The 115,343-nt window shown below is 29.7% G+C and carries 107 protein-coding genes and 2 tRNA genes (2 of these 109 cut by a window edge); 27 read left to right on the top strand and 82 right to left on the bottom strand.

Annotation, left to right across the window (positions count from 1 at the left end):
* From H3N56_RS09455 to hpt, 9 genes are all read right to left on the bottom strand, one after another.
* On the bottom strand, window positions 1–4,332 hold the 5' portion of the coding sequence (locus H3N56_RS09455) for a PolC-type DNA polymerase III (RefSeq protein WP_185880941.1). It extends 3 nt beyond the left edge of the window; only the first 4,332 of its 4,335 coding nucleotides appear in the window; the start codon lies at window positions 4,330–4,332; its stop codon lies off the left edge, out of view.
* A 35-nt stretch (window positions 4,333–4,367) separates the two neighbouring features.
* Complete coding sequence (locus H3N56_RS09450; protein ID WP_185880940.1) at window positions 4,368–4,931, bottom strand: RNA methyltransferase; 564 nt, start codon at window positions 4,929–4,931, stop codon at window positions 4,368–4,370.
* Window positions 4,932–4,936: 5 nt separating this feature from the next.
* The gene (locus H3N56_RS09445; protein ID WP_185880939.1) at window positions 4,937–5,455 is read right to left on the bottom strand and encodes a gamma carbonic anhydrase family protein; all 519 of its coding nucleotides are present in this window, start codon (window positions 5,453–5,455) and stop codon (window positions 4,937–4,939) included.
* 1 nt (window position 5,456) lies between these two features.
* Window positions 5,457–6,170, bottom strand: coding sequence for a tRNA (guanosine(37)-N1)-methyltransferase TrmD (gene trmD, locus H3N56_RS09440; protein ID WP_185880938.1), 714 nt, complete (start codon window positions 6,168–6,170; stop codon window positions 5,457–5,459).
* Between the two features lie 10 nt (window positions 6,171–6,180).
* The gene (rimM, locus tag H3N56_RS09435) at window positions 6,181–6,699 is read right to left on the bottom strand and encodes a ribosome maturation factor RimM (RefSeq protein ID WP_185880937.1); all 519 of its coding nucleotides are present in this window, start codon (window positions 6,697–6,699) and stop codon (window positions 6,181–6,183) included.
* An 8-nt stretch (window positions 6,700–6,707) separates the two neighbouring features.
* The gene (locus H3N56_RS09430; RefSeq protein ID WP_185880936.1) at window positions 6,708–6,947 is read right to left on the bottom strand and encodes a KH domain-containing protein; all 240 of its coding nucleotides are present in this window, start codon (window positions 6,945–6,947) and stop codon (window positions 6,708–6,710) included.
* 16 nt (window positions 6,948–6,963) lie between these two features.
* Window positions 6,964–7,203 carry a DUF4911 domain-containing protein gene (locus H3N56_RS09425; RefSeq protein ID WP_185880935.1) on the bottom strand — a complete coding sequence of 80 codons (240 nt, stop codon included), beginning with the start codon at window positions 7,201–7,203 and terminating at the stop codon, window positions 6,964–6,966.
* A gap of 93 nt (window positions 7,204–7,296) precedes the next feature.
* On the bottom strand, window positions 7,297–8,091 hold the full coding sequence (gene rsmA, locus H3N56_RS09420; RefSeq protein ID WP_185880934.1) for a 16S rRNA (adenine(1518)-N(6)/adenine(1519)-N(6))-dimethyltransferase RsmA: 795 nt from the start codon (window positions 8,089–8,091) through the stop codon (window positions 7,297–7,299).
* Window positions 8,092–8,108: 17 nt separating this feature from the next.
* Window positions 8,109–8,630, bottom strand: a complete 522-nt coding sequence (hpt, locus tag H3N56_RS09415) for a hypoxanthine phosphoribosyltransferase (RefSeq protein WP_185880933.1) — start codon at window positions 8,628–8,630, stop codon at window positions 8,109–8,111.
* A gap of 153 nt (window positions 8,631–8,783) precedes the next feature.
* On the opposite strand from hpt, the gene H3N56_RS09410 reads away from it, so the two are divergent.
* Window positions 8,784–9,488 carry a PASTA domain-containing protein gene (locus tag H3N56_RS09410; protein WP_185880932.1) on the top strand — a complete coding sequence of 235 codons (705 nt, stop codon included), beginning with the start codon at window positions 8,784–8,786 and terminating at the stop codon, window positions 9,486–9,488.
* 11 nt (window positions 9,489–9,499) lie between these two features.
* Window positions 9,500–10,387 (top strand): ribosome small subunit-dependent GTPase A, encoded by an 888-nt coding sequence (gene rsgA / locus H3N56_RS09405; protein ID WP_332647417.1) that lies wholly within the window; start codon window positions 9,500–9,502, stop codon window positions 10,385–10,387.
* 31 nt (window positions 10,388–10,418) lie between these two features.
* On the opposite strand, the gene hflX is transcribed toward rsgA, so the two are convergent.
* A complete protein-coding gene (gene hflX / locus H3N56_RS09400) occupies window positions 10,419–12,212 on the bottom strand; it encodes a GTPase HflX (protein WP_185880931.1) in 1,794 nt (597 codons plus the stop codon).
* 160 nt (window positions 12,213–12,372) lie between these two features.
* Between hflX and H3N56_RS09395 the strand changes: the two genes are divergently transcribed.
* The 5 genes from H3N56_RS09395 to H3N56_RS09375 all read left to right on the top strand — a co-directional run bounded on the left by H3N56_RS09395 (window position 12,373) and on the right by H3N56_RS09375 (window position 16,827).
* On the top strand, window positions 12,373–13,563 hold the full coding sequence (locus H3N56_RS09395; RefSeq protein ID WP_185880930.1) for a dicarboxylate/amino acid:cation symporter: 1,191 nt from the start codon (window positions 12,373–12,375) through the stop codon (window positions 13,561–13,563).
* A 178-nt stretch (window positions 13,564–13,741) separates the two neighbouring features.
* The gene (locus tag H3N56_RS09390) at window positions 13,742–15,370 is read left to right on the top strand and encodes a Na/Pi cotransporter family protein (protein WP_185880929.1); all 1,629 of its coding nucleotides are present in this window, start codon (window positions 13,742–13,744) and stop codon (window positions 15,368–15,370) included.
* A gap of 91 nt (window positions 15,371–15,461) precedes the next feature.
* Complete coding sequence (locus H3N56_RS09385; protein WP_185880928.1) at window positions 15,462–16,595, top strand: aminotransferase class V-fold PLP-dependent enzyme; 1,134 nt, start codon at window positions 15,462–15,464, stop codon at window positions 16,593–16,595.
* Between the two features lie 73 nt (window positions 16,596–16,668).
* Window positions 16,669–16,744 (top strand) — tRNA-Ala (locus tag H3N56_RS09380).
* A 6-nt stretch (window positions 16,745–16,750) separates the two neighbouring features.
* Window positions 16,751–16,827 (top strand) — tRNA-Met (locus H3N56_RS09375).
* A gap of 42 nt (window positions 16,828–16,869) precedes the next feature.
* Here the strand turns inward: H3N56_RS09375 and H3N56_RS09370 are convergent.
* The 3 genes from H3N56_RS09370 to carA all read right to left on the bottom strand — a co-directional run bounded on the left by H3N56_RS09370 (window position 16,870) and on the right by carA (window position 21,945).
* A complete protein-coding gene (locus tag H3N56_RS09370; protein ID WP_185880927.1) occupies window positions 16,870–17,562 on the bottom strand; it encodes a Bax inhibitor-1/YccA family protein in 693 nt (230 codons plus the stop codon).
* Window positions 17,563–17,680: 118 nt separating this feature from the next.
* On the bottom strand, window positions 17,681–20,887 hold the full coding sequence (carB, locus tag H3N56_RS09365; protein ID WP_185880926.1) for a carbamoyl-phosphate synthase (glutamine-hydrolyzing) large subunit: 3,207 nt from the start codon (window positions 20,885–20,887) through the stop codon (window positions 17,681–17,683).
* Window positions 20,887–21,945, bottom strand: a complete 1,059-nt coding sequence (carA, locus tag H3N56_RS09360; RefSeq protein ID WP_185880925.1) for a glutamine-hydrolyzing carbamoyl-phosphate synthase small subunit — start codon at window positions 21,943–21,945, stop codon at window positions 20,887–20,889. The genes carB and carA overlap by 1 nt, the downstream gene beginning before the upstream one ends.
* A gap of 425 nt (window positions 21,946–22,370) precedes the next feature.
* Between carA and H3N56_RS09355 the strand changes: the two genes are divergently transcribed.
* The 8 genes from H3N56_RS09355 to H3N56_RS09320 all read left to right on the top strand — a co-directional run bounded on the left by H3N56_RS09355 (window position 22,371) and on the right by H3N56_RS09320 (window position 30,219).
* Window positions 22,371–23,327 carry a methyltransferase domain-containing protein gene (locus tag H3N56_RS09355; protein WP_185880924.1) on the top strand — a complete coding sequence of 319 codons (957 nt, stop codon included), beginning with the start codon at window positions 22,371–22,373 and terminating at the stop codon, window positions 23,325–23,327.
* Between the two features lie 39 nt (window positions 23,328–23,366).
* Window positions 23,367–24,554: a M20/M25/M40 family metallo-hydrolase gene (locus tag H3N56_RS09350; protein ID WP_185880923.1), complete on the top strand. Its 1,188-nt coding sequence runs from the start codon at window positions 23,367–23,369 to the stop codon at window positions 24,552–24,554.
* A 1-nt stretch (window position 24,555) separates the two neighbouring features.
* Entirely contained in the window at window positions 24,556–25,188 is a 633-nt protein-coding gene (locus H3N56_RS09345; protein WP_185880922.1) for a nucleoside recognition domain-containing protein, read from the top strand.
* Window positions 25,189–25,202: 14 nt separating this feature from the next.
* Window positions 25,203–25,679 (top strand): nucleoside recognition domain-containing protein, encoded by a 477-nt coding sequence (locus tag H3N56_RS09340; protein WP_370521064.1) that lies wholly within the window; start codon window positions 25,203–25,205, stop codon window positions 25,677–25,679.
* A 67-nt stretch (window positions 25,680–25,746) separates the two neighbouring features.
* Complete coding sequence (locus H3N56_RS09335) at window positions 25,747–27,282, top strand: AbgT family transporter (protein WP_255492169.1); 1,536 nt, start codon at window positions 25,747–25,749, stop codon at window positions 27,280–27,282.
* Between the two features lie 85 nt (window positions 27,283–27,367).
* A complete protein-coding gene (locus H3N56_RS09330; protein WP_185880919.1) occupies window positions 27,368–27,760 on the top strand; it encodes a GrdX family protein in 393 nt (130 codons plus the stop codon).
* A gap of 111 nt (window positions 27,761–27,871) precedes the next feature.
* Complete coding sequence (hcp, locus tag H3N56_RS09325; RefSeq protein WP_185880918.1) at window positions 27,872–29,557, top strand: hydroxylamine reductase; 1,686 nt, start codon at window positions 27,872–27,874, stop codon at window positions 29,555–29,557.
* An 83-nt stretch (window positions 29,558–29,640) separates the two neighbouring features.
* A complete protein-coding gene (locus tag H3N56_RS09320) occupies window positions 29,641–30,219 on the top strand; it encodes a carbonic anhydrase (RefSeq protein WP_332647439.1) in 579 nt (192 codons plus the stop codon).
* 42 nt (window positions 30,220–30,261) lie between these two features.
* Here H3N56_RS09320 and H3N56_RS09315 read toward each other — a convergent pair whose 3' ends face one another.
* The 3 genes from H3N56_RS09315 to H3N56_RS09305 are packed head-to-tail and all read right to left on the bottom strand — an operon-like array spanning window position 30,262 to window position 32,084.
* Window positions 30,262–31,035 (bottom strand): SDR family NAD(P)-dependent oxidoreductase, encoded by a 774-nt coding sequence (locus H3N56_RS09315; protein WP_185880917.1) that lies wholly within the window; start codon window positions 31,033–31,035, stop codon window positions 30,262–30,264.
* 9 nt (window positions 31,036–31,044) lie between these two features.
* Window positions 31,045–31,563: a shikimate kinase gene (locus tag H3N56_RS09310; protein WP_185880916.1), complete on the bottom strand. Its 519-nt coding sequence runs from the start codon at window positions 31,561–31,563 to the stop codon at window positions 31,045–31,047.
* Window positions 31,563–32,084 (bottom strand): C-GCAxxG-C-C family (seleno)protein, encoded by a 522-nt coding sequence (locus H3N56_RS09305; RefSeq protein WP_185880915.1) that lies wholly within the window; start codon window positions 32,082–32,084, stop codon window positions 31,563–31,565. The genes H3N56_RS09310 and H3N56_RS09305 overlap by 1 nt, the downstream gene beginning before the upstream one ends.
* 128 nt (window positions 32,085–32,212) lie before the next feature.
* Here H3N56_RS09305 and H3N56_RS09300 point away from each other — a divergent pair, with 128 nt between their 5' ends.
* The 6 genes from H3N56_RS09300 to H3N56_RS09275 all read left to right on the top strand — a co-directional run bounded on the left by H3N56_RS09300 (window position 32,213) and on the right by H3N56_RS09275 (window position 37,789).
* The gene (locus H3N56_RS09300) at window positions 32,213–32,785 is read left to right on the top strand and encodes a manganese efflux pump MntP family protein (protein WP_185880914.1); all 573 of its coding nucleotides are present in this window, start codon (window positions 32,213–32,215) and stop codon (window positions 32,783–32,785) included.
* Window positions 32,786–32,811: 26 nt separating this feature from the next.
* Window positions 32,812–34,098: an MFS transporter gene (locus H3N56_RS09295; RefSeq protein WP_185880913.1), complete on the top strand. Its 1,287-nt coding sequence runs from the start codon at window positions 32,812–32,814 to the stop codon at window positions 34,096–34,098.
* A 94-nt stretch (window positions 34,099–34,192) separates the two neighbouring features.
* On the top strand, window positions 34,193–35,317 hold the full coding sequence (locus tag H3N56_RS09290) for an ABC transporter ATP-binding protein (protein ID WP_185880912.1): 1,125 nt from the start codon (window positions 34,193–34,195) through the stop codon (window positions 35,315–35,317).
* Window positions 35,314–36,141, top strand: coding sequence for an ABC transporter permease (locus H3N56_RS09285; protein ID WP_185880911.1), 828 nt, complete (start codon window positions 35,314–35,316; stop codon window positions 36,139–36,141). The genes H3N56_RS09290 and H3N56_RS09285 overlap by 4 nt, the downstream gene beginning before the upstream one ends.
* Window positions 36,142–36,153: 12 nt before the next feature.
* The gene (locus tag H3N56_RS09280) at window positions 36,154–36,927 is read left to right on the top strand and encodes an ABC transporter permease (RefSeq protein WP_185880910.1); all 774 of its coding nucleotides are present in this window, start codon (window positions 36,154–36,156) and stop codon (window positions 36,925–36,927) included.
* 52 nt (window positions 36,928–36,979) lie between these two features.
* Window positions 36,980–37,789 (top strand): peptidylprolyl isomerase, encoded by an 810-nt coding sequence (locus H3N56_RS09275; protein ID WP_185880909.1) that lies wholly within the window; start codon window positions 36,980–36,982, stop codon window positions 37,787–37,789.
* Window positions 37,790–37,854: 65 nt separating this feature from the next.
* Here H3N56_RS09275 and H3N56_RS09270 read toward each other — a convergent pair whose 3' ends face one another.
* From H3N56_RS09270 to pnp, 24 genes are all read right to left on the bottom strand, one after another.
* Window positions 37,855–39,462, bottom strand: a complete 1,608-nt coding sequence (locus H3N56_RS09270) for an AbgT family transporter (protein ID WP_185880908.1) — start codon at window positions 39,460–39,462, stop codon at window positions 37,855–37,857.
* A 155-nt stretch (window positions 39,463–39,617) separates the two neighbouring features.
* Window positions 39,618–40,835 carry a U32 family peptidase gene (locus tag H3N56_RS09265; RefSeq protein WP_185880907.1) on the bottom strand — a complete coding sequence of 406 codons (1,218 nt, stop codon included), beginning with the start codon at window positions 40,833–40,835 and terminating at the stop codon, window positions 39,618–39,620.
* Between the two features lie 18 nt (window positions 40,836–40,853).
* The gene (gene dnaB, locus H3N56_RS09260) at window positions 40,854–42,194 is read right to left on the bottom strand and encodes a replicative DNA helicase (protein ID WP_185880906.1); all 1,341 of its coding nucleotides are present in this window, start codon (window positions 42,192–42,194) and stop codon (window positions 40,854–40,856) included.
* Between the two features lie 9 nt (window positions 42,195–42,203).
* The gene (rplI, locus tag H3N56_RS09255; RefSeq protein WP_185880905.1) at window positions 42,204–42,650 is read right to left on the bottom strand and encodes a 50S ribosomal protein L9; all 447 of its coding nucleotides are present in this window, start codon (window positions 42,648–42,650) and stop codon (window positions 42,204–42,206) included.
* A 13-nt stretch (window positions 42,651–42,663) separates the two neighbouring features.
* Window positions 42,664–43,464 (bottom strand): hypothetical protein, encoded by an 801-nt coding sequence (locus H3N56_RS09250; RefSeq protein ID WP_185880904.1) that lies wholly within the window; start codon window positions 43,462–43,464, stop codon window positions 42,664–42,666.
* 56 nt (window positions 43,465–43,520) lie between these two features.
* On the bottom strand, window positions 43,521–44,939 hold the full coding sequence (gene dnaX, locus H3N56_RS09245) for a DNA polymerase III subunit gamma/tau (RefSeq protein WP_185880903.1): 1,419 nt from the start codon (window positions 44,937–44,939) through the stop codon (window positions 43,521–43,523).
* Window positions 44,940–44,966: 27 nt separating this feature from the next.
* A complete protein-coding gene (locus tag H3N56_RS09240; protein ID WP_185881112.1) occupies window positions 44,967–46,358 on the bottom strand; it encodes a sigma-54 dependent transcriptional regulator in 1,392 nt (463 codons plus the stop codon).
* A gap of 28 nt (window positions 46,359–46,386) precedes the next feature.
* Window positions 46,387–47,301 carry an energy transducer TonB gene (locus H3N56_RS09235; protein WP_185880902.1) on the bottom strand — a complete coding sequence of 305 codons (915 nt, stop codon included), beginning with the start codon at window positions 47,299–47,301 and terminating at the stop codon, window positions 46,387–46,389.
* Window positions 47,302–47,312: 11 nt separating this feature from the next.
* Window positions 47,313–47,750 carry a biopolymer transporter ExbD gene (locus H3N56_RS09230; RefSeq protein WP_185880901.1) on the bottom strand — a complete coding sequence of 146 codons (438 nt, stop codon included), beginning with the start codon at window positions 47,748–47,750 and terminating at the stop codon, window positions 47,313–47,315.
* A 12-nt stretch (window positions 47,751–47,762) separates the two neighbouring features.
* Entirely contained in the window at window positions 47,763–48,374 is a 612-nt protein-coding gene (locus tag H3N56_RS09225) for a MotA/TolQ/ExbB proton channel family protein (protein WP_185880900.1), read from the bottom strand.
* A gap of 35 nt (window positions 48,375–48,409) precedes the next feature.
* Complete coding sequence (locus H3N56_RS09220; RefSeq protein WP_185880899.1) at window positions 48,410–48,742, bottom strand: hypothetical protein; 333 nt, start codon at window positions 48,740–48,742, stop codon at window positions 48,410–48,412.
* Between the two features lie 3 nt (window positions 48,743–48,745).
* The gene (locus tag H3N56_RS09215; RefSeq protein ID WP_185880898.1) at window positions 48,746–51,586 is read right to left on the bottom strand and encodes a tetratricopeptide repeat protein; all 2,841 of its coding nucleotides are present in this window, start codon (window positions 51,584–51,586) and stop codon (window positions 48,746–48,748) included.
* Complete coding sequence (locus H3N56_RS09210; protein WP_370521072.1) at window positions 51,583–52,116, bottom strand: DUF116 domain-containing protein; 534 nt, start codon at window positions 52,114–52,116, stop codon at window positions 51,583–51,585. Before H3N56_RS09210 ends, H3N56_RS09215 begins: the two co-directional genes overlap by 4 nt.
* Before the next feature lie 123 nt (window positions 52,117–52,239).
* Window positions 52,240–53,364 (bottom strand): DNA polymerase III subunit beta, encoded by a 1,125-nt coding sequence (dnaN, locus tag H3N56_RS09205; protein WP_185880896.1) that lies wholly within the window; start codon window positions 53,362–53,364, stop codon window positions 52,240–52,242.
* A 21-nt stretch (window positions 53,365–53,385) separates the two neighbouring features.
* The gene (locus tag H3N56_RS09200) at window positions 53,386–54,207 is read right to left on the bottom strand and encodes an RNA polymerase sigma factor RpoD/SigA (RefSeq protein ID WP_185880895.1); all 822 of its coding nucleotides are present in this window, start codon (window positions 54,205–54,207) and stop codon (window positions 53,386–53,388) included.
* Between the two features lie 58 nt (window positions 54,208–54,265).
* On the bottom strand, window positions 54,266–55,267 hold the full coding sequence (locus tag H3N56_RS09195) for an NAD(P)H-dependent glycerol-3-phosphate dehydrogenase (protein WP_185880894.1): 1,002 nt from the start codon (window positions 55,265–55,267) through the stop codon (window positions 54,266–54,268).
* Between the two features lie 10 nt (window positions 55,268–55,277).
* Window positions 55,278–55,883, bottom strand: coding sequence for a glycerol-3-phosphate 1-O-acyltransferase PlsY (plsY, locus tag H3N56_RS09190; RefSeq protein ID WP_185880893.1), 606 nt, complete (start codon window positions 55,881–55,883; stop codon window positions 55,278–55,280).
* A gap of 8 nt (window positions 55,884–55,891) precedes the next feature.
* Window positions 55,892–57,250, bottom strand: a complete 1,359-nt coding sequence (rlmD, locus tag H3N56_RS09185) for a 23S rRNA (uracil(1939)-C(5))-methyltransferase RlmD (RefSeq protein WP_185880892.1) — start codon at window positions 57,248–57,250, stop codon at window positions 55,892–55,894.
* Window positions 57,251–57,307: 57 nt separating this feature from the next.
* A complete protein-coding gene (locus H3N56_RS09180; protein WP_255492167.1) occupies window positions 57,308–57,586 on the bottom strand; it encodes a hypothetical protein in 279 nt (92 codons plus the stop codon).
* A gap of 17 nt (window positions 57,587–57,603) precedes the next feature.
* Complete coding sequence (gene rsmH / locus H3N56_RS09175) at window positions 57,604–58,542, bottom strand: 16S rRNA (cytosine(1402)-N(4))-methyltransferase RsmH (protein WP_185880891.1); 939 nt, start codon at window positions 58,540–58,542, stop codon at window positions 57,604–57,606.
* Window positions 58,543–58,591: 49 nt separating this feature from the next.
* Window positions 58,592–58,846: a YggT family protein gene (locus H3N56_RS09170; protein WP_185880890.1), complete on the bottom strand. Its 255-nt coding sequence runs from the start codon at window positions 58,844–58,846 to the stop codon at window positions 58,592–58,594.
* A 14-nt stretch (window positions 58,847–58,860) separates the two neighbouring features.
* The gene (gene pgsA / locus H3N56_RS09165; RefSeq protein ID WP_185880889.1) at window positions 58,861–59,430 is read right to left on the bottom strand and encodes a CDP-diacylglycerol--glycerol-3-phosphate 3-phosphatidyltransferase; all 570 of its coding nucleotides are present in this window, start codon (window positions 59,428–59,430) and stop codon (window positions 58,861–58,863) included.
* 36 nt (window positions 59,431–59,466) lie between these two features.
* Window positions 59,467–60,807 (bottom strand): 30S ribosomal protein S12 methylthiotransferase RimO, encoded by a 1,341-nt coding sequence (gene rimO, locus H3N56_RS09160; protein WP_185880888.1) that lies wholly within the window; start codon window positions 60,805–60,807, stop codon window positions 59,467–59,469.
* Between the two features lie 68 nt (window positions 60,808–60,875).
* The gene (pnp, locus tag H3N56_RS09155) at window positions 60,876–63,020 is read right to left on the bottom strand and encodes a polyribonucleotide nucleotidyltransferase (RefSeq protein ID WP_185880887.1); all 2,145 of its coding nucleotides are present in this window, start codon (window positions 63,018–63,020) and stop codon (window positions 60,876–60,878) included.
* A gap of 228 nt (window positions 63,021–63,248) precedes the next feature.
* Between pnp and H3N56_RS09150 the strand changes: the two genes are divergently transcribed.
* From H3N56_RS09150 to H3N56_RS09140, 3 genes are read left to right on the top strand one after another with little or no spacing between them, the layout of a single operon-like run.
* Window positions 63,249–65,795 carry a CBS domain-containing protein gene (locus tag H3N56_RS09150; RefSeq protein WP_185880886.1) on the top strand — a complete coding sequence of 849 codons (2,547 nt, stop codon included), beginning with the start codon at window positions 63,249–63,251 and terminating at the stop codon, window positions 65,793–65,795.
* Window positions 65,789–67,081, top strand: coding sequence for a 3-phosphoshikimate 1-carboxyvinyltransferase (aroA, locus tag H3N56_RS09145; RefSeq protein ID WP_185880885.1), 1,293 nt, complete (start codon window positions 65,789–65,791; stop codon window positions 67,079–67,081). Before H3N56_RS09150 ends, aroA begins: the two co-directional genes overlap by 7 nt.
* Window positions 67,074–69,350 (top strand): patatin-like phospholipase family protein, encoded by a 2,277-nt coding sequence (locus H3N56_RS09140; RefSeq protein WP_185880884.1) that lies wholly within the window; start codon window positions 67,074–67,076, stop codon window positions 69,348–69,350. The genes aroA and H3N56_RS09140 overlap by 8 nt, the downstream gene beginning before the upstream one ends.
* A gap of 41 nt (window positions 69,351–69,391) precedes the next feature.
* Here H3N56_RS09140 and tgt read toward each other — a convergent pair whose 3' ends face one another.
* From tgt to H3N56_RS08965, 35 genes are all read right to left on the bottom strand, one after another.
* Window positions 69,392–70,558 carry a tRNA guanosine(34) transglycosylase Tgt gene (gene tgt, locus H3N56_RS09135; protein WP_185880883.1) on the bottom strand — a complete coding sequence of 389 codons (1,167 nt, stop codon included), beginning with the start codon at window positions 70,556–70,558 and terminating at the stop codon, window positions 69,392–69,394.
* A 9-nt stretch (window positions 70,559–70,567) separates the two neighbouring features.
* Window positions 70,568–72,751, bottom strand: coding sequence for a bifunctional (p)ppGpp synthetase/guanosine-3',5'-bis(diphosphate) 3'-pyrophosphohydrolase (locus H3N56_RS09130; RefSeq protein ID WP_185880882.1), 2,184 nt, complete (start codon window positions 72,749–72,751; stop codon window positions 70,568–70,570).
* 67 nt (window positions 72,752–72,818) lie between these two features.
* Complete coding sequence (locus tag H3N56_RS09125; protein WP_185880881.1) at window positions 72,819–73,331, bottom strand: adenine phosphoribosyltransferase; 513 nt, start codon at window positions 73,329–73,331, stop codon at window positions 72,819–72,821.
* Between the two features lie 9 nt (window positions 73,332–73,340).
* Entirely contained in the window at window positions 73,341–74,201 is an 861-nt protein-coding gene (locus tag H3N56_RS09120) for a hypothetical protein (protein ID WP_185880880.1), read from the bottom strand.
* Between the two features lies 1 nt (window position 74,202).
* On the bottom strand, window positions 74,203–74,853 hold the full coding sequence (locus H3N56_RS09115) for a DUF502 domain-containing protein (protein WP_185880879.1): 651 nt from the start codon (window positions 74,851–74,853) through the stop codon (window positions 74,203–74,205).
* Complete coding sequence (locus tag H3N56_RS09110; protein WP_185880878.1) at window positions 74,850–76,121, bottom strand: hemolysin family protein; 1,272 nt, start codon at window positions 76,119–76,121, stop codon at window positions 74,850–74,852. Before H3N56_RS09110 ends, H3N56_RS09115 begins: the two co-directional genes overlap by 4 nt.
* 25 nt (window positions 76,122–76,146) lie before the next feature.
* On the bottom strand, window positions 76,147–76,590 hold the full coding sequence (locus H3N56_RS09105; RefSeq protein WP_185880877.1) for a CBS domain-containing protein: 444 nt from the start codon (window positions 76,588–76,590) through the stop codon (window positions 76,147–76,149).
* 158 nt (window positions 76,591–76,748) lie between these two features.
* Entirely contained in the window at window positions 76,749–77,204 is a 456-nt protein-coding gene (gene accB / locus H3N56_RS09100) for an acetyl-CoA carboxylase biotin carboxyl carrier protein (RefSeq protein WP_185880876.1), read from the bottom strand.
* Window positions 77,205–77,220: 16 nt separating this feature from the next.
* The gene (locus tag H3N56_RS09095; protein ID WP_185880875.1) at window positions 77,221–77,679 is read right to left on the bottom strand and encodes an ACT domain-containing protein; all 459 of its coding nucleotides are present in this window, start codon (window positions 77,677–77,679) and stop codon (window positions 77,221–77,223) included.
* A gap of 17 nt (window positions 77,680–77,696) precedes the next feature.
* Window positions 77,697–78,551 carry a bifunctional methylenetetrahydrofolate dehydrogenase/methenyltetrahydrofolate cyclohydrolase FolD gene (gene folD / locus H3N56_RS09090; protein ID WP_185880874.1) on the bottom strand — a complete coding sequence of 285 codons (855 nt, stop codon included), beginning with the start codon at window positions 78,549–78,551 and terminating at the stop codon, window positions 77,697–77,699.
* 1 nt (window position 78,552) lies between these two features.
* Window positions 78,553–79,209, bottom strand: coding sequence for a redox-sensing transcriptional repressor Rex (locus tag H3N56_RS09085; protein WP_185880873.1), 657 nt, complete (start codon window positions 79,207–79,209; stop codon window positions 78,553–78,555).
* Window positions 79,210–79,243: 34 nt separating this feature from the next.
* Window positions 79,244–80,176: a methionyl-tRNA formyltransferase gene (gene fmt, locus H3N56_RS09080; protein ID WP_185880872.1), complete on the bottom strand. Its 933-nt coding sequence runs from the start codon at window positions 80,174–80,176 to the stop codon at window positions 79,244–79,246.
* Between the two features lie 10 nt (window positions 80,177–80,186).
* Window positions 80,187–80,627 carry a type II 3-dehydroquinate dehydratase gene (gene aroQ / locus H3N56_RS09075; RefSeq protein WP_185880871.1) on the bottom strand — a complete coding sequence of 147 codons (441 nt, stop codon included), beginning with the start codon at window positions 80,625–80,627 and terminating at the stop codon, window positions 80,187–80,189.
* Entirely contained in the window at window positions 80,624–81,085 is a 462-nt protein-coding gene (gene nrdR, locus H3N56_RS09070; protein WP_185880870.1) for a transcriptional regulator NrdR, read from the bottom strand. Before nrdR ends, aroQ begins: the two co-directional genes overlap by 4 nt.
* Window positions 81,086–81,095: 10 nt before the next feature.
* The gene (locus H3N56_RS09065; RefSeq protein WP_185880869.1) at window positions 81,096–81,566 is read right to left on the bottom strand and encodes a PTS sugar transporter subunit IIA; all 471 of its coding nucleotides are present in this window, start codon (window positions 81,564–81,566) and stop codon (window positions 81,096–81,098) included.
* Entirely contained in the window at window positions 81,559–82,272 is a 714-nt protein-coding gene (gene recO, locus H3N56_RS09060; RefSeq protein ID WP_185880868.1) for a DNA repair protein RecO, read from the bottom strand. Before recO ends, H3N56_RS09065 begins: the two co-directional genes overlap by 8 nt.
* Window positions 82,256–82,834 carry a hypothetical protein gene (locus H3N56_RS09055; RefSeq protein WP_185880867.1) on the bottom strand — a complete coding sequence of 193 codons (579 nt, stop codon included), beginning with the start codon at window positions 82,832–82,834 and terminating at the stop codon, window positions 82,256–82,258. Before H3N56_RS09055 ends, recO begins: the two co-directional genes overlap by 17 nt.
* Window positions 82,824–83,642, bottom strand: coding sequence for a rod shape-determining protein MreC (mreC, locus tag H3N56_RS09050; RefSeq protein ID WP_185880866.1), 819 nt, complete (start codon window positions 83,640–83,642; stop codon window positions 82,824–82,826). The genes H3N56_RS09055 and mreC overlap by 11 nt, the downstream gene beginning before the upstream one ends.
* Window positions 83,643–84,749, bottom strand: a complete 1,107-nt coding sequence (locus H3N56_RS09045) for a M20/M25/M40 family metallo-hydrolase (RefSeq protein ID WP_185880865.1) — start codon at window positions 84,747–84,749, stop codon at window positions 83,643–83,645.
* Between the two features lie 129 nt (window positions 84,750–84,878).
* On the bottom strand, window positions 84,879–86,633 hold the full coding sequence (locus tag H3N56_RS09040; RefSeq protein WP_185880864.1) for an NADH-dependent [FeFe] hydrogenase, group A6: 1,755 nt from the start codon (window positions 86,631–86,633) through the stop codon (window positions 84,879–84,881).
* An 18-nt stretch (window positions 86,634–86,651) separates the two neighbouring features.
* Window positions 86,652–88,439 carry an NADH-quinone oxidoreductase subunit NuoF gene (locus H3N56_RS09035; RefSeq protein WP_185880863.1) on the bottom strand — a complete coding sequence of 596 codons (1,788 nt, stop codon included), beginning with the start codon at window positions 88,437–88,439 and terminating at the stop codon, window positions 86,652–86,654.
* 18 nt (window positions 88,440–88,457) lie between these two features.
* Window positions 88,458–88,949 (bottom strand): NAD(P)H-dependent oxidoreductase subunit E, encoded by a 492-nt coding sequence (locus tag H3N56_RS09030; RefSeq protein WP_185880862.1) that lies wholly within the window; start codon window positions 88,947–88,949, stop codon window positions 88,458–88,460.
* A 138-nt stretch (window positions 88,950–89,087) separates the two neighbouring features.
* Window positions 89,088–90,068, bottom strand: coding sequence for a ketose-bisphosphate aldolase (locus tag H3N56_RS09025; RefSeq protein ID WP_185880861.1), 981 nt, complete (start codon window positions 90,066–90,068; stop codon window positions 89,088–89,090).
* 76 nt (window positions 90,069–90,144) lie between these two features.
* Entirely contained in the window at window positions 90,145–90,618 is a 474-nt protein-coding gene (locus H3N56_RS09020) for a hypothetical protein (RefSeq protein ID WP_185880860.1), read from the bottom strand.
* Entirely contained in the window at window positions 90,602–91,873 is a 1,272-nt protein-coding gene (gene serS / locus H3N56_RS09015; RefSeq protein WP_185880859.1) for a serine--tRNA ligase, read from the bottom strand. The genes H3N56_RS09020 and serS overlap by 17 nt, the downstream gene beginning before the upstream one ends.
* Window positions 91,874–91,893: 20 nt before the next feature.
* Window positions 91,894–92,481: a TIGR03936 family radical SAM-associated protein gene (locus H3N56_RS09010; protein ID WP_185880858.1), complete on the bottom strand. Its 588-nt coding sequence runs from the start codon at window positions 92,479–92,481 to the stop codon at window positions 91,894–91,896.
* An 80-nt stretch (window positions 92,482–92,561) separates the two neighbouring features.
* Entirely contained in the window at window positions 92,562–93,566 is a 1,005-nt protein-coding gene (gene lpxD / locus H3N56_RS09005) for a UDP-3-O-(3-hydroxymyristoyl)glucosamine N-acyltransferase (RefSeq protein WP_185880857.1), read from the bottom strand.
* A 27-nt stretch (window positions 93,567–93,593) separates the two neighbouring features.
* Complete coding sequence (locus tag H3N56_RS09000; protein WP_185880856.1) at window positions 93,594–94,079, bottom strand: OmpH family outer membrane protein; 486 nt, start codon at window positions 94,077–94,079, stop codon at window positions 93,594–93,596.
* 40 nt (window positions 94,080–94,119) lie between these two features.
* Window positions 94,120–96,186 carry an outer membrane protein assembly factor gene (locus H3N56_RS08995; RefSeq protein WP_185880855.1) on the bottom strand — a complete coding sequence of 689 codons (2,067 nt, stop codon included), beginning with the start codon at window positions 96,184–96,186 and terminating at the stop codon, window positions 94,120–94,122.
* A 15-nt stretch (window positions 96,187–96,201) separates the two neighbouring features.
* Window positions 96,202–100,515 carry a hypothetical protein gene (locus H3N56_RS08990; protein WP_185880854.1) on the bottom strand — a complete coding sequence of 1,438 codons (4,314 nt, stop codon included), beginning with the start codon at window positions 100,513–100,515 and terminating at the stop codon, window positions 96,202–96,204.
* Window positions 100,516–100,536: 21 nt separating this feature from the next.
* Window positions 100,537–101,238, bottom strand: a complete 702-nt coding sequence (gene rsmG, locus H3N56_RS08985; RefSeq protein ID WP_185880853.1) for a 16S rRNA (guanine(527)-N(7))-methyltransferase RsmG — start codon at window positions 101,236–101,238, stop codon at window positions 100,537–100,539.
* Between the two features lie 2 nt (window positions 101,239–101,240).
* Window positions 101,241–103,127, bottom strand: a complete 1,887-nt coding sequence (gene mnmG, locus H3N56_RS08980; protein WP_185880852.1) for a tRNA uridine-5-carboxymethylaminomethyl(34) synthesis enzyme MnmG — start codon at window positions 103,125–103,127, stop codon at window positions 101,241–101,243.
* Window positions 103,128–103,151: 24 nt separating this feature from the next.
* Window positions 103,152–103,808 carry a TrkA family potassium uptake protein gene (locus H3N56_RS08975; protein WP_185880851.1) on the bottom strand — a complete coding sequence of 219 codons (657 nt, stop codon included), beginning with the start codon at window positions 103,806–103,808 and terminating at the stop codon, window positions 103,152–103,154.
* Window positions 103,809–103,823: 15 nt separating this feature from the next.
* The gene (locus H3N56_RS08970) at window positions 103,824–105,161 is read right to left on the bottom strand and encodes a TrkH family potassium uptake protein (protein ID WP_185880850.1); all 1,338 of its coding nucleotides are present in this window, start codon (window positions 105,159–105,161) and stop codon (window positions 103,824–103,826) included.
* Between the two features lie 114 nt (window positions 105,162–105,275).
* Window positions 105,276–105,722, bottom strand: coding sequence for an SRPBCC family protein (locus H3N56_RS08965; RefSeq protein WP_185880849.1), 447 nt, complete (start codon window positions 105,720–105,722; stop codon window positions 105,276–105,278).
* 131 nt (window positions 105,723–105,853) lie between these two features.
* Between H3N56_RS08965 and H3N56_RS08960 the strand changes: the two genes are divergently transcribed.
* Window positions 105,854–106,450, top strand: a complete 597-nt coding sequence (locus tag H3N56_RS08960; RefSeq protein ID WP_185880848.1) for a hypothetical protein — start codon at window positions 105,854–105,856, stop codon at window positions 106,448–106,450.
* Window positions 106,451–106,503: 53 nt separating this feature from the next.
* On the opposite strand, the gene efp is transcribed toward H3N56_RS08960, so the two are convergent.
* The 3 genes from efp to H3N56_RS08945 are packed head-to-tail and all read right to left on the bottom strand — an operon-like array spanning window position 106,504 to window position 109,209.
* A complete protein-coding gene (efp, locus tag H3N56_RS08955) occupies window positions 106,504–107,070 on the bottom strand; it encodes an elongation factor P (RefSeq protein ID WP_185880847.1) in 567 nt (188 codons plus the stop codon).
* Window positions 107,071–107,080: 10 nt separating this feature from the next.
* On the bottom strand, window positions 107,081–108,250 hold the full coding sequence (gene earP / locus H3N56_RS08950; protein ID WP_185880846.1) for an elongation factor P maturation arginine rhamnosyltransferase EarP: 1,170 nt from the start codon (window positions 108,248–108,250) through the stop codon (window positions 107,081–107,083).
* A complete protein-coding gene (locus tag H3N56_RS08945) occupies window positions 108,250–109,209 on the bottom strand; it encodes an NADH:flavin oxidoreductase (RefSeq protein ID WP_185880845.1) in 960 nt (319 codons plus the stop codon). Before H3N56_RS08945 ends, earP begins: the two co-directional genes overlap by 1 nt.
* Window positions 109,210–109,355: 146 nt before the next feature.
* Here H3N56_RS08945 and H3N56_RS08940 point away from each other — a divergent pair, with 146 nt between their 5' ends.
* Together H3N56_RS08940 and H3N56_RS08935 are read left to right on the top strand one after the other, a co-directional pair.
* A complete protein-coding gene (locus H3N56_RS08940; RefSeq protein ID WP_185880844.1) occupies window positions 109,356–110,978 on the top strand; it encodes an ABC-F family ATP-binding cassette domain-containing protein in 1,623 nt (540 codons plus the stop codon).
* Window positions 110,979–111,154: 176 nt separating this feature from the next.
* Window positions 111,155–111,766, top strand: coding sequence for a sigma-70 family RNA polymerase sigma factor (locus tag H3N56_RS08935; protein WP_185880843.1), 612 nt, complete (start codon window positions 111,155–111,157; stop codon window positions 111,764–111,766).
* Here the strand turns inward: H3N56_RS08935 and H3N56_RS08930 are convergent.
* From H3N56_RS08930 to H3N56_RS08915, 4 genes are all read right to left on the bottom strand, one after another.
* A complete protein-coding gene (locus H3N56_RS08930; protein WP_185880842.1) occupies window positions 111,763–112,560 on the bottom strand; it encodes a formate/nitrite transporter family protein in 798 nt (265 codons plus the stop codon). The genes H3N56_RS08935 and H3N56_RS08930 overlap by 4 nt on opposite strands.
* A 112-nt stretch (window positions 112,561–112,672) precedes the next feature.
* Window positions 112,673–114,139 carry a uridine kinase gene (locus H3N56_RS08925; RefSeq protein WP_185880841.1) on the bottom strand — a complete coding sequence of 489 codons (1,467 nt, stop codon included), beginning with the start codon at window positions 114,137–114,139 and terminating at the stop codon, window positions 112,673–112,675.
* Window positions 114,126–115,103 carry an ABC transporter ATP-binding protein gene (locus H3N56_RS08920; RefSeq protein ID WP_185880840.1) on the bottom strand — a complete coding sequence of 326 codons (978 nt, stop codon included), beginning with the start codon at window positions 115,101–115,103 and terminating at the stop codon, window positions 114,126–114,128. Before H3N56_RS08920 ends, H3N56_RS08925 begins: the two co-directional genes overlap by 14 nt.
* On the bottom strand, window positions 115,093–115,343 hold the end of the coding sequence (locus H3N56_RS08915; protein WP_185880839.1) for an ABC transporter ATP-binding protein. It continues 757 nt past the right edge of the window; the window shows 251 of its 1,008 coding nt (coding positions 758–1,008); its start codon lies beyond the right edge, outside the window — the gene reads right to left on this strand; its stop codon occupies window positions 115,093–115,095. Before H3N56_RS08915 ends, H3N56_RS08920 begins: the two co-directional genes overlap by 11 nt.

Here is a 115,343-nt window from a genome sequence, read left to right as displayed (position 1 = left end):
AAATAAAGTTGTTTGATTTGTTTCACTAAGAGATTCTATTGCATTAAAAGCTTTTAATTTATCAATAGTAGTTTGAGAAACTTTAGTTCTTCTTTTAAAATCTTCATAAGATATAAATTTCCCCTCTTCTCTTTCTTTAACTATATTTTCTATAACAGATGATCCAAGACCATTTAATGCCATAAGAGGAACTCTTATCTTTCTATCTTCAATCACAAACTTATCCCCATGTGATTTATAAACATCTATTCCTAAGAAATCAAAACCTCTAGCTTTCATCTCTATTATTATTTCACATACTGCCATTTGTGCTTTTTTCTTTACATCCAACTTTGGCTCTTTATTAAGTTCAGCCATTCTACTTTTTACACTTGGAATATCTTTCATTAATTCATAATCAAAATCTTCAACTTTTCTTGTTAAATACGCAGCATAGAATTCTAGTGGATAATGAACTTTAAAATATGCTATTCTCATAGCCATCATTACGTATGCTACAGCATGTCCTTTCGGGAACATATATTTTATCCTTCTACAAGATTCTATATACCATTCTGGAACTCCGTGAGATTTCATGAGCTCAGAATATTCCGCCCACTGTTCTTCATTTTTACTAGGCTGTCCTTTTCTTACGAATTCCATTATTTTAAAAGCGGTTCCTTTTTCTATTCCTTGATCTATCAAGAAGTTCATTATGTCATCACGAACTGAAATTATTTGTGATAGAGTTGCCGAACCAGCTCTAACAAATTCTTGTGCATTATTTAGCCACACATCAGTTCCATGTGAAAGACCAGATATTCTAACCAATTCAGCAAAAGTAGTTGGCATAGTATCAATTAACATCTGTCTAACAAAAGAAGTTCCAAACTCTGGAATACCAAATGTTCCAACAACTGATCCAATGGAATCACTGCTTATCTTTAGAGATTCTGTACTAGAGAATAGTTTAATTGTTTCAGGATCAGCTAATGGAATATCATATACATTTACTCCAGTATATTCCTGCAATAATTTTATAGTAGTAGGATCATCATGCCCTAGTATATCTAGTTTTACAAGTTGCTCATCCATAACATGGTAATCATAGTGAGTTGTTATAGAATCACTTTTTTGATCATTTGCTGGTTTTTGTACAGGACAAAATTCATAGATTGAATTTCCTTGAGGCACAACTATCATTCCACCTGGATGTTGACCTGTTGTTTTTTTAGCACCTTCACATTTTCTCGCTAATCTTATTATTTCAGCTTTTCCAACAACTGTATCATGCTCTTCAAAATACTTTCTTACATAACCTTCAGCATTTTTTTCTGCTAAAGTTGAAATTGTTCCTGCCTTAAATACATTCTCTTTTCCAAATAGTTGTTCACAATATCTATGAATTTCAGATTGATACTCTCCAGAAAAGTTTAAATCTATATCAGGAACTTTATCTCCATTGAATCCCATGAAAACTTCAAAAGGTATAGAATGTCCATCTTTTTTCATATTTTTTCCACATTTTGGACAAACTTTATCTGGAAGGTCAACTCCAGCTCCCTCTCTTATTATAAATTCTGAATGTTTACATTCTTTATCTGGACATAAGTAATGTGGATAAAGTGCATTAACCTCAGTAATCCCCATCATGAAAGCAACTATAGATGATCCAACAGACCCTCTAGAACCAACTAGATATCCATTATCAAGAGATTTCTTTACAAGTTTTTGAGCTGAAAGATAAAGAACAGAAAAGCCATTTCCAATAATTGCCTTTAATTCTCTTTCAATTCTTTGTTCAACTATTTCAGGTAAAGGGTTCCCATAAATTTCATAAGCTGTTTTATATGTCATATCTCTAACAATATTTTCAGCATCATCTATTTTAGGAGGATAAAATCCACTAGGAATAGGTTGTACTTTTTCTATTAAACTTGAAATTAAATTTGTATTTTCTACAACTATTTCATTAGCTATCTCTTCCCCTAAATATTGAAATTCTCTTAGCAATTCATTTGTAGTTCTAAAATAAAATCCATTATCTACCATATATTGATTTTCACGGAATACATTTCCACTTCCATAAAGTAAAATGCTACGAATTTTAGAATCTTCTTTTTCTAAATAATGAACATTTGAAGTTGCTGTTACTATCTTTCCAAACTCTTTTGCTTTGTCATATAAATACTTATTCATAACTTCTACAGACTCATATGAATCAATCGCACCTGTTCCATCCTCATCTATATACTCACTATAAGATATTCTTGGTTGCAACTCTATATAATCATAGAAATTTATAGATTCTTCTAACATTTTAAAATCATGGTTTAGATAATACGAAGAAAGCTCTCCTGTATTCATGAAATGGACAGAACTTGGAGCTCCAAATATTAGTCCCTCTCTATGATTTTCTAATACAGATTTCAGTATTCTAGGTTTTCTATTTCCATAGTAATCTATATGAGCTTCAGATATGAGTTTGTACATATTTTTTAAACCTATTTTATCTTTTACTAAAACAATAACGTTCTTTGTATCTTGTTTTTGATAATTTAAGGCAAAATTATTTGTCATGTCTGAAAGTTTAACTGCTCCATTTTCCAAATACTTTTCTAAAAATACTATAAACATATTAGCTGTAGCTTGAGAGTCATCCACTGCTCTATGATGATTTTCCAGCGAAACACCCAAATGTTTAGTAATTGCTTTAAGACCATATCCACGAAGTGCTGGAAATAAATCTCTTGCCATCTTTAATGTATCTATAACAGATGGTTCATAATCTATTCCCATTATTCTTTTAACATCTCTTCTTATAAAACTCATATCAAAAGTTGAATTGTGAGCAACCAAAGTGGAATCTCCAACAAACTCCATAAATTTAGGTAAAATCTCTTCTATACTTGGCATTCCAACTACCATATCGTCTGTTATTCCAGTAATTTCTGTAATTTTTTTAGGAATTGGTTTTCCAGGATTTATAAGTTGAGAATATCTTTCTACTATTCTTGTTCCCTGAAGTTTAACAGCACCAATCTCTATTATCTCATTCTTATGAGAATTCAATCCTAGAGTCTCTAAGTCAAATACTACATACGTTTCATCAGCTATGTTTATATCTTTAGCACTTCTAACCATAGGTAATGTATCGTCTACCATATACATTTCACAACCAAATATAATTTTTATATCTTTTCCTTTTGCTGCTTTATAAGCGAAAGGGAAAGAGTGTGCTACTCCATAGTCTGTTATAGCTATTGATTCATGACCATACTCAAGTGCCCTTCCAATTAAGTCCTTTATATCAGTAACCCCAACCATTTCACTCATTTTACTATGAGTATGAAGTTCAACCATTTTTCTTTCTGCTGTATCAACTTTTTTTTCTTTTTTATTTTCTAATTTATTTAAAGCATTTATCATTATTATTTCTTCGTTATCTTCATATGTATCAATTTGTTTTCTTCCACTAATTTTTACAAAATCTCCAACTCTTACATCAAATTCCTTTGGATCATTTAAAAATATTTTTGCAGTAATTGAATCTGTTCCATCGGTAATTCTTAAAGTTTGAAGAGTCTTTCCAGTTCTCAAAACACGAGCATCTGAAACAAAGAGTTCCCCTTCAACAACAGCAATCTCATTTTCAATAAGTTCACGAAATTCCTTAAGAGAAAGACTTGGACTCTTGATATCTTTCTTTTTATTAAACCCTACATTTCCAGTTGGAACTGCTGATTTTATTTCTACTTTAGGAGCTGCATTTTGTTTTGAATTCTTCTCAATTTCTTTATCCATTTTAGTCGTTAATACTATAAGCTTTTCTTCTTTTTCTGTTTCCAAATTAGAAATTGCTTCGCTAAAATCACCATAACTAAACTTTATTTTGAATCCATTTACACCGTAATTACTAAGTATATTTTCTAACCTTTCATTTATTCCTGATGTGTATAAAGTTTCAACAGCTAATTCATTTTTCAATTCAATTTCAATCTCGTTTTCTAAAACTCTTATTCTATATAAGTAAAGAAATGATCTTGATACAGCGTTATTCTTTTTCAATTTTTCAATTACTTTTTCTACTATTGATAAAAAATCTTCTTTTGTTATTTCTTTATTCAAATAATCTATTTTAAAGTTTATCTCTAAATCACTACCGAATTTCTTTTTAATATTTTCATAGACTTTATCTAACTCTCCCAAATCCTTTGGAGTAGAGACTAAACATAACATGTCCATCTTTTTGTTTCTTTCATTAAAAATTATTTCTGTAATTTCTATATTTTGTATTCCCATTTCTTTAAATATATTTCTTTGCGGTTTAATCCTTATCTCTCTTCTTGGCATTTTTTCCTCCAAAAAAATAGCCACGTATCTCGTGGCTATTTTTCTCCTAATAATCTATCTAATATTATTGAAACTGCCGACCTAACAGACAGATGATTATAATCTGAATTTCCTCTAATAGGTTCAAGTATATAATCTGACGTTTCCATAATTTCGTCTATAAGACCCCAACCTGTTCCAAATAAAAGAAGGTATGGTTGATCATCTTCAAACATTTTTTTAGAAAGTTCTTTGTATCCTATTGAATTTGGATAAGTCTTTGCTGATGTTGTGATAATAAGAGGTCTTTTACCTTCTCTAATTTCAATCTCAGCTATACTTTGTTCTATAGTTTCATAAACCCTTGTTCTTCCAAAGGCTTCCTCTCTATCTTTATTGTATCCTGCGCCCATTCCCTCTTGCCAATACCCTATTATTCTTTCTGTTAAAGCTTTTTGAGCATCTACAGATACAATTATATGGTATTGATTTATATCATATGTTCTACAAGTTCTTGATATATCATGTATATCAAAATTCGTTACCGATGTACAAACAACATCTCCTCTTTTATTATAAACTGGAGAGTGCACTAATCCCAAATAAACAGATTTTCTCATTTTCTTCATCCTATTCTTTCTAAGTCTTTGTATTTTTCAATCTTATCTATATAAACATCTTTAGCATATTTTAAATATTCCTTGTGCTTGTCAGTGGTCTTTTTAATAACTTTAGCAGGAGAACCTGCAACAAAGTCTCCTTCTTCTATTATCAACTTATCAGTTACTAAAGAACCTGCAGCAACTAAACAATTAGATGGTATTTTTGAGTTATTCAACAGTATAGCTCCCATACCAATAATTGAATTATCACCGATAGTACATCCATGAATAATACAATTATGTCCAATCGTTACGTTTTTACCTATAGTTGTAGGTATATTTGTATCCCCGTGAACTGTAGTATTATCTTGAATGTTAGAATTGTCACCTACTTCAATTTTACTCATATCTGCTCTAAGAACTGCTGAAAACCAGATTGTTACATTTTTACCAGTAACCACATCACCAATTAATGTTGCTGTTTCTGCTATGTAATTATTTTCTCCAATTTTTGGAGCATGCTTTCCTAATCTATATATCATGCTATAGCTCCTTCTTTATTTCTTCTAGTAGTTTTTTTTCTAATTTTGTAAATTCTCTTCCATCTAAAAGTTCTTTTCTTCGACAATAAGTTCTTTTTAAACTTTCTTTAAGTCTCCACTCATCTATTTTTTTATGATTTCCTGACAATAATATTTCTGGAACTTTCAATCCTTCATATTCTGCAGGTCTTGTATAATGAGGGTGATCTAATAACCCAGTAAAGAAAGAGTCATTTTCATACGATTCTTTTTTTATAACACCAGGAATCAATCTTATAATTGCATCTGATATTACCATTGCAGGTAATTCTCCACCTGTTAAAACAAAATCTCCAAGAGAAATTTCTAAGTCTACTTTCGACTCTACTACTCTTTCATCTATTCCCTCATAGTGCCCAGCTATTATAGTTATCTCTTTCTCTTCTGAAAGTTCTATTGCCAATTTTTGGTCAAATCTTTTTCCTTGTGGAGAAGTATAAATCACTTTTCCATTAGTTTCATTTAACGCTTTAAAAAGGGGTTCAGGCTTCATAACCATTCCAGCCCCTCCTCCAAAAGGCATATCATCACTTTGTTTATGCTTTCCATCTGCATAATCTCTAATATTAATAATATTTACCTGTACTTGGTCTCTTTCAATAGCTCTTTTTATTATGCTGTGCTCCTTGAAAGAATCAAAAAACTCTGGAAAGAGAGTTAAAATATTTATTTTCACCTGTTTCTCCTTATTGTTTCTTTTTTTCTTTCATTCCCTCTATTAGAGAAACTTTCATTTCTTGTTTTACAAAATCAATAGCTTTTATAAATACTTCAACATCAGGTACCATCATTTCATACTCATCTGATTCTATAACATAAATATCATGAGCAGCTGTTTCATATATATCAGTTACTTCTCCAAGTTTTTCACCTGTTTCAGCATCTATAGCCTTCATTCCTATTACGTCATTTACTAAATATTCATCTTCGTTAATTCCTAATAAATCTCTTCTAGCTTTTAACAAAGCATTTTGATATAAATTAGCATCAGATTTATTTGTTATCTCATCAAATTCCATAACCCATTTTTTACCAACTAACGGTGCCACTTCTTTTAAAGTAAGTATCTTTGTAGTTCCATTTGGTAGCTCTGCTATCAGTTTACTTCCTTTTAAAACTTCTAAATTATCTACGTTTGAAGTAACTTTTACCGCTCCTTTTAAATGGTGAGTTCCAGACATTTTTGCAACTGTCAATAATTCCATGATTCCTCCTAGTCTAAAAATTCTACATTTACATTTAACTTATCTTTAACTCCAGCCGCTTGCATAACACCTCTTATTGCATTTGCTGTAAGTCCATTCTTTCCAATTACTTTTCCCATTTCTCCTTGAGCTACATTTACTTTAAAAGTAACTGTATCATCAATCAAGTCATAGCTAATTCTTATATCCCCATGTTTTTCAACCAGTTGTTCAACTACATAACGTAAAAGTTTTTCTAATCTCTCCATAATACTCCCTCCATTTTTATAGTTGTCCTGACCAAGGTCCCTCTTCAATGATCTTAGCTACAACCCATTTTCTATCAAGATCTTCTATTATCATTCTAACGTCATCCTTAAAATCAAGTGTTGATACTATAGACAAATCTCCTGCATCCGCATTTTTTGTTCTAACGACTCCAACACCTTCATAAGCTTCCATTACTTTGTTGATAAAATCAATATCTTCTCTTCTCGTTTTTACTTTAAATTCATAACTTTGCATATTTCTCCTTAAACCTTCTTTAAGCTAAAAGGAGGCTGACTCTAAAATAGGTATTTCCTAATCTAGTTTTCAGCCCCTTTATTTAAAAGCCTTCTATTTTCCTTCAAAAATTTCAGCAAGTTTTATAAAATCTTCTATAGTTAAGTTTTCTGCTCTTTCATTTTCAGATATCCCTAATATTGAGATTTTTTCTCTTACTTCATCTTTACTATAACCTAAAGTTGAAAGATTATTAACTATATTTTTTCTCTTATTAGAGAATGCAGCTTTTACATATTTAAAAAAGATATCTTCAGATATTTTATTCACATATCTATTATCTTCATAAAATTTTATAGACATAAAAGCCGAATCAACTTTAGGAGCTGGTGTAAAAAACGCTTTTGGAATAGTAAATAAGTATTCTGCTTCTCCAAAATATTCAACAGCTAAAGTAAGTACACTACGTTCTTTTCCAGAGTCAGCACAAACTCTTTCTGCAACCTCTTTTTGAACCATAATATACATCTCTGAAATTTTATCTCTATTCTCTATTATTTTATTTATTATAGGTGAAGTTATATAATAAGGTATGTTTGCAACAACTTTTCCTTTTTTTTCAACAACCTCTCTTAAATCAACTTGAAGCACATCTTGCATAATAAGATTAAACTTTGAATTTGAATCATACTTTTTTCTAAGTATTTTTTCTAAATCAGTATCTATCTCAATACAAGTTACTTTTGATGCTGATTCTAAAAGTAATCCCGTTAAAGCTCCTTCTCCAGGACCAATTTCTATAATCTCATCTTCTGAAGTTACATTTGAAACTTCCATTATTCTATCTAAAACATCCTTTTGGTCAGTAAGAAAGTTTTGTCCATATTTTTTTTTATGTTTAAAGGACATTGTACCTCCTAATATTTTTATTTTACTATTTTTCCAATGTACGGAAGATTTCTGTAATACTCATCATAATCAAGTCCATATCCAACTACAAACTCATCTGGTATTTCAAAACCTATATATTCACCAACTATATCAACTTTTCTTCTGCTTGGCTTATCTAATAAGCTTGCTACTTTAATTTCCTTAGGATTTTTTGTTGCTAAAAATTCCTTTACATATTTTAAAGTAAGTCCTGTATCTATAATATCTTCAATTATAATAACATTTTTTCCAGATAGGTCTAAATCCACATCTTTTAAAATTTTTACAACACCTGTACTATCTACTCCACCGTGATAACTTGAAACTTTCATAAAATCCATCGTTAATGGTAGATTAATTTCTTTTAGAAGATCAGCCATAAACATTATTGATCCTTTTAAAAGACCCACGCAAATAAACTCTTTCCCCTCATAGTCACTCTCTATTTTCTTTGCAAGTTCCTTTATTTTACCCTCTATTTGCTCTTTAGAAATCATAACTTCGATAGTATAGCTCATTTTTTCCTCCCGTTGAAAAACAAAATTATATTATATTGTTTATTTTATCATTTTACATACTATTTATCAAGTAAATATTGATATTTTAAGGGTCTTATGTTATCATTCAATAGATATTTAAATGTCATATTTTCAAGTTTTAAGGAGGAATTAATGAAAAAGATTTCACTATATCTTTTGTCATTTTGTGCGATTATAGCTTCATGTTTTTTTGCATATAATATTTTTATAAGAATATATTTCAATCAATTTTTATACAAAACTCCAGATTTCAAAGGTCTAACTCTACAAGAGGTAAAACAATTGAATAAAGGGAATGTCTTTAATATAACGATTGCTGGAGAAGAATTCTCAACATTTCCAACCAATGAAATTTTTCTTCAAGAGCCAGAACCAAATAAAATAGTAAAAAGAGGAAGAAATATAAAAATTTGGGTTAGTAAAGGATCCGATGAATTAATTTTACCTGATTTTTCAGAAAAAAATCTTATCGATGTAACAGCAGCATTACAAACAGAAGGAATTACTATAGATAAAGTTAGTTATCTTATATCTCCTCTTCCATATAATACTGTTATAGCGACTTCTCCAGCTAAAAATTCTAAAGTTAGGAGAGGAGATTCAATCTCTATTCTTGTTGGAGATATCCAAGAAAATAAGGAAGTTAAAATGCCCGATTTAATAGGATTAGAGTTAGAAGATGCAAAATCTGAAATCTCTAGAAATTCTCTTTCTTTGGGAGAAATAAGTTATAAAGTAACAGATTATTTAGATCCAAATATAGTAATAGAAACTAGCCAGACAACTGGCAAAAAAATTACTGCAGGAACAGCAATAGACCTTGTAGTTAGTCAATAATATTTAGGAGAGTGAGTTTTATAGAAGGAATAGTTATTAATAAAATACAAGGATTTTATAATATTAAAAGTGATGGTAATGAGTATCTTTGCAAATTAAGAGGTATTTTGAAACGTAGCGACAAAAGAGATAATTGTGCTGTAGGAGACCATGTTATTTTTGATGCTGATGGATTTATAACTGAGGTTAAACCCAGAAAAAATTTACTCTTCAGACCATTAGTTGCAAATATAGATTACATAGTTATACAGTTTTCAGCAAAAGATCCAGTTATAGACTATGAAAGATTACATATCCTTTTATTAAATAGTTTTTATTATAAAATTAATCCAATAGTTGTTATAAATAAAATTGACCTACTTTCAACCACTGAAATAGAAGAAATTGAAAAAAAATTGGACTTTCTAAAAGCTTTAAACATCCCATTGTTCTTTATTTCTACAAAAACAAACGAAGGGATTCCTGCCCTTAAAGATTTTCTTAAAGATCATGTTACTGCCTTTGGTGGCCCAAGTGGAGTTGGAAAATCAAGTATTTTAAATCTTATACAATCAACTAGAATTTTAACTACTGGTGAAACAAGTAAGAGATTGAAAGCTGGAAAACACACTACAAGAGATAGTAATCTTTTACCAATGTTAGATGGTGGATTCGTTATAGATACTCCAGGGTTTTCTTCTGTTGAACTTCCTGAAATAATGGACTCTGCTGAATTAGAGGCACTTTTCCCAGAATTTCATGTAGACGGAGCATGTAGATTCAACAACTGCATTCATATAAATGAACCAGGTTGCGTTATTAAAGAAGCAGTTGAAAATAATAAAATATCTAAAGAAAGATATGAATTTTATAAAAGATGTTATGAGAAACTTAAAACCGAGAGATGGAGCAGAAGATAAAAAGGTAGAGAACATTAATGTTCTCTACCTTTTACAGTTCTTTTATTAAATATTTAATAGTTTTATTAAATACTTCATCACTTACAACAGCTATTATCTTAGTCCCTTCACCCTCATAAGATTCTTCTTCTATTATACTATTTCTATGTAAATATGCTCCTGCTGAAGACTCAGAATATGGAATTAAATATTCTACTCTTTTTAGTGTTCTTGGTAAAAGTTCTACAGCTTTTTCCATAAGTACATCTATATTTATTTTATCTTTTGCACTAATTTCTATGATAATATAATCTTTAAAAGTATCTTTTACCATTTCTATTTGCTCAGTTGTTGCCTTGTCACACTTATTTAAAGCTAATATAGTTGGTTTATCTAAAGCAGATAATTCTTGTAATACTATCTCAACTGCTCTTATTTGTTTTATAACCGTTTCACTCGATACATCCACAACATGAATTAATAAATCAGAAAAACTAACTTCTTCCAGTGTCGATTTAAAAGCCTCAACTAAATCGTGAGGTAACTTTCTTACAAATCCAACAGTATCAGTTAATGCTGCTACTCTCTTATCCGGAAGTATCATAGATCTAGTTGTTGCATCCAATGTTGCAAATAACATATTTTCAGCAAAAACTGCTTCTTTTTTAGTTGTATTGTCTCCAGGATACATCTCTACTAGAAGATTTCTAAGAGTAGATTTACCAACGTTCGTATACCCAACCAGAGAAATCTTTGGAATTCCAGAACTCTCTCTTTTCTCTCTTTGAAGTGCTCTATTCTTTTTTATCTTATCTAGTTCCATTTTTAAATCATGTATATCATCTCTAATTCTTCTTCTATCTATTTCTAATTTTTTTTCTCCTGGTCCTCTTGTTCCTATACCTCCACCAGTTCTAGACATTATACTTCCAAGACCTAGAAGTCTTCCACTTCTATATTTAAGCTGAGCTAACTCAACTTGAATTTTAGCCTCTCTTGTTTTTGCTCTTCTTGCGAATATTTCTAAAATAAGTATTGTTCTATCTATAACTTTACAACCAGTTACAGCTTCTAAGTTTTTAATTTGAACTCCACTTAACTCTTCATCAAAAATTATTAAATTGGCTCTCTTTATTTGTTTTAACATCGCTAATTCTCTAGCTTTTCCACTTCCTATAAAAAATACATTGTCCACTTTATTTCTTTTTTGAAACATCGTATCTACAACTGTAACGTCACAAGCCCTAGCTAACTCTTCTAACTCATCCAAACTCTCTTGTGTATCGATTCCTACTAAGATTGCAATCTCTCTATCGTCTTCAACTACATCTACTTTTCTAAGATTTTTCTCCATCTCTTCAACAATATTTGCATAATTAAAATTACATGCTTTCTCAACAGAAAGGTTCTCAATTTCTTCATGAACCAATTTTTGACCATCTAATTTACAGAATCCTATATTTATACCATTTATACCAGCTTCAGTAACTCCTACGGCTGCAATAGCATCTAGTTTTAGTTTTAGTAAAGCTGAAATATCAATCATAGAAAGATTTGGATATCCATTTGGATGGGTATGGATAATTCTAACTCCACTAAGTTTTTTATTTGATATATCCAAAATTGGAAGCTCCACACTATTACTATCTCCAATTGCTACATCTATTATTTTACTTTTTCTATCAATCGCTACATTTATTTCTCTATTTATATGGATACTTATATCTGAAATTAAGTTTATAATTTCTTCAGTTACAAATTTTCCTTTTTCGATTTCATAATCATAAATATTTTCTAATTCAGCTAATATGGAATCTCTAATTCCTTCTATATTTCCACTTATCATTATTTCACGTCCTTATTTTAAACTTTCTTTAAATTCTACTATATAATATGCTTTTTTTCAAACTTTAAATATTTTTATAAATCTATCTCTTGCTTTTTTTCAAACAATATTGTATTACATTATATTATAGTTATATTTTGAAACTTTTTGGAGGTTGGATATGAAAAAATTAGGTTTATTACCAAAATTGATTTTAGCAATTATCATCGGTATACTAATAGGAATGACTAGAATTGAATTTTTAGTTAGACTTATGGCTACTTTTAGCGGAGTTTTTGGAAACTTCCTTCAGTTTGTTATTCCGCTTATTATTATCGGATTTGTGGCTCCAGGAATTGGAGATTTAGGAAAAGGAGCTGGAAAACTTCTTGGAATTACTACAGGAATTTCATATCTATCTACAATCACTGCTGGTTGTTTAGCTTATTTTGTTAACAGTGTTGCCTTTAAATACATCCTTACTCCTGGATCAATGGTAATCAATGCACAAAATCCAGAGCACTCTTTACTATCTGGATTCCTAACAATTGATATGCCACCGGTTATGGGAGTTATGACAGCTTTACTTATGGCTTTTACTCTTGGTATAGGAATAGCAATTGTAAAAGGTACTGCAATAAAAAATGTTATGGGAGAATTCCAAACTATTGTTGAAAAAATCATCAGCAATATTATTATCCCATTATTACCTTATCATATTGCCGGAATCTTCGCTAATATGACTTATGCTGGACAAGTAGCAACAATCATGTCAGTATTTGCTAAAGTATTCGCTTTAGTTATTATTTTACACATGACTATTATTATAATCCAATATACTATTGCTGGTTCTATGGCTGGAGCTAATCCAATCAGATTAATCAAAAATATGTTACCTGCATATTTCACAGCAATTGGAACTCAATCATCAGCAGCAACTATTCCAGTAACTTTAGCTCAAACTAAAGAGAATGGTGTAAATGATGGTATCGCTGATTTCGCTATCCCTCTATGTGCAACAATTCATCTATCAGGAAGTACAATAACTTTAGTAAGTTGTTCTATGGCTGTTATGATGCTACATGGAATGCCAATGACATTTGCTGGAATGTTTGGATTCATTTTAATGCTTGGAGTTACAATGGTTGCGGCACCTGGTGTTCCTGGTGGAGCTGTAATGGCTGCTCTTGGACTATTAGAAACAATGCTTGGTTTCCCACCTACTCTAACTTCTCTTATGATTGCACTTTACTTAGCACAAGATAGTTTTGGAACTGCTTGTAATGTTACTGGTGACGGAGCTATAGCAATCATCGTTAATAAATTAGCTGGCTTCAAACTAGCAAAAGATCAAGTTGCAGAAGGATATTAATAAACAAATTTTATCAAAAAGAAGCCGTTAATGGCTTCTTTTTTTATTTATTTAAATTATACGTTTTACATTTTTAAAATATCATGATAAAATTTATCTGACGTTTGCTTACTTTTCATTGCGATTTTAAAAGGTTAACAATTTTAAAAAATTTATATATTAAATTTCAGGAGGAAAAATGTATTTAGAAATTCTTTTTAAAGTAGTCGGGGGACTTGGATTATTCCTTTACGGAATGGATAACATGTCCAAAGGAATGCAGAAACTTGCAGGACAAAGACTTAAAAAAATTCTTGCAGCATTAACAACAAATAGATTTATTGCTATAGTTATGGGAATTTTTGTTACAGCCTTAGTTCAATCATCTTCTGTAAGTACAGTTATGACTATTGGATTTGTTAATGCTTCTCTTCTTACTTTAAAGCAAGCTTTAGGTGTAATTCTAGGAGCGAATATTGGAACTACTATAACTGGTTGGATTCTAGTTTTAAAAATTGGAAAGTATGGACTTCCAATGGCTGGAGCCGCTGCCGTATCTCAAATGTTTATGAAAAGTGATAAAGCTAGAACAAGAGCTCTCACTATCATGGGACTTGGATTAATCTTCTTCGGACTAGAGCTTATGAGTGATGGTCTAAAACCTGTAAGAACTATGCCTGAATTTGTTGAATTATTCCACGCATTTAGTGCTAACTCTTATTTAGGTGTTTTAAAAGCTGCCGCGGTTGGTGCACTTCTTACTGCCGTAGTTCAATCATCTTCAGCAACTCTTGGTATCACAATAACACTTGCTGTTCAAGGATTAATTGATTATCCAACAGCAGTTGCATTGGTTCTAGGAGAAAATGTTGGAACTACTATTACAGCACTTTTAGCTTCATTAGGTGCCAACGCTAATGCTAAAAGAGCAGCCTATGCTCATACAATCATTAATGTAGTTGGAGTTCTATGGGCCACATCTATCTTCACTTACTACCTTGCGTTCCTTGAAGATATGATGGATCCAGTTAATAATTTAACTGCAGCTATTGCTACAGCTCACACAATGTTTAACGTATTAAACGTTTTACTATTTGTTCCATTCATTGGATATGTTGCTGACTTCTTATGTAAAGTAGTTAAAGATGATGCTCCTTCTGTTAAGGGTAGAGTTACACATCTTGATAACCTGATGACTGAAACTCCAGCTGTTGTTGTTGAGCAAACAAAAACAGAAGTTATTGAAATGGGTATAAGCATCAAGAAAATCTTTAAAAAATTAAAAGAAAGTGTAAATAGTACAGAAGCTCTTAATATTAATCTTCCTGAAATTGAAGCTTTAGAAGACAGACTTGATCTTTTCCAAAAAGAAATTTCTGATGTTAATTTCCGTATCTTAACAACTGACTTAGATTCTGAAAATACTGAAGAAACTAGAGAGAACATTCAAACTTGTGATGAGTATGAAACAATAAGTGATTATCTACTTAGAATCGCTAAGACTCTTAAAAAACTAGAAGATCACGAAATATCACTTAGTGATCACAAGAAAAATACTCTAACTAATCTTCATTCAAATATAGAATCTTTATTTGATGATATAGATTTAGCTTATCAGCAAAGAGATAGAGAACTTTTCGTTGCTGCTATTAAAAAATGTAATTTCATTAAAGATGAATATAAAAAAGCTAGAGCTGAACATTTAGAGCATATAACTAATAGTGTTATGCCTGCAATGCTTAGTACTGGGTATATGGATATACTAAATAACTATAGAAGAATAAAAGATCATCTATACAATATAATTGAAATTTTCGCCAAATTATAATAAAAAGGGAATCCTAATCGATTCCCTTTTTATTTGATTAAAAAAAAAATAATGGTATAATTAAGAAAAATATTTAGAAAGCAGGTGTGCAATGAAAAGTACAGAACATTATTTTGATAACTCAGCAACATCTCATCCAAAACCAGAAACAGTTTATGATTCAGTAAATTTTTCAATAAAAAATTTAAGTGGAAATCCTGGAAGATCCGGGCATCATAAATCAGTAGAAATAAATAGACAAATTTACTCTGTAAGAGATAAAATAGCAAATTTTTTTAACATTTCAAATCCATTACAAATTTCTTTTACAGCTAATGCCACAGAATCTTTAAATTTTGCTATAAAAGGTTGTATAAAAGATAACCAAAGAATTATAACCTCTGTCTTTGAACATAATTCAGTGTTGAGACCTCTTTTTTCACTAAGAGATGAACACGGAGTAAAAATAGATTTCATTGAAACTTTTGAAGATTTAAAAAATAATTTCAATAGAGATACTAAAGTTATTGTTATTAATCATATTTCAAATGTCACTGGAAATATTCAACCATTAAAAGAAATTGGAGAATTTTGTAAAAAAAATAATCTACTTTTTATTGTTGATGCTTCTCAAAGTGCTGGGTATATAAATATAGATGTTGAAGAAATGAATATTGACATCCTTTGCTTTACAGGACATAAGTCTTTATTTGGTATTCAGGGAGTTGGAGGAATATACGTTAGAGAAGGAATAGAAATTACTCCCATTTTAGAAGGTGGTACTGGGAGTTTTTCAAAACTTGAAAGACAACCAAAAGTTATGCCCGAACTCCTTGAAAGCGGTACATTGAATACTCCTGGAATTTTAAGTCTAGGTGCTGGAATAGATTTTATAAATTCTGTTGGACTTGAAACTATTAGAAATCACGAGAATAAACTTACATCTTTATTTTTAGATGAAATTTCTAAAATAGATAAAATTAAGATCTATTCTACTTTTTCAAAAGATAGAGCACCTGTTATAAGCATTAATATTTCGGGAATTCCAGCTCAAGATGTAGCAACTATATTAGATGAAGAATTTAATATTTTAACAAGAGCAGGTTTCCATTGTGCTCCACTAGCTCACAAATTCTTAGGAACAGATGAGTATGGAACTGTCAGATTTTCTTTTGGATATTTTAATACTGAGGAAGAAATTATATATACTGTAGATGCATTAAAAAATATTGTTACTAATATTTAAGATTTTTTATTGACATTTTTTTATTATTATGATACTATTTACTAGTAATTAACTCACTTGAGAAGATTATTCCGGGGATATAGCTCAGTTGGGAGAGCAACGCACTTGCACTGCGTAGGTCAGCGGTTCGACTCCGCTTATCTCCACCATATTAAGCCTAGATAGCTCAGTTGGCTAGAGCATTCGGTTCATACCCGAACGGTCGAAGGTTCGAATCCTTTTCTAGGCACCATCTTTTAAATACAAAAGCACTGCTTGCGCAGTGCTTATTTTTTTAGTCTTTATTATTTCCTCCACCAACTAATCTAAGTATATAAACAAATAAGTTAACAAAATCTAGATATAAAGATAATGCTCCTATAACTCCCATTTTTTCAATATCACTTTCATTCCCGCCTGATAATTCATAAGCCATCGCTTTAATCCTATTTACATCAAAAGCTATCATAGCTGAGAAGATAATTACTCCAAATACAGATACCAACCAATAGAACACAGGAGCTTTTATAAAAATATTTATTACAGATAAAATAACTAAAGTTATTAATCCTCCAAACATAATTTTACTGTACTTTCCTAAATCTTCATTAGTTGTATATCCATATATTGCTATTACTAGAAACATAAGAGATGTAATCCCTAAAGCATATGTAAGTATATAGATTGAAAAAAATAAAGTGAAAATTGAAAAAACAAATCCATTTAAAAACGCATAAGCAAAAAACAAAATCTTTGCCATGCCTACCGAAATTTTATTTATTGCAAAACTCAGAACTAAAACAACAACAAACTCAGCTATAATAAGTGGCCAATAATAAGTTTGAATCATATTTAACAAACTAGTATTCTTAGTCAAAATAATATAAGCCGGTACTCCAGCTGTTATTAACAATCCAATAAACATATAAACAAACGTTTTTCTCAAAAGATCATTAGTAACTGATACATTCATATAAGTATTCCCCATATTAATTCCTCCTGAAATATATTTCTATGATTATTATTTACCACGCATCTTATCTTATCCCTTCAAAAAATATAAAAAATGGAGAGTTAACCATTTTTGATCAACTCTCCAAACATTATTAAATCTTGCTTATATCAAACACTTCTAAATCTTGCTTATCTACATTTAAATCTTGCATTTTTATAATTGCATTCAATGTATCAAGTGATGTTAGAACTTCAACTCCATATTCAATAGCAGTTCTTCTCATTTTAAATCCATCTCTTTGAGCATCATTTGCTTTTGTTGGAGTATTTATCAGTAATGAAACTTCTCTATTTTTTAATAAATCTAGAATGTTAGGAGAAGGTTCTGTCATCTTCTTAACCCCATTTGCTTCTATTCCATTCTCTGCTAAATACATTTTTGTTCCCTCTGTAGCATAAAGATTACATCCAAATTCTACAAGCTTTTTAGCCATTGGTAAGAACTCATCTTTATCTTCATCTCTTATAGTTAGAAGGATGCTTCTTCCTTTAACTCCTTGAACTCTTCCGCCACCTACAAGACCTTTGTATATTGCTTCTTCAAATGTGTTTCCTACCCCTAAAACTTCTCCAGTTGATTTCATTTCAGGTCCTAAAGAAACTTCCACATTTCCTAATTTTTCTGTTGAGAACACAGGAACTTTAACCGCTACAACAGATGGCTTTTTATATATTCCTGTTCCATAACCTAGGTCTTTTAACTTTTCTCCCATAATTACTTTTGTCGCTAATTCTATTACCGGAACCCCAGAAATTTTAGCTATATAAGGGACAGTTCTAGAAGATCTTGGATTTACTTCTATTACATAAAGTTCATTTTGGTAAGCTATAAACTGGATATTCATCATTCCTTTTATGTCTAAAGCTTTTGCTATCTTTTTAGTTATCTCTAAAATTTTATCCTCTGTTCCTTCGTATAGATTTTGAGGAGGATAAACTGTTATTGAGTCACCTGAGTGAACTCCAGCTCTTTCTAAATGCTCCATAACTCCAGGAATTAAAACATCCTCTTCGTCACAAATGGCATCTACTTCAACCTCTATTCCATTTAAGTATTTATCTATAAGTACAGGATTTTCTGGATCTCTGTCAAATGAAGCTTCTAAATATTTAACTAAGTTAATCTCTTCATGACATATTTCCATTCCCTGTCCACCTAATACATAAGATGGTCTTACTAGAACAGGATAATTAACTTCTTCTGCTATTTTTATTCCATCTTCTATATTCCAAACAGCTTTTCCTTTAGGTCTTTTTATATCTAATTTTTCCATTACTTCTTCAAACTTCTCTCTATCTTCAGCAGCATCAATCATTTGAGCAGAGGTTCCAAGAATTTTAATTCCTTTTTCACTTAAATCATTTGCTAATTTTATAGCTGTTTGTCCTCCGAACTGAAGTACAACTCCTTCAGGTTTTTCCTTTTCGATTATATTCATAACATCTTCAGTTACTAATGGTTCAAAGTATAATCTATCAGCTGTTGAGAAGTCAGTTGAAACTGTCTCAGGGTTGTTATTTATTATAATACTCTCTATTCCCATATTTCTAAGAGCTTTTATAGAGTGAACAGTACAATAATCAAACTCTATTCCTTGCCCAATTCTTATCGGTCCTGATCCTATAACAATTACTTTTCTCTTGTTAGTTACTTCAACTTCATCAAACTGATCATATGTTGAGTAGAAGTATGATGAATCTGCCGCAAACTCTCCAGCACATGTATCAACCATTTTGTAAACTGGATTTACATTATATTCTTTTCTTTTTCTTGTGATATCGTTTTCTGTAACATTCATAAGAGAAGCTATTCCTTTATCTGCAAATCCTTTTTTCTTCATGTTTCTTAAGAATTTTTCATCTAAATCTTTAAGAGTCATTCTTTTCATAGTCTCTTCTTGTTTTACAATCCATTCAATTTTTTCCATAAAGAATTTATCTATTCCAGTTATCTTTTGTAACTTTTCCTTTACATATCCTCTTCTTAGCATTTCAGCAACAACAAATATTCTTTCGTCATCTGGTCTTACTACTATTTCTTTCAATTGCTCCATAGTTAATTTTTTAACAGCTGGATGCTCTAAATTAAATCTACCAATTTCTAAAGATCTTAATCCTTTTAAAAATGCAGCTTCAAAATTATTTCCAATTGCCATAATTTCACCAGTTGCCATCATTTTTGTCCCTAATCTTTTATTAGCTTTTTTAAATTTATCAAATGGCCACTTAGGAATCTTAACTACTATATAATCAAGAGCTGGTTCAAAACATGCAAATGTTTTTCCTGTTACTTCATTTACAACTTCATCTAATCTATAACCTAAAGATAATCTAGTAGCAACTCTAGCTATTGGGTATCCTGTAGCCTTTGATGCTAAAGCTGATGATCTAGAAACTCTTGGGTTTATCTCGATAATAGCATATTCAAATGACTTTGGATGAAGAGCAAATTGAACGTTACATCCTCCAATTACTCCAATCTCATTAATTATTTTTATCGCAGATGTTCTAAGCATCTGATACTCTCTATCTGAAAGAGTTTGAGATGGTGCTACTACTATTGAATCTCCAGTATGAATTCCAACCGGATCAATATTTTCCATATTACAAACTGTTATACAGTTTCCATCCATATCTCTTATTACTTCATATTCAACTTCTTTCCATCCAAGTATTGATTTTTCAATTAGAACTTGTCCAACTCTTGAAAGTTTAAGTCCTTTTAATAAAATTTCTTCAAGTTCTTGAGGATTATCTGCTATTCCTCCACCAGTTCCTCCAAGTGTATAAGCTGGTCTTACTACTACTGGATAACCAATCTCATTTGCAACTCTAAATCCATCCTCTGATGTTTCAACTATTTTACTTTCAATTACTGGTTCCCCAATTTTATCCATAGCTTCTCTAAAAAGTTCTCTATCCTCTCCTCTTTTTATAGATTGGATTGGAGTTCCTATTACTTTAACACCATATTTTTCTAATATTCCTTTGTCATGAAGTTCAACTGCCATATTTAATGCTGTTTGTCCACCCATTCCAGCAAGTATTGAATCTGGTCTTTCTTTTGCTATAACTTTTTCTACAAACTCTGCCGTAATAGGCTCTATATATATTCTGTCCGCAACAAATTTATCTGTCATTATTGTAGCTGGATTTGAATTTATTAGTACAACTTCTATTCCTTCTTTTTTTAGAGTTTCGCAAGCTTGTGTTCCAGAGTAATCAAACTCTGCTGCTTGACCAATTATGATTGGTCCTGATCCTATCACCAGGGTCTTTTTTATTGATTTATCTAACATTATTTATCCCCCTCTATTACTTTTAAGAAATCATCAAATAAATATTCTGAATCTGATGGTCCAGGCCATGCCTCTGGATGGTATTGTACACACATAATTCTCAGTTCATCACTTTTCATTCCTTCAATAGAATTATCATTTAAGTTTATATGAGTTACTCTCATTGATTCTGGAACTTTATCAACTACATATCCATGATTTTGAGAAGTTATGTAAATTTTATTTCTATCTAAATCCTTAACTGGATGGTTACATCCTCTGTGTCCATATTTTAATTTTTTAGTAGTTCCACCTAAAGCCCAAGCTAGAAGCTGATGTCCTAAACAAATTCCAACTATTGGAAGTTTTCCAACAAGTTTTTTTATTTCGTTTATAACTTCTGTTAACTCTGCTGGATCCCCTGGTCCGTTAGATAAAAATACTCCATCTAATTTATGAGATAAAACTTCTTCAGCAGTAACATTCCATGGGAAAACAACCATACTATAACCTCTCTTAGAAAAGTTTCTAAGTATGTTTCTTTTTACTCCAAAATCTATTACTCCAATTTTTTTACCTTCCCCAGGAATTTCATACGTTTCTTTTGTACTTACTGTTTCCACAGCATCAATATTATTAAATTTATTAAAATGAGCATCTATCTCTTTTTGTGTTAATTCTTCAGTTGTGATTAAAGCTTTCATAGCTCCCTGTTCTCTAATAATCTTTGTAAGATGTCTTGTATCTATCCCCTTGAATCCAACTACTTTATGCTGTCTTAAGAAACCATCTAGAGTCATTTCACATCTAAAGTTGTTTGGAAGCTTTGCATCTTCTTTTATTATAAAGCCTTTTAATTTAATTCCATCAGATTCCATATCCTCTAAATTAATCCCATAATTTCCAACCATTGGATATGTCATAACAACTATTTGACCACAGTATGATGGATCTGTTAACAACTCTTGGTATCCAGTCATTCCAGTGTTAAAAACTAATTCTCCTACTGTCCCCCCTAGCTCTCCAAATATTTTACCTTCGAAGACCATTCCATTTTCAAGAATCAATTTACCTTTCATTAATACCTCCACAAATAATTTTGCATAAAAAAAAGGAATATGAATTAAATATCATATCCCAAATATATATAAATATTAAATTTAAAAACTAAAAATAAATTTTGAAAAATAGAATAACTTTTTGAAATAAGAAAATTTAGTAGGTCATTTTTGTATTTAATTACTGTTCTTAACTTCCTCACTTTTTTCTCACCCCTTTTTTTTACTCTAGGAAGGATTATACATCTATATTTAATTTTTGTCAAATATTTTTATTTTATTTTTAAGCTCTATTAAAACAAAAAAGAGACACTTAAAAGACAGTGAAGATGAATAATTCCAAAAAACATAAGTAAATAAAGGCTGTTAAAAAAAAAATTGACAACAATACATTACGAGTTATATTGTTATTGTAGTGTATTTTTTTTAACTTTAAAGATGGAGATGTGAAAAAATTGTTTGAAAAATCGATGAAAATAAGAAAAGAAAAAAGAATAACTCAGAAAGAATTGGCAAAAATTTCTGAAGTAAGTTTAAAAACTATAAATCGCTACGAAAATGGAATTAAGATTAGTTTTTCTTCTGAAAAAAAAATACTGGAAAATTTAAATATAAATTTTGAAAATTTGCATACTGAAAATATAGAAAAAAATAAAATTTCATTCAATAAACAAGCAGAAGAATATGAGGAATCAAAATATATTAATCAAAAAAATAGTGTAATACAGTTGATTAATAAAGGTTATCCTTATACAGGAAAAAGAGTCCTTGACTTGGGTGCAGGGACTGGTTTTATATCAAGAGAAATAGCTAAATTAGCAAAAGAAATTTATGCTTTGGATATAAGTAAGGCTATGATAAATCAAATAGAAAATTTGAATAAGAATAATAAATTAAAAAATATTATTCCTGTCAGAGGAGATGCACATAATTTAGAATTTGATGAAAATTTTTTTGATACGGTAATCACAAGATTAACATTACATCATCTGAAAGATATTGATTTAGTTTTAAAAGAAATAAAAAAAGTTCTAAAAAATTTTGGAGAGTTAATTATTGTTGATATTATAACTTCTGAAAAAGAAGAAGAAGCTGATTTACAAAATAATTTTAATAAAATAAGAGATTTTTCTCACAATAAATTTTTTAATTTAAACGAATTGAAGAAAAAATTAAAAGAAATTAATTTTTGTAATTTAGATATAGAAATCTGGAAAGAAGATCGGATTTTTGAAGAGTGGATAAAGTTATCAAAGTATAAAGATGAAGATAATGTACTTTTTAACATCATGAAACATTTTGCTATAAATGGAATAAAATTGGGACTCGATTTAAAATATGAAGATTCAAAACTAAGTTTTAAACAAAAAATGGTTTTAATAAAAGTTATAAATATTAAATAGAATATGACTTTATAAAAGTTATATAACGGGGGAGAAAATATGAATTATAATTTAAAAAAAGCTTTTGAGTTTATTGAAGAAAATGAAAAAGAGATGCAAAGTTTGTGGATAGATCTTTGTAAAATAGAAAGTCCTTCAATTGACACAGATAATGTAAATTTAGCTATCAATTTTCTAGAAAAAAAATTAATAGAGTATGGGATGAAAACAAAAATTTATGAATTCAGCCAAGGACCAAATAGCCTTACCGCTTTTTTTGATAATGGAAGTAATCATCTAGAAATGGCCATTCTAGGACATCTAGATACGGTTCATAAAAAAGGATTATTTGGTGAGGAAGTTGTAAAAATCGATTTTGAAAACGACACAATTTATGGTCCTGGAGTTTTAGATTGTAAAGGTGGAGTTATTGTCGGGGCACTAGTAGCTCGTGCTCTAAATCACATCAATTATGATAAAATAGTTAAACTGGCTTTTTCGGGAGATGAAGAAGTTGGTCATAGATATACCCTAGGAGAAGGAAAACAATTTTTTTTAAATGAGTTGAAAGGATTTAAAACATGTATAGATTGTGAAACAGGATTTGTAGATGGAAGAGTAGTTACTGGAAGAAAAGGAACAGCAAACTTTAAAATAACTATAAAGGGAAAAGCGGCTCATTCTGGAAATGAACCTCAAAATGGGGTTAGTTCAATAAAAGAAGCGGCATATAAAACAATTAATATAGAAAAAAATAATGATTTTAACTCAATACATTATAATGTAGGAGTTATTGAAGGGGGAACAAGCCAAAATACAATACCAGAATATTGTACTATGACAGTGAACGTGAGATTTAAAAATTTAAATGATTTAGATAAAATCAAAAGTTTTTTAACAGATATAACAAATACATCTTTTGTAGATGGAACAACATCAGAGATAACTCAAATTTCATTATCAGACCCTATGGAACAAACAAAAAAGAATTTGCAATTATTTGAATTATTAAAAACTAATTCTGAAAAATTAGGATTTGGCACACCTTACTCTTGCCATTTAGGTGGAGGATCTGATGCCGCCTATAGCGTTACTCTAGGAATACCAACAGTTTGTGGAATGGGAGTAAAGGGTTATGAAAATCACACTATAAGGGAGAGAGCTCTGTTAAGTTCTTTAGTTGAAAGATCAAAACTAATATTACAAACAATACTAACACTACCAGAAACTTTTGAGGAGGAAAAATAAAATGTTAACAGCAGAACAAAAAAAATCTATAACAGGATGGGCGTCATTATTTATATTAATAATAATGTTTTCTGGATTATTAAAAGATTTTGAAACTTTAAAAGCTTTTGACTTTAGTTATCTTTTGGGTAAATTCGGAATTATTACAAATAAAATTAACTTCACAGGAAAAGGTGGCGAAGGAACAAGAGAGGGATTTTTAATTGCTTTAACTTTAGCACCGTCACTTATGCTCTCTTCTGGTTTAATTACTGTTGCACAAGAATTGGGAGCATTAGAAGCTGCTTCTAAATTTTTTAGCCCCATTTTAAGACCATTAATGGGAATACCTGGAAGCTCAGGATTAGCCTTTGTAAGTTCATTTACATCATCCGATGTCGGAGCTATTATGACAAGAGAATTACATGATGACAATTATATAACAGAGGAAGAAAGAGCTATATTTGTAGCATATCAATATGCTTCATCAGGAGTAGTAACAAATACGATATCAGCAGGTGGTCCATTACTAGGAATTTCATTACTACCTTTGGGGGGAATTATAATGATTCAATTTATCATGAAAATAATTGGAGCAAACTTAGTTAGAGTTATTATAAAAAAAAGAAATTTAAATATTCAATACGAGGTTTAATTAGGAGGATGAAAGTGGAACAAGTAAAAAATAATCAAAGTGTCGTAGAGATATTTATGAAAGGAGCAAAAAAAGGATTAAATATAACTTTTGAACAAATAGCTCCTGCAATGATTTTAGCTTATGTTTTAATAGTTTTTTTAAAAACAACAGGTCTTATGGATATAATAGCCACAGTTTTAAGTCCTTTAATGGCATTATTTGGACTTCCTGGTGAAGCATCTTTAGTTATAATAGCAGCCTTCTTTGCTAAAGCAGCAGGTGCAGCAACAGGTTTAATGTTATATCAAGAAGGAATTTTAACTCAAGAACAAGCTACAATTCTATATCCAGCTGTTATTTTGATGGGAACATTAGTTGGACATTATGCAAGAATAGTTATTGTCTCAGGAGTATCTAAAAAATATTATAAATTATTATTAATAATTCCACTGATAGATGCCGCATTAGCTATGTTTGTAACAAGAATAATATTACAAATATCAAAATAATTATATCTGAAGTTGTATGAGAAAACTCATGCAACTTTTTTCATTAAGATACTTAAAGGAGAAAATTTTGGATCACAACAACGGAAAAGATTATAAAGTAATAAACTTTATAGAAAAATATGGAAATAAATTACCACATCCATTTATTTTATTTAATATTTTTACAATAGCATTAATATTTACATCATACACTTTAAATCAAATAAATTTTGGAGTAGAAGACACATTAATAACTAACAATTTTATTTTGGTAGAAAATTTGTTTAGTTATTTACATATGAGAAAACTAATTGAATCAATGCCAGATATTTATATAAATTTCCCGTCACTAAGAGTAGTAATTTTGATGATGATGTCTATTGGAGTTGTTGAAAAAGTAGGGTTTTTCAACGCCTTAATGAGAAAGTATTTATTAGGTATTCCTAACAGTTATTTAACAGCAGCCTTCATTTTTACCGCAATCAATGCAAATGTAATGTCAGATGCTGGAACCATTTTTGCAATAACAATGGGAGGAATTCTTTTTTCATCAGTTGGAAGAAATCCAAAATTAGGAATTATAGTTGGGTTCGCAGCCGCAAGTGGTGGATTTACAGCTAATATTTTTGTAGCAGGGACAGATGCCTTGCTATCAGGTATAACTCAAGAAGCTCTATTAGCAATAGATAAAAAAGAAATTATTAATCCTTTATGTAATTATTATTTTATGGTTGCCGCTACGATAGTTTTAACAATTTCTCTAACCATATTTACAGAAAAAGTTATTTCTAAAGTAGTAGATGAAAACAATCATAAAAATTTGGATATTTTAAATAGTTTGAAGTTAACTGAAGAAGAGAAAAAAGGATTAAAATACTCATTCTATGGACTTATATTTTTTCTAATCATAATGGGAGTTCTTATTTACCCTGAAAATGGATTTTTTAGAAATTCTGAAGGGAAATTTTTACCAACCTCTCCTCTTATGTCTTCAATAACAACAATCATTTTTTTATTATTCTCTATAATAGGAATCTTTTATGGAATAGGGAAAGGTGTCATAAAAACGACAAAAGATGTGGCAAATCTATTTCAAGAAGGCATTGTCCAAGCCGCTCCTTTAATGGTTACGCTGCTATCATCTTCTATTTTTATATATTTATTAAATAAATCCAATATTTTTAAAGTACTTTCTATCAAAGGGGCTATGTTACTCAAGGATTTAAATGTAAGTTCATATTTATTATTAATTATGATAATTTTAATAACGACATTGATAAATCCTATTATGACCTCGGGTTCAACTAAATGGGTTTTATTAGCGCCTATGATAGTTCCGATGTTTAATATTTTAGGAGTTTCACCAGCTTATGCACAACTAGCTTTTAGAATTGGAGATTCTGCTACAAATATAGTTTCACCTTTACAGCCAGCTCTTCCAGTAGTTCTAGGATTACTATATCAATACCAAAATGAAAAAAAAATAAAATCCAACGAAATTTTAGGTGTTGGAAGTGTATTTTCTCTGACATTACCTTATGCAATAGTTATTTTAGTTTCCTTAATAACTTTAATGACTATTTGGTATTATTTAAAACTTCCTATAGGACCAGGAGTTTATTAATCTAGTTTAAAATAATTATGATTTAAGTATTGAAATAATACAGTTTAAAGAGTAATATATAGATTGTAAAATTTGGAGGTGCTTTATGAATTATATCATAGTTACAAATAACAATAAGGTATTTAATTTTTATAAAGAAACTGATGAAGTTATTTTTCTTGAAAACATTATTTTTCAAGAAGTTTTAAGATCAGTTGAAAAAAATATTAAAGATGGACACAAGCTTTTAAGTGACCCTATTTTATACAATCTTGAAAATAGTAGCAATCCATTTAAATCAATTTTAATATCAAAGAATAGATATCTTGATAACAATACCTCTTTAGAACTTATTGAAGGTGCGGTTCATATTTCACAAAAACTTAGCCCTAAGGATAAAGAACTTTTATCACATGATTCTTTAGAAGAGTACAGATTTGTAGATCTTAACTTAATAATTGACAGTATTAAACAATTGAATACAAATAAAATTGTATAAATTAATAAATCTTAAAAGATTTTTATTTTTCGGTAACTAATGTTACCGATTTTTTTTTATTTCTCTTGTACTATATCTTCATATTAGATGCGCTATAGGAGGATAATAAATATGTGTAATTTAGATAATAAAAATATGTTTTGTTACCAATGTCAGGAAACTGCTAAAGGAACTGGATGTGAAATTATAGGTGTTTGTGGAAAAACTGCTACAACTGCTAACCTTCAGGACTTATTAGTTTGGACTGCAAAATTGGTTGGAAATTACAATTCACAGTTAAAAAAAGCTACAAATGGTTTAGAATCAACTGATTTAATAAATAGATATATTATAAATTCACTTTTTATAACTATAACTAATGCAAACTTTGATGATGAAGCTATCGTAGAAGAAATTAAAAAAGGGTTTATTCTTAGAAATAACTTAAAAAATAGATTATTAGAACTAAATGTAACTTTAGATGAAAAATTTGAAAATTTAGAGCTTCTAAATTATGAATTTTCTACATTAGAAGACTTAGAAAGAGTTTCAAAATCAGTTGGAATTCTAAGAACTGAAAATGAAGATATAAGATCTTTAAGAGAACTACTTACATATGGATTAAAAGGAATGGCAGCATATGCTGAACATGCTATGAATCTTGGAAAAATGGATTCTGAAATTTTCAACTTTATAGAGGAAGCTCTTCTTGCTACTTCTGACGATTCTTTAAGTGGAGATGAACTTACATCACTTGTGCTAAAAACTGGTGAATTTGGTGTGAAAGCAATGGCTCTTCTTGATGGAGCTAATACTTCAAAATATGGAAATCCTGAGATTTCTAAAGTTAATTTAGGTGTTGGAACTAATCCAGGAATCCTTATCACTGGTCATGATCTAAAAGATTTAGAAGATCTTCTTGAACAGTCTAAAGATTCTGGTGTTGATATCTATACTCACTCTGAGATGCTTCCTGGACATTATTACCCAGCATTTAAAAAATATTCTCATTTTGTTGGAAACTATGGTAATGCTTGGTGGAAGCAAGTTGAAGAGTTTGAAACTTTTAATGGACCAATCCTATTTACAACAAACTGTATAGTTCCACCTAAAAAGACTTCAACATACAATGATAGAGTATTTACTGCTAACGCTACTGGATACCCTGGATGGAAAAAAGTTAAAATTGATAACAATGGAAAAAAAGATTTTTCAGATATAATCGAGATGGCTAAAAAATGTAAAGCTCCACAAGAAATAGAAACAGGAGAAATTATTGGAGGATTTGCTCATAATCAAGTTATAGCTCTTGCTGATAAAATAGTAGATGCTGTTAAATCAGGTAGCATAAAGAACTTTGTAGTTATGGCTGGATGCGACGGCAGAAGTTCTAGTAGAAATTATTATACTGATTTTGCTAAAGAACTTCCTATGGATTCTGTTATATTGACTGCTGGATGTGCAAAATATAAATATAATAAATTAAACCTAGGTGATATCAATGGAATTCCTAGAGTTCTAGATGCTGGTCAATGTAATGACTCATATTCATTGGCTGTTATAGCTCTAACTCTTAAAGATGCCTTTGGACTAGAGGATATAAATGATCTTCCAATAACATATAATATAGCTTGGTATGAACAAAAAGCAGTTATTGTCTTACTTGCTCTATTACATCTTGGAGTGAAAAATATACATATAGGTCCAACTTTACCAGGATTCCTTTCTCCAAATGTAGCAAAAGTTTTAGTTGAAAACTTTGGTCTCGCTGGAATTACAACTGTAGAAGAAGATTTAAATAAATTTGGTCTTAAATAAAAAATTATAGATTTCTATTTTATCATTCTGTTTTATATGTTAAAATATTATTGATACAATAATATTTCTGAAGGAGTGATACAGTGGATAAAATTAATAATTTAGATACTATTTTGAAATTTAATGAAGAATTCGTAAATAATAAAGAGTACGAAATATATAATACTACTAAGCATCCCGACAGAAAAATGGTGATAATTTCTTGCATGGATACAAGATTAACTGAATTATTACCCCAAGCAATGTCTATAAAAAACGGAGATGCAAAAATAATAAAAAATGCTGGTGGAGTTGTTGTCCATCCATTTGGAAGTGCTATGAGAAGTATTTTAGTTTCAATTTATGAGTTTGATGTTAATGAAGTATATGTTGTTGCTCATGACGAATGTGGAATGTGTAACCTAAATACAGAGAGTGTTATTGATAAAATGTTAAAAAAAGGAATTGATGAGACTACAATAAATACATTGTATAATTCTGGAATAAACGTTAAAGAATGGTTACATGGTTTTTCAAGTATAGAAGAGTCACTAAAGAAAAGTATATCAATCATTAAAAATCATCCTCTCCTACCAAAGAATGTTGCCGTGCATGGATTAATTATAAATCCTAAAACAGGAAAACTAACTTTAATAGAAAATGGATATCAAGCAAATCAATAAAATATAAAAGGGAGAGATTTTAAATTTAATCTCTCCCTTTTTTTATGATCTATGAACAGTTCTTCCATCAGCTTGATATTTTGGTGTCAGAGAGATTTCTCCAAGTTGGATATTTGAAGGAAGATTTGTTGCATAAATTATTACTTCTGCCACATCATCGGGTGTCAACGCTTCTATTCCTTTATAAGTATTATTGGCTCTATCTTCGTCGCCCTTAAATCTAACCTTACTAAATTCAGTTTCCACTAATCCAGGTTTTATATTCGTAACTTTTATAGGTGTATCAACCAAATCTATTCTAAGCCCATCAGTTAAGGTTTTAACAGCTGCCTTTGTTGCACAGTAAACTGCTCCACCAGCATATGCTGAATCCCCAGCTATTGAGCCTACGTTCACAATATGCCCATCTATATTATATTCTAACATAAGAGGTACAACTGTCCTTATCATATACAACATTCCTTTAACATTTGTATCAACCACTGTATCGAAATCTTCAAATGAGCTAGTGTATACTTTTTCCATCCCAAGAGCTAATCCCGCATTGTTAACTAAAATATCTATTTTTTTTAAATCTTCAGGTAAAGAGTTTATCATTTCATAAACTTCTTTTGAATTTCTGATATCCATTTTTAAAATAGTAACTTTAACTTTATATTCTTTTTCTATCTCATTTTTTAAAAGAAGTAACATTGCTTCTGTTCTTCCAGTCAATATAAGATTAGAACCCTTTTCTGCATAAGCAAATGCTGTACTTCTACCTATTCCTTTAGTTGCACCTGTTATTAATACCAATTTCCCGCTAAGTCTATTCATAGTCTCCCCCTAACTTAATATATATGCATCTTTTATTGCTTCCACCGTATCATAAACATTTGTTTTTTTGTTTATACTTATACTATAATCACAAGAAATTTTATAAAGTAACTTTCTTTTTTCATAAAGCTCTTTTATTTTTTCATACATATTTTCTGTATTATTTAAAAGTGGTCTGTGTTTACTATTTTTTACCCTCTCGTAAATTGAGTCAATATCACAGTCCAAGTATACAACATAAGAAGTTTTTTTTAAATTTTTTATATTTTCATTATCTATTATAACACCACCACCAGTGGCTATAACTATATTATTATTTCTACACTCTTCTTCTATTATTTGATTTTCCATCTTTCTGAAGTAAGATTCACCCTTTTCTTCAAAAATCTCAGGTATACTTTTCTTTTCACACATAGCAATAGCTTTATCAATATCTATAAATTTCATATCTAGATATTTCGCGAGAATTCTTCCAACAGTTGTTTTTCCACTTCCCATAAATCCGATAAGTGCTATATTATCTTTCATTATTTTTTTTCCTTCGGTAATACTTTATACCCTAGTTCTCTAGCTAAAATTTCAGCCGTTATTTCTGTCAATTCTCCAGTTATCTCAATACATTGTTCCATGTGTTCCTTACTTCCAAGTTCCATTCCCCTAGTTAAAATTTTACAACAACATACTTTACGCTTTTCAGCAAATTTATCATTTAATTCCTTTGCAAGTTCCATACTCTTTTTTACTTTTGAACTTTTGGCTTCATCTCTTCCAAAAAACATAGATAGAGCCATTACTCCGCCAGTTACCGCTCCACATGCACATCCACTTCTACCCATTCCAACTGGAAATCCGGAAGCTAACTTTATTATATCATCTCCGTACGGAGCATCAAATCCATCCTTTATTACCTTTAATACTGCCTCTGAACAATAAAAATCTCCATCTCTATAATATTTTTCAGCACGTTTTCTCAATTTATTTATATCTATCTCTCCGTTTTCAAACTTTATGCTTTGTTCTTTTGAAAAAAGATTAGTTAATTTCCTCATCATCGTTAACAACCTCCAAATATTTTTCATTATTATTATACCATAAAAGAGTAAAAACTTAAATATTGTGGTATAATCATTAGATCTATATACTATTATATAAAACATTCAAAGGAGTTTATTAAATCATGAGTTCTTTACAAATTTTTTTAATTTCGATCGGTTTAGCTATGGATGCATTTGCAGTTTCTTTAAGTGAAGGATTAACCATTCGTCAAATTCACCCTAAACACATTTTAAAAATTGCTTTAACATTTGGATTATTTCAAGCTATTATGCCTTTTGTAGGATGGTCTCTTGGAGCTATTTTTAGTGATAAAATAATTGCTTACGGTAATTATATTGGGGGTATTTTGTTGCTTTGTATTGGTTTCAAAATGATTTTTGATGCTTTTGAAGAACAAAAATGTGATGAAGATATAAAAAATTCAGATGACTCTGAAACTAAATCAAATATTCTTCTATTAGGAATAGCTACAAGTATTGACGCCCTTGCTATCGGTTTTTCATTTTCATTTGTTCAAAATTTAAATATAATTTCAATAATAATAGAGATTGGATTAATAACTTTTATAATTTCAGGAATGGGAGTTTATATAGGTAATAAATTCGGAAATATACTTGGATACAAAGCAACTTACTTCGGAGGAGGTTTATTAATCTTAATAGGATTTAAAACTTTACTTTTGGAGTTTATATGATTTAAAAATAAGGGGGAGATGATATTATGTTTTTTAAAAGTTCGTATGAAAAAAACAAAGTATTAATTAGTGCTGAAGGAATGTCTGCTAATATAATGACTCTTGGAATACAAAGCTTTTCTTTGACAGCTTTAGCTCTCTATTTTGAATGTGAACCATTCTGGATTTCTATGATTTCAACCCTTCCAGTTGGAGCTCAACTTTTACAACTATTTTTAGGAAAAATTTATCTTTTTTTTCCAACAAGAAAAAGTGCTCTTATAGGAACTGCTATTTTATCGCGGTTGCCTTTCGTGGCACTTTTTTTTGCAGTACTTTTTAACTATACAAACTATAAAGTACTTGTTGGAATTATTATTATCTATTCTATATTTGCTTCATTCGTTTCTGGAATTTGGACTACTGCGGTCGGTGAAATAATCGAAAAAAATGATAGAAGCCACTTTTTTTCTACTAGGTATATTCTTATCTCTATAACAACTATTGTATTTTCAACAGTTATCTCAAAAGTAATCAATATCACCTCTCCTAAAACTGGAATGCTGGTTCTTACTGGAACTATAGCAGTTGCTGCTATCTCTACTCTTTTCCTTTTAAATTTACATGATGTTCCCGATTTTAAAGATAAGAAGATTTCTTTCAATCTATCTATTCCACTTAAAAATTCAAATTTTAGAAACTTTTTACTTTTCATTGGAATGTGGAATTTTACAATTGAATTTACCAAACCATACTTCTTTTATTATGCAGTTGTTAATTTAAACGCTCCTTATTTTTATTTAGGAATAGCTTCCTCTGTAGGCGCTTTTATTTCAATAATCATGTTTTTCATCTATGGAAAATTAGCCCCCCGAATTGGTTATAAAAAACTTCTATCTTTCGGAATTAATATATCCACATACGTTGTTATTTTTTATTTTTTAATGACAAAAGATAATGTTCGAAGTCTCTTAATTTTAGATGCAATTGGCACTGCTGTGGGATGGGCAGCTATCAATTTAGCAATTTTAAATCTTCTTTTTGAATTATCAGAATCTCCAAAAGATTCGTATACTTCTGCCTATGCAATTGCTATCGGTATATTTGGTTTTGTAGGAGCCATTTCAGGCGGATTTGTAGCTGATTTTTTTAATAAAAAAACATTCATTTTCTTTGGAGATTCATATGCTGGATTTCAAATTATGTTTTTTATAAGCATCTTTTTTAGGTTTTATTGCATACTTTTACTCACAAGAGTGAGAGCATATCAAAAAAATATGTACTATCCGGGCCTTTATCCATCTCTTTCATACCTTTTTGGAGGTAAAAGATAAATCAATTCCTAATTTGGATATTTATTTTATTTAATAAATATGATAAAATGTATACATTGCATTGTTTTTTTATCTTGAAATACGGGAGGTAAAATTGAAAAAAACAGACATTAAAATTGAAAACATCACTAAGAGTTACGATGGTGTCCAAGTTTTGAAAAATATCAATTTAGAAATTAAAGATGGAGAATTCTTCTCTATTTTAGGACCATCTGGTTGTGGAAAAACAACTCTTTTAAGAATGATTGCAGGATTCATAAAACCTGACAGCGGAGCTATTTATTTAGGAAGTGAAGATATTGTCAATCTTCCCCCCAATCTTAGAAATGTAAATACTATATTTCAAAAATATGCTCTTTTTCCGCATTTAACAGTTTACGAAAACGTGGCATTTCCATTAAGATTAAAGAAAATGCCAGATGATGTAATAGATGCTGAAGTAAAAAAGTTTATACAGTTAGTTGATTTGACAGAACACATGCTAAAAAAACCTAGCCAACTTTCTGGTGGACAACAACAAAGAGTATCAATTGCCAGAGCTCTAATCAACAAACCTGGAGTTCTTCTTTTAGATGAACCTCTTTCTGCACTTGATGCAAAGTTAAGACAAAACCTTTTAATTGAACTTGACAACATTCATGATGAAGTTGGAATTACTTTTATTTTTATAACTCATGATCAACAAGAAGCTCTTTCTATCTCAGATAGAATAGCAGTAATGAATGAGGGTAATATTCTTCAAGTTGGAACTCCAGCAGAAGTATATGAAGCACCTGCAGATTTATTTGTCGCTGACTTCATAGGTGAGAATAACTTCTTTGAAGGTGAAGTTATTTCAGTGATAGATGACTTATATGCTAAACTATCTAGCCCTGATTTTGGAGAACTTATTTTTGAAACTGATAAATCTGTTCAGGTTGGTGATTTTGTAAAAGTTTCTATCAGACCTGAAAAAGTTAGAGTATCAAAAACAACTCCAAAAATTACATCAAAGCATATCAACGTTCTTAAAGTATATGTTGATGAACTTATTTATTCTGGTTTCCAAAGTAAATATTTTACTTGGATAAACGGTAATAAAAACCTTCTTTTCAAAGCATTTAAGCAACATGCTGTTTATTTTGATGAAGATGATAACGAAACTATTTGGTGGGATGAGGATGCATATATCTCATGGGATGCCGATGATAGTTTTCTAGTAGAGGTGGTTCCAAAATGAAAAAACTAAATTTAGGAACTTTATACACTCTGCCAGTAACAGTTTGGATGACAATATTTTTTTCTATACCTATGGCTATTGTCTTAGTTTACGCGTTTCTTACAAAAGGAACATATGGTGGAGTAATATTTGAGTTTTCTCTAGATAGTTTTTTAATTTTTAAGGATACTATTTTTCTAAGTATTTTATTAAAGACTATATATATTTCTATTTTAGTTACAATCTTTACTGTGTTATTAGCCATTCCAACGGCCTATTATATAGCAAGATCTAAATACAAAAAGGAACTGTTATTTTTAATAATTATTCCTTTTTGGACAAATTTTCTTATAAGAATTTATGCCTGGATAGCCATTTTAGGAAATAATGGTTTTATCAACTCTTTTCTTTTAAAAATAGGGATAATTGATAAACCTCTTATGATGCTATATAATACAACTGCTGTTGTAATAATCTCAGTTTATACTAGTTTACCTTTTGCAATTCTACCTCTTTATGCTGTAATTGAAAAATATGATTTTGCTTTAATTGAAGCAGCTAGAGATTTAGGAGCAACTAATAGACAAGCTTTTTTAAAGGTTTTTATTCCAAATATTAAACCGGGAATTATTACTGCTACACTTTTTACTTTCATTCCAACTTTAGGTTCGTATGCTGTTCCAAAATTAGTTGGAGGTACAAAAGCAACTATGCTTGGCAACGTTATAGCACAGCACCTAACTGTTACAAGAAACTGGCCATTAGCTTCTGCTATATCGGCTGTCTTAATAATAGTTACAACATTAGCTCTTGTTTTGTTTACAAAACTCAGCAAAGAGAAATAAAAGGAGGAAAATATGGATAAAAGAAGATCTTCTTTATTCTTTTTTACAATTTCAATGCTCTTTTTCTATCTTCCTCTAGTTATATTAATAGTATATTCTTTTAATGAAGGAAGATCAATGATATGGAAAGGATTCTCTTTCAAATGGTATAGAGAACTTTTTCTCCATTCAGATAATATTTGGAAGGCATTTAAATACAGTATATTTATAGCAATTTTCTCAGGAATTCTATCTACAACTATTGGAACTCTTGGAGCTCTTGGACTACATTGGTATAATTTTAAACATAAAAAATATCTTCAGGTTCTAACATTTCTTCCACTAGTTATACCTGATATAATAATGGGGGTTTCTCTTCTTATTATGTTTTCTACAATTAAACTAGAACTGGGTCTTACAAGTATATTTATAGCTCACACTACTTTTAATATCCCTTTTGTATTTTTTATAGTTCTATCTAGATTGGAAGAATTTGATTATTCTATCGTTGAAGCATCGTATGATTTAGGAGCTACAGAATTCCAGACCTTAAAAAAAGTTATAATTCCTATGCTTATGCCTGGAATTATTTCTGGATTTTTAATAGCAGTTACTCTTTCTTTTGATGATTTTGTAACTACTTTCTTTGTTGCAGGACCTGGTTCTTCAACATTACCACTGAGAATTTACTCTATGATTAGACTTGGAGTTTCTCCAGTTATTAATGCTTTGTCTGTTCTATTGATATGTTTAGCGATAACTCTAACTATCTCTACAAAAAGTCTACAAAAATATTTTGTAAAATAGTAGGTTCATATAGTATAATACAACCATAAATGATGGGGAGGATAAAATATAAATGAAAAAATTATTCAAAATACTACTACTAATTGTTATGATAATATCAGCAACAGGATGTTCATATGTTAAAAGTGCCACTAAAAGAAATGCAGCGGTAAAATATAATGATATTAGAGCAACATTTGTTACATCTCAAGGTGATATAACTTTCTATTTATATCCTGAAGCTGCTCCAATAACTGTTGCTAATTTTATCAACTTATCTAAAAGAGGATTTTATAATAATACTAAGATTCATAGAGCAGTTGAAAATTTTGTAGTACAAGGTGGAGATCCTACTGGAACTGGAAATGGTGGACCTGGATATGAAATTCCAGATGAAATTGTTGCTTGGTTAGATTTCTATCAACAAGGAATCTTAGCAATGGCTAATGCTGGTCCTAATACAGGTGGTTCTCAATATTTCATGACTCTTTATCCTGCTGATTGGTTAAATGGAAAACATACTATATTCGGAGAATATGTTGAAGATTCTGATTTTGAAAAAATTAAAAAACTTGAAATCGGAGATGTTATAAAAGAAGTGAGATTTACTGGAGATGTTGATTTAATGCTTTCTCTAAATAAACAGCAAGTTGAAGAATGGAATAAAATTTTAGATGAAAAATATCCAAAACTTAACAAATATCCTATAAAAGATATTTCATCTTACGGAACAGAAGTTCAAAATTATAAAAATGAATTAGAAGCTATTTACACTTCTAAAGGTAAATCTACAGAAGAAGAAAAAGAATTCTTTATTCCAAGATTTATAAGAGCAACTGAAAAGAAATTTAAAGAAGCTGCTGCAGAAGAAGAAACACTTTAATAAATAAAAATACAACAAATAAAAAATGATTGGTTTAAACAACCAATCATTTTTTTTATTCCTTATTATATAAACATTGAAACTCCAGGTCCTATTGGAAGCCCTAGGTAAGTCCATGCTATAAACATCGCTGTCCATCCTATTAAGAAAATAATTGAATATGGTAACATCATAGCGATAATTGTTCCAACACCCATATCTTCATCCTTTTTTGCATACTTAGCTGCAAAGGCAACTATTATCGGGAAATATGTCATTAACGGTGAAATTATATTTGTTGTAGAATCTCCTATTCTATAGGCTAATTGTGTATATTCTGGTGTAAGTCCTAATTCTACAAACATTGGAATAAACACTGGAGAAAGCATTAACCATTTTGATGATGCTCCTCCCACAAATAGATTTACAAAAGCTGTTAAAAATATAAGACCTACTGCTGCAACTACTCCACCTATTCCAAGTCCTTTTAATACTCCTGCTAACTTTACTGCAATTACAATACCCATATTTGATTTTGTAAATACATATACAAATTGTGCAGATACAAATATTATAACTAGTACTGGTCCACAAGCCGACATTGAATCATTTAAACATTTTATAACATCTTTATGACTCTTTATACTTTTAGATCCAAGCCCATAAGCAAGCCCAGGAACTAAAAACATAAGCATAAGTATAAATACTATTGAATCACTTATAAATGGTTTTAAAACTTCCATAACTCCAGGTTGTCTTCCATTTTTAGCTATAAAATTTTGAATTTCACTAGCGTTTAATTTTAATGCTGCATTTTCTGGGATAATCATAAGTAGTATTATTACGACAAATACTGCTAAAGATATTCCAGCATATCTCATTCCTTTCTTTTCTTGTTCAGTTAAAGATGAATTAAGATCTAATTCCATTTTTGGTCCATCATATGTCCCAAGTCTTGGTTCTACTATTTTATCTGTAATAATTGCTCCAATTATCATTATTAAAAATGTTGAGGCTGCCATAAAGAAATAGTTTGCTGTTGGATCAACTGAATAACCAGGCAGTATTATTTGAGCTGCTGAAGTTGTTATTCCTCCAAGCATAGGATCTGTTGTTCCAAGTAGTAAATTGGCTGAAAATCCACCAGATACTCCTGCAAATGCAGCTGCAATTCCTGCTAATGGATGTCTTCCGAAAGATAGAAATATTATCGCTCCAAGCGGAACTAATACAACATAACCGGCATCAGATGCAACGTTTGACATAACTCCAGCAAAAACAACAATAGCTGATATCATACTCTTTGGAGTAGATAATACAATTTTCTTTATTGTCGCATTCATAAGTCCAGATCCTTCAGCTAGTCCAACACCTAGCATAGCTACGACGATTGAACCTAATGCCGCATGGCCTGTAAAGTTACTTACTGCTGTTACAAAGATTCCTCTTATTCCATTAAGTGTTAAAAGATTCTCTATAGCTGTAGTCTTATCTGTTAAAACTCCATTTGCCATAGCTTGATATGTTACCGAAATATTCATTTGTGATAATAATGCTGATAAAATTATTGTTACTATAAAAAATCCAAAAAACATAGCTACAGGGTGTGGTAATTTATTTCCTGCTACTTCTACAAAGTTTAAAAATCTTTGAAAAAGTCCTTCTTTCTTAAGCCTTTCTACTTTCTCTGACATGTTCCAATTCCCTCCATTTTTTTATTAATTTTTTAAAATCATTTTATTTTTATTTGTTGTAATTATTAAAATATATTTTCATTCCTGTACTATAGTACCATATTTTTTACATCTTTTCAATAAAAAAAACCAGCCCTAAGGCTGGCACAAGACTTTTACATCTTTCTTCTGATCATATCCATTGCTTCAAATCCGCCTTCAATAATAACTTTTACAAATGAATTTGGATTTGCAAATTCTACTTCTTCGTCTTTTCCCTTTGTTACAAGAGTCATTTTCGGAAGAGTAATTACTCTTGGATCTCCAATTGGAGTTATAATTTCTAGTGTTTCTCCAGTTACAACTCTATTTCTAATTGCTAATAAATATTCATTTTCTCCTAGTTTCTCTTCAATCTTTGCAACTAATTGATGAGTTTGACTATATGAATTTCTATCATTATAATTATTAGCTTCTTCTCCAGGTTGACCATTATAGAATCCTTGAGTGTAAGATCTGTTAGAAGTTGATTTTATCTCTTCTAACCACTTTGGATTATATTCGTATTCTCCTGAATTGTATTTATCTACCGCTTCTCTATACATCTTCACTGCATTAGAAACATAGTAAATACCTTTCATTCTTCCTTCAATTTTAAGAGAATCAACACCTAAATCTAAGATTTTATCAATAATTTCTATTGTACAAAGATCTTTAGAGTTGAAAATGTATGTTCCATGTTCATCTTCATAAACTGGCATATATTCTCCAGGTCTTGTTTCCTCAACAACTGAATACTTCCATCTACAAGATTGAGCACAGTCTCCTCTATTTGCATCTCTTCCAGTCATATAGTTACTTAGTAAGCATCTTCCTGAAATTGACATACACATAGCTCCGTGTACAAATACTTCTAACTCTATATCAGGTACTTTAGCTCTTATTTCAGCAATATTATCTAAAGATATTTCTCTAGCTAATACAACTCTTCTAGCACCTAAATCTTTCCACATTTTTACAGAACGCCAGTTAGTATTACTAGCTTGCGTACTAACACTTATAGCTAAATCTGTATTTTCTCTTACTACTTGGAATACTCCAAGGTCTGCAACTATAACTCCATCTACACCGATTTTCTCTAAATATATTACATAATCCGGTAACAACTCTAATTCATTGTTATGAGGAATTACATTTAAAGCAACGTAAACTCTTTTACCCATTTCATGAGCATAATCTACAGCTTCTTTTAACTCTTCATCACTAAAGTTATGACTTCCTGCTCTTAGGTTAAACATTTTACCACCTAAAAATACTGCGTCAGCTCCATAATGATAAGCCATTTTTAATTTCTCCATATTTCCTGCTGGAGCTAATAATTCTACTTTTTTCAAATTCAATCACCTTTCCGATTAGTCGACCTTAGTTGTATAATCTCCAAACTTTGTCATCTCGTGGAAGAATCTTAAGCTTACTGTACCAACTGGTCCGTTTCTTTGTTTTCCTATAATAACTTCCGTAATTCCTTTGGATTCACTTTCATCATTATAATAATCATCTCTATATAGAAATACAACCATATCAGCATCTTGTTCTATTGCTCCAGATTCTCTAAGATCTGATAACATAGGCCTTCTGTCTGCTCTTTGCTCTGGGGCACGCGATAGCTGAGATAGTGCAATTATTGGTATATCTAACTCTCTAGCAATTCCTTTTAGAGATCTTGAAATATCAGATATTTCCTGTTGTCTATTATCTGATTTACTACTACTTCCTTTTATAAGTTGCAGATAATCTATTAAAATCATATCAAGTTTTCCTGAAGCTTTTAATCTTCTGGCAATTGATCTTATTTCCAGTACATTTACGTTAGGAACATCTGCTATATTTATTTCAGAATTGGCCAATTTTCCACTGGCAATTCCTAGTCTTCCCCAATCATCATCATTTAAAAATCCATTTCTAATCTTTTGAAGTCCTATTCCAGCTTCAATTGCCAAAAGTCTTTGAAGCAACTGAGAACTAGACATCTCCAAACTAAATATTAGTACAGCTTTATCCTCTTTCATAGCAGCATTAAGTGCTAAGTTTAAAGCTAGCGCCGTTTTACCCATAGAAGGTCTAGCTGCTAAAATAACTAAATCTGAAGGATGAAATCCACTAGTCATATCATCAAAACTTTTAAATCCTGAAGATATTCCTGTAGCAATTCCCTTATTTTGAAAAACTTTTTCCAATCTTTCAAATTCAGTACTCATAACTTCTTTAAGACTTATAATATCTTTTGTTTCTTTATTTTCTGCTACTTTGAAAATAAGACCTTCTGCTTTATCTAAAATTGTATCTACATCTTCATAACCCTCATAAGTCATCTCTACAATTTTTGTTCCAATTTCTCCAAGATGTCTTAAAGTTGATTTTTCTTTTACAATTTTTGCATATGTCATTATATTAGCAGCAGTTGGAACCTCTTCTATTATTTCATAAAGAATAGATTCTCCACCAATATCTTCAAATTTATTTTTTCTCTTAAGTCTATCTATTACAAGAATTGGATCAATACTTTCACCTGAACCATAAACCTCTAACATACTCTCAAATATAACTCTATGAGCAACCTTATAGAAATCTTTTGGACTTATAGCTTCAACAATCTCTCCAAATATATCAGGTTTAAGAAAGATACCTCCTAAGACAGATCTTTCAGCCTCTAGGCTACTCGGGACTTTTCTTAATTTTTGAATATCTTCCATTTTATCCCCTTATCCTTTAATAACTATAGAAACCTCTGCTTTTACATCTGTATGAAGTTTAACTATAGCTTTATGTTCTCCTAAACTTTTTATGCTACACTCTATTTTCTTTCTATCTATTGCTACTCCAAAAACTTTCTCTATTTCAGCTGAGACTTCTTTATTTGTTATAGCTCCAAATAACTTTCCATTATCACCAATTTTTGCACTGATTAATATTTTTTTCTCTTCTAACATTTTTTTTAGATCAAGAGCTTTTAGCTTTTCTTCTTCAGCTTTTTTCTCGTCTCTTTTTTTCTTGTTCTCTATTTTTTTTAACTCATCTGGAGTTGCCACTACTGCTTTTTTATTTTTTAAAAGGAAGTTTGTTGCATACCCTTCAGATACGTTTATAATTTCCCCTTTTCTTCCTTGACCTGCTACATCTGCTGTTAAAATAACTTGTATTTTTGACATATAAAATCCCTCCCTATTTTTTTGTAATTCTTACCTTTACATTGAAACTCTTAAGAGCTCCCACTATAAATACCGCTGTTGGGAATGAAGCTGCAACTGCTACAGCTAAAACTTTGTTTATTACTTTAAAATTTATCTTTTGCGATAATATAGTGTAACAAACTCTAATTCCAAAAATTATATAAATAAGTTTACTTATACTCAACAAATTTTTATCATAATAATTATCAATTTTTATAAATTTATTTACGATAAATCCAACTATATAAAGAATTGTCCATTTATAAGAAATACCCCAATTTTTATAATTTTTACCCTCTAAAATATAATAAGTAAAATATGTGCTGATTGCAGAGTAAACAAACAATAAAAATAAATAATTGCTCTTTAAGAAATCTATAATCATATTTACTTCATCAGTAGTAAAATTTAAATTAGTACTATAAAATACTTTTAAAGTTTCTAAACTATTAGTTAAATCATCTTTAATAAAATAAGAATACAGTCCCATTATCAAAGTTACAGTAAGAGATGTTATGAATATTCTATCAAAAATAGCAACTTCTGGTTTGAAGTTTCTAAAATAATAATACAACATTTCTACAACTATAAAAAATCCTATATATACTACTAAAAATAGTGGATCCAAAAATAATAAAATTAATCCCGCTAATAAGTTAACAAGAAGTCTTTCTTTGATTCCTAATTTGCTCATTTTCTTTATTTTATAAACAGGAAGTGTAAAACTTAGAAATGGTATTGATATTGATAAAATAAATAATGACACTACTACTAAAGCGGTTATTAAAAACATTATTTCCTCCTATAAAAAAAATCATAAGTTAATTATATCATATTTAACAAAATTTGTTAACTTATAACTTCTCCACCAAAAAAATCCATAATTTTTTTAGATAAGTCATTTTCTATAGCCTTGTTCTCTTTTTTTCTTCCAGCCACTTCATACTTTACTTGAATATTGCTATCTGTAATTTTTCTAATAACTTCTGTAAAAATACTATTATATATTTCCGATTCCATCTGTTCTTTAGCAAAACTATTCTCTTGATCAAAACCTATATATAAAGTATTTCCTTTTATTCTAACTGGGTTTGCACCTATCAAGAAAGCCCCAAGAGTAATCTTTTGTTTTTTAGCTGCTGTTAGAATCATTGGCCATTGTTTTCTTATTTCGTCTATAGATACATCTATTATTATTTCTTCTTGAACTTCGAATTTTTCAATAACTCTTTCAACGGATATAATTTTTTCAGATTTTTTTAATATAATATTTACTATAACATACCCTACCAATCTTTTATCCTCTTCAAATTTAAATCTATTTAATGTTTCATATATAACATCGATTATGTTTAATCCAAGTTCCAATTCAATTTCATTTTTCAATATAAGATCTTTTGAATACTTTGCTAAATCTTTAAAAAATAATTCTATATTTATAGATTCTTGCCAAAGTTCGTCTAAAAATATTACTGCTTCTTTAGTATCTGAATTTTTTATAATTTCTATAAATTTTTTAATTTTTACAGTTGACGTTATTCCTAAAACTTCCTCAGTCTTTTCTATTGTTATAGCTTCTTGAAGACAAGTAATCATAACTCTTTCTAATATTGATATCGCATCTCTCATACTTCCAGTTGAGCTTTCATATATTAGAGCTAAACTTCCATCATCAATAGTTATATTCTCTTCTCTGGCTATATATAGTAATTTCTCTTTCATACTTTTATAATTCAAAGTTTTAAAATCGTATCTTTGACATCTTGAAATAATAGTAGGCAATATTTTATCTGGTTCTGTTGTAGCCAAAATAAATATAGCATGCTCTGGTGGTTCTTCTAATGTCTTTAATAAAGCATTAAAGGCCTCTTTGGTGAGCATATGTACCTCATCTATTATATAGATTTTCTTTCTCCCCTTTGAAGGCCTATAATTTATTTTTTCCTTTAGCTGTCTAATCTCATCTATTCCTCTATTTGAAGCAGCATCTATTTCTATTAAGTCCATGAAGTTTCCTTCAGTTATAGATAGACAGTTTTCACACTTATTGCAAGGAGTATCAGTTATGCCATTTTCTAGACAGTTGACACCTTTTGCTATAAGTCTTGCCACTGTTGTTTTTCCAACGCCTCTTGGTCCATTAAATAGGTAAGCATGGGCTATTCTTCCCGTTCTAAGAGAATTTTTTAAAGTTGTTACTATTTCATCTTCTCCAGCTACCTCACTAAAATCTTTCGGTCTATACTTTCTATAAAGCGTTATATGCATTTCATCCTCCTAAGGTTTAGAATATAATTATTCTAAACCATAGTTATTCATTTTTGTTCTTAATGTATTTCTAGTAATTCCTAAAAGCTCTGCTGTTTCAACTTTTTTACCACTTGTCATTTCCAGTACCTGTCTTATAAGTTCTTTTTCAACTTTAGAAGTCACATTTCCATAATAGTCTCTTTGATTTCCAGCTCTAAGATTAGAAATTTCACCCTCTATCCAATCACCTAATATCCAATTCTGGATATCTCCTCTCCTCTTAGAGAGTTTGTTTCCAATTACATTGTTTGGAAGTTCCTCTACCAATATAGAGTTTCCACGACATAGTGCCACAGCTGACTTCATAGCATTTTTAAGTTCATTCACATTTCCTGGCCAATCATATCTCATTATTTTTTTCATAGCTGGTTTACTAATTCCTTTTACAGATTTTTGTAATTCACTATTACATTCAATTAGATAATGGTCTATTATAAATGGAATATCATCCTTTCTTTCTCTTAAAGGAGGAATAGCTATTTCAAGTATTTTTAATTTATGATATAACTCATCTATAAATTTCTTTTGAGATATAAGATCCTCTAAGTTTTCACTAGTTGTTGCAACTACTCTTATATCTGATTTTAAAGGTTCCGTTCCACCCATTCTAAAAAATTCTCCTTCTTGTAAGAAGTAAAGAACTTTAGATTGCATATCTAAACTAAGTGATTCGATATTTCCAAGATGTAGAGTTCCGCCATTAGCTTTCTCTAAATCTCCAATTTGTAAAAATGAAGCTGTTTCAAAAGCTCCTTTTTCATATCCAAAAAGTTTTCTTTCCAACAAATCATTTTGAAAAGATGTACAATTTATACTCAAGAAAGGTTTTGTGCTATAGTCACTGAATTGGTGAACTGCTGTTGCCACACTTTTCTTCCCAGTCCCTTTTTCCCCAACTACCAATACAGGAACTCTGCTGTTTGCAACTTTTCCTATCATTTTATATACTTCAACAATCTCTTTAGTTTGACCTATAAGTTTGTCTCCTGTATTTTTATTTTTATCTACTCTTTCAGCTAAAAGCTTGTGATCTTTAACTGATTTTTCAACAACTTTCATAATATCTTTATCACTAATTGGTTTTAATAAATAGTCATAAGCTCCAGCTTTAACTGTTCCAGCAACTACTTTTAAATTAGAACTTTCTCCCAGTATAACTATTACAGCTTTCTTTTGAAACTCTACAACTTTTTTCACAAGATTTATTAAAGCATCTTGTTGTAGATTTGCTTCTTCAATTACCACTGCTTCGTATTTTCTCTCTTTTAAAAGCTCTAAAAAATTTGGAACATTATCAGCAAACCTTAATTCATTTTCAAAGTTACTTTCTAACTCTTCCCTCAAACTTGTTTCTAATCTAAATCCTAAAAGGGTCAAAACCTTTTCACCATCCTCATATTCGTATCTAACTTGCTCCCACCAATCTGAAGTTATACTCCAGCACAACATCTCCTCTTATATTTAATCCATTTTTACTTAAATATACTTTCCAAGATCTTGCGATTTCTTCAATTGATGAGTTTATCTCAGGAACTCCACTTCCCTTTTCTAAATTTAGAGAGATTACATTTCCCCTCTCATCAATTTTCATTCTTAATTTAACAGTTCCTTGCATTCCTCTAAGTTGTGCTGCTTCAGGATAACTTGGTTCTTTGTTACTAGTATCCCATTTAGCGATAATATCTCCATCTTCAACTCCAAGTTTATATCCACTTGGTAATCCATCGTTTTCTGAAGATACATCATACACCTTCCCAAAATCTATTACTTCTTTTGCATCTGGATTTATAGCAATCTTATCTTGTGAATCGATTTGAAATAAAGCTTCATCCTCTTTAACTGGAGTCTCTGTTTCAAGAGAGATTTTATTTTCATCAAGAAGAGATTCCTCTTTAAATCTTTCTTGTGTTTTTTCTCCAATTAAATCTTTTTTTATAACTTTATTTTCTTTTCTAACTGCATTAGTATCCATGGCAAGAATATCTATTCCTGGTCCTGAAATGCTTTTTTCTAAATCTTCCAGTGTAATAATTTTCTTCTCTACTTTTTTAACAGCCTCTACTTTTTTCTCCACTATAGGCTTTTTTTCAACTGGTAGAACTTCTTTTTTTGACTTTTGTATATCTACTTTACTAATAGTATTCTTAGTCTTTTTTTCTGTTGTAGCTTTTTTTCTGTTACTTTCTAAAGAAACTAATCCAACTTTTAATTTTTTATTCATAACTTCTTGTATTTTTAATCCTGGAATTAAAAATAAAATAATTATATTTATAAAAAAAGAGATTATCAAAGATATGGTATCTATTCTTCTTATTTTCATAGATTCGCTCCCTACTTACTACTTGTAGTATCTATATCTAGAGAACTTGCTCCAGCCTCTTTAGACATAGTCATAAGATCAACTATAGTTCCGTGATCTAAACTTTTATCTGCACTAATTACTACATTTTTAGTTTCTGATTTGTCTAATCTCTCTTTTAATTGCTCTTTCAAGTCTTTTTTTGTAACTTTTACTTTTTCAGTTTTGCCTTTTTCCTTATAACTTATGTAATATTCTTTAGATTTACTAACAATAACTTGAAGTTCTTTAATATCTTTTGACTCTTTTATTGTTGATTGTGGTAAATCTATTTTTATTCCGTCTCTAACATCTTCAAAGCTTGTTGCTACTAAGAAAAATATTAGAAGCAAGAATACAACGTCTATTAACGGTGTTAGTTCAAGTATAAGGGGAGCTCCGCTTCTTCTTTTAATTCTATTAAGTTTCATACTTCCCTCCTCTTATCTTCTGAAGTAATTTATTAGCTCTGCACTTCCTTTTTCCATCTCATTTATTTGCTCATCTATTTTTTTATTAAAATAGTTATAGAAAACAAGTGCAGGAATTGCAACTATAAGACCTCCAGCTGTTGTTAATAGAGCTTGAGATATTCCATTTGCTAAAACTGAGGGATCTCCTGTTCCGTGTAATGAAACAGCTTGGAAAGCTTGAATCATTCCTGTTACAGTTCCAAGTAATCCTATTAGAGGAGTTGTATGTGCAACAATTGAAAGAATCCACATATTTCTTTCTAACTGAGGTATTTGAGATAGGGCTGCTTCTCTTCCTTTTTCTTCTAATGCTACTACATTTGTAGTTTTAGTTCTGTACCAAAATCCTAAAATTTCTTTTAATACTTTTGAAGTAGAACTTTTATTTGAACTAAGGTTAGCTATTGCCTCTTTTATATCATTTTTTTCAATCGCTTGTCTTAAAATAGGTCTTAACTTAGTCATATCACTTTTTTCGTTAATATTAAAGTATAGTGCTCTTTCTATTACAACACCTAATCCTATTATAGACATTAGTAAAATTATGTACATTAAAAATCCGCCATTTGTTAACCAATACATTCTTACCACTCCTCATTCAATAATTTATAAAATAATTATAAAGCTACTCCAAGTGCAATTACTGCAACAACACCTATAATATATTTCCAGATAGGTTTTTTCTCTTCATGCTGTAAACTTCCTTGCAATTCATCCTTATCCTGAGCAACTTTTATAACTTGCTTTTGATTTTTTAAATTTTGATTTGATATTTGATTCGGTTTTGCTACAACATCACTCTTTTGCAAAATGATATTACTTTCTTTATAGTTCCCTTGCTCAAGTCTTTCTTTATTTACTCCAGTTACTTCTTTATCGATTATAAATTCTTCATTAGCGACAGATACTAAAGATGCTACTAAAAATACTCCTAAAACTATTTTTTTCATAAATTAATTTCCCCCTTTAAAAAAATCTTTATATTTTTCAGATGCAGTTACATCTAATTTAACTAAATTATTGTAGTATTCTTCTGCCTTAACTTTATTTTCAGTTTTTAAATTCAAGAAAATCAATTTTTCTAATAAAAACTTCTTATATTTACCTTTTTCTTCTTCTTTTCCATTTAGTTCATTGTATTGAGAAATTGCTTCATTGAATTGTCCAATCTTTTCATAATTTTCAGCTACTTTGATTTGAGCCTCTAAAGCATAGTTTCCATTTGGATATAAAATATATACTTTAGTAAATGATCTTATAGCTTCTTGATGATTTCCATTCTTTTCATCTATACTTGCTAATTGGAATGTGGCGATATCTTTGTATTGGCTACTTTCTAAATTATTAACAATAATATAATTCTCCTTAGCTTTATCTAAATTATTATTTCTATACCAATAATTCCCAAGATTTATAGCTGCGTAATCTTTATAATCTTTAGAAGATAAAAGCTTTTGATATTCAATATTAGCTTTATCATATTCTTGTTTTTGATCATAGAATTTAGCTCTGTAATAGCTTTTCTTTTCTTCACCATTTAACTTTTCAATCCATTTTAATCCTTCTACGTAATTCTTTTCAGTATTATATATTTCAACAATCTTAGTCACAGCTTCTTCTTTCAACAGGTGATTTTTAGAAGTTGTATACAGTTCTTCATAATTTTTCAACACTTTCTTAGAATCTCCAACATTAGATAAAATTTCTCCATTTAATATAAGAATATTATCTTTAAAACTAGAATTTGGATATAATTCCAATAATTTTGCTGTTTTAATCTTAAACTCATCAACTTTACCTAGATTATGTAAAGAATTAGCTTCCCAATAGAGAGCCTTTTCTTTGTACTCATCTTTTGTAGCAGTTTCAAATGATTTTCTATACTCTTCTGAAGCCTTTGTAAAATCTTTTTGATTATAATAAGTTTCCGCTATTTGGAACTGAGCATAGTCAGAATATTCTGGAACTAACTTTAGCTTCTCTAAATATTCTCTTGATTTATCCATCTGATCCAATCTGAAATAACTTAGAGCTATTCTATCAACAATTTCATCTAAATTATATAGATTTTCTCCAACTAAATACTCCTGTCCTTTTAAAATAACATCATCATATTTTTCCCATAAGAAGTAATTTTTTACTTCGTTATAACTTGCTTTTTCTTTTATGTCTTTACTCACAGTTTCAGAAGTTAAAATATTTTTAAAGTATATATCTGCTTCATCATATTTCCCCATTCCCATTGATGCAATTCCTTTTAAATAAGTATTCTCATCAGAACTATCTTGAATATTTAAAAGTTCCATAACTCCATCATAATTTTTCTCTTCTAAAAGAACAGCAATTAAATTAGAAATTATATTCACATCTCTATCCTGTGATAAATAGTTTTTATATAAACCTCTTGCCTCTTCTAAATTTCCATCTTTATAATATCTTTCTCCAACTACTAAGTATATATTTTTCTTGTACTCTTGGTCTGTTGGGAATTTATTATTATAATCATTAAATTTAGAATTCATAGCTGAAATAGTTCCACTTTTCGATTCTAAAACTATAAGCTTATAAAGATTTTCTTTGTTTGGATTGCTTAAATATACTGACTCATAATATTGTCTAGCTAATCCATAATTCTTAAGTTCATAAGCTGAATTTGCTATTATTGTTTGTAGCCCTTCAGAATCAGATTTATTAAGAGTTAAACTTTTTTGTAACTCTTTATTTTCAATTACCCATCTATAATTTTTTAACTTATATTCTCCTGCAAATATATAATAGATACTTTGATTATAATATTTTGTACCTTTTAATGATTTGAACTTCGATATAGCTTCTTGCTCTCTTCCTAATTTATATAAAGAAAAAGCATATCCATAAACTATATCTGGTTTATTACTAGATATAATTCTTTCATAATATTTAATAGAATTTTGATAATTTCCTCTCACTGTATAGTAATCTGCAAATATCTTAATACCTTCGCCTTCTTCTTTAGTTCCTTTAAGTTGAGATAAACTAACTTCAGCATTACGTACATTCGACTGATTCAAATAAAGTTCAATCATTGTTAGCAATGATTTTTTTCCATATGAACTTTCTGGATATAATTCTATTACTTTTTTGAAATATGGAATTGCTTTCTCGCTATCATTCATCTTATAGTATGAAGATCCATATAAATAGTTCATCAAACTAAAATTTTTATCTTTTTTATTCCCATTATAATATTCGTCCAAATAGACAACTGTCTTCACATACTGCGAATTATTATATGTTGATAGTGCTAGGTTTAAAACTGCATCATTATAATACTCTCCTCTTAAACCAAGAACCTTAGTTAATTCTCTTTGAGCATCTACATATTTTCCAGTTTCTAAATAGTGAGTTCCTAAATCAAGAAGAGCTTTCTCATAATACGGTGATTTTTTGTCTATAGTTTCTAAAATTTCATAGGCTTTACCATAGTTTTTAACACCAGCATATGACCTAATCAAATAAACCTTTATATCGTCTCTTTCTGAATCGGATAACTTTTCAGTTAAAACAACATTAAAATAGGTAATTGCTTTATTATAATTTTGTTCAAAATAATAAGTCTTTGCAAGTCTAATTCTAACATTTTTCACATACTTAGATTTTGGATATTTACTTATAAAATTTTCGGATTCATTTATAGCAATATTATATTTTTGTTGCTTAAATAACTCCTCTAAAAAATTAATATCCTCTTTTTCTGAAGCTAAAAGATTTGAACATATTAAAAATCCAGCTAAAAATATTGAAACTTTTTTCAACTTCCCCTCACCTCTTTTAATAATTCCCTTATACTATTTATTGAAACATCTGTATTTATACAGGGAGATTCTTTTATTATATTAAAAACTCCGTATACATCTAATGGAAAAGCATCGTATATTCCCGATACTAAATCTCTTTTACAAGCTACTGCTATTATAAGATCAGGTTTTCTTTCTCTTAGATAAAGTCTTGCAAGAGTTCCACCCGTTGCTACTTTCACATCTATTTTAAACTCATCCTTCAAATTTAAAATATCCCCAATTTTACATTTTCCACATTTTTTACAATTTTCAATATCTGAAGTTATTTTAAATGGGCATTCATACTTTTGAATACAATGAGGTAATAAAATAGATATATTATTAATTTTTTTTCTTTTTATAATCTTCTTTACTTTTTCATTGTTATATTTCAAAAACACATTGGCTAATTTGCTGTTATTTTTATTCTTATTTCCCAGTTTTTCATCAATTATAAATGAAATGTAAAAAAAATCATAAACTAATTTTTTAAAAAATAATTTGATCATTATTTTTACCTCTTACGAAACATTATTATACAGATTATATCATAAATCAAATTCTATTTCAAACTAAGACACCCCAAAAACATTAAAAGCTAGTTTAAAAAATTAAACTAGCTTTTAATTCTAATAATCTCTTAATGCTAAAGGCATAACTATATAAGTATAATTATTTTCCTCCACATTTTTAACTCTTACTGCACTATTTGAATTAGTTAATTCCATAGAAAGCTTTTGATTTTTTTCTGAATTTTGAATAAAATCAATTAAAAATTTAACATTTAGAGAAATTTTTATATCTTCTCCTACATATTCAACCTCTGAAACTTCTCTAACTTTTGCTATATCATTAACACCTTTTATATCTATTTTACCGTTTCCTAGTTCAAAGATAGCTCCAAACTTTGATTCAGCATTATTTTTAACAAATATCTGAATTCTTTTTAAAATTTTAATGAAATCTAAGTTATCTATTGTCATAATTTTATTATAACCTGCTACTCCTAAAATTCCCTTATAATTTGGAAATGGTAAATCTATTACTCTACTTACAATAGAAATTGAATCTATTTTAAAATACAATTGTTTATTCACAAAGAAAAATTCAATTTTTTCTCCATCTGTAGTTTTTAAAAGTTTTGTTAAAGCTTCCACTGTATTAAGTGGAATACTAACAGTTAAATCTCCATCCTGTTCAATATCTTTTTCCAAATATGCCAAACGGTATGTGTCTGTTGAAATAAATTTCATTTTTTTGTTTTCTATTTCAACTCTAATACAGTTTATCGAAAGATTGTCACTAGACATAGATGCAGAAAATTTTATTTTTTCAAATATTTCTGATAGCTCTCCTTTATTCAAGTTGAATTTACAATCAATCTTCTCTTCAGTATCTCCAGCTATCTTTGGAAATTCTTCCGGATTCATAAGAGTAAATTCAGAAGAAGAATCCGAAGTTTCTATCACTAAATTATCTCCTTGAACATTTAAAGTTATAAACTCATCAGAAAGCTCTCTTAAATACTCATCTACTAGTTGATGTTGGAAAACTGCCTTTCCTTCCTGTTGAATTTCACAATCCATAAAGGTAGTTATAGTTAATTCGAGATTTGTTCCACAAAAGTAAATCTTATCCTCTTTTGTCTCAACATAAACACACGAAATAATAGGTCTTATTTTATTATCACTGATAGCTTTATCAACTATTCTCATTCTTTTTAAGAACTCTGCTCTATTAACTTTTAAAATCAATTTCTTTCCTCCTGATTCCCTCTAAAAGAAGTTGTCTTTTAATTCTTTACTATATTTTGCTCTTAGCTTTTGTAAAGTCTTCTTTTCTATTTGTCTTACTCTTTCCCTAGTTATATTAAAACTCTTTCCGATTTCTTCCAATGTGTGAATTTCACATCCGTCCAATCCATATCTTAGTTTTAATATTTCTTTTTCTCTATCTCCTAAAGCATTTACAATTTCGTTAATTTGACGTCTTCCAATCTCACCTAAAACTTCCTCTTCTAGAGATTGATCATCTTGCTCCGCTATTGTATCCTCAAGAAATATATCTTCCCCTATGGAAGCATTTAATGAAATTATATCTTGAAATTCTACCATTATTTTTTCAACTTTTATCAGTTGAACTTCTGTTCCAAATGAAATCTCTTCGATAGATGGATAACTTCCATTTTTCATAACATGTTCCATTATATACCTATTTATTTTATTTAATAAGTCATGTTTATAAGATGGTATTCTTATTTCACGCCCTTTACTTATAACTGCTTTGCTTATAGATTGCTTTATCCACCATACTGCGTATGTTGAAAATCTATAACCTCTTTCTACGTCAAATTTTTCGATAGCATGGATTAAACCGAAGTTTCCTTCACTAATTAAATCTATAAAACTTAGTCCCTTATTAGTATAACCTTTTGCTATGTTGACTACTAGTCTTAAATTAGACAGAATCAATTTATTTTTCGATTCAAATCCCCCGTCTTTTGCATCAATCAATAATGATAATTCCTCATCTTTGTTTAAAATATTATACTTTCTTATATCTTCCAAATAAAGTGAAACCAAATCTTTTTCTATCATAAGCACCTCATACCCCGTAATATTTTATATAAAATAAAAATTATTCATGCTTTTAGTATTAATAAAATTCTTCTTTTAGTTCCCTACTCATTAAGTTGTCTACCATTTTCTGAGGATTTTCTCCCTCATATATTACCCTATAAATTGCTTCAACTATTGGCATACTAATATTTAATTCTTCTGCTTTTTGATGAACAGCTTTTACAGTCGGAACCCCTTCCGCCACCATAACCATTCCAGCTAAAATATCTTCAATTTTTTCGCCATTCCCTATTTTTTCTCCAACATATCTATTTCTACTGTGCTTACTAGCGCAAGTCACTATTAAATCTCCTATTCCAGTAAGACCTGAGAAAGTCTGCTCTTTTGCACCTAAACTTTTTCCAAATCTTATCATCTCTGCTATTCCACGAGTTATAAGAGCAGCTTTGGCATTATCTCCAAATCCCATACCGTCAGCTATTCCTGCTCCTATAGCAAGACAGTTCTTAACAGCTCCTCCAACTTCAACTCCAATTATATCGCCACTAACATAAACTCTAAAGTTCTTAGTATTAAATAGCTCTTGAACTTTTTTAGCTCTTTCTTGATTCCCTGCTGCTACGATTGTTGTTGGAAGATTTTGTGCAACTTCCTCTGCATGAGTTGGCCCAGATAAAACTACTATATTTTTATGATACTTCCCAAGAATCTCCTCTTTCATAACTTCAGAAAGAGTCAGTCCTGTTGAAACCTCAATTCCCTTCGCTGTATTTATAAGAGTTATATTTTTATTAATTTGATTCTCAAACTTTGAAATAACTTGTCTTAAAACTTGTGAAGGTACTGAAAATATTACATAATTTACATCTTTGAAAAGATTTTCAGTTTCACTTGTTACTTTTAAATTTTCTGGAAATTTTACTCCTGGAAGCAATCTTTTATTTTCTCTTTCTTGTTGCAAAGCTTCTGCTTTTTTAGAGTCGTGTTCCCACATAATAACTTCGTTACCTTTATTAGCTAATAAAAGTCCTAGAGCTGTTCCCCAGCTTCCTGCACCAATTACCACTATCTTTTCCACGGCACTCTCCTTATTTTAAGTTAAATTTGTTCTCTGTTCCTTTTATCAATCTTGATATATTAGTTTTGTGCTTATATATCACAAATACCCCTACTATCGTTGTTAGTATTATTAGAGGTATTCTATTTCCTGAGTCTTTCATAGGAAGAAAAATAGTTAAAATAGGCAATAATCCTGCACATATTATAGAAGCTAACGATATATATTTTGTAAAATAAACCACAAGAATAAAAACTACTACTAAAATTCCTATTACATTAGGAATCAAGTACAAGAATACTCCTAAACTTGTTGCCACTCCTTTTCCACCATTGAAATTTAAAAAAAACGAAAACGTATGTCCAAATATTGCCACCAATCCTAAAAATACTAAACTACTACCAGTTATTCCAAAATAATTTGCTATAACTAGCGGTATATAACCTTTTAAGACATCAGCAATTAAAACCATTATACCATACTTTGGTCCAAGAACTCTATATGCGTTTGTAGCTCCCGAATTTTTACTCCCATGCTCTCTTATATCTATTTTTTTAAATCTTTTTCCAATCCAAACCCCACTTGGTAAAGATCCAAATAAATAAGTAATACATACAAAGACTAAAAGCTTTAACATTTTTCCTCCTAAATCTTTTTAAACTTTCCTACAACTTCTATATGACTTGTTCCTGGGAACATATCTACTGGTTGTACTTTGACTAACTCATACCCATTATTTGATAAAATTTCAGTATCTCTAGCAAAAGTAGATGGGTTACAAGATATATAAACTATTTCATCTATATTAGTTTTAGCAATACTTAAAAGGCTAGATTCATCTATTCCTTTTCTAGGAGGATCAAATATAATTGAATCTATTTTATTGTTAGAAACTAATTTTTCTAATTCAATATTTACATCTCCATTTATAAACTCAACATTGCTAATTCCATTTTCTTCAGCTGTTTTAATTCCATCTCTTGTAGCTGATTCAATAATCTCAATTGCATAAACTTTTTTAGCTGATTTTGAAAGTAACATAGCTATTGTTCCTGTTCCTGAATATGAATCAACTATTATCTTGTCAGATATATTTTCAAAAAAGTCCATTCCAATCTTATATAATTTTTTAGTTTGATCTAAATTTATTTGGAAAAATGATTTTGGAGAGATATTGAAATCTATTCCAAATACTGTTTCTTTTATAGTCTTTTGTCCCCAAACTAAAATATTTTTTTCTCCTAAAGCAACATTTGTTCTTTTAGTATTAAAAGATATATAAATAGAAACTATTTCTTTCATTTCATCTTTCAAATCTAATAGTATTTGTTTTAATTTCACATCTAATTTTGGAGCATTTATGATAAGTACTAACATAGCCTCACCGTAAGAGTTGGTTCTAACCATTACATGTCTTAAAATCCCCTTATGCTGAATCTCATCATATACTGATACCTTTTCTTTATTCAGATATATTTTTAATTTTTCTATAATTTTATTTCCTAACTTTGAATTAAGAATATTTTCCTCTACTTCAAAAACTTCATGAGATTTTCTTTTAAAAAATCCAGTAACTATAGTATTATTTTGAAGAGCAAATGGTTCTATAATTTTATTTCTATAATGTGTTGGATCTTCAGCACCTATTGTCATAGGTACTTCAATAGTTGAATTTTTTCCAATTTTTTTTAGAACGTCTTCAACCATTTCTCTTTTATATTTTAACTGAGATTCATAATTCAACATTGCAAAGTCGCACCCTTGAAAATCTTCGAATGTTACTTTTGTAGAATCTTTTACTCTTTCTTCACCAGCAGTTACTAACTCTTTTATAAGAGCTCTACCATAAGTTTTCTTTAAAGATATAATTTCTACTTTTAATATATCTCCAGGAACAGACATTGGAACAAAAATTGCAAACCCATCAAAGTATCCAAGTCCCTCTCCACCATAAACTAATTTATCTATAGTTAATTCTATTACCTGACCTTTTTTTAAAGTCATTTCTCCTCCTAAGTGTTCTATTTAATTCTAAAGTGTTTTAAAAAAAATGTCAATGATTTAATCTAAAATACTTTTTATTCTGAAAAAATTAATCTCTTTAGAGATTTCCATCTTCTCTTTCAGTCTCATTTCTTTTTCTATTTTTTCTAAATCTATTTTTTGATCGAACTGAAATCTTTTTTCATTAAGTTCTTTCTCAATCTCTTTTAAATCTATCTTTTCTAGAGAAAGCTTTCTTTCCAACCTTGAAATTTTCATTATCATCTGCCCATGAAATATCCAAACAGGGACTATCATAACTAATACAACTAAAAAATATTTCATTTCTTTAGTCATTACTTCCTCCTAAAAAATTAAAGTTTTTCTATAACTCTTAATTTTGACGAGTGAGCTCTATTATTAAATTCCAACTCATTATTTTTTGGAATAATTGGTTTTCTAGTAACTAATTTACCTTTTGGTTTTTCATTACAAACACAAATTGGTAGATTAGGTGGACACTTACAACCAGTACATAAATCTTTAAACATTGTTTTTACAAGTCTATCTTCTAAAGAATGGAAAGTTATAATAGCTAATCTCCCACCAGATTTTAATGAATTAAAAGCTTTTGTTATCGCTATTTCTAATACTTCTAACTCTCTGTTTACCTCAATTCTTATAGCTTGGAAAGTTTTTTTCGCTGGATGTTTTTCACTTCTTCCTGGATAAGCTCTTCTTATAATATCTACAAGCTCTCCTGTTGTCTCTACAGGTTTAATTTGTCTTCTTTCACAAATTATTCTAGCAATTCTTCTTGAATTTCTATCTTCACCATATGTATAAATAATTCTTGCTAACTCTTCTTCCGAATATTCATTTACAACTTCGTATGCAGAAAGAGGGTTGCTTCTGTTCATTCTCATATCTAATCTCGTATCATATCTATAAGAAAATCCTCTTTCTGGATCATCTAATTGAGTTGATGATACTCCAATATCCATTAATATTCCGTCAACCTTATCGTATCCGGCCATATATATTACAGTATCTACATTTTCAAAGTTATTTTTAAAAACTTTCCATTTTGATCCGTACTTTTCTAATCTTTTTTGTGCAAAATCTATTGCCTGTTGATCTTGATCTATAGATATAACTATTCCATCTTCATTTATACTTTTTAAAATTCCTTCTGAGTGTCCACCTCCACCCAGAGTACAATCTACATATACCCCACTTTTATCTGTTATAAGATTATCTAAACTTTCCTGATATAAAACAGGTATATGATATTCGCTAAATATTTCTTCCATTTTGTCCTCCTTATAAAAATAGAGAAGCGCATAGCTTCTCTATCTAAAATTACAGTAAATAAAAAACTAAGTTTCTTAAAAGTTTAAGTGCAAAGTATGCCAATATAGGCGATAAATCTATTCTTGAATAACCTATCGGAATCAAAACTCTAAAAGGTCTAAGTATTGGCTCAGTTATTGAATAAACAATGCTTACAAACTCATTTCTTGAATTCGGAGCAAGCCACGATAAGACTATTCTAATCATAATAAGTAAATTTATAATTTCAAAAGCTAAATTAATTATTCCATATATTGAAAACATCTTACTCTCCTTAACTATTCCATATTTAAAAAATAATGTTTAGCCTTAACTGAATACTCCCATCCAGACCAAATAGTTAGTATAACTGGTATAAGCATCAAATAAAAATAAATATTTTTATAAAGCTCAATCTTTTCTACACTATTTCCAAGACCAAACATAAGCATTATTATTATCACTATCATTTGAGTAGTCGTTTTATATTTTCCTAGCTTTCCAGCAGGAATAACCTCACCTTTTGCGGCAGCTATCGTTCTAATTCCACTTATCAAAAATTCTCTAGCAATTACTACTATTGACATCCAAGGCGGAATATAATCTAGCTTAACAAACACAACTAAAGCTGAGATAACTAAAATCTTATCTGCTAAAGGATCCATTATTTTTCCTAAATCAGTTATCAAATTATATTTTCTAGCTATGTATCCATCAAAAAAATCTGTAAGAGAAGCCAAAACGAAGATAACAAAAGCTATCATTCTATATATAAATCCGTAACTCTCAGATGTAGATTCTTGTAAAAAATATATAAAGGGTATTGCTAGAATAAGTCTTACTAATGTCAGTTTATTTGGTAAATTCATAATTTACCTCCCCCATTTTTTAGAATATAATTTTTATTATTTAGTTTCATTTTCAACGATTGGACCTACAAAGTCATAATCAAAGTTTTGTTCAAGTTTTACCTTAACGATTTCTCCTTGCTTTGCAGTTCCATCATTTGTCAGAATTTTTCCATCTATTTCTAAAGCCTGACCCATCGTTCTTCCCTCTAACATGAATTCGCTTTCTGAAGAAACACCATCTATCATAACTTCTACTACTTTTCCTATAAGTTCTCTATTCTTAGCTTCAGCTATTTGGCTTTGAAGATTTGTAAGTTCTACCCATCTTTCTTGCTTTATATCCTCATCAACTTGATTATCCATGTCATGAGCTCTTGTACCCTCTTCTCTTGAGTATTTGAAAACTCCAACATAGTCAAATTTAAATTCTTGTATAAAATCTTTTAGTTCTTCAAATTGCTCAGCAGTTTCCCCAGGGAATCCAACTATAACCGTTGTTCTTATTGATGCTTCAGGAATCTCTTGTCTTATTTTGTTTAAAATATCTTTTATATGATCTCCTGATTTCGCTCTTCCCATGCTTCTTAAAATTTCGTCAGAAATATGTTGAATAGGTACATCAAAGTAATTACAAACTTTAGGTTCGTTTTTAATAACTTCTATTAACTCTTCAGTCAATGAATTTGGGAACATATAGTAAGATCTTATCCATTCTATCCCTTCAACTTTTGCAAGTTCTTTTAGTAAATCTGGTAGTGCCTTTTTCTTATATAAATCTATTCCATACTCTGTAGTTTCTTGAGCTAACAGATTTATTTCTCTTACTCCATTTGCAGCTAAATTTTTAGCTTCTTGAACTATATCTTCTATAGTTCTACTTCTCAATTTCCCTCTTAATTGTGGAATTATACAATAAGCACACTTTCTGTCGCACCCTTCAGCAATCTTTAAATATGCTGTATGAGGACTTGTTGTAAGTATTCTTTCAGTTGTAGAATCAGCTAAGAAATTTAAACTTGAACTTTCTACTACTTTTTTATTTTCAAATATTTCATCTATAATTTTTTCGATTTTATCCAAATCTCCAGTACCAATTACAGCATCAACTTCTGGCATCTCATCTATAAGTTCTTGAGCATATCTTTGAGCAAGACATCCTGCAACAATAAGTTTCTTTAGTTTTCCAGTTCTCTTATATTCAGCTATCTCTAATATAGCTTGAATCGACTCTTCTTTAGCATCTCCTATAAAACCGCAAGTATTTATTAAAGCAACGTCTGCATCTTCTATATCATTTGTTATTTCAAACCCTTTTCTTGCTACAAGCATACCAATTAAGTATTCGCTGTCTACAAGATTTTTACTACATCCTAAACTAATTAAACCTAATTTCATTTTTCACCTCATAATTTTTCTAAAACTTCAAAAGAACACAGAGCCCAACTCTGTGTTCTCAATATTTATTATTCTCCTTTAACTTCTACAGGAACTGCTACAACTGTTTCAGCTAATAGTTTTTTTCTACTTAAACTAATTTTACCATTTTCTGTAGAGATAACTTTAACTTCAAATGTATCTCCAACTTTTAATACGTCCTCTACATTTGCAACTCTTTCATTTGATATTTCTGAAACATGAAGAAGTCCTTCTTTTCCAGGTAATATTTCCATGAACGCTCCAAATTTAGCGATGTTTACAACTCTTCCTTTGTAAACCTCTCCAACTTCAACGTCTTTAACATAACCATTTACAAGAGTTATAGTTCTTTCTAAAACTTCTAAATCTTTACAGAAGATTGATACTTTTCCATCGTCTTCGATATCGATAGTTGCTCCAGTTTGCTCTATAATTCCCTTAATGTTCTTTCCACCTGGTCCAATTAGAGCAGCTATTTTATCTGTTCCAATTTTCATTTGATGAATTCTAGGAACCGTTGGTGAAAGCTCATTTGGAGTTGAGATTGAATTATTCATAACTTCTAATATTTGTAATCTAGCATCTAAAGCTTGCTTAAGTGCTATTCTCATAATATCTTCTGATATTCCCGCAATCTTCATATCCATTTGTAAAGCAGTTATTCCTTTTTTAGTTCCTGCAACTTTAAAGTCCATATCTCCAAGGTGATCCTCTAGACCCATTATATCAGTTAAAACTACATAATCGTCTCCCTCTTTAATAAGTCCCATTGCGATTCCTGCAACGTGCTCTCTTATTGGTACTCCAGAATGCATTAGTGCAAGTGATCCACCACATATAGAAGCTTGAGATGATGAACCGTTAGATTCTGTTATCTCAGATACTATTCTAATTGTGTAAGGGAAATCATCTACTGAAGGTAATACATAACTAAGTGCTCTTTCTGCTAGAGATCCATGTCCTAATTCTCTTCTTCCTGGCGCACCCATTCTTCCTGTTTCTCCAACTGAATATGGAGGGAAGTTATAATGTAAGTAGAACTTTTTATAGAACTCATCATCCAGTCCGTCTACTAGTTGCTCGTCTTCTTTTGTTCCAAGAGTAGCTATTACTAAAGCTTGAGTCTCTCCTCTTGTAAATAGAGCTGATCCATGAGGAATTGGTAAAATTCCAATTTGAGCATCTAAATCTCTAATTTCAGTTGTTTTTCTTCCGTCTACTCTGTGGTGATGGAATAATATAGCTTCTCTTACTAATTGCTTCATTAAATCATGATAGTAGCTAGCAAATTCTGCAGTTACTTCAACTGGAACTTCTATTTCTTCTCCAGTTCCGTAGTTTTCAGCTATAAATATTGAGTAAAGCTCATCTTCTAAAGTATCTACAGCTTCCTCTCTCGCATGCTTTCCTACAGTCAGTACAGCAGCTTTAAGTTTTTCTGTTGCTTTCTCATCTATGAAACTTTTAACTATTGGAAGAACTTGTGGTGCTTCAAAAGCTAACTTTTCTTTTCCTACAAGTTTAGCGAATTCTTCTTGGAATGCACAAAGTTTTTTAATGTTATCATGTGCAAACATTATTGCTTTTAGCATAGTTTCTTCATCCATCTCTTTCGATCCAGCTTCTACCATGTTAATAGCATCTTTTGTTCCAGCAACTGTTAAGTTTAATTCAGTAACTTTTAATTGCTCAGTAGTTGGGTTTAATACAAACTCTCCATCTATCATACCAACTGTAACTCCAGCAACTGGACCCATAAATGGTAAATCAGATATTGTTAAAGCTGCTGATGATCCAACCATTCCTAAGAAATCAGGAGTGTTTTCTCCATCATAAGACATTGCTGTATTTACTATATGAACATCATACGTAAACCCTTCAGGGAACATTGGTCTAATTGGTCTGTCTATTAATCTTGAGATTAATGTCGCGTTTGTTGAAGGTCTAGCTTCTCTTTTATTGAATCCACCTGGGAATTTTCCAGCTGCATAATATTTTTCTACGAAATCAACAGTAAGTGGGAAGAAATTTACTCCTACTCTTGGTGATTTTCCACGATTAACTGTACTTAATAATACTGTATTTCCATATTGAAGCATTACCGCTCCATTTGACTGTCTAGCTATCTTACCTGTTGAAAGACTAAGTGTTCTTCCACCTATTTCAAGGGTTAAACTTACTTCATTAAACATAAATACCTCCTATTTTTTAAGGACAAAGACGTAAATAATAAGGAACTAAAACTAAAACTATTTAGTTCTAACTTCTTACTACTTACCTCGCCTTGCCCTCAATATTTCATTCAATTATAACATCTTTGATATTAAAAATCAAAAAATATTTAAGTTCGTTATTCTTTGAATATATTATTTTTTTAAGGTAAAATAACATATTAGGAATATTTATTTAGGAGGCCCCTTATGGAAGTTATAACTACGCATCATTTTTCAGATTTAGATGGTGTTGCTTCAATGGTAATAGCACAAAAACTTTACCCAAATGCTAAAATGGTTATTCCTTCGACCCTAGGAACTAGTGTCCAGAAATTTTTATCATTTTTTGGTGATTTAATCGATTTCAAACTACTTCAAGATATAGATATAAAAAAGGTTCATAAATTAATTTTAGTAGATACTTCAGATGGCAAAAGAATTGCTCCATTTGAAACTATTCTAGATAAAGTTGAACTAATAACTTTTGACCATCATATAATTGAGAAATCTTACGGCTCCAATACCTCGTATCTTTTAGATATATTATTTGAAACTTACGGAAATGATTTCCCTTTAACTCAATGGGAAAAAGATCTTTGCTTACTTGGAATATATGAGGATACTGGAAATTTCTTATACCCTACAACAAATTATAAAGACCTTGAAATGGCAGGGATTCTTTTAAAAAATGGTGCTAATCTTGAAATTATAAACGAATTTACTCATTTGCCACTTTCAAATGATCAAGATATTATTTTGAAAATTCTTTTGGATAATTTAGAAGTTTTAAATATTAAAAACCAAATCATACTTATTTCAACTGTTTCTTCTCCAACTTTTTTAAGGGGAGTAAATGAAATAATCGATAGAATTACCAGCACAAATAAATGTTCAGCATGTTTTATAATTGCAAAATCCAAAGAAAAAATAAGTATTATCGGAAGAAGTTTTTCTCCCTTAATAAAACTAAATATTATTCTAGAAGATTTGGATGGTGGCGGGCATTGGAGTGCTTATTCTGCAGTTTATCCCGATCAAAATTTAAATGAAGCTTTAGAATTTTTAAAGGTTAAATTATACTCGGTTATCCAAACTGAAAATATAGCCAGAGATATTATGAGTTTCCCGGTTAAAGTAGTTACTGAAGATACCACTCTAAAAGAAGCCTATCTTCTCGTTGAACGAACAGGACATAGTGGATTTCCTGTTTTAAAAGACTCTAAAATTGTTGGTATGATTTCAAGAAAAGAACTAGCAAAACTTGTCAATCATGGTTTAGGAAACTCTTTAGTTTCAAAATATATGAATAAAAGTATTATTACTGCAGATGCTTCTACAACTCTCACTGAATTAAAAGACCTTATTGTCGAAAATGATTTAGGTAGAATTCCTATTTTAGAAGATGATAATCTGGTTGGAATTATTACTAAAACTGATTTGCTAAATGCAATCTATAACAGAAAATATCTCCCAACTGTTTCAAAAGAACGACTGGAACTTCAAGCCTTTCCAGAAAAAATACTTTCAAATTTCCCAAATAAAATCAAAGAAATTTTAGCGGCTGTAGAAATAGTTTCAAAACTTAGAAAAGAAAAGTCATATTTGGTTGGTGGAATTGTTAGAGATTCTATCCTAAATATTCCAAACGAAGATATTGATATCGTTGTTTCTGGAAATGGAATTGAATTTTCTAAAGATTTAACGTCTTATTTAAAAACAATAAAAATAGTAACTCATGAACGATTCAACACAGCAACTATTTTTTTAGAAAATGGGTTATCTTTAGATATTACGACACTACGAAGTGAATATTATGAATATCCAACCGCTCTTCCAACAGTAATAAAAGGAACTATTAGGGACGATTTATTTAGAAGAGACTTCACTATAAATGCTCTAGCCATTGAACTAACCCCCAATAACTTTGGAAATTTATTGGACTATTTCAAAGGTTATCAAGATATAAAAAACAAATTAATTAGAGTCATACATAAAATAAGTTTTATAGAAGATCCTACTAGAATAGTTAGAGCTATCAGATTCGCAAGTAGATATGATTTTACTATTGAGGAAACAACTGAAAAATTAATTTTTGAAGCTATCGATTTAGATTTATTAGAAAAAATTTCGTGGTCTAGAATAATCACGGAATTCAAATATATTTTTGAAGATAAAAACCCATTACAAGGGATTTATCTTTTAAATAAGTATAATCTTTTACCTACACTAAATAAAGAACTCATCTTGACTGAAAATATAAATAAAAAACTAATTTATTTCGATTCTATAAAAGAAAAATTTACAAATAATTTACAACAGTGGATATGTTTTTTGCTTATCCTAGTATCCAATTTAGAATCCGATGATTTGATTTCTATATTTTATAGATTTAAATTTAATGCCAATTTCAGAAAACATAATCTCTTAGGTTTAAGTGATCGAAATAAAATTCTTTTTAATCTAAGCTTTGCAAATAAAAACTCTGAAATTTTTTCGATACTTGAAAATATTTCTGGCTATATGCTTATGCTTTTATTTATTGAGGCAGAAAATAAAACAAAAGATAAAATAAATCTTTATTTATTCAACTTAAGGAAAAAAATTGCTATAATAAAGGGTGAAGATTTTTTAAAATTAGGATATAGTTCTGGACCAGAACTAAAAATTCTTTTGAAAAAAGCGTTTTTAATCCAACTAGATTTAAATCTTCCGACTAAAGAAAAAATTATCAAGGAGTTGGAAATAAATTGTTAAATTTTTATGATGTAAAACCGATTGACGGTTTTAAAATTTCTATTGATATTCCAGGCTCTAAATCCATTAGTAATAGAGCTTTAATTCTTGCAGCTCTATCTGGAAAACAAGTTATACTGGAAAATCTCCTTTTTAGTGATGATACCAAATATATGATTGAAGGTCTTAAAATTTTAGGAAATGATATCAATATTTCTGAAGATAAAAAAACTGTTATCGTAAACGGATTAACCAATCGAAATTTTGGTGAAAAAGAAATTTATATTGGTAATGCTGGAACGGCTATGAGATTTTTGGGATCATATATCGCTACAGGAGTTGGAAGTATAACCTTAACAGGAAATGCCCGTATGAAAGAAAGACCCATCGAAGATTTAGTTTCTGCTCTTATCTCATTAGGAGTTGAAGTTAAATATCTTGAAAAGACAGGTTTTCCTCCTATTAAAATAGTTTCAAAAGGTGTTTACGCTAATTCAGTTACAATAGATACCACTAAAAGTAGCCAGTACGTATCATCGTTACTTTTATCGGCTTCATACTTTAATAATCCTTTAGAGATTAAACTTCAAGGAAATACTGTTTCTAAACCTTATATAGATATGACACTAAAAATGGTTGAACAATTTGGTGGAACTATTACTTCTAAAGACAATAGCTTCATGATAATTCCTAAAAAGTATAACCTTAAAAATTATATAGTTGAAGGTGATATGTCATCAGCTTCATATTTCTTAGCTGCTGCTTTAATAGGAAACGGAACCGTCACTATAAATAACTTCTTTAAAGATAGCATTCAAGGTGACCGTGGTTTTCTTAATATTCTTTGCTCTATTGGTCTAAAAATTATAAATTTCGAAGATAAAGAAATAACTGTTCAAGGAATTAAAAGCTATGAAGGAATTGATATTAATTTAAATGATACTCCAGATGTAGCTCAAACTTTAGCTATTGTTGGACTATTTGCGAATTCTCCAACTACAATAAAAGATGTTGAAAATATGAGAATAAAAGAAACTGATAGAATAAGTGCCTTAAATAATGAAATTTCAAAATTAGGAGCCACCTTTATAGAATACCAAGACGGCTTTAAAATAATTCCAAAATCTAATTTTGAATATAGTCCAGCTGATATAGAAACTTATGATGATCACAGAATGGCTATGAGTTTTTCATTAGCTGGTTTAAGAATTCCAAACATCAGAATTTTGAATCCTGAATGTGTTTCAAAAACATTCCCTGATTTTTTTGCTCAATTTGAAAAAATATATGGGAGGTTTAATGATTAAATTTACTATAATTTTTATTTTTCTTGTTATTAACTCATTTGTTTTTTCAATCTCCGAAGAAGATAAAAAAATAGAAGAATTAAAACAACAAATACAACTTTTAAATAAACAAATTAAAAAATTGGAATCTGATAAACTTGAAAAATTAAAAAAATCAAAGCACTCTCCAAAAGTTGGTCTTGTGTTGAGTGGCGGTGGTGCAAAAGGATTCGCACACGTTGGAGTTCTTAAGGTTCTAGAAGAAAATAATATAAAAATTGATTATATTACCGGCTCAAGCATGGGAGCAATAATAGGTGCTCTGTATTCAGTTGGATATACGTCATCTGAAATAGAAACTTTGCTTGTTCAAATGGACTGGGAAAATCAATTTAAAGATAGTGCTAGTCAAGAAGATGCTCCTCTTGATCAAAAAGCCTTCACCAAAGATTATGCAGCTTCTTTAAGATATGATAAAGAATTTAATTTTTCTCTTCCGAAAAGTTTTAGGAATAGTCAAACCTCTTATCTTGCCTTAAAAAAACTTCTATCTAGTGTAGAGGACATAAAAGATTTTGATAAACTTCCAATTCCACTTAGAATAATAGCAACTGAACTGGACACTGGAGAAGCCAAAGCATTTAAAAGTGGTGATCTAGCTAAAGTTATTACAGCTAGTATGGCAATACCCACTATTTTTGATCCGGTTAAAATTGATAATAAATACTATGCTGACGCTCTACTCTCAAGAAACTTTCCTGTTCAAGATGCTCTAGATTTAGGGGCTGATATTATAATCGGTGTCGATGTTGGAACCTCTTTAAAAGATAGGGATGACTATAATATTATAAGTATCATCGATCAAATTGTTTCAATACAAAGTGCGGCTTCCACTCCTGAGCAACGTTCTTTATCTACAATTTTAATCTCACCAGATATTTCAGAGTATAAAACAACTGATTTTTATTCTGTTAAAGAGATTTCAGAAGCCGGAGAAGTTGCAACTAGAGAAAAATTAGGAGAAATTCTATCTTTTCCAATTGGAAAACCAAAACAAAATGTTTCGGATAAAAATACTGACTTTGTAAAAATTGATAAAGTAATTATAAATTCTGATTCAAAATCAGCAAACCATAAAGATATTGTAAAAGATTTTTTTAAGAATTCAGTTAACAAAACTATTCCTTTGGATGATTTACATACTTCAATTTTAAAAATATATAATTTAGATTTTATAAACAAAGTCTATTATACACTTGATAATGATGTACTCAAACTTGATTTAGAAGAGACTCCCACAAATTTAGTAGGTCTTGGTTTTAATTATCAAACTGATTATGGAACAACCTTTTCAATAGGAACAGATATCAATAGAGCTGGACGTTACGGAAGTATTTCTTCTCTTGAAGGAAATTTTGGAGATTATTTAGGATTAAAATTAAATAATTTCTTCTATTATGGTGTATCAAATAAAATTGGTATTTTACTTAATCTAGATTACACTGAATCACCTTTTAATTTATATAGTGGTTCTCATAAAATAAGTGAGTATATAAATTCCAACTTTGCTGTTAAAACTGGAATTTTAACTCAGTACGATAATAAGCTTCTAATCTCATATGGAGTCTCTATGAACTATTCTAAATTAGATAGAGAAATAGGCCAAATTCAAGCTGCTGACTTGAGTTATTCAATAAGTTACGGTGAGGTTTTCCTGAATTTAAGTTGGGATAGAACTAATACTTCTCTTTATCCAACATCAGGAACTAAGGGTAATATCCAGTATAATTGGGGTGGAAATATGGGAGATGATAAGCTTAACTACTTAACTCCTGGATATCTAATGGAAGGTTATCTTCCTATATCAAAAAAACTAAGTTTAAATAGTTCTATCTTTGGTGGTTCTATTACTGGTGATGATATACTCCCAGATAAATATATAAAACTTGGTGGAGTAAATACAACTCTTGATAAAAGAGAATTTTCTTTTGCGGGTTACCATTTCCAACAGAAACTTTTAAAATCGTTAATTGGAATTAAATTTGGAGTTCAATATGAAATACTTGATGATTTATTTATCTTAGGAAAATGGAATATTGCAACTTTTGAAGAACCAGATTTAAAAAAACATGATGATATTGGAAATAGTAGTCTTTGGAGAGATTATTATCAAGGATTTAAGGTTGGTATTGGATACTCAAGTATAATTGGACCAATTGAATTATCTATTTCTAGAAATGATACAAACAAAGAATATTTAACTCAACTAAGTGTAGGATACAATTTTTAAAAAAAGGTCACATCTATTTTATAGATGTGACCTTTTCCTTATTATTCTTCTATTTTTTTAGGTTTAATCCACTCACTATTTTTTCCGATTGAATAATCAGTTAAGAAAGCTTCCTTAAACTCTTTAAACTTACCTTCTAATATTGCTTTTCTTGAATCCTTCATTAACTTTAATAGGAAGTATAAATTATGGTACGTTGCAAGTCTTCCTCCTAAAATTTCTCCAGTTTTAAATAAATGTCTAATATATCCTCTTGTATAATTTCTACAAACATAACATTGACAGTCCTCATCTAAAGGTCTTGGATCTTCTGAATAACTTGCATTTTTAATAACCAATCTTCCATACTTTGTAAATACAGTTCCATGTCTTCCAATTCTTGTCGGTTGAACGCAATCCATCATATCTATTCCAGATTCTACAGCCTCTAACATATCAACCGGCTCTCCAACACCCATAAGGTATCTTGGTTTATCTTGAGGTAGTTTTTCTACTATATAGTTTAGAATTCTGTACATGTCTTCTCTTGGCTCTCCAACAGCTAGTCCACCAATAGCATATCCAGAAAAACTCTCATCCATTTCTTTTAGTTCATTATAACTTTTATCTCTTAAATCTTCATAGATTCCACCCTGAACTATTGCAAAAAGACCTTGATCTTCTGGTCTTCTATGAGCTTCAACACATCTTCTAGCCCATCTAGTAGTTCTTTCTATTGATGGAATTAAATATTCTCTAGTTGACATTCCAGGAGGACACTCATCAAATAACATAACTATGTCTGATCCTAAATTATTTTGAATATTTATAGATTTTTCTGGTGATATGAAGTGTTTCGATCCATCTATATGTGATCTAAAGTGAACACCTTCTTCTTTTATCTTTCTTAAATCTCCAAGACTGAAAACTTGGAATCCACCACTATCTGTTAAAATTGGATGTTTCCAATTCATAAATTTATGAAGTCCTCCAAACTTAGCAACTAATTCATCACTTGGTCTTAAATATAAGTGATATGTATTTCCTAAGATTATTTCAGCTCCCATTTCCTCTAGTTCTTCAGGAGTCATTCCTTTTACTGTTGCTTGAGTTCCAACTGGCATAAATACTGGAGTTTCAATCTTTCCATGAGGAGTTATTACTACCCCCGCTCTTGCCTTCCCATCAGTTTTTATCAGTTCATATGTTACCGGTAATTTTTTATTCATTCTACACTCCTATCCTTCTACAGAAATTACATCTTTTATTTTAAGTAAATTATTTAGTAAATTATTGTACTCACTTCTAGCACTTATTTCTACTGTCAATTTAATACTTATAAACTTATCTAACCCTTTACTCAGTTCACTAGAATTAACAGCAACTAGATTTATTTTGTGATTTGATATTATAGTAACAATATCCATCAAAACATTTCTTCTATCATTTGCTAAGACAGAGAAACTAAACTTATATTTATTTCCTTTTTGATTACTATCTAAAAGTTGCTTATCCCACTTAACATCTATTAATCTTGCAGGATCATGCTTAACCATAGCTTCGTAATTTTTACAATCTTTTCTATGGATTGTTATCCCTGTTAATTTTGTCACATACCCTCCAACCTCATCTCCAGGAAGAGGAGTACAACACTTCGCAAATCTTATCAGAGTATTATTCACACCATCTATAATTATTCCATAATCATTTTTTTTACCAGATTTTTCAGGAACCTTTTTCTTAGCAATAAATTCCTCTATATCTCCTATATCTTGAATTTTATTTTTTTCTATATCTTGTTTAAACTTAGTTAAAATTACATCTATTCTACTTCTCTTTTCAGCTATTTGAAAATAGAAATCCTCTAAAGTGGGAATATTATGTTTTTCAAGATGCTTTTTTAAAATAGCAGACTCTTCAAATTCTTTAACTGGAATACCCATTTTGTTGAGCTCTTTTTCCAATAAATCTTTTCCAATCTTAATATTCTCTTCTAGTTTTTGATCTTTCAACCATTTTTTTATCTTACTTTTTGCCCCTTGTGTTACTACCATATCTAACCAGTCATTTCCTGGCCCTTTAGCATTTTTAGAGGTTATTATCTCTATTCTATCACCATTTTGTAATTTGTATTCTAATGGAACTATTTTCCCATTAACTTTGGCACCGACACACTTACATCCAATTTCTGTATGAATATTAAAAGCAAAATCCAGAGGAGTTGAGCCTTGAGATAGTTCTACAACATCCCCTTTTGGAGAAAATACAAAGACTGTTTCTTTCATAATATCCTCTGTAACAGTCTTTACAAATTCTTCAGCATTATCGGTTCCTTGATGCAATTCAACTATATTTCTCAACCATCCATATATCTGATCCCTTTTACTTACCTTTGTCTTCTCTTTATAACTCCAATGAGCTGCTATTCCTTCTTCAGCTATCTTGTCCATTTCTTCAGTTCTAATTTGAATTTCTATAAATTTTCCAAAATCACCAACTATGGTAGTATGAATAGATTGATAATTATTTGATTTTGGAACCGCTATATAATCTTTAAATCTTCCAGGGACTGGCTTAAAATTACTGTGAATTATTCCAAGAGTGTTGTAACATTCTGCTTCAGTGGAAACAATTATTCTAATCCCCATCAAATCATAAATATCATCAAAATCTTTTCCTTTTTCATACATTTTTTTATAAATACTATAAAAATGTTTAAATCTACCTTTTACATTTCCATTTATATCAGATTCTTTTAAAAGATTCTCAATTCCAGAAACTAATTTTTCTAGATATTCTTTTCTTTCATTTTTTTTAGCGTCTATAAGTCTTTTTATCTCTTTATATATATCAGGCTGTAAATAGTAGAGTGCCATATCCTCAAGTTCCCACTTGATTTTTGCCATTCCCAGTCTATGAGCTAAAGGTGCATATATAGAAAGTGTTTCTTGAGATATACTTTTTTGTTTTTCTGGTTTCATAAATTTGAGTGTTCTCATATTATGTAATCTATCAGCTAACTTTATTATTATAACTCTTACATCATGGGACATTGCTATAATCATTTTTCTTATATTTTCATCTTGCTTTTTTGTTCCATTTGGCAAATTATCAAGTTTAGTAACCCCATCCACAAGAATGGCTACCTCATCTCCGAAGTTATATTTTATGTCGGCTAAAGTAATCAAAGTATCTTCAACTATATCATGAAGTATTCCAGCTATTATTGCCTCTGTCTCCATTTTCATATCTATTAATATTTTAGTAACTTCAACTGGATGTAAAATATAATGATCTCCAGATCTTCTAAATTGACCTTCATGGCACTCCTCAGCAAAATAAAAAGCCAATTTAATTTTTTCTTTATCTACTTTTAAATTATTATCATCAATTTCCTTTTCTATTTCGTGCCAATAATTCATTCTATCTCTCCCTAATTAATAACTGCATTTTAATTTAAGGCGACACTATGTGTCGCCTTACCAGTAATTAATATTTCATAAGAGTTAATACCGGATATCCCGCTAACTTATCTCTACCATGTAAATCCTCAAGTTCAATTAAGAATGCCAATCCTGCAACAACTCCACCTAACTCTTCGATTAATTTTACTGTTGCTTCTACTGTTCCACCAGTCGCCAATAAATCATCAACGATTAAAACTCTTTGTCCTGGCTCTATTGAATCTTTGTGCATTGCCAAAACATTTGAACCATACTCTAAATCATATGAGTACTCTATTACTTCTCTTGGAAGTTTTCCAGGTTTTCTAACTGGAGCAAATCCAACACCTAAAGCATACGAAACTGGACATCCAAAGATAAATCCTCTTGCTTCGGGTCCAACAACTACATCTATTTTCATCTCTTTTGCAAATTCAACTATTTTATCTGTGGCTTCTTTATACGCTGCACCATTGCTCATTAAAGGAGTAATATCTCTAAACTTTATCCCTTCTTTCGGATAATCCTCTACTAAAGCAACATATTTTTTTAAATCCATTGTTCCTCCTCAATAATTCAACTCTCTAATTTCACTTAATTTTTTTTGTAATATAATATAATCTTTATTATCAATATTACTATTCGAAATAAGTTTTAGCATTAAGGAACTCTGAGAATACAATCCCATTTCATAATAAATATATCCTAGCATCAAGTATATCTCATCTGTGGCTTCTGTTTCTATAATATACTTTTTTAAAATAAGTTCACTTTTTTCCCACGCGTCTAACTTTTCTCCTAAAACACGTGCATAAAAGAGGTTGAAATTTTTATCTGTTAGATATTTATTATACTCGTTTTTCAGAAAATAATAAAGAGCTTCTTTTTCTTTTTTATCAAATAAAATTTGTGAGTATACAACAAACATCTCTTCATCATATATATTATTCATTGTTATTGATCTTTTTAAGTAATTTTGTGCCTCTTGAATATTACCTTTTTTATACATTATTAAACCTAAAGCTTTTAATGTTTGAGTTCCATGGAGATTTTTTTCTACTGATTTCAAATACTTTTCACTTTCAAAGTAATTCCCTTGAGAGAACATTATAATTCCTAAATTTTTCAAAGCTATCTCGTCATGCTTATCTAATTCTAAAACTTTTTTATAGTTTTTTATTGATTCTTTAGAATCTCCTAATTCATACTGAACTAAGGCCAATTCTCTTAAAACTATAATGTTCCTTTTGTTTATAGAATTAGCTTTTTCATAATTTTTTAAAGCTTCTGTTACGTTTCCTTTATGATAGAAACTCATGCCTCTCAAAATATAATACTCTTCTTTTTCTAATGAAGTTTTTTTTATATCTTGGTTACTACATCCTTGAAATATTAAAAATCCTAAAAATATTATCCCCCATTTTTTCACATTACCCCCTTTTTTCAGGAAGAATAACCCCACCAGATATTATAAGTTTCACTGCATCATCAATTTTCATATCTAATACTCTCACTTCATCTTTTGGCATCATTATGAACATTCCTGAGGTTGGGTTGGGAGAAGTTGGAATAAAAATATTGTATATAGTTTCTGTTTCACACAGTTCTTCTACTATATGGTTCTGTTCAGAAGTTAAAAATCCCAAACTATAAGTCCCTTTTCTTGGATACTCTACAAGAACTACTTTTTGATATGAACTAGCCTTCTCTGAAGATATCAAAGAAACTATTTGACTGATTGTCGGATAAATATGTTTTACTAAGGGAATTTTCATTAAAAATGCCTTTATCCATTTAGCTATTCTAGCAAAAATTATTATCCTCATAGTATATCCAACTAGAGTTATAAAAATAATCATTGTTAGAAGTGAAAATATATTTATTAACCAATCAATATATATTACAAAATCACTTGTTTTTCCAAAATATGTAAACAAATCTCTAATTATTACAGTAATAAATGAATCTTTTAAAAGTCTTATAAATATATTAAGTATCCAATCAAATATGTAAATTGTTAAAACAATAGGTAAAAGAGATATTAGCCCTCCATAAAAATATGATCTCACTCTATTTTTCATGATTCTATATTACTCTCCTTTTCTATCATAACTTTGGATACTCTCATTTTATTAACTTCTAAAACTGTAAGTTTTATTTTGTCAAAATTAACTTCGTCTCCAATATCGGCAATTCTACCAAGTTCTGTAACTATCAATCCACCTAAAGATTCATAATCTTCAGATGTTGGAAGTTCTAAATTTAAACTTTTATTTATTGTTTCAATATCTAGCATTGCATCAACTTCAAATTTTGAAGAATTAATTTCGAAAATGCTTTCTTCTTCTTCATTGTCAAATTCGTCTCTTATTTCTCCAACAATCTCTTCAATTAAATCTTCTATAGTTAAAACTCCACCAATTCCGCCATACTCATCTAAAACCATAGCTATATGGACTTTTTTTATCTTAAATTCTGCCAATATTTCTATTATAGACTTAGTTTCTGGAACAAAATATGCTTGTCTTACTATCGTTTTTACTTGGACATCTGTATTTCCCTCTTTTAAATAATGTAAAAGATCTTTTATGTATAAAATTCCAAGAATATTGTCTATCGTATCATCATACACGGGAATTCTAGAATATCCCATTTCCATTATTTCATTCCAAATATCATTTATCGTTTTCTTTCCTTCTACAGCAAACATCTTTGTTCTTGGAGTCATAACCTCTTTTGCACTAGTTTCTCCAAATCCAACTATAGAATGTATCATTTGCTTTTCTTCTTCTTCAATAATCCCTTCTGCCTCTCCTACGTTGACAAAAGATATTAAATCCTCTTCAGTTATCATAAGGTTTTCATTTTTTAATTCAACACCAAAAATTCTTCCTATAAATGCCGATATAACCATCAGTACTTTTATAATTGGTTTTGTTATGAAGCTTAAAATATATATTGGAACTATAACTATTTTTGATATTTCGCTAGCATGATTTTTTGCTATTATTTTTGGAGTTATTTCTCCAAAAATAAGAATAATAACAGTCATCGAAGCTGTAACTATCACTATAGCCCTAGGAGAATCTCCCATCAAATTAAAAGTCAAAGCTGTAGCTATTGATGAAGCAAGTATATTTACAACATTGTTTCCTAATAACATCCCTGTTAACATTTCATTTGGTTTTTTCAACCATTTTTTTAAAAGTTTTGCCCTTTTTGGATCTGCATTCTCCACTTCCTCTAAGTGAATACTCTTAAAAGAGGTTAAAGCTGTCTCTGAAGCTGAAAAAAATCCTGATAATAAAATTAAAACCACCAATAATATAATATTTTGGTACGTGTCCAATTCTTAAATACACCTTCCTTAATTTTTAATATAATTTTTTTATTAAATCACTTTTTGTTACAATTCCTTTTAGATCGCTATTTTCAATTACTAGAATATAGTTGTAATTTTCTTCGATCATCTTTGTTACCATTGCTTCTAAATCATCTTCCATCGAGGCAACTAAATAGTAATCAGACATCAAATCTTCTACTTTAAAAGATGCAAATTTTCTTAATCTTTGTTGGAAATCTTTTGTATTTGGAAGAGCTATAAGAACTTCCCAAAAAGCTATTACAGGAGGTAATGGAGCTTTTTCTTGTTTTACAAGAATATCCTCTCTTGTTACTACTCCTATCAATTTATTGTTATCCAATACTGGTATTTTTCCAATCCCCTTTTCTTTCATAAGAAGAACAATCTTATCAAAAGTTGTTCCTTTTTCCACAGTTACTAAGTCTTGATTTACTACATCTTTTATTTTCTTCATCTTTTTACCCCCGATTTAATTTAAATTTTATCATAGTTTTTTATAAAAAACAATGTTACACTATCTTCTATCTTAATAGTATACTGAAATAAATTCAAATTTCTTTTCGGTTTATAACAAAAATAGCTAGCAAAAATTTTATTTTGCTAGCTATCTCTTTATTTTATTAAAAATAATTTATCGCCTTTTTTAATTGCCTGACCGTCTTCAACTAATATTTTCACAATGGTCCCTTTAACTGAAGATTTAACTTCATTCATTAGTTTCATTGCTTCAATTATACAAAGTACTTCTCCAGGTTCTATATTTTGTCCAACTTCTACAAAATTCTCAGATTGTGGAGATGGAGATTTATAAAAAGTACCAACCATTGGAGAAACTATCGCTTCATAGTCTTCATCTTCATTAACATTATTTGATAATATCTCTTCTTGAATTTCTTCTTCTAGATTAGTAGTTGTTTGTACAACTTTAGACTGAACAATATTTGAAACTACAACTTTTTCTCTTTTCAATATTATCTTAGTCTCATCACTCTCTAAAGTTATTTCGCTTAATCCATATTTATCAATATTTTCAGCTAAATTCTCTATAACACTAATGTCTATTTTCATAATGTTCTCCTCCCAACTAATTACTACCGATTACTCTTAATTCCTTTACTCCTTCTAATTGACTAATACTCTCAAGCATACCTTCTATTCTTCTTAACAGATTTTCTGTAGTTTGAATTGAAATAGTTGCTCTTCCAATACCGTCAATAGCTATATTCTGAACAATTGTTAGAATATTCATTTGTTCTCCAGCTATTATATCTAATACTCTAGCCAAAATTCCAGGTTCGTCCACTAATGATAAATGAATACTAAAAACTTTATCTTTTCCACCTTCGAAGAATGGTTTGATATAATCTTTATATTTGTAGTATGTACTTCTACTTATTCCAATTTTTTTTATAGCCTCATACTTTGAAATTTTTTCCTGCTGAACAAGATCATTTACCATAATTACACTCTGAATTGAGTTAGGTAAGATTCTTCTATCAACAATATAGTACTCTCTTTTGTCATTCTCATTTTTTCTCTTCATCGTAGTCTCCCCAGATTCTAAATTCCTATACTTTTTTTAAATGCTTTCATAGTATTGCTCATAAGCATAGCTATTGTCATTGGTCCAATCCCACCAGGAACCGGTGTTATAAAGGATGTTTTATCTTTTACATTTTCAAAATCAACATCTCCAGATAGTTTCCCATCTATCTCTCTACTTATCCCAACATCTATAACAATAGCCCCTTCTTTTACCATTTCTTTTTTTATGAATTTACTATTTCCAACTGCTACTATTAAAATATCAGCTTTCGAAGTTTTTTCAGATAATTTTTTTGTTCTACTATTACAAACAGTAACCGTAGCACCCTCATTTATTAAAAGTGCAGCCATTGGTTTTCCAACTATATTACTTCTTCCAACAATTACTACATCTTTTCCTTCTAATTCTATACCATAATGAGTCATAAGTGTCAATACACCAAGAGGTGTACATGAAACAAGTGCGTCAGGATCTCCTAAGAAAACTTTTCCTAAATTTTCTGGTTTAAATCCATCTACATCCTTATCTATGGATATTTTCTCTATAATTTTTTTATCATTTATATGTTTAGGAAGTGGAAGTTGAACTAATATTCCATTTATCCCTTCATTATTGTTAAGTTCTTCTATAAGATTTAAAAGATACTCCTCACTACACTCTTCACCCAATTGATACTTTTCGCTCTCCATTCCAAGCTCTGTACAATGTTTAACTTTTGAATTTACGTATATTTGAGAAGCTGAATTATTTCCAACTTGGATTACTGCTAATCCCGGAACTCTTCCTGTTTTTTCTTTTAAACTCTCTACCTCTTTTTTTAGTTTCATTCTTATTTCTTCAGAGGTTTTTTTTCCATCTAATATTTGCATGTTATATACTTTTCACCTTTTCTTTCCAGAAATTTAGCTCTTGTAATTTTCCGTTTAAATCTATATGTGAAATTGCTATCCCTTTTGGAACCTTTATTTCCATAGGAGTGAAATTTAATATTGATCTAACACCCGCATTAATAACCATATCAGCCATATCTTGTGCTATTGGTTTGCACTCAGTTATAACTGCTATATCTACTTCTTGCGTTTGAACTAATTTTTCTAATTCATTAATACTTCTTACTTTTAATCCTTTGTACTCTTTACCAATTTTGTTTTTTGCAATGTCGAAAACACCAACTATTTCAAATCCACTTTTTATAAAGTCACCCTCTAAAAGAAGTGCACCTCCAAGTTTTCCAGCTCCAACGATAATGATATTATTTTTTTTATTTACTCCAAGTATTTTTTCAATTGCTTGATAAAGAGATTTAACTTGGTATCCCTTCCCTCTTATTCCAATATTAAAATCAAATTCAGGAATAAAATTTGATAAGTCTTTTCTAATCTGAGCTGCTGTTACCCCTAAAAGCATTCCCATTTCTTCAGAAGATATAAAATCTTCTGGCGAAAAATTTTCTAGACATTTCAGATACTTTGTCAGTCTCTCAATAATTCTTTTTGAAATTTTTACTTGTTTCTCTAAGTTTCTCATTTGTTGCTCCCCCTGTTTTCTAATTAAACCTATTTTATTTTAGTATATCTCCTATTTTAAAAAGATTTCCATTTATACTGTCTACACCAGAAATACTTTTTTTGTTCTCGGGTTTTATTTCTGTTAAAATTAGGCTTCCCCCTCCAACTTTAACAACAAATCCTTTACCTTTTATCGAATCTACAATCTCTCCATTTACTCCTGCTTCATAAATTTTCCCAGTTTTTTCAACCTTATAAACCTTTAAAACCTTTTCATCATGGTGAGTAAAAGCAGTTGGAAAAGGATTCATTCCTCTTACAAAATCGAAAATTTCTTTTTCTGATTTATCCCAACAAATTATACAATCATCTTTTTTATAAGGTTTTACAAAAGTTGCCTCTTCATGTTTTTGTACTTCTCTAGGCGCCACACCTTTTTCTATTAATTTTACAGCTTCTAATAGGGTATTTGCTCCAATCTCTTTTAATCTATCATGAAGTGTCAAGAATGTATCCTCTTCAAATATAGGAGTTTTTCCTTTTAAGATTATATCCCCTGCATCAAGTTCTTCTGCTATATGCATTATTGTTACTCCACTTTCAACTTCTCCAGCTATTATAGCTGCATTTATAGGAGCTGCTCCTCTAAATTTAGGAAGTAAAGATGAATGTACATTTATAATTCCAAATTTTGGAAAATCAATGATATTATTTGGAATTATTCTTCCATAAGCAACTACTACTATCAAGTCTGGATTTAACTCTTTTATTATCTCAAAAGTCTCTTCCGTTCTCATTGAGCTAGGTTGAAATACCGGTATATCATGCTCTAAAGCATATTCTTTTACTGGAGTATACTTTATTTTTTTCCCTCTCATATTTGGTTTATCAACTTTTGTAAATACACCAACTATTTCATGTTCTTTTCTTAGTATATCCAATGATGGAACTGCAAATTCTGGAGTTCCCATAAATAAAATCCTCATCAACTTCCTCCTACAGGTTATGGCTGTTTTGACTTTGAATAAAATCCAAAGCCATTAAATAACCAAAATATCCAAAGCCAACTAGCTTCCCTATTACTATATCAGAAAGTACCGAGTTATGTCTAAAACTTTCTCTTTTATATACATTACTTATATGAACTTCTATCGTTTTGATTTCAGTTGATAGTATTGCATCTCTAATTGATATACTATAATGAGTAAGAGCAGCAGGATTTATAATCAGATAGTCTACTTTTTTTAAAGACTCCTGTATTTTGTCAACTATTGCTCCCTCATGATTAGACTGAAAAAACTCAATTTCCATATCCATTTTCTTTGCTTTGGTTCTTATTAATTCATTTAATTTATCCAGAGTTAAATCTCCGTAAATCTCAGGCTCTCTAGTTCCCAAAAGATTTAAATTTGGTCCATTTATTACTAATATTTTCATATTTTTTTATCCTTTTTTATATCTTCTACTATGTCTATAAAAGATTTTATATCATTAAACTGCTTGTATACAGATGCAAATCTTACATAGGCAACTTCATCTAGTTCTTTCAATTTCTCAAGAACTAGTTCACCTAAATCTTTCGTAGAAATTTCATTTTTTAAAGTATTTTGAATAGTCTTTTCAATCTCAACAACAAACTCTTCTAAAGTATCTCTACTTATATTTCTTTTAATAGTTGCTATTGTAAGTCCTCTCAATAATTTCTCTTTAAAAAACTTTTCTCTTCTTTTATCTTTCTTAACAACATATATTTGAATCTCTTCAACTTTTTCATATGTTGTAAATCTTTTTTCGCAGTTTGAACATTCACGCCTTCTTTTTATAGCGCTGCCTTCCAAAAATGCTCTACTGTCTATAACTTTTGTATCTTCATAACCACAAAATGGACATTTCATATTTTTTCACCTAAATAGCTTCTTCTTTATCTATACACTCTAAAACTTCCTTTGGAGTTTTACAATGTAAAAGCTTCTCTCTGAAACTCTCCTCTCTTATTAATCTTGATATTCTTGCTAAAACTTTTAAATATATCTGACTATCCTTAAAAGGAGAAGCAAAAACAAAGAATATATTAACTGATTCTGAGTCTAAAGATTTAAAATCAATTTTTTCTTTACTTATACCAAAGGCTATTGTTAAACCAGTTACTGCATCAGTCTTAGCATGCGGTATCGCTACCCCTTTTCCAATTCCTGTACTTCCTAATTTTTCTCTATCTACTAAAGCTTTATATATAGATGCCTTATCAGATACTGTTGAAGATTTACTCATCAATTCTGAAAGTTCATGCAATACTTCCTCTTTACTTTTACTCTTAAGATCCAACGAAATAAGATCCTCTGACATATAGTCTGTTATCTTAACTATATTAACCATTCCAAGCCTCCAAATAATATTTTCTGAATTCTAATTTTGTTTCTAAATGATAGTTTAAGTATTTTTCAAAAATATAAATTATATTAATAATACCCTTGATATTATTTCCATTTTCTAAAAGATTTTTTATTCCTTTTGTGCAGACAGAATTTATTATATCATATTCATCTTTTTCTAGATTGATAGCGTTTTCACTATATTCATTCACTATCCTAGAATTTTTTATATCAAAAAATTTACTCCCGATCTTTTCAAACTCTAACCCTTCTATCAAAATGACTTGATGAAGAATATAAAGCAGTAATAGGTAATTATTATATTCAACTGAATTTGAATTTATATAGTTTAAACTTTTATAAAAAATATTATAAAGTTTTTTTTGTTCTTCGCCTTCAACCAATATTTCGTTTAGTATAGAGATTATATATAAAGCTATTTGTAATCTAGTTATATCAGTTTTTATATTATAAAAAAAATCTATGGAATCAACAGATGTTAAAATCCTATTTTCTCCTTTTTTATAAAAACTAAACTGGGAAAATGTTAAAGGTTCTCCAGATGTCAAATCTCTTTTTTTACTCTTTCTTATTCCTTTTAAAACAAAGCTAGTTCTTCCAAAGTCTTCTAAAAAAACAGTTATTATTCTATCTGCTTCTCCAAAATCATTTTTTTTTAGAACTATGCCATTACTATTTATTATCTTCATATTTTACAACAAATTCCTGTGGTTTTAAACCACTATTTATTTTTGTATTACTTAATTTTAAAGTTGCTACTTTAATATCTCCATCAAATATTTTTAAAACAGATGGTAGTAAATACCCATCTATGATATCATACTTTTCAATTTCAACCTTTATATTATCTTTAAATTTTAAAATTTTAACCTGTTTTTTATAATACTGATCTTTAAATTTTTTATCTTTCTTTTCTTTTTCTATTAAAGTATTTAAAGTTTCTAGAAAATAATTTGTATCCTTGTCACTTGGTTCTTCTGTTATTTCGTCAAATATAGGAAGGTATACATACCTTTTTCCAGCTTTATATAAATATGCTTCTCCTTTATTTATCTCTGGAAAGGTAATTTTTTTAAGCATTAAATTTGGAAGAATTAGTTTTATATCGTATTTTTTTTCTCTTGTTTTATTTTCAATGTAAGTTTCTTCTACCACATTAACCTTAATATCTTTGATAGAAGAAAGAGTTTTAACTTGCCCAAAAACAGTAAAAATACTAAAAAGAAAAATTCCTACGATTTTAAATAACATTATTCTCATCTCCTATCATTATTATAACTTCATTTAAATCAAAAATATCAATTTCTGATCCAACTTTATATTTTTTCATTGGATTTTTTTCATCTTCGTTAACTTCAGATATGTACCCAACATAAATTCCCTTTGGATATATATCACTTACTCCGGAAGTGTAAACTTTATCTCCAACTTTTAATTCAACTTCGTACATAGAACTAGGTTCAAAAAATAACTGATTACTTCTGTCTCCTCTCACAATTCCTAATAAATTATTTTCAGTGAGAACGCTTACAACAACTTCTTGATCTGTTATCATTTGAACTGTAGAATAATTATTTATTACTTTATCCACTTTTCCTATTAAATTTTTTCCAGATAAAACAACCATATTTTTTTTCATTCCGTTTTCAGAACCCAAAGATATTGAAAAACTTTCATAAAGCTCTCTTACTTGATGAAAACTAACTTTTCCGATTTTAAAATTATAATTAAATTCGCCTTTAATAGCTAAAAGCTCTCTTAATCTTCTATTTTCTTCTCTTAAATACTTAGTCTCCTCTTCCAGCATCTGCTTTTCACTAACTTGTTTCCTTAAATCCGAATTTTCTTCGTAAGTTTTATTATAACTTTTTATATTTTCTATCTTATTCTTTAAATCCTCTCCAGTTAAATATATCTTCGACTGGAGAGGTAAAAGTGCATCACTTATTTGTTCATTGAAATACTTCACTACACCTTTTAATACAAATGCCATTATAGTAATTGCTATAATTATATATAGTATTTCTGATGATTTTTTATTTCCTCTATTTAATCTCATCTAATTTCCTTTTACTATCTCCACTAGGATTTTTGCCATATCAACCATATCGTCAATAACAATAAACTCTTCTGTTGTGTGCACTTTAGACATTCCAACTGCTAAATTTAAACAAGGAACACCTTTAGAGTTGTATACGTTAGTGTCACTTCCACCACCTGAAGGTAATGTTTTAACTTCTACTCCAAGTTTGTCACATGCTCTTTTAAATTCCGCTATTAAAGGTGAATCTTCAGAAATAATAAACCCATCATAACCAATTTCTACATCGCTTTTAAATTCTGCACCAAATTCTTTTACTGTTGATTCAAAAATTTCCATAGTTTCAGCTAATAAATTTTTAAGTGTATCTCCAGATAAACTTCTAGCTTCATACATCATTTCAATAGATGGCATAACTATATTTACAGCGGATCCACCCTTAACTGTTCCTATATTTGAAGTAGTTTCTTTATCAATTCTTCCAAGTTTAATTTTTGTAATTGCATGAGCAGCAACTGTTAAAGCATTTATTCCATTCTCTGGCGATATTCCAGCATGAGCTGGTTTTCCAATTATTGTTATTTTTCCTTTAGCAGCGTATGGAGCTTTTACTATTGCAACTCCTGGTTTTCCGCTAGAATCTAAAATAAATCCACAGTCAGGTTGATACTTTTCTATTTCAAAACTTTTTGCACCTAATAATCCAATTTCCTCAGCAATTGAAAAAACAACAATTATTTCTGGATGCTCTATATTATTTTCTTTTATAACTCTTAACATTTCAATTATTGAAGCTATTCCACCTTTATCATCTCCACCAAGAACAGATGTTCCATCAGTTTTAATAACTCTTCCTTCTACTATTGGTGTTATTTTATCACATGGTGAAACCGTATCCATGTGTGCACTAAAAAGTACTTTTTTCTTTCCAGGAGATTTTAATATTCCTATTATATTTCCACAATTTCCATTATTCATTTTTCCTGCATTATCTTCTATCACTTCTAAGCCTAACTCTCTAAGAACATTTATAAGATAATCTCCAACTTCTCTCTCTTTTAAAGATGGAGATGAGATTTTTACCATGTCTAAAAAATTCTCTACTAGCCTCTGTTCGTTTATCATATATTCCTCCCTATTTTGTGATAAAAAAATCATATTCTTCCATCAATTATATTACATTGCCTTCTCTTTGTAAAGAACCATTAAAAATAAAATAACAGCAGTTAAACACTGCTGTTATTTTATTTTTATCTATTTATTTTTAGGGTAATAATGAGTGTGCAATAATTTGTGAGCTTCGGTACTAAGTGGATGAGTTAAGTAATTTTCGTATATTGATTGAACATACGGATTCTCGTGTGATTTTCTAAAAGATTTTTTATCATCTATATTTTGTAATGCATCATATCTTTTTCTTATTATAGAAAAATCTCCATGGTGATAAGGTTGTCCGCCTCCACCGATACACCCTCCTTTACAAGCCATTATTTCTATGGCATGGAATGTCTCTTCTCCATTTCTTACTTTTTCTAGAAGTTTTCTTGCAGATCCTAATCCATTTGCTATTCCTATTCTTAATTTTAAATCTCCAACTGGAATTTCAGCTATACGAACTCCTGACATTCCTCTTAGTTGATTAAAGTTAACATCTTCTAATGTTTCTCCGGTAACTAACTCATAAACTGTCCTTGTGGCTGCTTCAATTACCCCTCCAGTTCTTCCGAAAATATCAGCAGCTCCAGTTGAGTATCCAAGAGGATTATCAAAACTTGTCTTTTCTAAAGTTTTTAAATCTATATTAGACTGCTTTAGAAGATGAGCTAGTTCTCTTGTTGAAATAGAGTAGTCCACATCTGGAACCCCATTATCTGAAAATTCATTTCTTGATGCTTCAAATTTTTTAGCTAAACACGGCATAATAGAAACGCATACTAAATCTTCTTTTCTTATTCCTCTAGCTGGTGCCCATATATTTTTAAGTACAGATCCAAACATTTGCTGTGGTGATTTAGCAGATGAAGGTATATCTAACATATCTTGAAAATGATTTTCTATGAAATTTACCCATGCAGGGCAGCAAGATGTAAGAATTGGAAGTTTTACATCCGTATGTCCCAATAAGTATCTTTCAAGTCTATCCTTAAACTCTGCAGCCTCTTCCATAATTGTTAAATCTGCAGCAAAGTTTGTATCAAATATATCATCAAATCCCAGCTTTTTCAAAGCTGTCACTAACTCCCCTGTCACATCTGTTCCAGGTTCGTATCCAAATTCTTCTCCTATAGCAACTCTAACTGCTGGAGCAACCTGAACGGCAACTCTTTTCTTTTGGTTTGCTATATCTTTAACAAGTCTCCAAGTGTAATCCTTTTCATATAATGCTCCTACTGGACATACTGCAACACATTGTCCACAGAATGTACAATTAGTTTTATCCAAATCTTTTTCAAACACTGTTGAAACTATAGACTTAAATCCTCTATTTATACCTGAAAGAACTTCACAAGTTTGAACTTCATTACACATAGTTTCACATCTTCTACACATTATACATTTATCTAAATCTCTTACAATAGAAGGAGAAACTTCTCTTCTGTATTCAAATATTTTACCCTTAAATCTGATATCTCTAATACCAAATTCTCTCGCTAAAGTTTGTAAATCACAATCTCCATTTTTAGCACAAATCAAACAATCTGTCGGATGATTAGATAACATAAGTTCCAATACATTTCTTCTTTTTTCTAATACTTCCATCGTATTTGTATTGATAACCATTCCAGGAGTTACTGGAGTAGCACAAGATGGAACTAAATTTTTTCTTCCTACCACCTCAACCACACAAATTCTACAAGAAGCACAATCATTTTTGAAGCCCATTTCGGGTATCTCCATAAAACAAAGACTTGGAATTTTTATTCCTGCACTTTTGGCAGCTTCCAAAATCGTAGCTCCTTTAGCTATCTCAACTTCTTTCCCATCTATTATAACAACTACATTGGCCATTAAAAATACCTCCAAGAATTAAACTCTGTCAATAGCATTAAATTTACAAGCTGTGTAACAAGCTCCACACTTTATACATCTACTTTGATCTATAACATGAGGCTCTTTTACTTTTCCTTCTATACAAGCAACAGGACATACTCTAGCACAAGCTGTACAGCCAACACACTTTTCATTTATTAGATATCTTCTTAAAGCTTGGCATTGTCCTGCTGGACATTTTTTATCTTCTATATGTGCTACATACTCATCCCAGAATTGGTTTAATGTTGATAAAACTGGATTTGGAGAAGTTTGACCCAATCCACATAGAGACGTACTTTTTATTGTGCTTGAAAGTTCTCTTAATAGATTTAAATCCTCCATTGTTCCATGACCTTTTGTTATTTTATCTAAAATTTCCCAAAGTCTTGTATTTCCAATTCTACAAGGTGCACATTTCCCACATGACTCATCAACAGTAAATTCTAAATAAAACTTTGAAACAGCAACCATACAGTCGTCTTCATCCATTACAATCATTCCACCTGAACCCATCATGGAACCTTTTGAAAGTAAAGTATCAAAATCAATTGGAGTATCTAAATCTTTCTCTGTTAAACAACCACCTGATGGCCCACCAGTTTGAACAGCTTTGAACTTCTTATCGTTTTTAATTCCACCACCAATTTCAAAGATTACTTCTCTTAGCGTTGTTCCCATAGGAACTTCTACTAATCCTACATTATTTATTTTCCCAGCCAAAGCAAAAACTTTAGTTCCTGATGAATTTAAAGTTCCTATACTTTTAAACCATTTCGAACCTTTTAAAATTATTTGAGCAATATTTCCTAATGTTTCAACATTATTTACATTTGTTGGTTTTCCCCAATATCCAGATTCTGCTGGGTAAGGTGGTTTTACAGTAGGCTCTCCTCTTTTACCCTCCATAGAGTGAATTAAGGCTGTTTCTTCACCACATACAAAGGCTCCTGCTCCATATTTTATTTCGATATCAAAAGAAAAGTCGGTTCCAAAAATATTTTTTCCTAAAAATCCATTTTTTCTAGCATCCTCTATAGCTTTTCTAAGTCTTTCAATAGCTAGAGGATATTCTGCTCTAATATAAACAAGTCCTTTAGTTGCTCCTATTGAATATCCGCAAATAACCATTCCTTCAATTACAGAATGAGGATCTCCCTCTAAAATAGATCTATCCATAAATGCTCCGGGATCTCCCTCGTCAGCATTACATACAACATATTTTTGATCCGATTTATTTTTAAATGCAATCTCCCACTTTAAACCTGTAGGATATCCTCCTCCACCCCTTCCTCTTAACCCTGAGTCTTTAATCTCTTTTATTACTTCTTCTTGGCTCATAGTAGTTACAACCTTTTTAAGAGCTGCATAACCATCAGCTGCTATATAATGCTTTATATTCTCTGGATCTATCTCTCCACAATTTTTAAGAGCAATTCTGACTTGCTTCTTATAAAATTCCATGTTTTCACCTTCGAATATTCTTTCCCCTGACTTGGGATCTATATACAGCAAGTCAACTAATCTTTGCTCGCTTATTATATCTTCAACTACAATTCTTTCCGCATCTTCTGGTTTTACTTCAATATAAAATGTATTTTCTGGTAAAATTTTTACAATTGGACCTTTCTCACAAAATCCAAAACATCCTGTTTTTATAACTTCAACACTATCATTTAAATTGTGATTTTTTAAGCTAGTTTTTAAATTTTCAACAATTAAGTCACTCTTTGCTGAAAGACAACCAGTTCCCCCACAAACAAGTATTTTTTTCATCTGCGTCATTACATCCTCCATCCTATATTATTTTTCCATAGCTCTATACTTTTCTAAGATTTTTTTCATATCTTTAACTTCTTGTTTTCCATAAACATCTTTCCCAACTAATACAACGGGTGCTAGTCCACATGCTCCAACACATCTTAGAGCGTCTAAAGAAAATAATCCATCCTCTGTGGTTTCGCCAACTTCAATTCCAAGATAGTTTTTTACGTTATTTAGAACTTTTTCTGCTCCTCTTACATAACAAGCTGTCCCCATACAAACAGATATCGAGTATTTTCCCTTAGGTGTCATTGTAAAGAAATGATAAAAACTAACAACTCCATAAACCTTAGATACTGGCACTCCTAATTCTACTGCTATAAATTCTTGAACTTCAGTAGGCAGATATCCAAATATTTCTTGTGCTTTGTGCAGTACAGATATCAGTGCTCCTTTTTTCTCTTCCAAACTATCAATATAGTCTTTTAATGCTCCGTAGCATTGTGCTGATAACTTATTCTCGCAATCCATTATTTCCTCCCCTATTTTTGAAAGTAAAATACTCCCTATTTTATTACTACATCTCTTATAAAAAATCAATGCAATCAAATTATTTAATTCAGATTAGTAATAAAAAAAGGAGAGTTCCGTAGAACTCTCCTTAATATTTTACTTTTTTGCTGCTGTATATGCATTCTCAGATCCGAATACATTTTTAATTTTTAAAATATAATATTTTTTCATTTCTTCTTTTGCAACACCTAAATATTTTCTTGGATCGAATTCTGCTGGTTTAGTAGCAAATACTTCTCTAACTCCTGCAGTGAAAGCTAATCTTCCGTCTGTATCAACGTTTATTTTAGCTACACCAGATTTAGCTGCTCCTTGTAACTCAGAATCAGGAATTCCTATAGCATCCTTTAATTCTCCACCATACTTTTTAATCTTTTCAACATACTCTGCTGGTACTGCTGACGATCCATGAAGTACAATTGGGAATCCTGGAAGTTTATCTTCAACTTTAGCTAATATGCTTAATTCTAACTTAGGGTTTGATCCTGGTTTGAACTTATGAGCTCCATGTGAAGTTCCAATAGCTATTGCTAATGAATCTACTCCTGTTTTTTCAACAAATTCTATTACTTCTTCTGGATCAGTATAGATATGGTGTTCTGCTTCTACGTCATCCTCTATTCCTGCAAGAACTCCTAGTTCTGCTTCTACTGTTACATCATAGTTATGAGCATACTCAACAACTGCTTTAGTAACCTCTATATTTTTTTCAAAATCATAATGTGATCCATCAATCATAACTGAAGAGAATCCACAATCGATAACTTCTTTAACCGCTTCTAAATTTGGTCCATGATCTAAGTGTAATGCAACTGGAATATCTGACCCCATAGCTCTTGCTCTGTCTACTCCTGCTTTTGCTAGTAAAGGAACAACCTCTTTAGTCATATATTTTAGTGCTCCCATTGAACATTGAAGAATAACTGGCGAACCTGTTTCTGCACAAGCTTCAATTATTGCTAGCATTTGCTCCATGTTGTTAAAATTGAAAGCTGGAACTGCATAATGCTCTTTATTTGCTTTTTCGAACATCTCTCTTGTGTTTGAAAGACCTAACTCCTTATAATTATAAGTCATTTGTAACCCTCCTGCATTTTTTATTATTCAATTTAATTTTAACAAACTTTTATCATAAAATCAATTTTTGAAACTATCATATTTTTACCTTTATCTGATTTAAAATATGTCTAAAGAACCATTTTATCTTCATTCTTTTTTTGAAAAGCTTCATAACTTCTGGAACTAAGTCCATAACATTTTCTATTACATTTTGATATGATGAAAATCTTCCTTTAAGTAAATTCTTAGAATTTACAATCCAAGATAGTGAAAGTAAATTAAAGATTCTAAAAAAATTGATTCCAAAATTCTCTAATCCCTCTCTTGTAATGTACATATTGTAAATTTTTAAAATTACTTCTCCTTCTTGTATATAAAAAAGTTGAAAAATACAAGTCGTAAAATAGAAGAAAAATAAAAATCTCATCTTTTTTAAACTTTTTAAAAGTTCTTTATTATATATTAAATTTAAAACTATACCTATCACAAATAGAATAGTTAATGCTTTTATATTTTTACTGAATATATTAGCCAAAAAAAGTAGTAAGAGACTACTTTTTAATAACATCTAACCCACCCATGTAAGGTATTAAAACCTCTGGAACTAAGAAAGATCCATCTTCTTGTTGGTAGTTTTCCATAATAGCAACTAAAGTTCTTCCAACTGCTAATCCTGAACCATTTAATGTATGACAAAACTCGCTCTTTGTTGTTCCTTCTGGCTTATATTTTAATCCCATTCTTCTTGCTTGGAAATCTCCACAGTTTGAACAAGATGAAATTTCTCTATATTTTCCTTGAGCCGGTAACCAAACTTCTAAATCATAAGTTTTAGTAGCTCCAAATCCCATATCTCCAGAACATAACTGAATTATACGGTAAGGAAGGTTCAGCCTTTGAAGAATTGTCTCTGCATTTACAACCATTTTCTCTAGCTCATCATAAGATGTCTCAGGAGTTGCAAGCTTTACCATCTCAACTTTGTTGAATTGGTGTAATCTTATAAGACCTTTTAAGTCTCTACCATATGATCCTGCTTCTCTTCTAAAACAAGGAGAATAAGCTGTATAATATTTAGGTAAATCTTTTTCTTCTAATATTTCTTTTCTATGAATATTTGTCATAGTAATTTCTGAAGTTGATATTAAGAACATATCATCTGTAGTTTTGTACATATCTTCCTCAAACTTTGGAAGTTGTCCTGTCCCTTCACATATTTCTCTTTTTACAATAAACGGAGTTATATGCTCTGTATATCCGTGTTCTGTTGTATGAGTATCAAGCATGAAGTTAATTAATGCTCTTTCTAATCTTGCTCCAGCACCTCTATAGATAACAAATCTTGATCCTCCAAGTTTTGCTCCTCTTTCAAAATCTAAAATTTCTAAATCTTCTCCAATTTCAAAATGTGGCTTTGGTTCAAATGAAAACTCTTTTGGAGTTCCCCATCTTCTAACCTCAACGTTATCATCTTCTGATTTTCCAATTGGAGTTGACTCATGATATACATTAGGTATAGTCATTTGGAAATAAGTTAACTTTTCGTCAACTTCTGCCAATTTTGCATCTAACTCTTTTATTCTAGCTGCTACAATTCCCATCTCTTTTATTATTTCTGAAGCGTCTTCTCCAGACTTTTTCATCTTTGCAACTTCTGTTGAAACTGTATTTCTCTTATTTTTTAGACCCTCAACTTCCGTAAGAATCTCTCTTCTTTCTGCATCTAGTTGCTCAAATTCTTTAAGGTCAACATTACTCCCTCTATTCTCAAGCATCTCCCCTAAAAACTCAATATTATCACGAATAAATCTTAACTCTAACATTTTTTATCTCCCTTCCTTCACTACTTTTTATATCCATTTTTTTTGATAACAACATCTTTTACATCTATTCCCGCAAGTATTAAAAATGAATTAGGTGATGTATTAACAAGTTCTACTTCTATTTTATTTCCTGTTCTTTCGAAAGATATAACTCTTTCACCTAAATTTCTTTCTGTTCTTTTACCATTTTTTTCTTTAACTTCTATTATATTATCACTTTTAAAAAGATTTTCTAGTGTGTCTATTGTTTTTTCATCGCCATCTATTTCATAGATAGCATTTGTAAATATATCCGTTATACTAATTTTATCAGTAATTGTTTCTACTTTATTTACACGAAATCCAATTACTCCACCAGAATTTAACATATCCATTATCTCTTGATCTGACATATTCTTTTCTAGTTCTATATCCATAACCTCATTATAAGCTTCAGTTCCAAGAGAAACTGGATTCCCAAATGAAGTTCTAGGTCTTGGATGGAATCCTTGACTATACTTTACAGGTATGTGAGTTTTTTTTATTAACCTCTCCATAAATCTAAGCATATCCAAGTGGGAAATAAATCTCATTTCACCATACTTATCAAAATATACTCTTTTTTTCATTTTTGCCTCAATTCTACATTTCTTATTAATTTTATCATATTGTATCATGTAAATAGTTTAAATTCTATTGCCTTTTTTAATTATTTATCTCCAATTTTTTTCTCGATGTCTTTTACTCTCTTTAGAAGTTCAGGTAATTTTTTCATACTGGCTTTTATTTTAAGATCCTCTTTGTGATCAACTAATGGATACCCAGAAAGAATCTGATTATCTGCAATATTCCCAATTATTCCTGATTTCGCAGCAACTATAACATTACTTCCAATTTTAAGATGCCCAGCTACTCCTACTTGTCCAGCTAGTGTCGTATTGTTTCCAACTTCTACACTTCCAGCTATTCCAACTTGAGATATAAGTAAACAATTCTCACCAATAATATCATTATGAGCTATTTGAACTAAGTTATCAATTTTTGTATATTTCTTTATAATTGTATCTCCAATTGCTCCTCTATCGATGGTTGTATTAGCACCAATTTCTACTTCATCCTCTAATATAACCCCACCAATTTGGTCAATCTTTGTATTATTTCCATTTACTTTCACAAATCCAAATCCATCTGACCCTATAACAGCACCTGGTTGGATAACACATCTTTTTCCTATTTGACAAAATTCTCTTATTGTAACATTAGAATAAATAATTGTTCCTTCTCCAATGATTGCACCTTCAAAAATTGTACTATTTGGATATATTTTTACATTATCACCAATTATAACATCGTGACCAATATAAACATTTGGAGCGATTTCAACATTATCACCTATTTTTGCTGAATCTTCTCTCATTTTTTCCATTTTTTTAACTTTCTTTTTAAAGAAATTTAAAAGTTTTGGCATTAATACTCTTGGATTTTCAGTAACTATTAGATATGTTTTTCCTAATTCTGGTAAATCTATATTTGGAACTAAAACTACCTTTGCTTTAGTTTCGTTTAATTTTTTTAAAAACTTTTCATCTGATGCAAATGTTAAGCTATCTTCTTGGGCTTGAAAAAAGGGAGCAAGTCCAGAAACCTCTAAACTTAAATCTCCCTTAACTTGACAACCAAGAAGGTTAGCTAAATCACTTATTTTATAAGCCATCTATATAACCTCCATATTATCTGTATCTTACTTTATTTTTTTTGTTTTTTCCATAACTTGAAGAACTTTCTCAGTTATATTTTCTCCACCATACTTAACCGCACCTTGCTCAAGAACATAATCATATTTATCTGTCTTAGCAACATTTTGAACAGCTGTATTGATAAGTCTTTCAACTTCTTGTAATCTAGTCATTTCTTCTTTATTTAATTTAGTTTGTGAGTCTCTTACTAGCTTTTGAAATTCATCCACTTTTGCTTGGAAACTTTTCTTTTCTTGCTCAGTAGCTGCTGCTCCCTTTCCTTGAAGCTCTACTTGCATCTTTTGTAAAGAAATTTCTTTTTGCTTAAGTTCATTTTCTAATCTTGATTTCTCTTTGTTTAGATTTTCTTGAATAATTTTTGTTTGTGAATACTTAGAAAAAAGTTCCTGTGAATTTACATACCCCATTTTTACTGCGAATGCTGATGATGATAGTGCTAATCCTATTAGTAAAACTGATATTCTTTTCATGTTTTTCCTCCATTTTCTCTATTGAAATTTGTTATTTCTTTTAGAATGACTGTCCCATATTAAAGTAGAATTTCATTCCACTCTCTTGATCGTCTCCAACTGGCCAACCGAAATCAAATCTAAGTGGTCCAATCGGTGTATTCAATCTTGCTCCAACTCCAACTGTTGTTGCTATTTTATCTGGGAATTTAGCATCTCTATCTTCACTTAAATAACCAGGGTCTATACCATCATAGCTCCAAGCTCTTCCTGCATCAGCAAACAATACAAATCCTAACATATCATTAATTTGAGTTCTATTTTCAATTGTTCCAACTACTTTTTGTGTTCCTTGGAAATATCCAGAATCGTATCCTCTTAGAGTACTTCCTCCTCCAACCCAGAATCTTTGAGATTCAGGAGTAGAATCAGTCATTATTCCTAATACCGCTTTATAGGCAAAAGTATTTTTCTTAAAGAATCCTCTATGATATTTTCTAAGCTCTAAAGTTGTATTTGCAAATGTTTCACTATAGTCTCCACCAGCATAACCAACCTCTACTTGATACTTAGCATATTCTCCAGATGTTGGATTCCAATAGTTATTTCTTGTGTCATAACTTATAGATGGGAATACACTTCCTAACATGTATTCTCCCTTACTTCCAGCTTCCTTTTCGATTGCTGGATAATATGGACTTGAAGTATCTCTTTCTTCAGTTACATGCTCTAATTTAGTTCCTAAGTTTAATCTAACATTTTTATTTAATCCCTTACCTACATTTAACTTTGCTCCATAAGTATCAACTTTGTTAAATAAAACACTGTCATCATTTTCATATTCTGTTTTATAAGCACTCCAACCCCATGAAATTCTGTCTGTTCCTTTTATCCAAGGATCATAAAAATCAATAGAGAAACTGCTATAAGATTGGTCTGATTTTTCAAAAGTAAATCCTAAATCTTGACCCTTACCTTCCCAGTTCATATCTTTAACTGAGATCATTCCTAGAAGTCCAACCTCTGAACCGTAAGATATAGCTCCTTGAAGTGTTGCAGTTCTATCTTCATCTATCAGAAGCACTAACTCTTTTCCATCTGGATCTCCTGGAAGATCTCTAACTTCATATTTTACATTTTTAAAATATCCAAGTCTCATCAGATTTTTTACAGTTTCATTATAGTCATTTATATTAAATACTTGATTATCTTTTAATTCTATTTCTCTTTCAATGATATAATCCTTTGTTTTAAGAATATCATCTGTGGCTTTTCTTCTTCCACCTTTTTGCTTCGTAACCATCTTTTTAAATTGTATATCTCTGATTACTCCCTCGTTTAAGATAATCTCTATCTCATTTGAAGAATTTAATCCGATATCTACAACCTCTGCCAAAATATATCCATTTTCACTATACTTGTTAATAATAGCATCCTTATCTTCTCTAAGGGTATTGATATTTAAAACTTTTCCTGGTTGTGTTTTAACAAGTTTTAGTAACTCTTCTGTTGAGTACACAGTATTTCCAACTATACTAAATCCTGAAATAATTGGATTTTCAATAAGATTATAAACTACTACAACCCCACTTGGATAGTTATAAACATCTGGTTCAACTTCTCTAAACAACCCTGTTTCTATAAGATTCTTCTGTCCCTCAATAATTTTATTTCTTGAGAAATATCCACCAACCTTAATTGGTAACTTTTCTGAAAGCTCAGCCATAGTAATGTATGAATTACCTACTACTTCAACAGATGAAACCACAAGTGATTTATCTATTTTTTCACGCTCTGAAAGAGGAATGACTCCAATTTTCTCAAGCAAGGCTTTTGCATCCTTTTTTTCTGTTATTTCTAGAGTTAGCTTTATCCCACCATCATATACTTTTGGATAAATCGCTACGTTCTCAACATAATCTGCTGATTTAATAGCTGTATAATCCTTTAGTAAATTTTCAGTAGAAAACTTCTGACCGATTTTAGAAGTCATTTTTGAAATTATAACTTCTTGAGGTATTTCTCTAGTATTCGTAATTTCTATTCCCTTTACCAAATAACCAGCTTCTGTACTGAAAGAAACAATTGATAAAAGAAACACTAGCAGTACTAAAATTTGTTTTCTCATCTTAACCTCCACCTTTTACTCCCTTTTGAAGATGTCTACTAGACTATTATATTTTCTTTCAAACTTAAAATCAATATAATAATTTAATATTCCATTTTTATTTTCATTTTGAATGATTGATTCATTAGGAATTTTAGAAACCCCTACTCCCCACGACCATCCGGATGGAAACCTTCTTTCTACTTTAAAATCATACTCATTTACAGCATTTGACATATTTTGATTACTCTTATTACCCGGTTCTATAATTCCAACTTTCGCTACCCAAAAATAATTATCTTTATATATTGGATTTTCAGCTTCTAAAGAAGCTCCGAAGCCAAACATATTATCATTTCCAGCTTCTTGATTTTGAACAGGATCTGCAAAGTTCATAATATTTGATACTATTCTAAATTTAGAAATTCCAAACATATCTTTTACTGTACTCGATATAGGACGTAGTAACATATTAGAAATTTGACTATCTATTATAGTTTTCATTATAAATGACGTTGCCGTAGTCTCACTCTCTATATCCTCACCTGTAAATAACCGGCTCAAATTGCTACTGCTCACTCCTTGATTTGTCTTTATATTAAAGGTTAAATCTTTTAATGTTCCAAATAGTGATAAATCAATTCTTCCAGAATCTAAAAGAGAATAGGCCTCTAAAATTATAGTTGGATTTACATTCGGAATATAGTCATTTCTATCATTGAATACCATCATAGCCCTAGATAGTATATATTGATTTCCTCCTAGAACCAAGGATGATTTTTTGGCTTCTACTTCTCCAGTAAATAAGATTTTACTTCCTTTACCTGTAAATTTACCTCTACCAAATATCTCACCTTTTACATCATCAACAAATGGATTTAATTGTGCAATATCTAGAATTATTCCATCTTTTATATCTACGCCTATATCTATCTCTACACTATTTTCTATCTCTGTATATATTTCAAAATCTGAACCTAAATCTTTACTTCTATTTATTACACTTCTAGTTTTATCAAATAAAAATTTCAATACAATATTTAATAAACTTTTAGTTGCGTTTGGAATTGCTTTTATCTCTCCTCTATCGATAGATAAATTTCCCATAATTTTACTTTCTTTAAAACTCATTGAACTGCTTAAAGTTAGGTTAAAATAATCTTCATATTGATACTTTATATTTTTCATATCAAAATATAACGAATAATCCAAATCTTTATAAAACTCTGGATTTTCCTCAATATCATAGATACTCGGAATTTTCAAATATCCTTTAGATGATATCTCACCATCATTTAAAATTCCTGAAAAATTGTTTAAATTTAAATATTTTCCATTTAATTCTGCTGACATATTTAATTTTTCAAGTGATACACCATATTTTTTAGAATAAACATTTAAGTTATCTATACTAAAATATCCAGTATTTGAATTATTTCCTAAAGTTAAGTTTAATTTTGAACTTCCTGATATATTTTCTATACCATAACGTTTAAATAAAATATTTAAGAAGCTTAAATCTATTCTTGAAGATTCAGCTGAAAAACTATATACTCCATTATCAAAACTATAACTTCCTCTATTTTCCAACGAGTTTCCAAGATATTTGAATCTTAGATAATTTAAATTAATTTGATTTAAATCCCCTAAAATTTGTGCCTGTACTCCATCAAACTCAACATCACTTACTTTAACTATACCTTTAGAAATTTCAACTCCATATTTCAAATCATTAAAGCTTCCTTTTACAAAAGAATTTAATAAAAAATCTCCAGATATAGTATCATTTTTTAAATATTTATCTAATTTTTTAAGAATTACTTTCTGATCTTTGATACTAAAATCTATTCTCCTATCCTTCAGATTAACACTTCCATTACCTGATAATATATTCTCATCTCTAGAATTTAGTATTTCTAAATTTTTTAAATTCAATATTCCATTAAAAAAATCATTACTTATATATTCAAAATTAGTTTTTAATTTTGGAATTGCTTCCCCTTTAAAATATCCTCTATCTAGTCCAAGTCCCCCAATAACTTTGATATTTTTATTATCTATATCTATTTTTGCTCTTCCTATAAGTCTATAATTAAATGATTTATCTGCGTAGTATCTATTTAGCTCCTCCTCAAAGAGTTGAACTATCATCGTACCTTTTTTATCTCCGAAACTATAATTTCCCTCTATAAAACTCTCGTTTATATTTATTTTTTCTATTTTTAAATTTGAATTTTTAAAATTTATCTTTCCGCTTACATTAGCTTGTGATCCATTTGGAGATTCTATATTTGCCGAAACTATATTAGAAATAACCTCAGGATTTTTTACATCTCCTTTTATGGTTCCTTCTGCTTCATTTATAACAAAATTAATTTCATCTATATTTAACCTTTCACTTGTTAAACTCTCTATAAAATAACTTAAATTTATATTAGATTTTAAAATATCATACTCTCCATTTACAGAAAATAGACCATTTCCAATATTTAATATTGTAACTTTGTTATCAGCATAGCCACCACCAAATTTTACTCCATCTATAAAATATTTATCATAAGCAACTTTTTCTACACTTCCTTGAAAATTAACTGCTAATTTTTCTGATTGTTCCGCAAAAACATAACCCCTAAATCCTTCAATCTTAAAGTTTTTCTCAATATTTATATCTTCTAATTGTAATTCTAATTTAAATTTTTCTTTCTCACCTATTATTTTACCTAAAAAGTTTCCTTGAAATACTGTATCTCCAATATTTTTAATTCCATCTGAATTGAAGTTTTCTCCATAAAAATCAAAATCATAATTTTTTGATATTGTATCTAAAAATCCAAAAATATTTATAATTTCATCATCTTTCTCAAGCATAAACCTATCCAAGTAAATTATATCTTCTTCTTCTCTTGCTGTTAATGCAAAATTATACTTATCAAAAATATTTTCAATCTCTAAATTTCCTGTTATTAAATTCTTATTCTTTACATCATAGATAAAAATTGGGTTTTCATTTTGATTTATCTCTAAAAGTTCTGTTGATTTATCGTATATTCCATTTATAGAAATAATATTTGATTCTACCTTAAAATTAACTGCATTTTCATCACTTTCAATCTCAGAATAGATTTCAACGTCCTTTTGAATATCAATATATTCATTTGGATAAGAAAGTTTGAATTTAATTTTATCTAAATAAAATTTATCATTAGCATATATAAATTTCCCATCTATTTTAGAAAATTCAATATTGTCTATTTTATACAAATCTGAGTCAAACCCTATTGTAACCTTAAACTCCTTTTTTTCATTATAATTTAAATTTATATTCACATTTTTAAAATTTAAATTTTTTAATGGGAGATCTAAAGATTTTAGCAAAGTATATTCTTCAGCTTCAGAGTATGTAATATTATTTAATTTAAAATCTACATTCACTCCAGATCCACTATCATAATTTACAGAAAATTTTCCATCTTTATTAAACACTTTATAATCTGCCTCTACATTTATTCTTTCTCCTAGAAAATTAACATATCCATTTATATTTTTTACAGGAGATAATAAATCTAAGTAAACCACATCCCCATTTTTAAAATCAGCTCTACCATAGAGACCTTTTGGAGTTATTTGTAAATTCATATCTATTATTCCATTTACTGTTTCTATATTCTTATCATCATATCCGTACTGAAGTAAAGCTGAGTTTAAAATAACATTTTGAAGTTTTATAGTCATATCATACTTTTCACTTAAATCATTGAAAGAATAGGTTATAACTTCTTGTTCGTTTTTTCCTTTAAATTCTAAATCTATACCTGTTTTTTTATCAAATGCCACGAATCCATTCGTATCAACTAATTTTTTTTCAATAGGTCTCGAGTATGACAAATCTATAAAGGTTAAATTAGCATTATATACGTTAATTTTTCCTATTGGTACGGCTGAACCTGACTTCTTCTTATCCTCTTTTTTTTCTGTGTTTGAACTTGGCCCTGTAAATGCGGTAACTATATTTATGTCAGAATCATCTCTTACTATTTTTACATCTGGATTATAAACATTTATTTCTTCTAATCTTAAAGCAAACAACGAATTTTTAGAATATGTTATCTTTATTTCTGGAGCTTTAACAATTATGTCCCCTTTATCTTTTAAAACCACATCTTTTATATCTATAACTCCAAATTTTGGGAAAGTGATAGACTTACTTGAAATTTCAGGTCCTAGAGCCACTTTTAAAGTTTTTTCCACAACCCAAGGAAGATTATTTTTAAGATTATAATAAATCCCCCAAATTAAAGAAAGGGGGATTAATATATAAAGTATTTTTTTGTATTTTAAAAATAAATTCATATCTCTCCCCCTTTTATTATTTTACAGTGGCTTTTTTAAAGCCATTCCAGTTCTTCTTGGATATTTCTTGTCTGTTGTCTTATCTTTTATAACTTCAACAATCAGCCTCTGATCTCCACAGTATGGCAGTTTCAAAGTATGCACTTGACCTATGTGTGAGTTTAGAATAGAAAGAGCATTCTGAGCCTCCTGCTCTTCTCCTGTCCCTTCCATTTTCTGAGAAAGGAAAATTCCATCTACCTTTAAAAAGGGAATCATATACTCTAATATAGTATTTAGCTTTGAAACTCCTCTACATAAACCTATATCATAAGTTTCTCTATTCTCTTCATTTATAAACTCTTCCGCTCTAGCTGTTACAACTTCAACGTTTTCTAAATTTAATTCTTCTTTTACAAGCTCTAAAAATTTAGTTTTCTTACCAATTGAATCCATTAAAGTAAATTTTATTTCTGGATTGAATATAGCTAAAACCATTCCTGGAAATCCAGCACCTGTCCCGATATCTATTATTTTTTTAGCTCCTGAAGGTATAAACTCTTGTACAAGAAGTGAATCTAGAAAATGTTTTTCTAGTATCCCTTCCTCATCTCTTATAGCTGTCAAGTTTGTATGTGAATTATAGTTAACTAATAAATTCAAATAGTTGATAAGATCATCTATTTTTTTATCTGTATATTTTATTCCTATTTTATTTATTCCTTCTATCAAGTACTCTCTCATTCTTAGTTTCCTCTCATCTTTAAATAAACCAATAAAACTTGGATATCAGCTGGAGAAACTCCTGATATTCTTGAAGCTTGTCCAATGTTTAACGGTCTTATTTCTTTTAATTTATCTTTTGCCTCTTTTGTCACATTGTCTAAAGTATCATAATCTAAATCATCTGGTATTTTTCTAGTTTCAAGACCTTTATGTTTTTCAATCATTTTTAAAGATTTATCTATATATCCTGAATATTTAACTTGAACTTCAACTTGATATTCAGTGTCTTTATCATAATTTCCAAGTTCAAATTTCTCTATTAATTCTGCCATATATTTTATATCATCATAAGTTACATCAGGTCTTCTTAAAAGTTCAAATAAAGTTATTCCTGATTTTACTTCTGGCTCTCCAACTCTTACTAAAACTTCATTTACTCTTGGATTACTGCTTCCAACGTGTTGAACTTCTAGTTTAGATATGATTTCAGCAACGTCTGCTTCCTTTTTTAAGACTCTTTTATATTCACTCTCTGGAAGTAATCCAATATCATATCCTACTTTTGAAAGTCTAAGATCAGCGTTATCTTCTCTTAAAATAAGTCTATACTCACTTCTAGCTGTAAACATTCTGTATGGTTCATTTGTCCCTTTAGAAACTAGATCATCTATAAGTGTTCCTATATATGAATCTGCTCTATCTAAAATAATAGCTTCTTTTCCTTGAACCTTTCTAGCTGCGTTTATTCCAGCTATAAGACCTTGAGATCCTGCTTCTTCATATCCAGATGTTCCATTTATTTGTCCAGCTAAGAAAAGATTTCCAACTTTTTTAGTCTCTAATGAATATTTTATTTCATGAGGCTTCACGTAATCATATTCTATTGCATATGCAAATCTCATTATTTTAGCATTTTCTAAACCTTCTATTCCTTTTAACATTTCATACTGCACATCTGTTGGAAGCGAAGAAGAAAATCCACTTATATAAACTTCATTAGTTCCATAGCCCTCTTTTTCTAAAAATAAGTGATGTCTATCTTTATCCGGATATCTAAACACTTTATCTTCAATCGAAGGACAATATCTTGGGCCTGTTCCTTGTATTGTTCCGTTAAATAAAGGTGATCTATCTTTGTTACTAACAATAGTATTATGAACCTCTTTATTTGTAAAGACCATATGACAAGGAATTTGTACTCTATCTTGAACTTCAGAATCTAAAGTTCTACTAGAAAACTTTAATATTCCTGAATCGCCTGGTTGAATTTCAACTTTGCTATAATCTATTGTTCTAGCATCTATTCTAGGAGGTGTTCCTGTTTTAAATCTTCCCAAATCTAGACCTAACTTTTCTAAAGATAAAGGTAGTTCTTCTGAAGATAATTCACCCATTCTTCCACCACTAAATTTTCTATCTCCTACGTGAATAAGTCCTCTCATGAAAGTTCCAGAAGCTATTATAACAGCTTTAGTTTTGTATTCTACACCCTCTTTAGTTCTTATTCCTGTAACTTTTCCATCTTCTGTTAATATCTCTGTTACCATTCCTTGGATAACATCTAAATTATCAGTATTTTCGATAGTTTTTTTCATTTCCATATGATACAGTTTTTTATCTGCTTGAGCTCTAAGAGATCTAACTGCTGGACCCTTCTTTGTATTTAAAACTCTTATTTGAATAAAAGTTTTATCAATATTTCTTCCCATCTCTCCACCTAACGCATCTATCTCTTTTACTAAGTGAGATTTTGCTGGTCCTCCTAAAGATGGATTACAAGACATAACTCCTATATTATCTAAAGTTATTGTAAAAATTGCTGTCTTTGCTCCTATTCTTGCCGATGCTAAAGCTGCTTCGCATCCAGCGTGACCAGCACCTACTACAATTACATCAAAATTTTGCATTTTTCCTCCTAAATCTATTCTAAATTACTTTAAATTTTCTAAATAGTCAGCTGTTTTAGAATCTGTTATAACTAATAACACATCCCCTTGCTCTATTATAGTATCAGCACTTGGGTTTGGTTTGAATGACTGATCCTCTTTTTTAATTCCAACTATATTAACATTATACTTATTTCTAACATCTAATTCTATTAAATTCTTTCCCCAAAACGGTGTTGGAGCCTTTATTTCTACCAATAAGAAATCTTGTGAAAATCTTAAATGCTCTATCATATTTGGTTCCATAGCAAGCATCGCTACTCTTCTTCCCATATACTCTTCTGGATAGATAACTTGTGTTGCACCAATTTTTTCTAAAACTTTTCCATGTCTCTTACTAATGGCTTTCACAATTATTTTTTTTACACCCATCTCTTTTAAATTAAGAGTTACCATTATACTTGGCTCAATTGCTCCTATACATACAAAGGCCAAATCAAAACCTTCTATCCCTATACCTTTAAGATGACTTTCATCTGTTGCATCCAAAACTAGAGCATTCTCCACTATGTTGTTATTAATTGATTCTTGAATAATATCTTCATCCACATCTATTGCTAAAACATCTTCATTAGATTCATAAAGAGTTTTTGCCACACTCGCTCCAAATCTTCCCATTCCGATAACAAGATACTGTTTCATTTATCTCCTCCATAACTATCCAACTAATATATTCTCTTTTGGATATTTTACATTTTCTTTAACTTTTGCTTCACCTAAAGCTAGGGCAAAAGTAAGTGGTCCAAGTCTTCCAATAAACATTGTTATTATTATCAAAATTTTTGAAAATATTGATAAATCTGCTGTTATTCCCATAGATAGTCCAACAGTTCCAAAAGCAGAAATAACTTCAAAAATTATCTCTTCAAATCTAAAATTTTCAACCATTAACATAAGCATTATAACAATTGAAACATATATTATAGATATAACCAGAATTGCCAAGGCTCTATTTAGAATCTCCCAACCAATTCTTCTGTTAAATATTTCAATATTCTCTCTTCCTTTTACAACTCCAACCACATAAAAAGCCATAACTCCAAGTGTTGTCGTCTTTATTCCTCCACCAGTTGAACCTGGCGAAGCACCAATAAACATTAATATATAAAACATGAAAATTGTTCCACCATTTAAACTTCCCATAGGTACCGTATTAAATCCTGCTGTTCTTGTTGAAACACTTTGGAAAAATGATGCCAATATTTTATCAAATATATTCATATTTCCAATTGTAGATGGATTTTTAAATTCTAATAATAGAAATAAAATCGTCCCTCCAAATGTTAAAAAAATAGAAATTAAAATACCTACTTTTGAAGTCAATGTAAATCTTTTTACATTTTTTCTAACAGCCATAAGAACTGAGTTAATTACAGAAAAACCAATTCCACCAATTATTATTAAATAAGCTATCGTCATATTCAATCCAAAACTTTCAGAGTATGTCTCTAAATTATTTGAAAACAAAGAAAAACCAGCATTACAAAATGCTGATATAGAGTGGAATATTCCAAAATATATAGCTTTTTTCAAAGGGAATTCTTTTAAAAATTCAAATGTTAAAAAAATTGCCCCTATAGTTTCTATTACAAATACAGTCGCTATAAGTCCTTTTACAAAACTTACAATTTCTCCATTACTTTCAGCATTCCTCTCCTCTTTTAATAGCTCTCTTTCATGATAACTCATTCTCTTTCCAATCAACAAAAAAAGTATTGAAGAGAAAGTCATTACTCCAAGTCCACCTAGCTGTATAAATATAAGCAGTATTATTTGACCCTGAAATGACAAAACCTTACTTATATCAATTGTAGAGAGTCCAGTCACACACATAGCTGATGTGATTGTAAAAATGGATGTCAAAAAACTAATTTTTTGTCCCTCTTGAAGTGAAAAAGGCATAACTAACAGAATTGATCCAACAACTATTGCCATAAAAAAACCTAGTATTAGTTTTCTTGATGGAGATAATTTCTTAAAAGAATTTACATTCATCTAAACTCCTCCAAATTTTTGAAATACTTTTCAATTATACATTATTTTGTGTTCTCTTTCAACAGATTAGATAAATAGTAAGAGCTGACTCTAAAGTCAGCTCATTCATAAAGATTATTTTTTTACTTTACTTTCTGCAGTTGTCTTTATACGTTGCAGTTGTTTTTCTAATCTTGAGTTCATGTAATATTCTACTACAAGTTTAGGTTTTAAAGTATTTAGTAACCAACATTTCAATATCAACAATGTCTTATTTTTTTCCAATCTTTCAACATCATACTCTATTTTAATTTCAAAGTCATCCTCATCTAAAGATACTTTTATTTTTTCATCTTTCTCGTACGCTAGAATCCTTCCGTGAAAAACATGTCTTCTTTTATCAACTTCAATTATTTCTTCAAATTCAGTTCCTACGAGGTCATTAGTTTTAGAGATAACTCTACCCTCCTTAAACCCTTCCATCCATTCATTTTGAATTTCCCCATCTTCAATTACTGAGAAAATTAATTCCTTTGGCGCTTCAATTACTATACTTTCCATAAAAAATGGACTCTTTTCCATAACTTCACCTCATAATTATTTCTATAATTATAAAAATACACTTTTAAATTGAAATTTCCTTTTAAAATTTTGTTTATTACAAATTAAAAATAGAGTATAATCTAATAATTATAATTCGAGGTGGATGTCACATGAGTAGAAAAAGAATATTTTTAGTCATATTTCCTTTGATTTTTGGAGTTTTAATCTATATGCTTTTTAGAAGTAAAAATCTTTTATATTTTAAACTATTAAATCACTTATCTTTAGATACTCCTATATTAGAAATTAGAAAATATACAAAATTAATTCGACCGGCGATTCCAAACTGGGTTATTTATTCTCTTCCAGATGGAATATGGTTATTTTCAATGGGTTCAGCTATGCTTCTTCACAGAATATTTTTTCCAGGAATACAGCTTATATACACTGGAATTTATGTAGTAATGGTAATAATTGAAGTTATTCAATTTTATTTTGGAGGTCATGGTACTCTTCTGGGAACTTTTGATCTCATGGACTTGTTATGTTTTTCAGTTGGATATATTTTAGCTTCTTTTTTAGGATATTATTTTTGGAAAAAAAATGACTCTAACGAATACTATAAATATAAGTATGAAAAATATGTTCTTAAAATTACAGATTATCATTTAAAAGATATAAAATATGCAGAAACAATAAAAACTATTTTTTTAGTTATTATTTTTTCTATTATAGGATTTTTGCCTAGCTTGGTAAAGTTCAGTTAAATTAAATAGCCTAAGTTCTGTATATACAGAACTTAGGCTATTTTTATTTTTTATTATCTTTTTATTCTCTCTACATACTCATTTGTTCTAGTATCTATTTTAATCCACTCATCTTGCTCAACGAATATAGGTACTTGAATTTCGAATCCTGTGTTTATTTTAGCAGGTTTCATAACTTTTCCTGAAGTATCTCCTCTTAATCCTGGCTCTGTATAAACAACTTGTCTTTCTACGAAAGTTGGTAATTCTACAGCAACTGGAGTTGACTCATAATATATGATGTCTAATTCCATTGATTCTTCTAGATAGTTTATTGCATCTCCTAAATCTTCCTCTTTAAGTTCGATTTGATCCCAAGTTTCTGGGTTTGAGAATACATAGAAATCTCCACCATCGTTGTATGAGTAAACTGCTTTTACTTTATCCAGTCTAATATCATCCATTTTCTCATCTGCTTTGTAAACTGCATCTGATGTATTTCCAGATAATAAATTTTTCATTTTAAATTTCATCATCGCTGAGTTTCTTCCAGATTTGTTATATTCAGCTTTTAAAACTACAAATGGCTCGTTTCCGATTTTGATTGTACTTCCTGCTCTTAATTCTTGAGCTACTTTCATTTAAACCTCCTCAATATTTAACAATAAATTTTTTTATTTTATTTATAAGGTTACACTCCGATATCAGAAACTCAGAATAGTCAAAATACATACTCTGAAGTTCTTTAAAATTTTTAAAAAATTCATCATATTCTTCTAAACCTATTTCCAAAGTGTTCTCTTTTCTAAAGTTATAATCCCTTAAAAGCTTATTTTGTTTTTCGATGACTTTTATGTCATGATTTTCACGTAAATACTCTGTCTGTCTTTCTATAAAACCCTCAACTTTATCCATATGCACTAATTCATCTTGAAGATAAGCATGCCAAATAAATGGTTTTCCAGTTAAAAGAGCTCTTACAAAAGAGTCCTCTCCTCTAACAAAATTAAAATCAACAGCATTTATAATTTCTTCATACTCTTCTTGATTTAAAAAATCCATAAACTTCATATATATTTTACCATATTTATATGTTTTTCCAAAATTTTCTACTGAAATATTTTTAAAAATTTCAACAAAACTTTGCTGTGACTTTTCACCCATTATTAAAAGAATTACTTCTTTATCTAATTTTTTTAAACTTTCTAATAAAGGAGTAAAATTTTTCTCATAAGAAAACACTGTTCCAATCAATTTATCAGAAAAATCTATTTCAAAATTTTCTAAATATTTTTTTAGATATTTACCTTTATTTTGTAAAACTGTTTCCTTTGTTTTTAAAAATAAACTATCTACAATCAAGCCACCTGATTTTTTAGTAAATCCAGGCATATAGAAATATTTTTTTAATCCCTTCAGTCCAAGAGGCGATTCTTGAAGATGAAAATCCTCTATCCAATCCTCAGCAGAAAGATATTCTAAGTTTATAAGTAACTTCGATTTTTCTTTTGCAATCTCCATATATTCGTTGGGAATATTACATCCAAAGGCTTCTATTATAACATCTGATGTCTCAAATGTACATATGTTTTTAATTAGAAAATCTTTTGTGATATAAGTAATTCCATTTATATTTTGAATCTCTTTTTTTTCACAGTTTTTATTAATTGCAATAAACTCATCTAATCTATTTAATATAACTCTTATCTCTAAAGAATCATTAAAACTTTTTTTAAACTCCTTAGCTATTCTATAAACTACTCCAATATCCCCGTAGTTGTCTATAACTTCACAAAATATATCCAAAGTTTTAAAGTCCATTAGTCCACCTTTTTTCCAGTTCTTTTCTCATACTCTTTTTTAGCATGTTTTACCCAGTTTGGTCTAGCAATCATTCCTCTACCAACTGCGACTAAATCTAACAATTCATTTTCAACTAACCAACTTGCTTGTTCTTCAAGCTTTATATTCTTTACTCCTATAACTGGTATAGTTACATATTTTTTTATTTCAGTTCCCATATATACAACCCAATCTAAAGGAAATGTTTCTGGATAGTCTATTTTTACTGGACTTTTTCTTTCCGGATCTGGCACACCAGAAGAGACGTGTAATACATCTACTCCTATCTTTTGTAGATATTTTGCAATTTCTATTCCATCCTCTAAATCTGGTTCATTTCCACCCATACGATATCCTAAGATAAATTTATCATCAAATAAATCTTTTGTTCTTTTGATAAGTTCCTCTGAAAAGTACATTCTTTTTTCAAAACTTCCTCCATACTTATCATCTCTTAAATTCCAAATCCTTGAATTTAATTGAGATATAAGATATGTATGTGCACCATGAATTTCTATACCATCAAACCCTGCTACTTTAGCTCTTTTAAAAGCCTTTACAAATTTTTCCAGAAGTTCATCTAAAACCTCTTCTTGAACTGTTGCAATACCTTCTTTATATCCAGCGTGATGAATTTGAATAATAGTTGGAACAGAATATTTTTTTCCAATATCTGCTATTTTTTTTAATCCATCTATAAATTTGTCATCCCAAATACCTATTTGATTTTCTCTTAATTTTCCATCCTCACTTATACAAGAGGCCTCTACTATAATCATACCAACTTCGCCTTCTGCCACATCTTTATACCACTCTAATAACCCTTCTGTTACGAATCCGTCTTTTTCGACCATCGAAAATCTTACTAGTGGTGGTAGTACTACTCTATTTTTTAAAGTTAAACCTTTTATTTTTAATGGAGTAAATAAATTTATCACTTAACCCGTCCTTTCCAAAATATTTATTGTATCAGTAAAAATTTTATCATAAAAAAGAAAAATATAATATATTTTTAAAAATTAATTTTCATGATATAATATGATGAATTTTAAAAATATAATACTATAGGAGGCTATATTAAAATATGATATCAACTAGTAATCTTAGTATGAGATTTGCTGGTAGAAAACTTTTCGAAGATGTTAACGTAAAGTTTACTCCAGGAAATTGTTATGGACTAATCGGAGCTAACGGAGCAGGAAAATCTACTTTCGTTAAAATTCTTTCAGGTGAAATGGATCCAACTGAAGGAGATGTAATTTTAGAAAAAAATAAAAGAATGGCTGTTTTAAAACAGGATCACTTCGCTCACGAAAATGATACAGTTTTAAACGTTGTACTTATGGGACACTCAGTTCTATGGAAGATTATAGAAGAAAGAAATTCAATTTACTCTAAAGAAGAGTTCTCAGATGAAGATGGTATGAGAGCTGCTGAACTTGAAGGAGAATTTGCAGAATTAAACGGTTGGGAAGCTGATACTGAAGCGGAAATGTTACTTTCTGGTTTAGGAATTCAAGAATCACAATACCACAAACTTATGAAAGATCTTAGTGAGCCTGATAAAGTTAAAGTTCTACTAGCACAAGCTATATTTGGTAACCCAGATGTTCTTCTACTAGATGAGCCTACAAACGGATTAGATATTATGGCTGTAGCTTGGTTAGAAGAGTTTCTTATGAAACTTGATAACACAACTGTTATCGTAATATCTCATGATAGACACTTCTTAAACAAAGTTTGTACTCACATAGCAGATATCGACTATGGAAAAATTAAAATGTATGTTGGTAACTATGATTTCTGGTACGAATCAAACCAACTTATGCAAACACTTATAAACAATAAAAATAAAAAAGTTGAACAAAAAAGACAAGAACTTCAAGAATTCATCGCTAGATTTAGTGCGAATGCTTCTAAATCTTCTCAAGCTACTTCTAGAAAAAAACAACTTGATAAACTTCAACTTGAAGATATGCAAATTTCTAACAGAAAATATCCATTTATCGAATTTAAACCAGATAGAGATGCTGGAAACAACCTACTTAGAGTTGAAAACCTTACTAAGACAATCGATGGAATTAAAGTTCTTGATAATGTATCGTTTACTATAAATACTGGAGATAAAGTTGTATTAATTTCTCAAAACGATATTGTAAAAACAACTTTACTTTCAATTCTATCTGGTGAGATGGAGCCTGATAGTGGAACATTTACTTGGGGAGTTACAACATCTCAAGCTTATATGCCAAAAGATAACTCAAGCTACTTTGAAAATGTTGATTTAGACCTTATTGACTGGTTAAGACAATACTCTCCTGACCAACATGATTCATTCGTAAGAGGATTCTTAGGAAGAATGCTATTCTCTGGTGAGGAAGCTATGAAGAAATCTAAAGTTTTATCTGGAGGAGAAAAAGTTAGATGTATGCTATCTAGAATGATGCTTACTAACGCTAACGTTCTTTTATTCGATAACCCTACAGACCACTTAGACCTTGAGTCTATTACTTCACTAAACAAAGCTCTTACAGCTTTCAAAGGAACTATCTTATTTGGAGCTCATGACCATGAATTTATACAAACTGTTGCAAATAGAATTATCGAAATTACACCAAATGGTTTAGTAGATAAGCTTATGGAATACGATGATTATATTTCGGACACAGATCTTCAAGAAAAAATTAAATCAATGTATCTTGCTTAAAAATATAATAGCAATTTTTTCATAAAAAACGAGAATTTTTTCTCGTTTTTTTTATTTTTCTATTGATTTTTTTTGGTTTTAGAGTTATATATTAATTATGTTAGAAAACTGTTTTTTTATTTGAAATGTGTTCTTAAATGGTTTTACTACTTGTTTGGAATCTATGGGAGGATTTTATGGTTGAGAACGGAATTGTTAAAAAAGCACAATGTGGAGATCAAGAAGCAATATCTGAAATATTTGAAAAGTACAAAAAATTTATTCTAGTAAGAAATAAATCATATTTTTTAAATGGTGCAGATAAAGAAGACTTGCTTCAAGAAGGAATGATTGGACTTTTAAAGGCAATTAGAGCTTATGATGAAGATAAGAACACATCCTTTAATACTTTTGCATCCCTTTGTATTAAAAGACAAATTATAACAGCTATAAAAAATTATAATTCAGGTAAAAACAGAATATTAAATTTAGCAACTAATGGATTTTATGAAGGCGAAGAAAATAATATTTCTTACGAAAAAAAATCTTTAAATTTTTATACTCCAGAAGAGATTTTTTTAGGAAAGGAAAAATTAGAAGCTCTTAATGAATACTTGAAAAATAATCTTAGTAAGATGGAGCAGGAAATTTTTCAAGAAATGCTTTTGGGGATAAATTATATTGAAATTGCAACTAAAACTGAAAGAGACATAAAATCAATAGACAACACAATTCAACGTATTAAGAAAAAACTGAAAGGTTTTATTTCTGAATATGAATTGGGTAAAAAAATAGAAGTAGGGCTTTAAGCCTCTACTTCTATTTTTTCTGCTTTATATGATTTTTTTAAATATAATTTTCTATAAACTAGAGGTAGGAATATTGCTCCTGATAAAAAGTTTCCTATTGTAACTGGTATAAAATGTTTTACCATTTCAAATACAGTATAACTTTCTGGAGATAATATTTTTCCAATTGATAAGTAGAACATATTTGCTACGACGTGCTGATATCCTCCAAGAATGAAAAGCATAACTGGAAACCATATAGCCATCATTTTACCAAAAGAATCTTTTGCTGAAAATGAGAACCATACTCCTAAAGCAACTAGGATATTACATAAAAATCCACTAGCTATGGCTTCTATGAATCCTAAATGAATTTTATGAGTTGCTACATTTACAGAATAAGAAGCTAGAGCAGGAGAACTAAATGTTCCACCATAATAAGCTATAACAGCTATAAAGATTGATCCCAATAAATTTCCAATCCATACACTTCCAATATTTCTAATCATTTTTGAAAAATCTGTTTTACCTTCAAACCAAGATAAGAATGCTAAACAGTCTCCTGTAAATAAAGATCCTCCAACCAATACTACAAGTATAAGTCCAACAGGGAAAACAGTTGCTCCAACCATCTTTCCAAGCCCTCCACCAATAGTCTGACCGGCAATTAAGTTTCCAGCGGCTGCTAAAGCTATGAATAATCCACCCATAAACCCTAGTAACAATGTTTTTGTTTCTGAATAACCTACCTTTTTTACTCCTAATTCAACAACAGCTTCTGTGCACTCCGTCGTATCAAGATATAATTTCGACATATTTCCTCCTAAAATTAGTAATTAAAATGAATTTAAATACTCAATTCACACTGTCTTTTATTATATCACTTTTTTTTTAGTTTTCAATATATTTTTAACTATACTTAACAAGTTAATATTTATAAAAATAACTTCCACCTATAAACTCTTTTAAAATAGAGTCATCTGGCACCATTTCAGAAGGTATTTCTAAAAAATAATTTAAAAATTTTAACAATCGTTTTGACTCTTCATAATACTCACTTGTTATTTTAACTTTAATAAGTTCTTTCTCTGCAAAGCTTTTTAAAACACCTAATTCATATACCAAATTTGAATCAAATATTATATCTGCGTCCTCTTGAAAAGGAAATATATATGTTTCCTCTCCTCTTCTCACATCTTCCCACATCTCAAGAGTTTCTTGTGCACTAGAACCTCTTGATAGACTATCCCTAACTATTCTTCTTATCTTTCTTACATCACTTGTATAAATTCTGTTATGTCTGTCTATGTTCAGTTGAGTCAAACAACTAATATAAATCTTATATTTATTTTCTTTTTTGATAGAGTTTGTCATTCTTTCATTTAATCCATGAATTCCCTCTATTATAATTATTCCATTTTCAGGAAGCTTAACATATCTTCCATTCATTTCTCTTTTTCCAGTTATAAAATTATATTCTGGTACCTCTATTTCATAACCTTCCATAAGCTGTTGCAAATGATTATTTAAAAGTTCTAAATCAAGTGCATCTATAGTTTCATAATCTCTTCTACCATTTTCATCCAAAGATAATTTTTCCCTTCCCAAGTAATAGTTATCCAAAGATATAACAACTGGGCTTAATTCAGCTGCTAAAAGTTGAAGTTCTAATCTTTTACTAAAGGTTGTTTTTCCTGATGACGACGGTCCTGCAATAGTAACTAATTTAATTTGTTTACTTTTTAATATCTCATCAGCTATTTTTGTAATTTTTCTATTATGTAATGCTTCATTTATTCTAATTAGTCTCTCTATTTTTCCATCTAAATTTTTTTCATTTAAACTCCCAATATAAGAAACATCCATTATCTCATTCCACAAAGCACTCTCTTCAAAAACTTTAGCCATTTTTGGATTTTCTATACATTTTGGAAGTTCTTCTGGATTTGAAGCCGATGGAATTTTTAAAATAAATCCACCATTATATGAATACAGTTCATATAGATAAATTTCTCCGGTACTTTTATAGAGATCACCATGGAAATAATCACGATACCCATCCATTTCATATTCTTTCATAGTTATTAGTCCTGTATTATCAAGAAGTTTTTTTATATCTTCTCTTTTTATCGAAAAACTTCTTCTTTTTAATACTTCAATATCTGAGCATACTAGACTGATTGGTAAATCCAATTTTATTATTTCATTCATTTTTGCTTTTACCTGTTTGATATACTCTTCTTTTATATGACAGAGATGTTTTACTCTACCATATACACCATTATTTAAAGAATTTTCAATTAAAACTTCAGCATCGGGATATAAATCATTTGTTGCCTTAAATAAAATAAACTTTAAGGTTTCATAATATTTTTTTTCATCAATTTTTTTCATTTTCTGCCTTTATTTCTTTTGCTAAATGGCAAGAATATGAATGCCCTGGTGAAATCTCTTTTAATACAGGACTTTCTTTTCTACAAATATCTTTGGCATATACACATCTTTTTTCAAATCTACATCCCGGTGCAGGATTGATAGGAGAAGTTATTTCTCCTTCTAATTTTATTCTATTCATTTTATACTTTAAACTTGGAACTGGAATTGAAGAAAGTAAAGCTTTTGTATATGGATGAACTGGATTTTTAAATAAATCTTTTGACGGTGCTTTTTCAACTAGCTCTCCTAAATACATTACAGCTATTTCATCTGCAAAATGCTTTACAACTGAAAGATCATGAGTTATAAACATATATGTTAGTCCTAACTCATCTTGTAAATCTTTCATAAGATTTAACACTTGAGCTTGAATAGAAACATCCAAAGCAGAAACAGGTTCATCACAAACTATAAATTTTGGATTTAAGGCTAGAGCTCTAGCAATACCAATTCTTTGTCTTCTTCCTCCGTCCAATTCATGTGGATAAGTATTAACTAATCTTTCTGTTAGCCCTACAGTTTCCATTAACTGCTTTACTCTACTATTTAATTCTGCTTTATTTTTACATTTTTTATGTATTATTAAAGGTTCCGCTATAATTTCACTCACGGTCATTCTTGGATTTAACGAAGCAAATGGATCTTGGAATATTATTTGCATTTCTTCTCTAAGTTTTACCATCTGATCTTTGTCAAATTCTCTTATATTTTTACCTTCAAAAATTATTTCTCCATCTGTAGCTTCTAGTAATCTTAAAATCACACGCCCCGTTGTTGATTTTCCACAACCTGATTCTCCAACTACACCTAAAGTTTTTCCTGCTCCTATTGAAAAACTTACTCCATCAACAGCATGAAGAGTTCCTTTAGGAGTATTAAAGTATTTTTTTAAATTTCTTACCTCTAAAATCTTATCTTCCATGTTTATCCTCCTCTAGTAGCTCTGGAGCCTCAACTAGCCCCTCGTAAACTAAACATCTATACTTATGACCATTGTATTCTGAAACTGCTGGAACTCTTGATGAACAGATTTCAGCTGCATATGGACATCTCGGATGAAATTTACAACCAGTTGGTAAGTTTGTTGGATCTGGCATAAGACCTTTTATTGGATTTAATCTATCATTTTCTGAATCTAAACTAGGAATTGAATCAAATAATC

The organism is Cetobacterium sp. 2A (assembly GCF_014250685.1).
In the GTDB taxonomy this organism is placed as follows: domain Bacteria; phylum Fusobacteriota; class Fusobacteriia; order Fusobacteriales; family Fusobacteriaceae; genus Cetobacterium.
This window is presented reverse-complemented; position numbering and strand designations above follow the sequence as displayed.

Excerpts from the sequence above, each read along its gene's own strand:
- H3N56_RS09450 (WP_185880940.1), bottom strand. The coding sequence starts at position 4,931 with ATGAGAAAATCTGTTTATTTGGGATTAGTGCACTCTCCAGTTTATAAT.
- H3N56_RS09445 (WP_185880939.1), bottom strand. The coding sequence starts at position 5,455 with ATGATATATAGATTAGGAAAGCATGCTCCAAAAATTGGAGAAAATAAT.
- rimM (WP_185880937.1), bottom strand. The coding sequence starts at position 6,699 with ATGGAATTATTGACAGTTGCAAAAATGTCTGGAACTCACCATTTAAAA.
- H3N56_RS09430 (WP_185880936.1), bottom strand. The coding sequence starts at position 6,947 with ATGGAGAGATTAGAAAAACTTTTACGTTATGTAGTTGAACAACTGGTT.
- H3N56_RS09425 (WP_185880935.1), bottom strand. The coding sequence starts at position 7,203 with ATGCAAAGTTATGAATTTAAAGTAAAAACGAGAAGAGAAGATATTGAT.
- rsmA (WP_185880934.1), bottom strand. The coding sequence starts at position 8,091 with ATGTCCTTTAAACATAAAAAAAAATATGGACAAAACTTTCTTACTGAC.
- hpt (WP_185880933.1), bottom strand. The coding sequence starts at position 8,630 with ATGAGCTATACTATCGAAGTTATGATTTCTAAAGAGCAAATAGAGGGT.
- H3N56_RS09410 (WP_185880932.1), top strand. The coding sequence starts at position 8,784 with ATGAAAAAGATTTCACTATATCTTTTGTCATTTTGTGCGATTATAGCT.
- hflX (WP_185880931.1), bottom strand. The coding sequence starts at position 12,212 with ATGATAAGTGGAAATATAGAAGGAATTAGAGATTCCATATTAGCTGAA.
- H3N56_RS09395 (WP_185880930.1), top strand. The coding sequence starts at position 12,373 with ATGAAAAAATTAGGTTTATTACCAAAATTGATTTTAGCAATTATCATC.
- H3N56_RS09390 (WP_185880929.1), top strand. The coding sequence starts at position 13,742 with ATGTATTTAGAAATTCTTTTTAAAGTAGTCGGGGGACTTGGATTATTC.
- H3N56_RS09385 (WP_185880928.1), top strand. The coding sequence starts at position 15,462 with ATGAAAAGTACAGAACATTATTTTGATAACTCAGCAACATCTCATCCA.
- H3N56_RS09370 (WP_185880927.1), bottom strand. The coding sequence starts at position 17,562 with ATGGGGAATACTTATATGAATGTATCAGTTACTAATGATCTTTTGAGA.
- carB (WP_185880926.1), bottom strand. The coding sequence starts at position 20,887 with ATGTTAGATAAATCAATAAAAAAGACCCTGGTGATAGGATCAGGACCA.
- carA (WP_185880925.1), bottom strand. The coding sequence starts at position 21,945 with ATGAAAGGTAAATTGATTCTTGAAAATGGAATGGTCTTCGAAGGTAAA.
- H3N56_RS09350 (WP_185880923.1), top strand. The coding sequence starts at position 23,367 with ATGAATTATAATTTAAAAAAAGCTTTTGAGTTTATTGAAGAAAATGAA.
- H3N56_RS09345 (WP_185880922.1), top strand. The coding sequence starts at position 24,556 with ATGTTAACAGCAGAACAAAAAAAATCTATAACAGGATGGGCGTCATTA.
- H3N56_RS09330 (WP_185880919.1), top strand. The coding sequence starts at position 27,368 with ATGAATTATATCATAGTTACAAATAACAATAAGGTATTTAATTTTTAT.
- hcp (WP_185880918.1), top strand. The coding sequence starts at position 27,872 with ATGTGTAATTTAGATAATAAAAATATGTTTTGTTACCAATGTCAGGAA.
- H3N56_RS09315 (WP_185880917.1), bottom strand. The coding sequence starts at position 31,035 with ATGAATAGACTTAGCGGGAAATTGGTATTAATAACAGGTGCAACTAAA.
- H3N56_RS09310 (WP_185880916.1), bottom strand. The coding sequence starts at position 31,563 with ATGAAAGATAATATAGCACTTATCGGATTTATGGGAAGTGGAAAAACA.
- H3N56_RS09305 (WP_185880915.1), bottom strand. The coding sequence starts at position 32,084 with ATGAGGAAATTAACTAATCTTTTTTCAAAAGAACAAAGCATAAAGTTT.
- H3N56_RS09300 (WP_185880914.1), top strand. The coding sequence starts at position 32,213 with ATGAGTTCTTTACAAATTTTTTTAATTTCGATCGGTTTAGCTATGGAT.
- H3N56_RS09295 (WP_185880913.1), top strand. The coding sequence starts at position 32,812 with ATGTTTTTTAAAAGTTCGTATGAAAAAAACAAAGTATTAATTAGTGCT.
- H3N56_RS09285 (WP_185880911.1), top strand. The coding sequence starts at position 35,314 with ATGAAAAAACTAAATTTAGGAACTTTATACACTCTGCCAGTAACAGTT.
- H3N56_RS09280 (WP_185880910.1), top strand. The coding sequence starts at position 36,154 with ATGGATAAAAGAAGATCTTCTTTATTCTTTTTTACAATTTCAATGCTC.
- H3N56_RS09275 (WP_185880909.1), top strand. The coding sequence starts at position 36,980 with ATGAAAAAATTATTCAAAATACTACTACTAATTGTTATGATAATATCA.
- H3N56_RS09270 (WP_185880908.1), bottom strand. The coding sequence starts at position 39,462 with ATGTCAGAGAAAGTAGAAAGGCTTAAGAAAGAAGGACTTTTTCAAAGA.
- dnaB (WP_185880906.1), bottom strand. The coding sequence starts at position 42,194 with ATGGAAGATATTCAAAAATTAAGAAAAGTCCCGAGTAGCCTAGAGGCT.
- rplI (WP_185880905.1), bottom strand. The coding sequence starts at position 42,650 with ATGTCAAAAATACAAGTTATTTTAACAGCAGATGTAGCAGGTCAAGGA.
- H3N56_RS09250 (WP_185880904.1), bottom strand. The coding sequence starts at position 43,464 with ATGTTTTTAATAACCGCTTTAGTAGTAGTGTCATTATTTATTTTATCA.
- dnaX (WP_185880903.1), bottom strand. The coding sequence starts at position 44,939 with ATGCATATAACGCTTTATAGAAAGTATAGACCGAAAGATTTTAGTGAG.
- H3N56_RS09235 (WP_185880902.1), bottom strand. The coding sequence starts at position 47,301 with ATGAAAATAAGAAGAATAGATACCATATCTTTGATAATCTCTTTTTTT.
- H3N56_RS09230 (WP_185880901.1), bottom strand. The coding sequence starts at position 47,750 with ATGAAACTTAATAGAATTAAAAGAAGAAGCGGAGCTCCCCTTATACTT.
- H3N56_RS09225 (WP_185880900.1), bottom strand. The coding sequence starts at position 48,374 with ATGTATTGGTTAACAAATGGCGGATTTTTAATGTACATAATTTTACTA.
- H3N56_RS09220 (WP_185880899.1), bottom strand. The coding sequence starts at position 48,742 with ATGAAAAAAATAGTTTTAGGAGTATTTTTAGTAGCATCTTTAGTATCT.
- H3N56_RS09200 (WP_185880895.1), bottom strand. The coding sequence starts at position 54,207 with ATGATAGAAAAAGATTTGGTTTCACTTTATTTGGAAGATATAAGAAAG.
- plsY (WP_185880893.1), bottom strand. The coding sequence starts at position 55,883 with ATGTTAAAGCTTTTAGTCTTTGTATGTATTACTTATTTATTTGGATCT.
- rlmD (WP_185880892.1), bottom strand. The coding sequence starts at position 57,250 with ATGACTTTAAAAAAAGGTCAGGTAATAGAATTAACTATAGATAAATTA.
- H3N56_RS09180 (WP_255492167.1), bottom strand. The coding sequence starts at position 57,586 with ATGACTAAAGAAATGAAATATTTTTTAGTTGTATTAGTTATGATAGTC.
- rsmH (WP_185880891.1), bottom strand. The coding sequence starts at position 58,542 with ATGGAAGAAATATTTAGCGAATATCATATACCTGTTTTATATCAGGAA.
- H3N56_RS09170 (WP_185880890.1), bottom strand. The coding sequence starts at position 58,846 with ATGTTTTCAATATATGGAATAATTAATTTAGCTTTTGAAATTATAAAT.
- pgsA (WP_185880889.1), bottom strand. The coding sequence starts at position 59,430 with ATGAATTTACCAAATAAACTGACATTAGTAAGACTTATTCTAGCAATA.
- rimO (WP_185880888.1), bottom strand. The coding sequence starts at position 60,807 with ATGAAATTAGGTTTAATTAGTTTAGGATGTAGTAAAAATCTTGTAGAC.
- pnp (WP_185880887.1), bottom strand. The coding sequence starts at position 63,020 with ATGTTTAATGAAGTAAGTTTAACCCTTGAAATAGGTGGAAGAACACTT.
- H3N56_RS09150 (WP_185880886.1), top strand. The coding sequence starts at position 63,249 with ATGGAAGTTATAACTACGCATCATTTTTCAGATTTAGATGGTGTTGCT.
- H3N56_RS09140 (WP_185880884.1), top strand. The coding sequence starts at position 67,074 with ATGATTAAATTTACTATAATTTTTATTTTTCTTGTTATTAACTCATTT.
- tgt (WP_185880883.1), bottom strand. The coding sequence starts at position 70,558 with ATGAATAAAAAATTACCGGTAACATATGAACTGATAAAAACTGATGGG.
- H3N56_RS09130 (WP_185880882.1), bottom strand. The coding sequence starts at position 72,751 with ATGAATTATTGGCACGAAATAGAAAAGGAAATTGATGATAATAATTTA.
- H3N56_RS09125 (WP_185880881.1), bottom strand. The coding sequence starts at position 73,331 with ATGGATTTAAAAAAATATGTTGCTTTAGTAGAGGATTATCCGAAAGAA.
- H3N56_RS09115 (WP_185880879.1), bottom strand. The coding sequence starts at position 74,853 with ATGAAAAATAGAGTGAGATCATATTTTTATGGAGGGCTAATATCTCTT.
- H3N56_RS09105 (WP_185880877.1), bottom strand. The coding sequence starts at position 76,590 with ATGAAGAAAATAAAAGATGTAGTAAATCAAGACTTAGTAACTGTGGAA.
- accB (WP_185880876.1), bottom strand. The coding sequence starts at position 77,204 with ATGAAAATAGACATTAGTGTTATAGAGAATTTAGCTGAAAATATTGAT.
- H3N56_RS09095 (WP_185880875.1), bottom strand. The coding sequence starts at position 77,679 with ATGAAGAGAAAAAATGAGAATGACAAAAGAGAGTACTATATTGTTGAT.
- folD (WP_185880874.1), bottom strand. The coding sequence starts at position 78,551 with ATGCAAATATTAGATGGAAAAAAAACCTCTGAAGAAATAAGAATGAAA.
- H3N56_RS09085 (WP_185880873.1), bottom strand. The coding sequence starts at position 79,209 with ATGAGAAACTTAGAGAAACAAGTAAAAATTTCAAAAAGAATTATTGAG.
- fmt (WP_185880872.1), bottom strand. The coding sequence starts at position 80,176 with ATGAGGATTTTATTTATGGGAACTCCAGAATTTGCAGTTCCATCATTG.
- aroQ (WP_185880871.1), bottom strand. The coding sequence starts at position 80,627 with ATGAAAATATTAGTAATAAATGGACCAAATTTAAATCTTTTGGGAACT.
- nrdR (WP_185880870.1), bottom strand. The coding sequence starts at position 81,085 with ATGAAATGTCCATTTTGTGGTTATGAAGATACAAAAGTTATAGACAGT.
- H3N56_RS09065 (WP_185880869.1), bottom strand. The coding sequence starts at position 81,566 with ATGGTTAATATAGTTAAGATAACAGACTATATGTCAGAGGATCTTATT.
- recO (WP_185880868.1), bottom strand. The coding sequence starts at position 82,272 with ATGAAGATAATAAATAGTAATGGCATAGTTCTAAAAAAAAATGATTTT.
- H3N56_RS09055 (WP_185880867.1), bottom strand. The coding sequence starts at position 82,834 with ATGTTATTTAAAATCGTAGGAATTTTTCTTTTTAGTATTTTTACTGTT.
- mreC (WP_185880866.1), bottom strand. The coding sequence starts at position 83,642 with ATGAGATTAAATAGAGGAAATAAAAAATCATCAGAAATACTATATATA.
- H3N56_RS09045 (WP_185880865.1), bottom strand. The coding sequence starts at position 84,749 with ATGATAAACGAACAGAGGCTAGTAGAGAATTTTTTAGACATGGTAAAA.
- H3N56_RS09040 (WP_185880864.1), bottom strand. The coding sequence starts at position 86,633 with ATGGCCAATGTAGTTGTTATAATAGATGGGAAAGAAGTTGAGATAGCT.
- H3N56_RS09035 (WP_185880863.1), bottom strand. The coding sequence starts at position 88,439 with ATGACGCAGATGAAAAAAATACTTGTTTGTGGGGGAACTGGTTGTCTT.
- H3N56_RS09030 (WP_185880862.1), bottom strand. The coding sequence starts at position 88,949 with ATGGATTGCGAGAATAAGTTATCAGCACAATGCTACGGAGCATTAAAA.
- H3N56_RS09025 (WP_185880861.1), bottom strand. The coding sequence starts at position 90,068 with ATGACTTATAATTATAAGGAGTTAGGTCTTTCAAACACAAGAGAGATG.
- H3N56_RS09020 (WP_185880860.1), bottom strand. The coding sequence starts at position 90,618 with ATGTTATTAAAAAGTAGTCTCTTACTACTTTTTTTGGCTAATATATTC.
- serS (WP_185880859.1), bottom strand. The coding sequence starts at position 91,873 with ATGTTAGAGTTAAGATTTATTCGTGATAATATTGAGTTTTTAGGGGAG.
- H3N56_RS09010 (WP_185880858.1), bottom strand. The coding sequence starts at position 92,481 with ATGAAAAAAAGAGTATATTTTGATAAGTATGGTGAAATGAGATTTATT.
- lpxD (WP_185880857.1), bottom strand. The coding sequence starts at position 93,566 with ATGGCTTATAAAATAAGTGATTTAGCTAACCTTCTTGGTTGTCAAGTT.
- H3N56_RS09000 (WP_185880856.1), bottom strand. The coding sequence starts at position 94,079 with ATGAAAAGAATATCAGTTTTACTAATAGGATTAGCACTATCATCATCA.
- H3N56_RS08995 (WP_185880855.1), bottom strand. The coding sequence starts at position 96,186 with ATGAGAAAACAAATTTTAGTACTGCTAGTGTTTCTTTTATCAATTGTT.
- H3N56_RS08990 (WP_185880854.1), bottom strand. The coding sequence starts at position 100,515 with ATGAATTTATTTTTAAAATACAAAAAAATACTTTATATATTAATCCCC.
- rsmG (WP_185880853.1), bottom strand. The coding sequence starts at position 101,238 with ATGAGAGAGTACTTGATAGAAGGAATAAATAAAATAGGAATAAAATAT.
- mnmG (WP_185880852.1), bottom strand. The coding sequence starts at position 103,127 with ATGCAAAATTTTGATGTAATTGTAGTAGGTGCTGGTCACGCTGGATGC.
- H3N56_RS08975 (WP_185880851.1), bottom strand. The coding sequence starts at position 103,808 with ATGAAACAGTATCTTGTTATCGGAATGGGAAGATTTGGAGCGAGTGTG.
- H3N56_RS08970 (WP_185880850.1), bottom strand. The coding sequence starts at position 105,161 with ATGAATGTAAATTCTTTTAAGAAATTATCTCCATCAAGAAAACTAATA.
- H3N56_RS08965 (WP_185880849.1), bottom strand. The coding sequence starts at position 105,722 with ATGGAAAAGAGTCCATTTTTTATGGAAAGTATAGTAATTGAAGCGCCA.
- H3N56_RS08960 (WP_185880848.1), top strand. The coding sequence starts at position 105,854 with ATGAGTAGAAAAAGAATATTTTTAGTCATATTTCCTTTGATTTTTGGA.
- efp (WP_185880847.1), bottom strand. The coding sequence starts at position 107,070 with ATGAAAGTAGCTCAAGAATTAAGAGCAGGAAGTACAATCAAAATCGGA.
- earP (WP_185880846.1), bottom strand. The coding sequence starts at position 108,250 with ATGGACTTTAAAACTTTGGATATATTTTGTGAAGTTATAGACAACTAC.
- H3N56_RS08940 (WP_185880844.1), top strand. The coding sequence starts at position 109,356 with ATGATATCAACTAGTAATCTTAGTATGAGATTTGCTGGTAGAAAACTT.
- H3N56_RS08935 (WP_185880843.1), top strand. The coding sequence starts at position 111,155 with ATGGTTGAGAACGGAATTGTTAAAAAAGCACAATGTGGAGATCAAGAA.
- H3N56_RS08930 (WP_185880842.1), bottom strand. The coding sequence starts at position 112,560 with ATGTCGAAATTATATCTTGATACGACGGAGTGCACAGAAGCTGTTGTT.
- H3N56_RS08925 (WP_185880841.1), bottom strand. The coding sequence starts at position 114,139 with ATGAAAAAAATTGATGAAAAAAAATATTATGAAACCTTAAAGTTTATT.
- H3N56_RS08920 (WP_185880840.1), bottom strand. The coding sequence starts at position 115,103 with ATGGAAGATAAGATTTTAGAGGTAAGAAATTTAAAAAAATACTTTAAT.